121 protein-coding genes, 2 pseudogenes and 6 other annotated features (1 of these 129 running past the window's edge) are annotated in these 115,343 nt (G+C 36.7%); of the genes and pseudogenes, 33 read left to right on the top strand and 90 right to left on the bottom strand.

Translation table 11 applies throughout. From position 1 onward, the window contains the following. The 8 genes from CER22_RS17575 to zapA all read right to left on the bottom strand — a co-directional run. Positions 1–1,464: NEAT domain-containing protein (locus tag CER22_RS17575; protein ID WP_179211923.1), on the bottom strand; the 1,464-nt coding region annotated here is incomplete at its 3' end. A 19-nt stretch (positions 1,465–1,483) separates the two neighbouring features. Continuing rightward, a complete protein-coding gene (gene isdC / locus CER22_RS17580; RefSeq protein ID WP_088609273.1) occupies positions 1,484–2,191 on the bottom strand; it encodes a heme uptake protein IsdC in 708 nt (235 codons plus the stop codon). 496 nt (positions 2,192–2,687) lie between these two features. Further along, positions 2,688–4,013: a branched-chain amino acid transport system II carrier protein BrnQ6 gene (gene brnQ6 / locus CER22_RS17585; RefSeq protein WP_088609274.1), complete on the bottom strand. Its 1,326-nt coding sequence runs from the start codon at positions 4,011–4,013 to the stop codon at positions 2,688–2,690. Between the two features lie 117 nt (positions 4,014–4,130). Beyond that, positions 4,131–4,381: a binding site (T-box leader), on the bottom strand. 108 nt (positions 4,382–4,489) lie between these two features. Further along, positions 4,490–5,179, bottom strand: coding sequence for a 23S rRNA pseudouridine(2604) synthase RluF (locus tag CER22_RS17590; RefSeq protein WP_088609275.1), 690 nt, complete (start codon positions 5,177–5,179; stop codon positions 4,490–4,492). Between the two features lie 194 nt (positions 5,180–5,373). Further along, entirely contained in the window at positions 5,374–7,734 is a 2,361-nt protein-coding gene (locus CER22_RS17600; protein WP_088609276.1) for an endonuclease MutS2, read from the bottom strand. A gap of 19 nt (positions 7,735–7,753) precedes the next feature. Next, on the bottom strand, positions 7,754–9,472 hold the full coding sequence (gene polX / locus CER22_RS17605; protein ID WP_088064537.1) for a DNA polymerase/3'-5' exonuclease PolX: 1,719 nt from the start codon (positions 9,470–9,472) through the stop codon (positions 7,754–7,756). A 55-nt stretch (positions 9,473–9,527) separates the two neighbouring features. Next, a complete protein-coding gene (locus tag CER22_RS17610) occupies positions 9,528–10,067 on the bottom strand; it encodes a CvpA family protein (protein ID WP_000565411.1) in 540 nt (179 codons plus the stop codon). A 1-nt stretch (position 10,068) separates the two neighbouring features. Then, complete coding sequence (gene zapA, locus CER22_RS17615; RefSeq protein WP_000082701.1) at positions 10,069–10,338, bottom strand: cell division protein ZapA; 270 nt, start codon at positions 10,336–10,338, stop codon at positions 10,069–10,071. Between the two features lie 124 nt (positions 10,339–10,462). Here zapA and rnhC point away from each other — a divergent pair, with 124 nt between their 5' ends. From rnhC to CER22_RS17630, 3 genes are all read left to right on the top strand, one after another. After that, on the top strand, positions 10,463–11,398 hold the full coding sequence (rnhC, locus tag CER22_RS17620; protein WP_088064538.1) for a ribonuclease HIII: 936 nt from the start codon (positions 10,463–10,465) through the stop codon (positions 11,396–11,398). Positions 11,399–11,514: 116 nt separating this feature from the next. After that, on the top strand, positions 11,515–11,784 hold the full coding sequence (locus CER22_RS17625; protein WP_088064539.1) for a hypothetical protein: 270 nt from the start codon (positions 11,515–11,517) through the stop codon (positions 11,782–11,784). A gap of 13 nt (positions 11,785–11,797) precedes the next feature. Then, a complete protein-coding gene (locus CER22_RS17630; RefSeq protein ID WP_088609277.1) occupies positions 11,798–12,049 on the top strand; it encodes a hypothetical protein in 252 nt (83 codons plus the stop codon). A 44-nt stretch (positions 12,050–12,093) separates the two neighbouring features. Here the strand turns inward: CER22_RS17630 and CER22_RS17635 are convergent, their stop codons facing one another. From CER22_RS17635 to CER22_RS17655, 5 genes are all read right to left on the bottom strand, one after another. Then, a complete protein-coding gene (locus CER22_RS17635) occupies positions 12,094–12,228 on the bottom strand; it encodes a YuzL family protein (protein WP_088609278.1) in 135 nt (44 codons plus the stop codon). Positions 12,229–12,320: 92 nt separating this feature from the next. Beyond that, a complete protein-coding gene (asnS, locus tag CER22_RS17640; protein ID WP_088609279.1) occupies positions 12,321–13,712 on the bottom strand; it encodes an asparagine--tRNA ligase in 1,392 nt (463 codons plus the stop codon). 52 nt (positions 13,713–13,764) lie between these two features. Beyond that, positions 13,765–14,016, bottom strand: a binding site (T-box leader). Positions 14,017–14,158: 142 nt separating this feature from the next. Further along, positions 14,159–16,579, bottom strand: coding sequence for a phenylalanine--tRNA ligase subunit beta (gene pheT, locus CER22_RS17645; protein ID WP_088609280.1), 2,421 nt, complete (start codon positions 16,577–16,579; stop codon positions 14,159–14,161). Positions 16,580–16,597: 18 nt separating this feature from the next. After that, the gene (gene pheS, locus CER22_RS17650; RefSeq protein ID WP_000388220.1) at positions 16,598–17,632 is read right to left on the bottom strand and encodes a phenylalanine--tRNA ligase subunit alpha; all 1,035 of its coding nucleotides are present in this window, start codon (positions 17,630–17,632) and stop codon (positions 16,598–16,600) included. Between the two features lie 43 nt (positions 17,633–17,675). Then, positions 17,676–17,904, bottom strand: a binding site (T-box leader). 48 nt (positions 17,905–17,952) lie between these two features. Beyond that, a complete protein-coding gene (locus tag CER22_RS17655; RefSeq protein WP_142293505.1) occupies positions 17,953–18,750 on the bottom strand; it encodes a TrmH family RNA methyltransferase in 798 nt (265 codons plus the stop codon). Between the two features lie 82 nt (positions 18,751–18,832). Between CER22_RS17655 and sspI the strand changes: the two genes are divergently transcribed. From sspI to CER22_RS17680, 5 genes are all read left to right on the top strand, one after another. Further along, positions 18,833–19,042, top strand: coding sequence for a small acid-soluble spore protein SspI (gene sspI / locus CER22_RS17660; RefSeq protein WP_000009511.1), 210 nt, complete (start codon positions 18,833–18,835; stop codon positions 19,040–19,042). A gap of 177 nt (positions 19,043–19,219) precedes the next feature. Continuing rightward, a complete protein-coding gene (locus CER22_RS17665; protein ID WP_001189002.1) occupies positions 19,220–19,777 on the top strand; it encodes an HD domain-containing protein in 558 nt (185 codons plus the stop codon). 139 nt (positions 19,778–19,916) lie between these two features. Then, complete coding sequence (locus tag CER22_RS17670; RefSeq protein WP_088609282.1) at positions 19,917–20,630, top strand: CPBP family intramembrane glutamic endopeptidase; 714 nt, start codon at positions 19,917–19,919, stop codon at positions 20,628–20,630. A gap of 142 nt (positions 20,631–20,772) precedes the next feature. Continuing rightward, positions 20,773–21,144 carry a DNA-binding protein gene (locus CER22_RS17675; protein WP_088064544.1) on the top strand — a complete coding sequence of 124 codons (372 nt, stop codon included), beginning with the start codon at positions 20,773–20,775 and terminating at the stop codon, positions 21,142–21,144. A gap of 38 nt (positions 21,145–21,182) precedes the next feature. Beyond that, positions 21,183–21,539, top strand: a complete 357-nt coding sequence (locus tag CER22_RS17680; RefSeq protein ID WP_088609283.1) for an ammonia permease — start codon at positions 21,183–21,185, stop codon at positions 21,537–21,539. Between the two features lie 21 nt (positions 21,540–21,560). On the opposite strand, the gene CER22_RS17685 is transcribed toward CER22_RS17680, so the two are convergent. Next, positions 21,561–23,360 carry a DHA2 family efflux MFS transporter permease subunit gene (locus tag CER22_RS17685; RefSeq protein WP_087985376.1) on the bottom strand — a complete coding sequence of 600 codons (1,800 nt, stop codon included), beginning with the start codon at positions 23,358–23,360 and terminating at the stop codon, positions 21,561–21,563. A 12-nt stretch (positions 23,361–23,372) separates the two neighbouring features. Beyond that, a complete protein-coding gene (locus CER22_RS17690) occupies positions 23,373–24,026 on the bottom strand; it encodes an HlyD family secretion protein (protein WP_001071411.1) in 654 nt (217 codons plus the stop codon). 297 nt (positions 24,027–24,323) lie between these two features. On the opposite strand from CER22_RS17690, the gene CER22_RS17695 reads away from it, so the two are divergent. After that, entirely contained in the window at positions 24,324–24,941 is a 618-nt protein-coding gene (locus tag CER22_RS17695; RefSeq protein ID WP_048544339.1) for a TetR/AcrR family transcriptional regulator, read from the top strand. Between the two features lie 40 nt (positions 24,942–24,981). Here CER22_RS17695 and CER22_RS17700 read toward each other — a convergent pair whose 3' ends face one another. The 19 genes from CER22_RS17700 to CER22_RS17795 all read right to left on the bottom strand — a co-directional run bounded on the left by CER22_RS17700 (position 24,982) and on the right by CER22_RS17795 (position 45,200). Continuing rightward, positions 24,982–26,067: a M42 family metallopeptidase gene (locus tag CER22_RS17700; RefSeq protein WP_088609284.1), complete on the bottom strand. Its 1,086-nt coding sequence runs from the start codon at positions 26,065–26,067 to the stop codon at positions 24,982–24,984. Positions 26,068–26,136: 69 nt separating this feature from the next. Then, on the bottom strand, positions 26,137–26,628 hold the full coding sequence (locus tag CER22_RS17705; RefSeq protein ID WP_000365057.1) for a dUTP diphosphatase: 492 nt from the start codon (positions 26,626–26,628) through the stop codon (positions 26,137–26,139). Between the two features lie 470 nt (positions 26,629–27,098). Further along, on the bottom strand, positions 27,099–27,455 hold the full coding sequence (rplT, locus tag CER22_RS17710; protein WP_001138364.1) for a 50S ribosomal protein L20: 357 nt from the start codon (positions 27,453–27,455) through the stop codon (positions 27,099–27,101). Positions 27,456–27,492: 37 nt separating this feature from the next. After that, entirely contained in the window at positions 27,493–27,693 is a 201-nt protein-coding gene (gene rpmI, locus CER22_RS17715; protein WP_001125946.1) for a 50S ribosomal protein L35, read from the bottom strand. A 21-nt stretch (positions 27,694–27,714) separates the two neighbouring features. Further along, positions 27,715–28,218 carry a translation initiation factor IF-3 gene (infC, locus tag CER22_RS17720; RefSeq protein WP_000973214.1) on the bottom strand — a complete coding sequence of 168 codons (504 nt, stop codon included), beginning with the start codon at positions 28,216–28,218 and terminating at the stop codon, positions 27,715–27,717. Positions 28,219–28,280: 62 nt separating this feature from the next. After that, positions 28,281–28,401 (bottom strand) — a sequence feature (ribosomal protein L20 leader region). Between the two features lie 210 nt (positions 28,402–28,611). Next, a complete protein-coding gene (thrS, locus tag CER22_RS17725) occupies positions 28,612–30,549 on the bottom strand; it encodes a threonine--tRNA ligase (protein ID WP_000786074.1) in 1,938 nt (645 codons plus the stop codon). A 47-nt stretch (positions 30,550–30,596) separates the two neighbouring features. Then, positions 30,597–30,826, bottom strand: a binding site (T-box leader). A gap of 31 nt (positions 30,827–30,857) precedes the next feature. Next, positions 30,858–31,739: a putative sporulation protein YtxC gene (gene ytxC, locus CER22_RS17730; RefSeq protein WP_087985377.1), complete on the bottom strand. Its 882-nt coding sequence runs from the start codon at positions 31,737–31,739 to the stop codon at positions 30,858–30,860. A 278-nt stretch (positions 31,740–32,017) separates the two neighbouring features. After that, positions 32,018–32,956 carry a primosomal protein DnaI gene (gene dnaI, locus CER22_RS17735; RefSeq protein ID WP_000400114.1) on the bottom strand — a complete coding sequence of 313 codons (939 nt, stop codon included), beginning with the start codon at positions 32,954–32,956 and terminating at the stop codon, positions 32,018–32,020. A gap of 33 nt (positions 32,957–32,989) precedes the next feature. Then, complete coding sequence (locus tag CER22_RS17740) at positions 32,990–34,396, bottom strand: replication initiation and membrane attachment family protein (protein WP_087985378.1); 1,407 nt, start codon at positions 34,394–34,396, stop codon at positions 32,990–32,992. A gap of 151 nt (positions 34,397–34,547) precedes the next feature. Further along, positions 34,548–35,009, bottom strand: a complete 462-nt coding sequence (gene nrdR / locus CER22_RS17745) for a transcriptional regulator NrdR (RefSeq protein WP_001203687.1) — start codon at positions 35,007–35,009, stop codon at positions 34,548–34,550. Between the two features lie 285 nt (positions 35,010–35,294). Continuing rightward, positions 35,295–35,678, bottom strand: coding sequence for an adenosylmethionine decarboxylase (gene speD / locus CER22_RS17750; protein WP_002003660.1), 384 nt, complete (start codon positions 35,676–35,678; stop codon positions 35,295–35,297). A gap of 387 nt (positions 35,679–36,065) precedes the next feature. Then, positions 36,066–37,094 (bottom strand): glyceraldehyde-3-phosphate dehydrogenase, encoded by a 1,029-nt coding sequence (locus CER22_RS17760; RefSeq protein ID WP_000198978.1) that lies wholly within the window; start codon positions 37,092–37,094, stop codon positions 36,066–36,068. Between the two features lie 109 nt (positions 37,095–37,203). Next, complete coding sequence (coaE, locus tag CER22_RS17765; RefSeq protein ID WP_088609285.1) at positions 37,204–37,806, bottom strand: dephospho-CoA kinase; 603 nt, start codon at positions 37,804–37,806, stop codon at positions 37,204–37,206. A gap of 53 nt (positions 37,807–37,859) precedes the next feature. Beyond that, a complete protein-coding gene (ytaF, locus tag CER22_RS17770; RefSeq protein ID WP_000281739.1) occupies positions 37,860–38,492 on the bottom strand; it encodes a sporulation membrane protein YtaF in 633 nt (210 codons plus the stop codon). Positions 38,493–38,564: 72 nt separating this feature from the next. After that, positions 38,565–39,395 carry a DNA-formamidopyrimidine glycosylase gene (gene mutM, locus CER22_RS17775; protein ID WP_088609286.1) on the bottom strand — a complete coding sequence of 277 codons (831 nt, stop codon included), beginning with the start codon at positions 39,393–39,395 and terminating at the stop codon, positions 38,565–38,567. A 12-nt stretch (positions 39,396–39,407) separates the two neighbouring features. Continuing rightward, positions 39,408–42,041, bottom strand: a complete 2,634-nt coding sequence (gene polA, locus CER22_RS17780; RefSeq protein WP_142293506.1) for a DNA polymerase I — start codon at positions 42,039–42,041, stop codon at positions 39,408–39,410. A gap of 283 nt (positions 42,042–42,324) precedes the next feature. Then, positions 42,325–44,088: a sensory box histidine kinase PhoR gene (gene phoR / locus CER22_RS17785; RefSeq protein ID WP_088609288.1), complete on the bottom strand. Its 1,764-nt coding sequence runs from the start codon at positions 44,086–44,088 to the stop codon at positions 42,325–42,327. Beyond that, positions 44,081–44,800 carry a two-component system response regulator PhoP gene (gene phoP / locus CER22_RS17790; protein WP_088609289.1) on the bottom strand — a complete coding sequence of 240 codons (720 nt, stop codon included), beginning with the start codon at positions 44,798–44,800 and terminating at the stop codon, positions 44,081–44,083. Before phoP ends, phoR begins: the two co-directional genes overlap by 8 nt. 154 nt (positions 44,801–44,954) lie before the next feature. After that, entirely contained in the window at positions 44,955–45,200 is a 246-nt protein-coding gene (locus CER22_RS17795) for a hypothetical protein (protein WP_000871398.1), read from the bottom strand. 89 nt (positions 45,201–45,289) lie between these two features. Between CER22_RS17795 and CER22_RS33680 the strand changes: the two genes are divergently transcribed. Further along, complete coding sequence (locus CER22_RS33680; protein WP_002122970.1) at positions 45,290–45,421, top strand: hypothetical protein; 132 nt, start codon at positions 45,290–45,292, stop codon at positions 45,419–45,421. Between the two features lie 57 nt (positions 45,422–45,478). On the opposite strand, the gene CER22_RS17805 is transcribed toward CER22_RS33680, so the two are convergent. From CER22_RS17805 to CER22_RS17830, 5 genes are all read right to left on the bottom strand, one after another. Continuing rightward, positions 45,479–45,952: a MaoC family dehydratase gene (locus CER22_RS17805; RefSeq protein WP_000914190.1), complete on the bottom strand. Its 474-nt coding sequence runs from the start codon at positions 45,950–45,952 to the stop codon at positions 45,479–45,481. 217 nt (positions 45,953–46,169) lie between these two features. Beyond that, positions 46,170–47,108 (bottom strand): malate dehydrogenase, encoded by a 939-nt coding sequence (mdh, locus tag CER22_RS17810; protein ID WP_088609290.1) that lies wholly within the window; start codon positions 47,106–47,108, stop codon positions 46,170–46,172. A 19-nt stretch (positions 47,109–47,127) separates the two neighbouring features. Next, complete coding sequence (gene icd, locus CER22_RS17815) at positions 47,128–48,420, bottom strand: NADP-dependent isocitrate dehydrogenase (protein ID WP_000206896.1); 1,293 nt, start codon at positions 48,418–48,420, stop codon at positions 47,128–47,130. 160 nt (positions 48,421–48,580) lie between these two features. Continuing rightward, positions 48,581–49,729: a citrate synthase gene (citZ, locus tag CER22_RS17820; RefSeq protein WP_000503659.1), complete on the bottom strand. Its 1,149-nt coding sequence runs from the start codon at positions 49,727–49,729 to the stop codon at positions 48,581–48,583. Positions 49,730–50,116: 387 nt separating this feature from the next. After that, positions 50,117–50,578 carry a DUF441 domain-containing protein gene (locus tag CER22_RS17830; protein ID WP_000625511.1) on the bottom strand — a complete coding sequence of 154 codons (462 nt, stop codon included), beginning with the start codon at positions 50,576–50,578 and terminating at the stop codon, positions 50,117–50,119. Between the two features lie 420 nt (positions 50,579–50,998). On the opposite strand from CER22_RS17830, the gene ytvI reads away from it, so the two are divergent. Then, a complete protein-coding gene (ytvI, locus tag CER22_RS17835; RefSeq protein WP_088064550.1) occupies positions 50,999–52,117 on the top strand; it encodes a sporulation integral membrane protein YtvI in 1,119 nt (372 codons plus the stop codon). Between the two features lie 631 nt (positions 52,118–52,748). Here the strand turns inward: ytvI and CER22_RS17840 are convergent. From CER22_RS17840 to dnaE, 8 genes are all read right to left on the bottom strand, one after another. Continuing rightward, the gene (locus CER22_RS17840; RefSeq protein ID WP_048544357.1) at positions 52,749–53,138 is read right to left on the bottom strand and encodes an FxsA family protein; all 390 of its coding nucleotides are present in this window, start codon (positions 53,136–53,138) and stop codon (positions 52,749–52,751) included. A gap of 195 nt (positions 53,139–53,333) precedes the next feature. Beyond that, positions 53,334–55,091 carry a pyruvate kinase gene (pyk, locus tag CER22_RS17845; RefSeq protein ID WP_001232677.1) on the bottom strand — a complete coding sequence of 586 codons (1,758 nt, stop codon included), beginning with the start codon at positions 55,089–55,091 and terminating at the stop codon, positions 53,334–53,336. Between the two features lie 53 nt (positions 55,092–55,144). Then, positions 55,145–56,104 carry a 6-phosphofructokinase gene (gene pfkA / locus CER22_RS17850; RefSeq protein ID WP_000821162.1) on the bottom strand — a complete coding sequence of 320 codons (960 nt, stop codon included), beginning with the start codon at positions 56,102–56,104 and terminating at the stop codon, positions 55,145–55,147. Positions 56,105–56,232: 128 nt separating this feature from the next. Next, positions 56,233–57,207 (bottom strand): acetyl-CoA carboxylase carboxyl transferase subunit alpha, encoded by a 975-nt coding sequence (gene accA / locus CER22_RS17855; RefSeq protein WP_000818786.1) that lies wholly within the window; start codon positions 57,205–57,207, stop codon positions 56,233–56,235. Further along, positions 57,195–58,064, bottom strand: coding sequence for an acetyl-CoA carboxylase, carboxyltransferase subunit beta (accD, locus tag CER22_RS17860; RefSeq protein WP_000942866.1), 870 nt, complete (start codon positions 58,062–58,064; stop codon positions 57,195–57,197). Before accD ends, accA begins: the two co-directional genes overlap by 13 nt. Before the next feature lie 185 nt (positions 58,065–58,249). Beyond that, entirely contained in the window at positions 58,250–58,894 is a 645-nt protein-coding gene (locus CER22_RS17865; protein WP_000204434.1) for a FadR/GntR family transcriptional regulator, read from the bottom strand. A gap of 14 nt (positions 58,895–58,908) precedes the next feature. Continuing rightward, positions 58,909–60,117 (bottom strand): NAD(P)-dependent malic enzyme, encoded by a 1,209-nt coding sequence (locus CER22_RS17870; protein ID WP_161796084.1) that lies wholly within the window; start codon positions 60,115–60,117, stop codon positions 58,909–58,911. 133 nt (positions 60,118–60,250) lie between these two features. Then, on the bottom strand, positions 60,251–63,577 hold the full coding sequence (gene dnaE / locus CER22_RS17875; protein WP_088609291.1) for a DNA polymerase III subunit alpha: 3,327 nt from the start codon (positions 63,575–63,577) through the stop codon (positions 60,251–60,253). Between the two features lie 42 nt (positions 63,578–63,619). On the opposite strand from dnaE, the gene CER22_RS17880 reads away from it, so the two are divergent. Continuing rightward, complete coding sequence (locus CER22_RS17880; RefSeq protein WP_073516695.1) at positions 63,620–64,033, top strand: YtrH family sporulation protein; 414 nt, start codon at positions 63,620–63,622, stop codon at positions 64,031–64,033. After that, positions 64,030–64,533, top strand: coding sequence for a sporulation membrane protein YtrI (gene ytrI, locus CER22_RS17885; protein WP_046958744.1), 504 nt, complete (start codon positions 64,030–64,032; stop codon positions 64,531–64,533). Before CER22_RS17880 ends, ytrI begins: the two co-directional genes overlap by 4 nt. 51 nt (positions 64,534–64,584) lie before the next feature. Here the strand turns inward: ytrI and CER22_RS17890 are convergent, their stop codons facing one another. Beyond that, positions 64,585–65,517 (bottom strand): DHH family phosphoesterase, encoded by a 933-nt coding sequence (locus CER22_RS17890; protein ID WP_087985387.1) that lies wholly within the window; start codon positions 65,515–65,517, stop codon positions 64,585–64,587. A gap of 237 nt (positions 65,518–65,754) precedes the next feature. Between CER22_RS17890 and CER22_RS17900 the strand changes: the two genes are divergently transcribed. Beyond that, a complete protein-coding gene (locus CER22_RS17900; RefSeq protein WP_001144772.1) occupies positions 65,755–66,051 on the top strand; it encodes a YtpI family protein in 297 nt (98 codons plus the stop codon). Between the two features lie 17 nt (positions 66,052–66,068). Here CER22_RS17900 and CER22_RS17905 read toward each other — a convergent pair whose 3' ends face one another. The 4 genes from CER22_RS17905 to CER22_RS17920 form a co-directional block, all read right to left on the bottom strand. Next, positions 66,069–66,332 (bottom strand): DUF3949 domain-containing protein, encoded by a 264-nt coding sequence (locus tag CER22_RS17905; protein ID WP_061677033.1) that lies wholly within the window; start codon positions 66,330–66,332, stop codon positions 66,069–66,071. Positions 66,333–66,421: 89 nt separating this feature from the next. Continuing rightward, positions 66,422–67,363: a phosphotransferase enzyme family protein gene (locus CER22_RS17910; RefSeq protein ID WP_088609293.1), complete on the bottom strand. Its 942-nt coding sequence runs from the start codon at positions 67,361–67,363 to the stop codon at positions 66,422–66,424. Between the two features lie 135 nt (positions 67,364–67,498). Next, positions 67,499–67,822: a hypothetical protein gene (locus CER22_RS17915; protein WP_088064555.1), complete on the bottom strand. Its 324-nt coding sequence runs from the start codon at positions 67,820–67,822 to the stop codon at positions 67,499–67,501. A 147-nt stretch (positions 67,823–67,969) separates the two neighbouring features. After that, positions 67,970–69,283, bottom strand: coding sequence for a CBS domain-containing protein (locus tag CER22_RS17920; RefSeq protein WP_000201566.1), 1,314 nt, complete (start codon positions 69,281–69,283; stop codon positions 67,970–67,972). 244 nt (positions 69,284–69,527) lie between these two features. On the opposite strand from CER22_RS17920, the gene CER22_RS33105 reads away from it, so the two are divergent. Then, complete coding sequence (locus CER22_RS33105) at positions 69,528–69,689, top strand: hypothetical protein (RefSeq protein ID WP_060486545.1); 162 nt, start codon at positions 69,528–69,530, stop codon at positions 69,687–69,689. Positions 69,690–69,729: 40 nt separating this feature from the next. Here CER22_RS33105 and CER22_RS17930 read toward each other — a convergent pair whose 3' ends face one another. Next, on the bottom strand, positions 69,730–70,413 hold the full coding sequence (locus tag CER22_RS17930) for a metal-dependent hydrolase (protein ID WP_060486546.1): 684 nt from the start codon (positions 70,411–70,413) through the stop codon (positions 69,730–69,732). Between the two features lie 149 nt (positions 70,414–70,562). Here CER22_RS17930 and pepQ point away from each other — a divergent pair, with 149 nt between their 5' ends. Then, complete coding sequence (gene pepQ, locus CER22_RS17935; protein WP_000994030.1) at positions 70,563–71,660, top strand: Xaa-Pro dipeptidase; 1,098 nt, start codon at positions 70,563–70,565, stop codon at positions 71,658–71,660. Positions 71,661–71,700: 40 nt separating this feature from the next. On the opposite strand, the gene CER22_RS17940 is transcribed toward pepQ, so the two are convergent. Next, positions 71,701–72,078, bottom strand: coding sequence for a hypothetical protein (locus CER22_RS17940; RefSeq protein WP_088609294.1), 378 nt, complete (start codon positions 72,076–72,078; stop codon positions 71,701–71,703). 90 nt (positions 72,079–72,168) lie between these two features. On the opposite strand from CER22_RS17940, the gene CER22_RS17945 reads away from it, so the two are divergent. Next, positions 72,169–72,996, top strand: a complete 828-nt coding sequence (locus tag CER22_RS17945) for a DUF2785 domain-containing protein (RefSeq protein WP_088609295.1) — start codon at positions 72,169–72,171, stop codon at positions 72,994–72,996. A gap of 13 nt (positions 72,997–73,009) precedes the next feature. Here CER22_RS17945 and CER22_RS17950 read toward each other — a convergent pair whose 3' ends face one another. From CER22_RS17950 to CER22_RS17975, 6 genes and pseudogenes are all read right to left on the bottom strand, one after another. Continuing rightward, a complete protein-coding gene (locus CER22_RS17950; protein WP_001248904.1) occupies positions 73,010–73,216 on the bottom strand; it encodes a hypothetical protein in 207 nt (68 codons plus the stop codon). Between the two features lie 63 nt (positions 73,217–73,279). Then, positions 73,280–73,470: pseudogene (locus CER22_RS33685) on the bottom strand (anti sigma factor C-terminal domain-containing protein); the annotation flags it as partial. An 86-nt stretch (positions 73,471–73,556) separates the two neighbouring features. After that, complete coding sequence (locus tag CER22_RS17960) at positions 73,557–73,901, bottom strand: DUF6176 family protein (protein ID WP_088609296.1); 345 nt, start codon at positions 73,899–73,901, stop codon at positions 73,557–73,559. 2 nt (positions 73,902–73,903) lie between these two features. Beyond that, entirely contained in the window at positions 73,904–74,692 is a 789-nt protein-coding gene (locus CER22_RS17965) for a GNAT family N-acetyltransferase (protein WP_088609297.1), read from the bottom strand. Beyond that, a complete protein-coding gene (locus CER22_RS17970; protein WP_088609298.1) occupies positions 74,689–75,021 on the bottom strand; it encodes a cupin domain-containing protein in 333 nt (110 codons plus the stop codon). Before CER22_RS17970 ends, CER22_RS17965 begins: the two co-directional genes overlap by 4 nt. A gap of 44 nt (positions 75,022–75,065) precedes the next feature. Continuing rightward, a complete protein-coding gene (locus tag CER22_RS17975) occupies positions 75,066–75,494 on the bottom strand; it encodes a hypothetical protein (RefSeq protein WP_088064561.1) in 429 nt (142 codons plus the stop codon). A 180-nt stretch (positions 75,495–75,674) separates the two neighbouring features. On the opposite strand from CER22_RS17975, the gene CER22_RS17980 reads away from it, so the two are divergent. Beyond that, entirely contained in the window at positions 75,675–75,890 is a 216-nt protein-coding gene (locus CER22_RS17980) for a helix-turn-helix transcriptional regulator (protein WP_000594567.1), read from the top strand. Then, a complete protein-coding gene (locus CER22_RS17985; RefSeq protein WP_087985399.1) occupies positions 75,887–76,312 on the top strand; it encodes a hypothetical protein in 426 nt (141 codons plus the stop codon). Before CER22_RS17980 ends, CER22_RS17985 begins: the two co-directional genes overlap by 4 nt. 51 nt (positions 76,313–76,363) lie before the next feature. Here CER22_RS17985 and ald read toward each other — a convergent pair whose 3' ends face one another. Together ald and CER22_RS17995 are read right to left on the bottom strand one after the other, a co-directional pair. Further along, the gene (gene ald, locus CER22_RS17990) at positions 76,364–77,497 is read right to left on the bottom strand and encodes an alanine dehydrogenase (RefSeq protein ID WP_046956217.1); all 1,134 of its coding nucleotides are present in this window, start codon (positions 77,495–77,497) and stop codon (positions 76,364–76,366) included. A gap of 212 nt (positions 77,498–77,709) precedes the next feature. Beyond that, positions 77,710–78,501 (bottom strand): SDR family oxidoreductase, encoded by a 792-nt coding sequence (locus CER22_RS17995; protein WP_060486605.1) that lies wholly within the window; start codon positions 78,499–78,501, stop codon positions 77,710–77,712. A 147-nt stretch (positions 78,502–78,648) separates the two neighbouring features. Here CER22_RS17995 and CER22_RS18000 point away from each other — a divergent pair, with 147 nt between their 5' ends. After that, entirely contained in the window at positions 78,649–79,107 is a 459-nt protein-coding gene (locus tag CER22_RS18000) for a universal stress protein (protein ID WP_001066680.1), read from the top strand. A gap of 266 nt (positions 79,108–79,373) precedes the next feature. On the opposite strand, the gene CER22_RS18005 is transcribed toward CER22_RS18000, so the two are convergent. Continuing rightward, positions 79,374–79,796, bottom strand: a complete 423-nt coding sequence (locus CER22_RS18005) for a VOC family protein (RefSeq protein ID WP_088064563.1) — start codon at positions 79,794–79,796, stop codon at positions 79,374–79,376. A gap of 98 nt (positions 79,797–79,894) precedes the next feature. Then, positions 79,895–80,590, bottom strand: a pseudogene (locus CER22_RS18010) (hypothetical protein). Positions 80,591–80,684: 94 nt separating this feature from the next. On the opposite strand from CER22_RS18010, the gene CER22_RS18015 reads away from it, so the two are divergent. Next, positions 80,685–80,864 (top strand): hypothetical protein, encoded by a 180-nt coding sequence (locus CER22_RS18015; protein WP_046956214.1) that lies wholly within the window; start codon positions 80,685–80,687, stop codon positions 80,862–80,864. 76 nt (positions 80,865–80,940) lie between these two features. On the opposite strand, the gene argH is transcribed toward CER22_RS18015, so the two are convergent. Next, a complete protein-coding gene (gene argH, locus CER22_RS18020; protein WP_087985402.1) occupies positions 80,941–82,329 on the bottom strand; it encodes an argininosuccinate lyase in 1,389 nt (462 codons plus the stop codon). Continuing rightward, complete coding sequence (locus CER22_RS18025; protein ID WP_000412317.1) at positions 82,326–83,531, bottom strand: argininosuccinate synthase; 1,206 nt, start codon at positions 83,529–83,531, stop codon at positions 82,326–82,328. Before CER22_RS18025 ends, argH begins: the two co-directional genes overlap by 4 nt. 166 nt (positions 83,532–83,697) lie before the next feature. On the opposite strand from CER22_RS18025, the gene CER22_RS18030 reads away from it, so the two are divergent. After that, positions 83,698–84,015: a radical SAM protein gene (locus CER22_RS18030; RefSeq protein WP_088064564.1), complete on the top strand. Its 318-nt coding sequence runs from the start codon at positions 83,698–83,700 to the stop codon at positions 84,013–84,015. Positions 84,016–84,043: 28 nt separating this feature from the next. Here CER22_RS18030 and CER22_RS18035 read toward each other — a convergent pair whose 3' ends face one another. Beyond that, entirely contained in the window at positions 84,044–84,238 is a 195-nt protein-coding gene (locus CER22_RS18035; protein ID WP_000910293.1) for a hypothetical protein, read from the bottom strand. An 855-nt stretch (positions 84,239–85,093) separates the two neighbouring features. Between CER22_RS18035 and CER22_RS18050 the strand changes: the two genes are divergently transcribed. Next, positions 85,094–85,756, top strand: coding sequence for a YitT family protein (locus tag CER22_RS18050; RefSeq protein ID WP_048544413.1), 663 nt, complete (start codon positions 85,094–85,096; stop codon positions 85,754–85,756). A 32-nt stretch (positions 85,757–85,788) separates the two neighbouring features. On the opposite strand, the gene CER22_RS18055 is transcribed toward CER22_RS18050, so the two are convergent. After that, complete coding sequence (locus CER22_RS18055; protein WP_001256865.1) at positions 85,789–86,622, bottom strand: EcsC family protein; 834 nt, start codon at positions 86,620–86,622, stop codon at positions 85,789–85,791. Between the two features lie 137 nt (positions 86,623–86,759). Between CER22_RS18055 and CER22_RS18060 the strand changes: the two genes are divergently transcribed. Next, the gene (locus CER22_RS18060) at positions 86,760–87,395 is read left to right on the top strand and encodes a DUF1796 family putative cysteine peptidase (protein ID WP_088609299.1); all 636 of its coding nucleotides are present in this window, start codon (positions 86,760–86,762) and stop codon (positions 87,393–87,395) included. Positions 87,396–87,466: 71 nt separating this feature from the next. Then, entirely contained in the window at positions 87,467–87,880 is a 414-nt protein-coding gene (locus tag CER22_RS18065; RefSeq protein ID WP_088609300.1) for an NUDIX hydrolase, read from the top strand. Between the two features lie 48 nt (positions 87,881–87,928). Here the strand turns inward: CER22_RS18065 and ackA are convergent, their stop codons facing one another. The 5 genes from ackA to CER22_RS18090 form a co-directional block, all read right to left on the bottom strand. Then, the gene (ackA, locus tag CER22_RS18070; RefSeq protein ID WP_000034571.1) at positions 87,929–89,122 is read right to left on the bottom strand and encodes an acetate kinase; all 1,194 of its coding nucleotides are present in this window, start codon (positions 89,120–89,122) and stop codon (positions 87,929–87,931) included. A 299-nt stretch (positions 89,123–89,421) separates the two neighbouring features. Continuing rightward, positions 89,422–90,408 (bottom strand): class I SAM-dependent methyltransferase, encoded by a 987-nt coding sequence (locus CER22_RS18075; RefSeq protein ID WP_141542729.1) that lies wholly within the window; start codon positions 90,406–90,408, stop codon positions 89,422–89,424. A gap of 198 nt (positions 90,409–90,606) precedes the next feature. Then, positions 90,607–91,107, bottom strand: a complete 501-nt coding sequence (gene tpx, locus CER22_RS18080) for a thiol peroxidase (protein WP_088609301.1) — start codon at positions 91,105–91,107, stop codon at positions 90,607–90,609. 134 nt (positions 91,108–91,241) lie between these two features. Then, positions 91,242–91,637, bottom strand: a complete 396-nt coding sequence (ytfJ, locus tag CER22_RS18085; protein WP_000350005.1) for a GerW family sporulation protein — start codon at positions 91,635–91,637, stop codon at positions 91,242–91,244. Between the two features lie 12 nt (positions 91,638–91,649). Next, the gene (locus tag CER22_RS18090; RefSeq protein ID WP_088064566.1) at positions 91,650–92,288 is read right to left on the bottom strand and encodes a DUF2953 domain-containing protein; all 639 of its coding nucleotides are present in this window, start codon (positions 92,286–92,288) and stop codon (positions 91,650–91,652) included. Between the two features lie 205 nt (positions 92,289–92,493). Between CER22_RS18090 and CER22_RS18095 the strand changes: the two genes are divergently transcribed. Further along, positions 92,494–93,297: an NAD kinase gene (locus CER22_RS18095; RefSeq protein WP_048544426.1), complete on the top strand. Its 804-nt coding sequence runs from the start codon at positions 92,494–92,496 to the stop codon at positions 93,295–93,297. 107 nt (positions 93,298–93,404) lie between these two features. Here the strand turns inward: CER22_RS18095 and CER22_RS18100 are convergent, their stop codons facing one another. The 8 genes from CER22_RS18100 to CER22_RS18135 form a co-directional block, all read right to left on the bottom strand. After that, positions 93,405–94,973, bottom strand: coding sequence for an amidohydrolase (locus CER22_RS18100; protein WP_088609302.1), 1,569 nt, complete (start codon positions 94,971–94,973; stop codon positions 93,405–93,407). Between the two features lie 88 nt (positions 94,974–95,061). Continuing rightward, positions 95,062–95,493 (bottom strand): VOC family protein, encoded by a 432-nt coding sequence (locus tag CER22_RS18105; protein WP_048544430.1) that lies wholly within the window; start codon positions 95,491–95,493, stop codon positions 95,062–95,064. 103 nt (positions 95,494–95,596) lie between these two features. Further along, the gene (mbcS, locus tag CER22_RS18110; RefSeq protein ID WP_087985410.1) at positions 95,597–97,183 is read right to left on the bottom strand and encodes an acyl-CoA synthetase MbcS; all 1,587 of its coding nucleotides are present in this window, start codon (positions 97,181–97,183) and stop codon (positions 95,597–95,599) included. A gap of 176 nt (positions 97,184–97,359) precedes the next feature. Further along, positions 97,360–97,557: an alpha/beta-type small acid-soluble spore protein gene (locus CER22_RS18115; RefSeq protein ID WP_000091640.1), complete on the bottom strand. Its 198-nt coding sequence runs from the start codon at positions 97,555–97,557 to the stop codon at positions 97,360–97,362. Between the two features lie 80 nt (positions 97,558–97,637). Then, positions 97,638–98,852 (bottom strand): tRNA uracil 4-sulfurtransferase ThiI, encoded by a 1,215-nt coding sequence (gene thiI / locus CER22_RS18120; RefSeq protein WP_060486566.1) that lies wholly within the window; start codon positions 98,850–98,852, stop codon positions 97,638–97,640. 6 nt (positions 98,853–98,858) lie between these two features. Beyond that, positions 98,859–100,001, bottom strand: a complete 1,143-nt coding sequence (locus tag CER22_RS18125) for a cysteine desulfurase family protein (protein ID WP_064460176.1) — start codon at positions 99,999–100,001, stop codon at positions 98,859–98,861. 228 nt (positions 100,002–100,229) lie between these two features. Further along, positions 100,230–101,942 carry a septation ring formation regulator EzrA gene (ezrA, locus tag CER22_RS18130; RefSeq protein ID WP_060486568.1) on the bottom strand — a complete coding sequence of 571 codons (1,713 nt, stop codon included), beginning with the start codon at positions 101,940–101,942 and terminating at the stop codon, positions 100,230–100,232. Positions 101,943–102,149: 207 nt separating this feature from the next. Beyond that, a complete protein-coding gene (locus tag CER22_RS18135) occupies positions 102,150–102,992 on the bottom strand; it encodes a LysR family transcriptional regulator (RefSeq protein ID WP_088064571.1) in 843 nt (280 codons plus the stop codon). Positions 102,993–103,116: 124 nt separating this feature from the next. Here CER22_RS18135 and CER22_RS18140 point away from each other — a divergent pair, with 124 nt between their 5' ends. Next, on the top strand, positions 103,117–104,061 hold the full coding sequence (locus tag CER22_RS18140) for a DMT family transporter (protein ID WP_088609303.1): 945 nt from the start codon (positions 103,117–103,119) through the stop codon (positions 104,059–104,061). A gap of 11 nt (positions 104,062–104,072) precedes the next feature. Here the strand turns inward: CER22_RS18140 and refZ are convergent, their stop codons facing one another. Beyond that, entirely contained in the window at positions 104,073–104,711 is a 639-nt protein-coding gene (refZ, locus tag CER22_RS18145; protein WP_087985414.1) for a forespore capture DNA-binding protein RefZ, read from the bottom strand. Positions 104,712–104,858: 147 nt separating this feature from the next. On the opposite strand from refZ, the gene CER22_RS18150 reads away from it, so the two are divergent. Continuing rightward, the gene (locus tag CER22_RS18150; protein ID WP_087985415.1) at positions 104,859–105,338 is read left to right on the top strand and encodes a GAF domain-containing protein; all 480 of its coding nucleotides are present in this window, start codon (positions 104,859–104,861) and stop codon (positions 105,336–105,338) included. Positions 105,339–105,400: 62 nt separating this feature from the next. Here CER22_RS18150 and megL read toward each other — a convergent pair whose 3' ends face one another. Beyond that, the gene (megL, locus tag CER22_RS18155) at positions 105,401–106,579 is read right to left on the bottom strand and encodes a methionine gamma-lyase (RefSeq protein ID WP_088609304.1); all 1,179 of its coding nucleotides are present in this window, start codon (positions 106,577–106,579) and stop codon (positions 105,401–105,403) included. A gap of 400 nt (positions 106,580–106,979) precedes the next feature. Between megL and rpsD the strand changes: the two genes are divergently transcribed. Continuing rightward, complete coding sequence (rpsD, locus tag CER22_RS18165) at positions 106,980–107,582, top strand: 30S ribosomal protein S4 (protein WP_000135322.1); 603 nt, start codon at positions 106,980–106,982, stop codon at positions 107,580–107,582. Positions 107,583–107,636: 54 nt separating this feature from the next. Here the strand turns inward: rpsD and CER22_RS18170 are convergent, their stop codons facing one another. Continuing rightward, positions 107,637–107,765, bottom strand: coding sequence for a transporter (locus CER22_RS18170; RefSeq protein ID WP_087985417.1), 129 nt, complete (start codon positions 107,763–107,765; stop codon positions 107,637–107,639). A gap of 150 nt (positions 107,766–107,915) precedes the next feature. Here CER22_RS18170 and CER22_RS18175 point away from each other — a divergent pair, with 150 nt between their 5' ends. Continuing rightward, positions 107,916–108,218 carry a YjdJ family protein gene (locus tag CER22_RS18175; RefSeq protein WP_088609305.1) on the top strand — a complete coding sequence of 101 codons (303 nt, stop codon included), beginning with the start codon at positions 107,916–107,918 and terminating at the stop codon, positions 108,216–108,218. Between the two features lie 78 nt (positions 108,219–108,296). Here the strand turns inward: CER22_RS18175 and tyrS are convergent, their stop codons facing one another. The 6 genes from tyrS to acsA form a co-directional block, all read right to left on the bottom strand. Continuing rightward, positions 108,297–109,553 (bottom strand): tyrosine--tRNA ligase, encoded by a 1,257-nt coding sequence (gene tyrS, locus CER22_RS18180; protein WP_046956195.1) that lies wholly within the window; start codon positions 109,551–109,553, stop codon positions 108,297–108,299. Between the two features lie 70 nt (positions 109,554–109,623). After that, positions 109,624–109,853 (bottom strand) — a binding site (T-box leader). 77 nt (positions 109,854–109,930) lie between these two features. Then, positions 109,931–110,176 (bottom strand): hypothetical protein, encoded by a 246-nt coding sequence (locus CER22_RS18185; RefSeq protein ID WP_088609306.1) that lies wholly within the window; start codon positions 110,174–110,176, stop codon positions 109,931–109,933. Then, the gene (locus tag CER22_RS18190) at positions 110,157–110,702 is read right to left on the bottom strand and encodes an RNA polymerase sigma factor (protein WP_088609307.1); all 546 of its coding nucleotides are present in this window, start codon (positions 110,700–110,702) and stop codon (positions 110,157–110,159) included. The genes CER22_RS18185 and CER22_RS18190 overlap by 20 nt, the downstream gene beginning before the upstream one ends. Beyond that, positions 110,683–111,138: a hypothetical protein gene (locus CER22_RS18195; protein ID WP_088609308.1), complete on the bottom strand. Its 456-nt coding sequence runs from the start codon at positions 111,136–111,138 to the stop codon at positions 110,683–110,685. Before CER22_RS18195 ends, CER22_RS18190 begins: the two co-directional genes overlap by 20 nt. Positions 111,139–111,204: 66 nt before the next feature. Next, complete coding sequence (locus CER22_RS18200; protein WP_000845594.1) at positions 111,205–111,762, bottom strand: maltose acetyltransferase domain-containing protein; 558 nt, start codon at positions 111,760–111,762, stop codon at positions 111,205–111,207. 85 nt (positions 111,763–111,847) lie between these two features. After that, the gene (gene acsA / locus CER22_RS18205; RefSeq protein ID WP_016130337.1) at positions 111,848–113,566 is read right to left on the bottom strand and encodes an acetate--CoA ligase; all 1,719 of its coding nucleotides are present in this window, start codon (positions 113,564–113,566) and stop codon (positions 111,848–111,850) included. Positions 113,567–113,742: 176 nt separating this feature from the next. Here acsA and acuA point away from each other — a divergent pair, with 176 nt between their 5' ends. The 3 genes in view from acuA to acuC are tightly spaced (at most 17 nt apart) and all read left to right on the top strand, a layout consistent with a single transcriptional unit that may run on beyond the window. Next, positions 113,743–114,375 (top strand): acetoin utilization protein acetyltransferase AcuA, encoded by a 633-nt coding sequence (gene acuA / locus CER22_RS18210; protein WP_063222474.1) that lies wholly within the window; start codon positions 113,743–113,745, stop codon positions 114,373–114,375. A 17-nt stretch (positions 114,376–114,392) separates the two neighbouring features. Beyond that, entirely contained in the window at positions 114,393–115,037 is a 645-nt protein-coding gene (locus CER22_RS18215; RefSeq protein WP_000634566.1) for an acetoin utilization AcuB family protein, read from the top strand. Continuing rightward, positions 115,034–115,343, top strand: the 5' portion of a protein-coding gene (acuC, locus tag CER22_RS18220; protein WP_000092828.1) for an acetoin utilization protein AcuC. The gene runs 857 nt beyond the window's last position; the window shows 310 of its 1,167 coding nt (coding positions 1–310); the start codon lies at positions 115,034–115,036; its stop codon lies beyond the right edge, outside the window. Before CER22_RS18215 ends, acuC begins: the two co-directional genes overlap by 4 nt.

A 115,343-nucleotide genomic window follows, 5' to 3' on the forward strand; every position in this document is an offset into this window, starting at 1 on the left:
GCCTTGGTTATCGTTTCCGCCTTGGTTATCGTTTCCGCCTTGGTTATTGTTTCCGCCTTGGTTATCTAACGGTTTAATGCTACCTTTATCAAATGCAAATTGAATGTCATAAAAATGGTGATAATTCATTGAATCGATATCTACTTTTACTTTTGCATTTAACTTTTTAGATACATCGTCTACTTCTACTTCCACTACGCGTGTATCAGCTTTTTTATCTTCACTTAATACACTCGCATCAACGAACGAACCATTTTTCTCAAATTCAAACTTTGTAATCCATGCACTATTCGTTAATGTGAATGATACATATTTTTTACCATCTTTCACCTTTAACACGCCCGGACTCTTCGTATACGTGTTCATCATTGAAATTTCTTCTGATTGATCTTTTAAAGCTTTGAAATTGATGCTGTATTCACCGTCTTTAATTGTTTCAACATTCGGCTTCTCTACTTCTGGTTTCTCTACCTCTGGCTTTTTATCACCGTCTGGTTGCTTTTCTTCGTTCTTAATTGGCTCAAGTTTATCTTGTTCAAATAAAAGTTGTACATCATGTGTTTGCTTATAGTTTCTTGATGCCATTTCGATAAATACTTTTGTATTTAATTTTTTTGATAAATCGTCCACTTCAAACTCTACTACTCTTGTATCTTTTTCTTTATCTTCACTCACTACTTTTGCATCAGCAAATGCGCCATCTTTTTCCGTTTGGAAATTTTTAATTAATGAGCTACTTGTTAGTGTTACAATTGCCTTTTTCTTACCGTTTTCTACTTTTAATACTCCTGGATTTACCATGTAATTATTCATCTTAGATTCTTCATCTGTCTTATCTTTTAACACTTTAAATGGAATACTATAATTCCCATCGTTAATTGTGTTAGAATTGGGTTGTTGATCTGGGTCAGGCTTTTGGTCGGGCTTCTGACTTGGATCCGGTTTTTCATTTGGATCTGGCTTATTTGCTGGATCCTCTTTTTCATTTGGTTTTTCTACATGAATCGGTGTAATACTATTTTGATCAAATGCAATACGCACATCATAGTCATGATGATAATTTAAAAAGTCTATGTCTACTTTTACTTTCGCATTTAATACTTTCTCTACATCGTCCACTTCAAATTCTACTACTCGTGTATCTTTTTCTTTATCTTCACTACTTACATTTGTCGCAACAAACTGGCCACTTTTTTCTGTTTCAAACTTCGTAATCCATGAACTATGTTCTAACGTAAAGGATACCTTCTTCTTCCCATCCTTCACTTTTAAAGTTCCTGGACTTACAGAGTATTGATTCATCATAGATTCTTCATCTGATGTATCCTTAAGAACTTTGAAACCGATTGAATATTCACCGTCAGCTAGTTGGCTTGCTGCTTGAACTGCAAGAGGTTGTAATGTTGATACGAATGTAAATATCATTAAACACATCGCAACAACAATTTTAAGATATCTATTCAATGGAATAACGCTCCTTTATTTAGTTTTGACGTACTTTACGAATTAAGAAAACACCTGAAATAAGAATTAACACTGCAAATAATCCGATGCGTGCTTCATCGCCTGTTTTTGGGTTATCTGTTTTTTCAGCTTTTCCACTTTCATTTGTTCCTTTGCTTGCCTCTTTATTTGCTTCTTTACTCTCTTCTTTCTTCACTTCTTCTTTTACTTGTGTATCTGTTTTTGTTTGATCATTATTCTTTGTTACAGTAGTTGCTTTATTTTCTCCACCTAACGCTTTTACATTTGCATCAAATGCAAAGCGAATTGTGTAGTTATGGTCATAATTTACGTTAGGTACAACAACATGAATTTTTACAGCTGCTGGTTTAGATAAATCGTCTATTTTAAACTCTACAGTTCTTTTATCTGCAGATTCATCTTTACTAACAACTTTTGCATCAACAAAGTTTCCGTTCTCTGGTGCTTTAAATTCTGTAATCCAAGCACTATGATTCATAGGAATTTGTACTCTCATCTCACCATTTTTCACAATTAACTTAGCTGGTTTTTCAAAATAATCATTTGCCATTGAAGCTGAATCATTTTCTGCTTTTTGTATGACATAGTTAATATCGTAAGTACCGTCAGCTACATTTGCCGAAGCTTGTCCAAATGGCACTACGAAAAAAGCTAGCATACATACGAATGTCATAATAAAAGCGGGTAATACAGAAATCTTTCTCATTTGGCTTACTTCCTCCTTGTTTATCTTTCATCCATACTTTTTGAAAATGATAATTATTCTCAATATATAAGAAAAAATAATAATCCTCTATCATTATTTAATTGTAATTTATTTATGTAATATAGATATTATTGATTATCATTCTCACTAAGTGTTAAAAATAATATCCCTCCCTATTCCTTATAAAGAGCGATTTACATTTTAACATAAGTCCCTATTTCTTTTGATGATTATCATTCTCAATGAAGGTCAAAAAAATAAAACTAACCATTCTCCTACTCTATCACCTCTATCTACAAAATGATATCGTTATAGAAAACCTTATACCTTTCACTCCTCACTTTCCTTCTAATATTTCCACAACTAAGTCAATCTTAGCCTAATGCTAATTTTTTTGTCAACTATATTACGTATGAAATTTTTAATATCTAAATTTCCCTATATGCAATTTTTCCTACAAAAAAAGAGACTTTCTTTCATAGAAAGCCTCTTTTCACTATTTTTCTACAGCAACTTCTTGCTTTTGAAATAAAGAAACTACATATCCAATTGCAATTCCAATGATACCCGGAACTAGCCAACCAATCCCTACACTATATAGTGGAATTTTATCTAAGATAGGAGCAAGGGCCGCTACTTGAAGATTTGCATTATGCAATCCATCAAAGAAGCTAATTGCAAATGCTCCTACAATACCGCCTACATACATAGCTAATGGAAGACGAATATAGTTTTCAACAAGTGATAATACAATCAGTACGATACCAATTGGGTAAATTGCAATTAAAATCGGTAATGCTAATGCGTTTAACTGAGTTAACCCAAGGTTTGCTACCATAAATGCTAATACACAGAAGATGAAAACAACCTTTTGATAAGAAAGCTTTGGTAATAAGGAAGAAAAATATTCCCCACAAGCTGCAACAATACCTACAGAAGTTGTTAAACATGCCGCTGTAATTGCGATCCCTAATAATAAAGTTCCGTAACTACCAAATAAATGATTTACAACGTTTGTTAAAATAATTCCTCCGTTTGCTCCCATTCCAAGAGACACACTAGAAGCTCCCAGATAAGCAAGTGCTAAATAAACAAGTAGTAAACCGAGCGCTGCAATAAATCCTGCAAAGATTGTTACTTTTGCAATGCTGTTCTTATTTGTAACGCCTTTTGCTTTTAAAGCATTAATAACAACATTTCCAAAAACAAGTGCTGCAAGTCCATCTAAAGTTAAATATCCATCAATAAAACCTTTAAAGAGCGGAGCATTATACGCTTCTGTCGGTGCACCAAATTCTCCAATTGGTGTAATAATTGCTTTACCTACGATAATTGCTATAACAGCTAACAAAATTGGAGTTAATACTTTACCTATGCGGCCCACTAATTTCGATGGGTTTAAAGCTAAATAGAAAGTTACTGCAAAGAAAATGAATGTAAAGATAACAAGTGGATACGATTGACCAGCTATATCACTTGGTAAAAATGGTGCAACACTCATTTCATAAGCAACTGTTCCTGTACGCGGAACACTTACGAATACGCCTAAACATAAATAAATTGCAGTGATAAAAACAAGTGCGAATACAGGGTGTACACGTCCCGCTAGCTCATTAATATCTCCCTTTAGAGCTATAACAATTACCCCTAATAAAGGTAATCCAACACCTGTTACGATAAAGCCAAATAACGCGATCCATACGTCTGTTCCAGCACCTTGCCCTAAAGCTGGCGGGAAAATCATATTACCTGCACCGAAAAATAGTGCAAACAACATTAAACTTATTGCAAACATCTCAGAAAACTTTAAAGATGATTTCATTTCTACTAACCTCCTACATATTTTTAGATTGACAAAATATTCTGAATTAAAGACCGTCACATATCCTCTTTCAAGCATACTTCCCCGTAAAAGAACGCAAAAAACACCCGTCCCTAACAAAGGGACGAGTGTTGAAATCGTGGTTCCACCCTTATTCTAATAAAATGAATTTATAACAAAATAAGCTCATTTTATAGCTCGTGTAAATTGATAACGGTTTTATCCGCCAAGAATTACAATGCATCATGCAGTTCACTCTTGAAGTTTAGAGGTGGTAAGTTTGTCTTTCCGTATTAGGAAGCTCACAGCCTAGGCTTCCCTCTCTGAGAATCGTCAAAAACAACTCATGTCCTCATCATTACTTTTATAAAATATCTTGTCGAAACTTGTTGTTTTTTATTATATGGGCTATTTTTTAAAAAATCAATAGTTTTATTTTTTCTGACAAAAAAATATAGGGAGAAAATTTCCCCTCCCTATATTTGCCCTATTAATATTTCTAATTCCTCAGCTGTAATGTTACGCCATTTTCCCACTTCTAAATCATCTAGCTCTATATTCATAATACGAACCCGCTTTAGCTTTGTTACAGTAAACCCGAAAGCACGGCTCATTCTACGAATTTGTCTGTTCATTCCTTGCGTTAAAACGATGCGAAATGTAGATTGATCCACTCTCGTCACTTTACAAGGCTTCGTCATTCCATCTTTAATCTTTACACCGCTGGACATCTCATCAATAAACCAATCTGTAAACGGCTTATCAACCGTAACGATGTATTCTTTCTCGTGCTCATGATCACCGTGTAAAATTTGATTTGCAATCGCACCGTCATTCGTTAATAAGATTAGTCCTTCCGACGCTTTATCTAATCGCCCAACAGGAAAGATACGCTCTGGGTAATTGATATAATCAATAATATTATCTTCAATATGATCGGCTGCTGTACAAGTAATTCCGATTGGTTTATGAAAGGCAATATACACCTTTTCCTTCTCTTCTTTTGCAATAACCTGTCCATCAATCGTTACCACATCACCATCGCTCACGAGTGCACCGTGCGTACATATTTCGCCGTTAATAGCCACGCGTCCTGCTTTAATGAGACGGTCTGTTTCGCGTCTTGAACAGGATTTTGCTTCGCTTATGTATTGGTTGATTTTCATAGCTTATTCCTTTTCCTATATATTAAAAGCGTCAATCTATGGCAATATCACTCTGCCACGATTGACGCTCTTTTACTTCGCAAAAACAACTAAATAAATAACCCCAATTACCAAAAATATTCCGCAACAAGCTAACAATACTTTTGCAAGTTTGTCCATAAACATATAATGGTTCCCCTTTGTTTCGTTGTTTGCTATTTTAATTCGACAACTGTTACGCCTAGGCCTCCCTCGCCCATGTCACCGTAGCGGTAGTTTTTCACACCGCGGTGTTTCTTCAAGTAATCTTGTACACCTTGGCGAAGCGCTCCTGTTCCTTTACCGTGAATAATTGATACGCGAGGATAGCTTGCAAGCTGTGCATCGTCTAAATATTTTTCAACGCGCATCATTGCATCTTCATAACGTTCACCGCGAAGATCGAGCTCTAACGAAACGTGATAATCTCTACCCTTCACACTTGCGACTGCTTTTTTCTCAGTTTGCTTCGGTGTATTAATGTATTCCATATTGGATTCTTTCACTTTCATCTTCAGAATACCAATTTGTACGCTCCACTCTGTATCACTTACCTTTTCAAGCAATTGACCTTTTTGACCAAACGTTAACACTTTTACTTCATCACCTGCGCGTAATTGTTGTTTTGGCGCTGTGTTTTTCACGTTTACTTTTTGTTTCTTCACAAGCTCTGGCGCCGCACCTTCTAGACGGCTCTTCGCTTCAATAAGCTCATGGTCTTTCACGTTTATAAGCTGTGCTTTACGCAATTGACGAAGTTCTTGAATAATGCCTTCTGCCTCTTTCTTTGCAGCTTCGACTTTTTCTTCCCCTTCTTTTTGCGCTTTTAATAATTTTTCATCGCGCTCATCATTAAATTCAATAATTTGACGCTGTAATTCGCGATGCAGTTTTTCAGATTGCTTGCGAAGTGCTTCTGCTTCGTTCCAGTCACGCTCTGCATTCTTTTGACTTTCTTCTAACTTCGCAATCATATTTTCAATTTTGTTTGTATCTGTACTAATGTGGTTACGAGCTTGATCAATCACGCGATCAGATAGTCCAAGGCGCTTCGAAATTTCAAAGGCATTACTACGTCCTGGTACACCGATTAATAATTTATACGTTGGGCTTAATGTGTTCACGTCGAACTCAACGCTCGCATTAATAACTTTCTCACGGTTATATCCGTATGCTTTTAATTCTGGGTAATGCGTCGTAGCAACAACGCGAGCACCACGATTACATACTTCATCTAAAATTGAAATTGCTAATGCAGCCCCTTCTTGCGGATCTGTTCCAGCACCTAATTCATCGAATAAAACTAAGCTTTCAAAATCAGCTTTTTCTAAAATATCAACAATGTTCACCATATGTGAGGAGAACGTACTTAAACTTTGTTCAATCGATTGCTCATCACCGATATCGGCAAAGATATTTTTAAATACACAAATCTCTGATTCATCCATTACTGGAATGTGAAGGCCAGATTGCGCCATTAGCACACAAATACCAACTGTTTTCAGCGTAACTGTTTTACCACCTGTATTTGGTCCTGTAATAACAATTGTCGTGAAATCTTTCCCTAACATAATGTTATTTGGCACGATAATTTCTGGATCAATAAGCGGATGACGTGCTTGTCTTAAATCCATATAACGCTCGTTATTTACGATTGGTTTCGTTGCTTTTATACGCTTCCCATAAAAAGCTTTCGCAAAAATAAAGTCAAGATTCGCAACTACTTCTACGTTAGATAAAACGATATCCGCTTCTACTGCCACTTCTTCTGTTAACATCAATAAGATGCGTTCGATTTCTTGTTTTTCTTTCACTCGTGCTTCTTGAAGCGCGTTATTTAACTCTACAATGACTTGTGGTTCAATAAATAACGTTTGCCCAGAAGCTGATTGATCGTGAACAATACCGCCATATACACCGCGGTATTCTTGTTTTACCGGGATTACGTAACGTTCGTTACGAATCGTTACAATCGCGTCAGACAGCATCTTTTGCGCGTTGGAAGAACGCGTCATATTTTCTAACTTTTCACGAATACGACTTTCCGCAGTACGAATTTGAGTACGAATACCACGCAGTTTATCACTTGCGCTATCGACTACTTCACCGCCATCACCGATACAATTTGTAATTTTCTTTTCTAAATCATATAAAGATACAATTTGAGCGACATGAGTTTCTAAAATTGGAAGCTCGACACCATTATCAACCATATCTTCAATGAAACGTTTCATATTGCGACTACCATACATCGTATTGGCAATATCAAGTAGTTCATTCGGGCTTAACATACTTCCAATCTTTGCACGCTTCACATTTGAGCGAATATCCGTAATACCACCTAATGGTGCACTACCTTTTAAACGAATGACTTTCGCTGCTTCATCTGTTGTATCTTGCATTTCTACAATTTCTTCAAAATCAGTGCTTGGCACTAAATGCTTCACTTTGTCACGGCCAAGTGAAGAGGCTGTATGTTCAAATAATTGTTCTTTTACTTTATTGTATTCTAATACACGCAACGTTCTTTCTAACATGTTGCAGGTCCCCCTTGTGTTACTTATTACGTTTAATATAGTCTAATAAACGTTCGATATTCCACGTGTTAATCACGTTATCTTTTTGAATCCAACCTTTACGTGCTGCTGCTACACCTGTTTCCATATCTTCTAACATTTCAAGCGTATGAGCATCCGTATTAATCGCTACTTTTACACCAGCATCTTGTGCTTGTTTTAATAATTTCGCGCTTAAATCTAGACGGTTCGGATTCGCATTTAATTCTAAAACTGTATTTGTTTCTTTTGCGAGCTCGATTAATAAATCTGTATCCACATCATAGCCCTCGCGGCGTCCAAGAAGACGTCCTGTCGGATGAGCAATCATTGTGACATGCTTATTCTCCAGCGCAGCACGAAGACGTTTCATAATCGTTTCACGGTCTTGTGAGAAGCTAGAGTGAATCGCTCCAATGACATAATCTAATTCTGCTAATACTTCATCGTCAAAATCAAGTGTTGCATCCGGTAAAATATCCATTTCAATTCCGCGTAAAATTGTAATGTCTGGATACTTTTCGTTCATACGTTCAATTTCTTTCGCTTGTTCACGAAGGCGCTCTTTCGTTAAACCGTTCGCTACTTTCAAGTATTGTGAGTGATCAGTAATCGCCATAAACTTATATCCACGAGCACGGCACGCTTGTACCATCTCTTCAATGGAAAAAGCACCATCACTCCATGTTGTATGCATATGTAAATCACCTTGTATGTCAGAGAACTGAATTAAGTTTGGATACTCTTTAATTAATTCAATTTCTTTTCCATCTTCACGCACTTCTGGTGGGATAAATGGAAGACCGAAATGAGCGAAGAACTCCTCTTCTGTTTCAAATGTTCTCACTTCACCTGTTTCTAAGTTTTCTACACCGTACTCACTAATTTTCTCGCCTCTATCTTTCGCGATTTGGCGCATTTTTACGTTATGATCTTTTGATCCTGTGAAATGGTGAAGGGTTGTAATAAATTCTTCTGGTTTTACTAAACGGAAATCGATTGAAATATCATATTCATATTGAAGACGAACAGAAACTTTTGTATCTCCACTTGCGATTACTTCAATCATATTATCAAATTGCAGTAAATGCTCACGTACTGCAGCTGGTTCTGTCGTTGCAATGATAAAGTCTAAATCTTTCACTGTTTCACGAACACGGCGCAAACTACCAGCACGAGAGAAACGAATTACTTCAGCAATATTCGACAATTTCTCCTCTATTTCCCCGGCAATAGGTAATACCATTGCGATTGGTAAACGCTCTGGACGAGAGCCTACTTGATCGATTGCTTCTAATATTTTCTCTTCTGTCTTCTTACCGAAACCTGCTAAAGCTTGTACTTTATTTTCCTCACAAACCGCTTTTAGCGATTCCATATCAACAACACCAAGTTCTTTATATAACTTAGCTACCTTTTTACCACCAAGGCCTGGTAATTTTAATAACGGTAATAAGCTACTTGGCACTTCTTTTTCAAGCTCTTGTAATACTTCAGATGTTCCCGATTCTATATATTCTTGAATAACTGCTGCTGTTCCTTTTCCAATGCCCGGAATCTTCGTGAAATCTTCAATCTCAGAAAGACTACGATCATCACTTTCTAATGCTGCCGCCGCCTTACGAAATGCAGATATTTTAAATGGATTCGCGCCCTTTAGTTCCATAAAAAGCCCAATTGTCTCTAGTAATTTAATAACTTGTTTTTTATTTACTTTCATCATTACCCCGCCTTTCTTTCATAGAAAAAAACTCCTCTTTCCGAAAAAAGAGAAGTTATACTCTGCTACCTGTCTGCCATAGTTCCTTCACCTTTTCAGAAAGAATCGGTGTATCGTCTACAATTATTTTGCTAATTGATGATTTTTGTAATGGTGTTTGTATTTGTTCAATCGGAAGAATGTTTCCAACGATAATTAAAACAAACAAAATAATATATACTTCTAAAAATCCGAGGATTGCCCCCGCAAACGCATTGACTTGCTTTAAAACCGGTATTTCTGCAAACATATTTAACAAATTACCAAGTAATGAAAGTGCAATTTTTGTAATAATAAACAATATGATAAACGCAAGTGCTTGATAAAATACTGTTTCAATATTATTTGCATCAATCCATTCTGGAACAGATACGTTTTTATCAAATGGATACGGAATAAATTTCGCAAGTGCTGGCGCTAAATCTTTACAGTACCAGTATGCAACAAGGTATGCGATAATAAAGCTTGTTAACTTTACAAGTTGCAGAATAAACCCTCTGCGTAAGCCGAGGAAAAATCCCATAACAAGCAGTAAAATGATAATAATATCAATCATGTTATTCCATTCCTTTTTTTGTCATACTTTCTTTCAATTTCTCATGTTCTTCTTTTAATTTTATGTAATCGTGTATGACGTTTACTGCCGTCAATACCGCTAGTCTACTCGTGTCAAGCGAAGGATTCTTGGCATTGAGTTCGCGCATTTTATCATCCACAATCGCTGCTACCATGCGGATATGACTTGTACTTTCATCGCCAACAACTGAATATTGTTGACCATAGATTTCTACATTAATTCGACTTTTCTTTCCCTTTTGTTGTGACAACTCACCGGCCTCCAATCACGTACAGAATCCTAAAGTTTATCATACCATGAACCATCATATTATGGAAACAGAAAGAACAATCCGATATGATAAAAATAACAATATAAAAAAAGGAGCGACCATCTTGTCAAATTCTATCGTAATACAAACAAGTTCTACAGTAATTGAAGACATGAAACAACAATACAAACAAGCGCTTAGTCCAAAAACCCCACAAGGCGGGATCTTCATGGCAAAGGTGCCATCTTGCACGATTACAGCTTATAAATCTGGAAAAGTAATGTTCCAAGGTGGCCGTGCTGAAGCAGAAGCTTCTCGTTGGCAAACTGTCTCTCAAACACCGAAAACAGCTGTAAAAAAATCTGTAGATTCACACCGTTATGCACCCCCTGCTTCCATCGGTACAATGTCTATCGTAGGGTCAGATGAAGTTGGTACTGGTGATTTCTTCGGACCGATGACAGTAGTTGCTGTATATGTGGATGCGGAGCAAATCCCACTGTTAAAAGAACTTGGTGTAAAAGACTCTAAAAACTTAAATGACGATCAAATTACTGCCATTGCAAAACAACTTCTACACGTTGTTCCTTACAGCTCTCTTGTCCTTCATAATGAAAAATATAACGAGCTATTTGATAAAGGAAACAACCAAGGTAAGTTAAAAGCTTTACTGCATAATAAAGCTATTACAAACTTATTAGCTAAAATTGCACCTACAAAACCTGAAGGCGTCTTAATCGATCAATTCACACAACCTGATACATACTACAAATATTTAGCAAAACAAAAACAGGTACAGCGTGAAAATGTTTACTTCGCGACGAAAGGCGAAAGCGTACACTTAGCAGTAGCCGCTGCCTCCATTTTAGCTCGTTACTCATTCGTAAAACAGTTTGATGAACTAAGCAAAAAAGCCGGTATGCCACTTCCAAAAGGTGCTGGTAAACAAGTTGATATTGCAGCTGCTAAATTAATTCAAAAGCTTGGTAAAGAACGATTACCTGAGTTTGTGAAAATGCATTTCGCTAATAAGGAGAAGGCGTTTCGCTTATTAAAATAGTATCGACAAAAACAGGAGGCTACAAACTCCTGTTTTTTTGTTTCCCCTACTACTATCCTTATAATTTTGTTACAATTAAAATATACAGATTATTCTAACATAGGAGGAGATTCCCATTGCTACTTCTACAAATGATTCTAAATATTTTACTAGGCGATCCACACGAAAGACAGTTTGAAATTAGAGAAAACATTCAGCTACTAAGTGAACAACGAGAGTTCAACGATTTAATAGAGCGTTATGGCCGTTCTTTCTTATTAAACTTTCGGATTCGAAGATTTATCGGGAAACACGATGCCCGCTTGTTAATACATAATCCAGCAAAACTACAGTACTTCTGTGAGGAACTTGAATCTATGATTAGAAAAAAAGGATTGTTTACATAAGGAGATATTTCATATGAACGCTGTAAAAGTTAAAAAGGTATTATATGTTTTCGTACACCTCGTGGGCCCACTTTCTTACCTCACTATTTCTACCATTTGGGGAGCTTTTTTCACTACTAAATCTACATTCGAAAATATATCTGATAATCTTGGTGTGATGGCTATCTATTACGTGCTTATGAGTTTACTGTGGTTTTTCTATTTAGATCGATTAGACAAAGATGTAGATAAAATTACAAAAGAAATTAATGATAATAAGGTGTAATACATATAAAAAAAGGAGAGCCGCCAAGACTCTCCTTTTTTATGTTAACTTCTTTTCTGCTTCTTATTTGATGAAGATACTTTATGAGAACCTGTTTCATGTGCCGTCGTTCCTTGTCCTTCTATTTCTGGAGAACCAAGGTTTGATCTTGAATGATCTTTTTTCACTTTTTTACTCATTTATATTCACCCCTTCGTGTTACTTTTTGCTACGAGGTAATAAACTATGCAAAATAAAAAGCGAGAGGAAATCCTCTCGCTTTTTTCATATTTTAGAATTCAGAAGAACCTGGAGTTCTTGGGAATGGAATTACGTCACGGATGTTAGCCATGCCAGTGATGTACATTAGGAAGCGCTCGAAACCTAGACCGAATCCAGCGTGTTTTGTACCGCCGTATTTTCTAAGTTCTAAGTACCACCAGTAGTCCTCTTCGTTCATACCTAATTCTTTAATTCTGTCTACTAAAACGTCCATTCTTTCTTCACGTTGGCTTCCGCCGATTAATTCGCCGATGCCAGGAACTAGAAGGTCAGTAGCAGCTACTGTTTTTCCATCTTCATTCATACGCATGTAGAACGCTTTAATGTCTTTTGGATAGTCAGTTACGAATACAGGGCGTTTGAAAATTTCTTCTGATAAGTATCTTTCGTGCTCTGTTTGTAAGTCAATACCCCATTCTACTGGATATTTGAAGTCAACACCTGACTCTTGAAGCACTTTAATTGCTTCTGTATATGTGATACGACCGAAGTCAGAGTTGATTACGTTGTTCATGCGCTCAAGAACTGTTTTATCAACGAAGCTGTTGAAGAATTCCATTTCTTCTGGTGCATGCTCTAGTACGTATTTCATTGCATATTTCAGCATATCTTCTGTAAGATCCATTACGTCGCCTAATTCAGCGAATGCAATCTCCGGCTCAACCATCCAGAACTCAGCTGCATGACGAGTTGTGTTAGAGTTTTCTGCACGGAATGTAGGTCCGAATGTGTATACGTCACGGAATGCTAATGCATAAGCTTCAGCGTTCAGCTGTCCACTTACTGTTAAGTTTGTTTCTTTGCCGAAGAAGTCTTTTGATTCATCAACTTGTCCGTCTTCACCTTTTGGTACGTTGTTTAAATCTTGCGTTGTTACGCGGAACATTTCGCCTGCACCTTCTGTATCACTACCAGTGATGATTGGTGTATGAACATGTACGAATCCACGCTCTTGGAAGAACTGATGAATCGCAAATGCTGCGACAGAACGTACACGGAACGTTGCAGAGAATGCATTTGTTCTTGGACGTAAGTGAGCGATTGTACGTAAGTATTCAAACGTGTGACGTTTCTTTTGAAGTGGGTAATCAGAATCTGATAAGCCCTCGATATCAATTTTTTCTGCTTTAATTTCAAATGGTTGCTTCGCTCCAGGCGTTGCAATTACTGTACCTTCTACTTTAACTGAAGAGCTAAGTGGAAGTTTTGCAATTTCTTTGAAGTTTTCTAACTCTGTATCGAAAACGATTTGAACGCTTTTAAAGAAGCTACCGTCGTTTAATTCGATGAAACCAAATGCTTTTGAATCACGTAAGTTACGAATCCACCCTGATACTTGTACTGTTTGACCTGCGTATTTATCTGTATCTCTATACAGACTTTTTACTAATGTGTTTTCCATAGTGAAATTCTCCTTTGCACATATATTTAAATACAAAAAAACCTTTCATCCATAAAGGGACGAAAGGTTAAACTTCGCGGTACCACCCAATTTGTCATAAAGACCAACTTTAACTCGTATGTAATACATACTTCCCGGTTTGTAACAGGCCGGATTCCCGTCTAAGTCTACTCTTGAATACAAGATTCAATTTCGGTTAGCAACTCCAAGGTGTTCTTCACATATACCGCCTCATCAGGCTCTCACCGTCCCTGACTCGCTTTGGATTATAGTATATACTACTTTTCCTTATCATCGTCTTTCATTTTGTTAAACTAAAATTAATGTACTACATTCGAGAGAAAGATGCAAGATACCAAAAAATATATCAGCGATTTTTGTAATATATCGATTTTCCGACAATCGTGCCATAAAAAAATTGCCGGGCTTAATCCGGCAATTTCTCATTACTTACGTAACTCCGCACCAAACTTCTCTTCTACCGTTGTTAATACACGGTTATGTGCTTCTGTTACTTCTTCGTCTGTTAACGTACGTTCTGCATCGAAGTATGTCATAGAGAATGCAAGTGATTTCTTGCCTTCTTCCATTTTTTCACCTTCGTATAAGTCAAATAGCGTTACGTCTTTCAGAAGTTCTCCGCCAGCTTCAGCAATAACTTGCTTCATTTCACCAGCTTTTGTTTCTTTCGTTACGACAACAGCCATATCACGTGTCATAGATGGGAAACGTGGAATTGCTGTGTAGTAAGTTTCTTCTGCGTCTGCACCAAATACTTTTACAAGAGATAATTCGAATACGAATGTATTTTTCACATCTAATTGTTTTTCTGCTTCTGGGTGCAATTGACCGATGAAACCAATTACTTCGCCATCTAATACGATGTCAGCTGTACGACCTGGGTGCATCCCTTCACGTTTTGCTGGTGCATAAGTGATTTGGTTTGCAACGCCAAGTACGTCGAATAATCCTTCTAGTACACCTTTCACAACGAAGAAGTCTACTACTTTCTTCTCACCTTGCCATGCATGGTGAAGAGCAAGTCCTGTCATAACACCGGCAAGATGTTGTTCTTCTTTCGGAAGTTCTCCTGCTTCTGTTGGTAAGAAGACAGAACCTACTTCGTATAAAGCAACACTATCGTTTTTACGTGCCACATTATATGAAACAGCTTCTAGTAATTGCGGTACTAAGCTTAAACGAAGTTGGCTACGCTCTTCACTCATTGGAAGTGCAAGATTTACAGGAGCTTTTTCATTTGGCTCGACCATATATTGCTTCGCTTTATCAGCGCTTGTTAATGAATATGTGATCGCTTCATATAAACCAGCACCCTCTAGGAAGCGACGTACTTTACGACGTTTCGTTTGTGCTGATGTTAATTTACCACGAGTCATTGTTCCAGAAGGTAATGTAACTGGAATGTGGTCATAACCGTATAGACGACCCACTTCTTCTACTAAGTCTTCTGAAATTGTAATATCAGGACGACGTGCTGGAACATTCACATGGAATGTTCCTTCTACTTCTGTGAATGGGAATTTCAAGTTTGTGAACATTGTACCCATTTCACTTGCAGAAATATTTGTACCTAATACACGGTTTACTTTTTCAGCAGTAACAGATACTGTACGCTCTTGTACTTGTAAGTTGTCAGCTTCTACTACACCTTCAAGTGCTTCTCCGCCAGCGTATTTCGCCATTAAAGCAGCTGCGTGTTGAATTGCTTCAAATGTACGTGTTGGATCGATTCCTTTTTCAAAACGTGCGCTTGATTCACTGCGAAGACCTAAGTCTTTTGATGTACGGCGCACTGTTTGACCTGCAAAGTATGCAGATTCAATTAAAACGTTTACTGTCTCATTTGTAACTTCAGAATCCGCTCCGCCCATTACACCAGCAACAGCTAAAGCTTTTGTTCCGTTTGTAATTACAAGGTGGTGGCTTTGTAACGTACGCTCTTGATCATCTAACGTTTCAATTTTTTCGCCTTCTTTTGCAAGACGAACAACGATTTCTTTTGAACCTAATTTATCGTAATCGAATGCATGTAACGGTTGACCGTATTCCATTAAAATGTAGTTTGTAATATCCACTACATTGCTAATTGGACGAATGCCAGCTGCCATAAGGCGCGTTTGCATCCACATTGGTGATGGACCAATCTTTACGTTCTTCACCATTTTTGCAATATATAATGGGTTTTCTTCTTTCGCTTCTACACTTACAGAAATGTAATCAGAAGTTTTTTCTGCTGTTTCTTGTAAGCTGATAGCTGGAAGTTTTACTTCACGGCCATAAATAGCAGCGACTTCATATGCAACACCTAACATGTTTAAGCAATCTGCACGGTTTGGTGTTAAACCAAGCTCAAGTACTTCATCATGTAAGTTTAAAATTTCAAGTGCGTCTGCACCAACTTCAGCGTCACTTGGGAAGATGAAGATACCGTCTGCATATTCTTTTGAAACTAACTTTCCATCAATACCAAGCTCTTGAAGCGCACAAACCATACCGTGAGAAGCTTCACCACGTAGTTTTGCTTTTTTAATTTTGAAGTTGCCAGGAAGTACAGCACCAACTTTTGCAACTGGTACTTTTAAACCTTTTGCAATGTTAGCAGCTCCACAAATAATTTGAACTGGCTCTTCTTCACCGATATCGATTAAACATTTGCTTAATTTATCAGCTTCTGGGTGTTTTTCACATTCTAATACGTGACCAACTACAACACCTTTTACACCTTTATTTAATAATTCAACACCTTCTACTTCAATACCACTTTTCGTGATTTTGTCTGCTAGTTCTTGTGCTGTTACATCTTTAATATCTACATACTCTTGTAACCAACGATATGATACGAACATACTTATCCTCTCCTTCCCTTACGCTCGTTTGAATTGTTGTAAGAAACGTACATCATTTGTATAGAAATGACGAATGTCATCTACGCCGTATTTCAACATTGCGATACGCTCTGCGCCCATACCGAATGCGAAACCTTGATATTCTTTTGAATCATAACCAGCCATTTCAAGTACGTTCGGATGAACCATACCTGCGCCTAAAATTTCGATCCAGCCAGTTCCTTTACAAGTGCCGCAACCTTTGCCGTGACACATCATACAAGAAATATCCATCTCTACAGATGGCTCTGTGAATGGGAAGAAACTTGGACGAAGACGGATTTCACGATCTTCACCGAACATCTTTTTCACGAATACTTGCAGTGTACCTTTTAAGTCACTCATGCGAATGTTTTTATCAATTACAAGACCTTCAATTTGCATGAATTGGTGTGAATGCGTCGCATCATCGTCATCGCGGCGATACACTTTACCAGGACAAATAATTTTAATTGGGCCTTTTTCTTTATTATTTTCCATCGTACGTGCTTGCACAGAAGATGTATGTGTACGTAGTAACGTTTCTTCTGTAATGTAGAATGTATCTTGCATATCACGCGCTGGGTGATCTTTCGGTAAGTTTAATGCTTCGAAGTTGTAGTAGTCTTTTTCTACTTCTGTTCCTTCAGCTACTTCATACCCCATACCGATGAATACATCTTCAATTTGCTCAACAACAGCTGTTAACGGATGGTGACAACCTGTTTCAACAGGACGGCCTGGTAGTGTAACATCAATTGTTTCCGTAGCTAATTTCGCTTCAATTACTGCTTTTTCTAAGTTTCCAATTTTGTCTTCTAAACGCGTTTGAATCGCTTCACGTACTTCATTTACTAATGCTCCCATACGTGGACGCTCTTCTGCTGATAATTTTCCCATGCCGCGTAATACTTCTGTAATTGGACCTTTTTTTCCTAGATACGCTACGCGTACGTCGTTTAAGCCCTTTAGCTCTTTCGCTTCTTCAATAAGCTCTAACGCTTTTTGCTTTAGCTCTTTTAAACGTGCTTCCATTTGGAACCCTCCTAATTTTAAAAATAAAAAAACCTCGCTCCCAAAAAGGGACGAGGTAAATTCGCGGTACCACCCTAAATTGACAGACCAGGTCTGCCCACTCATTAGTTATAACGATCAATTCTGACCGGAACGCCTTTACATATATATGGTCCTGGCGTCAACTCCAGAGGTGAATTCACTTCCGTCTACCATAAGAATGCTTTCAGTCTAAGGCATTCTCTCCCTATATGGCGATTTTGTAAGTTACTCTTCTCTATCAACGTTTTTCGTTATTTAACTTTTAATATAATATACTTCAACTTATTATAAGAAGTTTTTTATTTGTTCGCAACTGGGCTTTGTAAATAATACGTTAAAATCCCTGCTGCAACCGCAACATTTAATGATTCTGCCCCGCCGTAAATCGGAATATACAAGTTTTGATCCGTTTTTGCAAGAATTTCTTGGCTTACGCCGCTTCCTTCATTTCCTACAATTAATGCAAAACCACCAGCTGGTGTTACTTCACCATACGGAACTCCATTTTCAAGAGCTGTTCCATATACAGGAACGTTATTTTCTCTTAACTTGTCTACCCACTCTTCTAAGTTCCCTTTTACAACTGGTAAATGGAAAATAGAACCTTGTGTAGAGCGAAGCACTTTACTATTATATGCATCAACGCATCCTTCTCCAAGCACAACAGCATGAATACCAGCTGCATCAGCTGTACGAATAATTGTCCCTAAGTTGCCCGGGTCTTGAAGACCATCTAATAAAAGAAACTTTCCATCTGCAAGAGCTACTTCACTCTCGTGTTTCTCACAAACAGCAAATACCCCTTGCGTCGTTTCTGTTTCATGGAGTACTTTTACGATTGCTTCAGGTACGATATACATTTCCACATCATTAACTGTCCAATCTTTCGGAAGATCTGTCTGATCAGAAACGATAAGTTCTGTTACAACTCCTGCTTTTAAAGCTTCTTCCACTAAGTGGAATCCTTCTACAAAAAATAAACCTTTTTTATCGCGCTCTTTTTTCGTCTGCAGCTTTTTCCACTGCTTCACACGCGGATTTTGCACTGAATCAATGTTTTTCATAATATGTATTTCCCTCTCTTCTTGTCTTATCATTATAGCCTATTTTTCATACATATTTACATAAAAAAGAACAAAAACTAACGTCAGTTTCAATTCTGAAGAAGAGGTGAAAATAATGAGTTTTAATTTACGCGGTGCTGTATTAGCGAATGTATCTGGAAATTCACAAGATCAATTACAAGAAACGATTGTCGATGCAATTCAAAGCGGTGAAGAAAAAATGCTTCCAGGTCTTGGCGTTTTATTCGAAGTCATTTGGAAAAATGCTGATGAAAATGAAAAACACGAAATGTTAGGAACACTAGAGCAAGGATTAAAAAAATAAACAATAAAAGGTCACCTTAGAAAAAAACTAAGGTGACCTTTTATGTCTATAAAATTTTTCTTCGCCTAAACATTTCTACTTTACTAACGCTACACAGATGGAGTACAATATTCAAAATACATTTAAACCGATCGATTTTCTTTATAGACACCATTAGATAAAAGGAGTGAATGTTTTATGCAACGTATTACGCTTGAACAAGTTTTTAAACATCACATTACACAAAAATATGTAAACCGTTCTGGAATGGTCCACGCGATTGCTGTCGCTTACCATGCGTTTCACTTAGCGAAAAAGCATCATGCCTCAGTCGATGCTGCAACAAAAGCTGGTTTCCTTCATGATATCGGACATCACACATGGTACAGCGAGGGAGAATGGGATTATGACTTGTATAAAAAGAATGATATACATGCGATTAAAGGAGCAGAAAGAGCTCATAAATTGCTTATTAGATTAGGAGAACATCCGAAACTAGCAAAAGAAATTTCTATCGCGATTCTTCTTCATACAGATTCTTTCTTAGTACAGCAAGAAATTGAAAGAACATCTCTTCAAAACATTATTAAATGGGCAGACGAAGCAGATGAAGAACCGGGCGGAGCGCACCATTATAGAACGATTTCTTATGAAAAAGCATTAAAAGCTATTCAACAGTTAGACCGATTGGTAGAACGTGAATTGCAAATAGAGCAATCAAAATCGAATAACAAGGCAGAACATAGTTATCAATGAGAAAGAGGCATCACTATAGGGTGATACCTCTTTTATTATTTTATGGAAAATACACCTTTATATGTAATATTTAAATATTACATATAAAAACAAAATACCTTATAATTAAATATACAAATATAAAGAGGTGATTTTACAAATGCAACCCGCTACACAACTTTCTAATGAACAGAAATACTCTATGTCATGGGGACAATTTATTAGCTCCGTTTTATTCGCTTTTTTCGGAACCGGACTTATTACTGTGTTCCTCGCAATGCCCTTAACAATTTATACAGCCGGTCTTACAGATAAAAAACAAATTGCCCTGTATGAATCTATTGCAAATACTGTAAGTATCGTATTACAACTAGCCGTGTTGTTATTCTTCATTTTTAAATTCGAACCCGCAAAAAAATTACTACTAAAATCTTTTAACTTTAAAGCACTTAAAGAATGGCGTACATACGTATACTTACTTCTTTTCTTCGCTACAAATATTTTACTCAATTACATCTTGTTAAATTATATGTTCCAAGACGCAACAAAGCAGCAATCTTCCGCACTTAACTTAGACGTTTTCAAGCAGTATCAAATATTATTACTTCTCGGCTTCGCAATACTTACACCAATTTTTGAAGAGCTGATTTTCCGTGGTTTTATACTCCGCTTCTTCTCAGAACGCTTTCCATTTTGGATTGCAGCTATCGTAACAAGTTTCTTCTTCGGTATCGCTCATACATACTCACTTGGCGTAATGGTAATTACTTTCTTCATGGGATTATTAATGGCTATTTTATGTAAAAAAACAAAATCCATTATTCCAGCTATGTTATTTCATATTATAAATAATATGTTGGCATTCTTGAGTTAGAAAGAGGTATCATCGCGATACCTTTTTTATTAATTCGTATCATTACTTCTCATTTCTATCAATTTATACATATTTATTAATAATATCCAAAATAAACCTCATGTAGTAAAATATAACTGATTACTATAGAAGGAGACTATATATGTTGAGCTTACTTTGGGTTGTTTATATGCCACTTCTTGTTTTATGCGGATTGTTCGGTGGTATTTTTTTAATTGTTACTAGCATGAAACATCGTAAATTATTTGTTGGTTTAATGGGGCTACTTAGCTTCTCCTTTGTCACACTACCTTTTGTTTTTTGGGGCATGGGAGTGGATAGCAATGCAATCCTCCCTATTTCAACAACTTTATATTGGATACTGTTTTCTTTAACTGGATTATTAGCAGGGATAAGTGGAGTCCAAACCAAAATTAAAAGTATACGTAATATGGGATTCATTATTTTCATCGCTGGTATATTAGGGGTTATCTTCTGGTTACTCATGACTGTAGGTGATTCATACTATATATAATATTTTTTAGAAACCCATAAATCGGAGGTAATACAAAAGTGTTCGGAATATTAACTTGGATGATTTTCGCTCTTACTTTGATGTTATGCGACTTCATCGTTGGCATTTTTTTAATTATTGCTGGTATTAAATGTCGTAAATCACTTACTATTATGGCTGGTTTCATTAGCATATCGCTTATTGTTGTTCCTATCATTTGTATAGGTTATGGAATAGATTTAGAGGGGATTGTTCCAATTTCGGGAACTTTATATTGGTGTTTCTTCTCTTTGGCTGGACTATTAGCTATTATAAGCGGAAGACAAATATCCAGTATTCGTGCTATGGGAATGGTTTTATTTATAACAGGGCTGTGCTCCGTAACTGGTTATCATTTTTTATATTTAACTCTTTAAACAGACAAAAAAGCAGGGAAATTAATTCCCTGCTTTTCTATTTGGTTTATTGCCTGATGGTAAGAAGAACGATAATACCCAAGCAATCCCTGCGAGTATCGTCGCAATTAAGAAGGCATCGTTAATACCGTTAATTGCAGATAACTTCGAAATTTGTCCAAATAATAGTTGCGTGCTCATCGCATCTCCTGCTTGCGCTGATCCAGCGATCGCTGCTAAACTTTGCCCCATGCCGTGTACTTTATCAACTAAGATTGGGTTTGACGTTGTTAACATGTTGCCGTAATCTGCTACGTGAGCAGTCGTTTGCTGCGTCATAAGTGTGATTAAAATCGCTGTTCCAATTGAACCAGCTACTTGTCTTGACGTATTTTGCGTTGCTGTACCGTGAGAAATTAATTTCATCGGCAGTGCGTTCATACCTGCTGTCATAATTGGCATCATAATGAATGACATACCAATCGAACGTATAATATAATCCGTCATAATAACGCTATACGGTGTATCCATCGATAACGTTGTGAATTCATATGTCGCAAACGTTGTAATGGCTAAACCGACAATTGCTAACGGACGAATACCATACTTATCAAATAGTTTACCTGCAATAGGTCCCATGATCCCCATAATTAATGATCCTGGAAGTAGTAATAAACCTGATTCTATCGGTGTGAAACCGCGAATGTTTTGCAGATATACCGGAAGTAATAACATACCTCCGAATAATGCCATCGTAACAATTGCATTAATTACTAAAGTAAAAGTAAATACTGGGTATTTAAACACTTGTAAATCAAGCATTTTGTTGTCCGTTGTTAGCTCTCTCCAAATAAATACCGCAATACCTACTACACCAATGATAAGTGAAATAACAACCTCTGCACTAGTCCAACTATTATTTCCTGCTTCACTAAATCCGTACAATAAGCTACCTAGTCCAATACTTGAACTAACAACACCGAATACATCTAACTTCGTTTTAGATACCGGCTGAGCTAGTGTAAAGAATTTTAAAGATAGGAATGTAATAATTAAACCGATAATAAACATCGCATAGAACATTAAGTTCCAGCTATAGTTTTCAATCACCCAGCCCGTTACAGTTGGTCCGATAGCTGGTGCTAAAATCATCGCTACACCTAGTAATCCCATCGCTGCTCCGCGCTTATGAGGCGGGAATAATGTCATGAAAATATTCATACCAACCGGCATTAAAATACCTGCACCCACCGCCTGAATAACGCGGCCCGTCATCATCATTGTAAAGTTTCCTGAAATAGCACAAATGATAGATCCTACCGTGAAGAATAACATTGCCGCTACGAATAATTTACGATACGTAAATCGTGAAACTAAAAAGGCACTAATCGGTACTAAAATACCATTTACAAGCATGAAACCTGTAATTAACCATTGTGCTGTTGAAGTTGATACGTTAAATTCGTTCATTAACGGAGGCAATGCAACGTTAATAATTGTTTGGTTTAAAATAGAAACGAACATGCCGAGAATTAATACAGCTACAACTGCTTTTACGTTCACATTTTCTACAGGCGTAGACATTTGTTTTTTCGGCGCTTCTTTTTCTTGTTTTACTTCTTCTTGCTTTCCTGTTTCTAACTCAACTACATTAGAAATTTCTGCTTCTTGCTTTCGTTCAATTTCTTTCTCTTCTGTTTCTACCTTACTTACTTCTATTTTATTTACGGCTGGGACTTGTTCTTCTCCCACGTTCGTTTTTTTCTTTCGTAAAAGACGATTTACAAGGAAGAAGACGATTATACAAAATAGTGCATATCCTGCAATTGCAATTGAGGACATCTCATCTCCCCCTTACTTATGAATACGAACTGACACATTCATTCCAGGAACAATATTTACTGATTTACTATGATCTAAAGAAATTTTAACTGGTACTACTTGTGTTACTTTCGTATAGTTCGCTGTTGCGTTGCTTGATGGTAACATAGAGAATGTATTCGCTGTTGTTAATCCAACTTGCTCTACTTTTCCTGATAAAGTTGTATCTGGGTATGCATCTACATACACATCTACATCTTGACCTTTTTGTACATCGTCAACATCTGTTTCTTCAATGTTTGCTGTTACCCATAAATTGTTCATATCAAATGCATAAGCAATTGGGCTACCTGCTCCAACGAAAGCATTTGTTGTTGCATTTGATTGCACAATTGTTGCATTTTGTGGAATTGTTACATCTACTGTTTGTTCTCCATTTGCTGCCGCTACAGTAACAGCACCTAATTTATCATTTTCATTGTAATTCTTTCCTACTTCAGCTTTCCAGTCAGTTAATTTACCTGCTACTGGTGATGCAATCGGAATTACCTTTCCATCAATTTTTGCATTTTCTGTTTTTAAATAATTTTCCGCTTGATTGTAATAGTAATAACCGCCAATACCGCCGCCAACTAGTACAATTAATGTGATAATGTTGATAATCACCATTCTTCGAAACTGATTCATTGCATTCCTCTCCTTATATCGCATATAATTTTTTTCTAAACTATTTACGTCCTTATTGTTTAGAGTGTTTAATTGTTAATTATATTAACTTTTAAACAAAAAAATCACACCATCTGCGGTGTAAATTGAAATTTATCTACCTGCGAGCGGTGCTGATTTCTGAAGGACTATCGTTTATAATTATAAATAATTATTTTGAATCTACAACCGACAATTTAAGTATGAAATGTCGCTTAAACAACAATATAATACCTATATGTTGTTTAAGTATAGAAAATTAAACGAGGGGAAGTAAAAATGTCTATTAAAAATACAAATGATCCACGTGTAAAGCGGACGAGACAACTCATACAGGATGCTTTTGTCGCTTTAGTAGGCGAAAAAGGATTTGATGATGTAACTGTTCAACATATTGCAGAACGTGCTCCTGTAAATCGCGCTACGTTTTATAGCCATTACCATGATAAATATGACCTATTAGACAAAAGCATTGAAGAAATGTTAGAGAAATTAACAGAAGTTATTAAGCCGAAAAATAGAAATAAAGAAGATTTTCAACTTACATTTGATTCACCACATCCGACATTTTTGGCTTTGTTCGAACATATTGCAGAAAATGTGAACTTCTATAACGTTATGCTTGGTGATAAAGCCGCTGGAAACTACTCTTATAAAATGATGAAAACAATACAAACACATTTAACATTAAGCCTGTCTATTTCACAGCCAGATGATAAAGATCTTATGGTTCCTCGTGATATTTTAATTAGTTATGTGACAGGAGCTCATATCGGGATGATTATGTCATGGTTAAAAAGAGGGATGATTTATACCCCGCATTTTATGGCTATGCAATTAACTCGTTTAATCATTTTAGGAGCTCATACTGCTGCAGGATTAGAACGACCTTTTTAAAACATAAAAAAGCGAAGGAAAATCTCCTTCGCTTTTTCTATTAATTAAATGTAATGTTATGTACAGCCTCTTTATCAAGACGTTTAATAACTTCTACAATTAACTTCACTGCATTTTCATAGTCATCACGGTGTAACATTGCCGCATGAGAATGAATGTAGCGCGTTGCAATCGTAATTGCCATAGACGGAATACCATTTGCAGAAATGTGAATTGCGCCTGCATCCGTTCCACCGCCCGCTACTGAATCATATTGATACGGGATTTGTAATTCGTCAGCAACATCAACTACAAAGTCACGTAAACCTGTATGTCCAATAACAGAAGCATCATATAAAATGATCTGTGGTCCATCACCCATTTTACTTTGCGCTTCTTTTGCCGTTACACCTGGTGTGTCACCAGCGATACCAACATCTACTGCGAATGCAATATCTGGTTTAATATAGTTCGCAGATGTTTTCGCACCACGAAGACCAACTTCTTCTTGTACAGTCCCTACGCCGTATACAACGTTTGGATGCTTTTCATCTTTTAATTGTTTTAATACGTCAATTGCAATTGCACAACCAATTCGGTTATCCCATGCTTTTGCAAGTAACATTTTTTCATTTTTCATCACTTGGAATTCAAAGTAAGGTACAACTTGATCGCCAGGTCGTACGCCCCACTCCATTGCCTCTTCTTGGCTAGAAGCACCAATATCGATGAACATGTCTTTAATTTCAACTGGCTTTTTACGCGCTTCTGGAGGTAAGATGTGTGGTGGTTTTGAACCAATTACACCTGTTACATCTCCTTTACGCGTTACAATTGTCACGCGCTGCGCAAGCATAACTTGTGACCACCAGCCACCAACTGTTTGGAAACGAAGGAAACCTTTGTCATCAATTTGCGTAATCATAAAGCCAACTTCATCTAAATGACCTGCAACCATAATTTTCGGGCCCTGTTCTTCCCCTATTTTTTTCGCAACCAAACTTCCTAAATTATCAGTAGAAAGTTCGTCCGCAAACGGCTCAATATATTTCTTCATTACTTCGCGTGGTTCACGCTCGTTACCCGCAATACCACGTGCATCTGTTAATTCTTTTAGCATTGTCAATGTCGCGTCTAATTTTGTCATTGCCAACACCCTCCTTTTTCTTCAGTCACTTCATTATACAAAAGGAAATTGAAATATTCAAAAATTAAATCAGTATCCTTGTGTTTGACGCTGATGATTTACTTCATTTTTATCTAAATATGCCTTTTCAATTTCTTCTTGCTCAAACTCTAGCGCTTGTCCAAGTCGAAGGTAGCTTGTAAATAATTCAATATAGTTCGTAATAGATGGTTGATCTGTAAAACGAATTACTTTCGCATATGTGTCTAAGAAAATTTCTACTTGTGTTTTATTCGTTTGTGCACATTTATAGAATAGGAAGTTTTTATCAATACCTAAATCAATTCCGATTGATAAAATAAAATGCAAGCCATCTACGTATTCTTCTAATATTACTTCACGTTCTGATGCGGGTTTGTTGCTCCAATATTTAAAACAACGTGTTTCATTTGCAAGTTCTCCAATTTCTACAAGAAGAGCTAACATTTTTTCTTTTAACAACTTTTTCGGTTGTAAATCATGCTCTTTCACAATACGGTCATCTAATTCTTTTTGTAATTTAAATAGTTGTAGTAAGTCCATTCTATTGTCCTCCTCCAACATCGCATTTTACGCAACAATGTTGTTTCATCTCAAAGTTCATTATTATTTTTCGTTTCTTATTAATAAGTCAGCCATTTATCTCTTTACAAAATAGCTTGTCCTTAATTTACAAATACGTTTCAATCATCACTATTAGATTGTTCACTCCGATTGGTGATAGTTAATCATTATCCGGGGATTGTCCACTGATAAAAAATTTATTTTATCTGATGAAAGTTGCATATCATCTTTCCATTATAGCAGTGTCGTTTCAGGTAGGAAAGATACTCTTCTTTCCAAAGGGAGATAATTGAAAAAAGCCAGGAGAATTCTCCTGGCTTCATATATATATTCTTCTATATCGCTATAGCTTTTATATTGATTTTGTCATATCGATAACGACATACTTCTCTTTGCATACAAATAAAAAAACCTTAGAAGAAAAATCTTCTAAGGTTTCAACTAATTAATTAGTTAATGTTGTTTTTTGCAACTGTTGCTAATTCAGCGAAAGCTTTTTCGTCATGAACAGCTAAGTCAGCAAGCATCTTGCGGTTAACTTCGATGCCAGCATTTTTAAGACCGTGCATTAAACGGCTGTAAGAAAGACCATTCATACGAGCTGCTGCGTTGATACGTGTAATCCATAATTTACGGAAGTCACGTTTCTTTTGACGACGGTCACGGAATGCATACATTAGAGATTTCATAACCTGTTGGTTAGCAACCTTGAATAATGTACTCTTAGAACCGTAGTAACCTTTTGCTAATTTTATAACTTTTTTACGACGTTGACGAGTAACTGTACCACCTTTTACTCTTGGCATAATATTACCTCCTAATTGTTCTATATATCAGCCGAACTTATTTTAAGTTGTCAAGCATTTGACGAATGCGTTTGAAGTCACCAGCGCTTACTACACCAGCTTTACGTAGTTTACGTTTAGCTTTTGTAGATTTGTTAGCGAATAAATGGCTTGTGTAAGCGTGAGAACGTTTCAGTTTACCTGATCCAGTCTTTTTGAAACGCTTTGCAGAGCCGCGATGAGTTTTTTGTTTAGGCATAGGTATTTCCTCCTCTATCTATTACTTATCGTTTTTCGGTGCTAAAACTAAGAACATACTACGTCCTTCCATTTTAGGCTTAGATTCAATTGTACTAACTTCAGCACAAGCTTCTGAGAAGCGATCTAAAACACGTTGACCGATTTCTTTATGAGTAATGGCACGTCCTTTAAAGCGAATTGACGCTTTAACCTTGTCGCCTTTCTCTAAAAACTTGATAGCATTACGAAGTTTTGTGTTAAAGTCGTGTTCATCAATTGTTGGACTTAAACGAACTTCTTTCATGCTAATTACTTTTTGATTTTTGCGCTGTTCTTTTTCTTTCTTCTGTTGCTCAAAGCGGAATTTACCGTAGTCCATAATGCGGCATACTGGCGGTTTCGCATTTGGAGCAACTAATACTAAATCAAGATTAAGATTTGCAGCTAAGTCTAAAGCGTCATTACGAGACTTGATTCCAAGTTGATCGCCATTTGCACCAACTAAACGTACTTCACGTGCACGAATTTGCTCGTTAATCATCATATCCTTGCTAATAGTAAGCCACCTCCAAGGTTTTTTCAGAACATCTTTTGTAGTCATAGAACCCGACAAAAAAAGTGCGGGCATACGACACCCACACTTGTAAATTCTTAAGTAAGAAATACATTTACCTGTAAACTGCGAATGCGTCCATCAGGTGAGAAGCGGGTGCTTCTACTTGTTCCACAAAACAATATTCTATTATCCTTGATGAGTTTATCATAGGACATGACGTCTGTCAAGAAGACGCTATGTGTTTTACTAACAACAAGAAATATTGTAACAAACAACTAACATACTTGCAATACTTTTTTATGATAAGTATAGTTTGGTTATTTTTTCTAGTTTTTCTTTTTTATAATACATACGAAAGCCGCGGTATACCGCGGCTCTGTCTTATCGTTTTCCTTCTACTTTAATCATATCAACAAAAGCATCTAATGCAATTGTTTCTGATTTTTGTTCACCATATTTACGTACGTTTACGCCGTTTTCAGTTACTTCATTGTCACCTACTACAAGCATGTACGGAATTTTTTGCATTTGTGCTTCACGGATTTTGTAACCAATTTTCTCTTCACGAGTATCTAATTCAACACGGATACCAGCACGACGTAATTCATCTTGTACTTTCTTCGCATAATCTAAATGTACTTGCGGAGAAACTGGAATTACTTGCGCTTGAACTGGAGCTAACCAAGTTGGGAATGCACCTTTGTATTCTTCAATTAAGAAGGCTACGAAACGTTCCATAGTTGATACAACACCACGGTGAATTACAACTGGACGATGTTGTTTACCGTCTTCACCAACGTAAGATAATTCAAAGCGTTCTGGAAGTAAGAAGTCTAATTGTACAGTTGAAAGTGTTTCGTCTTTTCCAAGAGCAGTACGAACTTGAACGTCAAGTTTTGGACCGTAGAATGCCGCTTCACCTTCAGCTTCATAGTAATCAAGACCCATTTCATCCATAGCTTCTTTTAACATACCTTGTGCTTTTTCCCACATCTCATCATCAGCATAGTACTTTTTAGTATCAGCTGGGTCACGATAAGATAGACGGAATGAATAGTTCTCTAAACCAAAATCTTTGTACACTTCTAGAGTTAAGTTTACAACACGTTTTAACTCTTCTTTAATTTGATCTGGGCGAACGAAAATGTGCGCATCGTTTAAAGTCATTCCGCGTACACGTTGTAATCCAGATAATGCTCCAGACATTTCATAGCGGTGCATTGTTCCAAGTTCCGCAATACGGATTGGTAATTCACGGTAGCTGTGAATATCATTTTTATAAACCATCATGTGGTGAGGGCAGTTCATTGGACGAAGAACTAACTCTTCATTATCCATTTCCATTGATGGGAACATACCATCACGGTAGTGATTCCAGTGACCAGAAGTTTCATAAAGCTCTCTGCTTCCTAGTACTGGAGTGTATACGTGATCATAGCCTAAGCTTGCTTCTTTATCAACGATGTAACGCTCGATAATGCGGCGGATAGTTGCACCTTTTGGTAACCAAAGTGGTAAACCTTGTCCTACTTTTTGGCTATTAGTAAATAGTTTTAATTCTTTACCTAATTTACGGTGATCGCGCTCTTTCGCTTCTTCAAGCATACGTAAGTGCTCATCTAATTCTGCTTTCTTAACGAATGCAGTACCGTAAATACGTTGTAGCATTTTATTATTGCTATCGCCGCGCCAGTAAGCACCTGCAACGCTTAATAATTTAAATACTTTAATTTTCCCTGTAGATGGAAGGTGAACACCACGGCAAAGGTCGAAGAATTCGCCTTGCTCGTAGATTGAAATAACTGCATCTTCTGGAAGATCGTTAATTAAATCTAATTTTAACTCATCGCCGATTTCTTCAAAGCGACGAAGTGCTTCTGCACGTGGCACTTCATGACGAACGATTTCTAAGTTCTCGTTCACAATTTTTTGCATTTCTTTTTCGATTTTCTTGAAGTCTTCAACTGTAATTGCTTCTTCCATATCAATATCGTAGTAGAAGCCATTTTCAATCACTGGACCAATGCCGAGCTCAAGCTTAGCATCTTTATATAAACGTTTTAACGCTTGTGCTAATAGGTGGGCTGTTGAATGGCGTAAAATGTATAAGCCATCTTCAGAATCTAATGTAATAATAGAAACTGCACCATCTTCTTCGATTGGTGTAACAAGATCGATCATCTCATCGTTTAATTTTCCAGCCACAGCTTTTTTCTTTAAGCCTGGGCTAATAGAAGCTGCGATTTCTTCAGTTGTTACGCCTTTTGGAAACTCCTTCACAGCTCCATCAGGGAAAGTAATTTTAACTACATCTGCCATCACTGGTCACTCCTCTTTTTTTCAAAATAAAAAACACTCATCCCGTAAAAAGGGACGAGTGTTGAATTCGTGGTTCCACCCTTGTTCCAATTAACATTATTGTTAATTGCTCAAGTTCAACATAACGGTGTTGTCCGTTAGCAATTACTAGAAAAAACCGTTCACTGCTAAAGTTTAGAGGTGGTAAGTAATAATCCCGTACTAGGAAGCTCACACCCTAAGGCTTCCCTCTCTGAAAATCGTAGAAAACTACTCATGTCCTCATCATGACATTTCAATATATTTCATTTATGTAGGTAATTATATGCTCAAAAACTTAGAAAATCAAGGGCGTTACCTTTATTTTTTAAATTTTTCACATTGCGCTCAAACTCATGTAATCCATGTAATTGGACCCGTTCTTGAAATACATTTCGCAAAGTAATAATCATATTATGGTCTTGTTCTTTCGTATATAAATAAATTTTTTTCGGCGAAATAGAAAGAAGTGGTGCAATTACTTTCGTATCAATATATACATCCTTTTGCTTTAATAATTCCTCGTCTATATATTGGACCAATTTCTCCTGTTTTAAACGTCTACCTTTATCATCATAGAAAATAAAACTTTCATCAAAAATAAGATGCACACAGGACAAACGTGATTTTCGGCTGCGCACTTGTTGCCTTAGCGTCTCAATAAACATTTGATATTCTTGTTCCAACTTATACTCATCAATCGACAATTCAGCAAGCTTAGCTACCATTTCCCTATATGTACGAAGGCGAAAACGAACATATGATGAAAACGAGAACGAAAGCGGATCACAAAGCCAGTTATTTAAAGAAGATTTAATATATGATTCAAATGTGTGACGTGTTAATTCACGAGCAATCCCTTTTCTTCTTCCCTTTAAAATCTCTTGTGCCATATGCAATATTTGATGACACTCTTCCTCTTCTTCATAAAAAAACTTCTCTTTTAAGATTGTATAAATCCACTTATTTTGCTTTACATTCACAATGAAATATACCATTACCGGCAATAAAATCTTTTCAATATAATTCGATTCACATACTGGTATGTGAATCACCACTTTTTGTTCCTGTAAATACACACTCGTTTCCTTATATAACAGTTCCGCTCTTTTCAATAGTTGTCTATATACATGCATAGCATCATTTTTTTCTTCGAAGCAAATTTCAATCACTTTTGTCCCCCCTTTTATCCCTGCTCTAAAGGATTGTATCTATACGTTACAAATCCTATAAGAGTCCGTCCCGTGTGAAGTTCACTCTTAGTAGAATTACATTTCCTATCGTTAGAAAATCCACTCAATATAGCTTGCTAATTTTATATATATTAAGGGAGGGAGAAAAAAATGATACAAGCTACAATGAATTTTCTATAAGAAGTTTTTCGTTTTGCAATTCACCTATTCTGAAAAGTGTTCAAAACGAAAAAAGAGCAAGCTTTTCAGCTTACTCTTTACTTATGACGTCGGTTTTTCCCGCCAATCGGAATTGGCTTCGCTAAATATTTAATTCGTTCCATAATACGCGCTGCTTTCATTTGTTCTGCTTCACCACGCTGTGTATACGTTAAATGATGTTCCAATTCCTTGAAATCAAAGTTAGACGTAAAGAACGTCGGTAAGTTTTCTAACATACGGAATTGCAAAATGGCACCAAGCACATCGTCACGCACAAAACTTGACATCGCTTCTGCTCCGATATCATCTAGCATTAAAACTTGTACGCGTTTCACCGCATCAATCTTTTCCCCAATCGAATTATCTTGAATCGAACTTTTAATTTCACGTAAAAATTCAGGGAAGTATACGAGCATCGAACTTATTTTCTTTTGAGCAAGTTCATTCGCCATTGCTCCTAACAAATACGTTTTCCCTACACCAAATTTACCGTACAAATATAAACCTTGTACTTTTTTACCAGGTTCATATGTACTTAAAAATTCATTAGCTGCACCAATTGCATCAATACGCGCATCTAAATCTGAAGGATCTAAGTTTTCCATCGTTGCCTGTAAAATGTCAGTTGGCATATATACACTTTGAACGAGTTTTTCATATTTCTTTCTCTCGTCATATGCTACTTTTCTAACGCAACGATCGTATTGAATATCAATCATCTTCCCTTGGATAACGAGCTTTGGCTCATATCCTTGCAGCATGTTTTTACACGAACCTAGATCCGGACAATCCGCACAACCTACACTTTGTCCAATATATTCGTATAACTTCACAAGGCTGCGCTCAATCATAGAAGTTGTTACTTCACCTTGATGTTCGTCTATAAATTCTTTCACACGCGGATGCGCCATTACTTCCGCCTTTAATACTTCATATCTATTTTTAAAATTTTTATTTTCCATTAACTTTGCAAATGAATTTTGAATATGCTCCATTTTCTCACCTCAAAGAGCGTTCATTCTCTTCTATTAATCACGCTTATATTTTTTTAACACTTCTTCTAGTCGTTTTCGTTCATCATCTAACGTACTTGCATCTTTTTTCTTACTTACATCTTTCTTCACTGTTTCTTTCTCTTGTTCTTTCGGCTCTTCTTTCAGCCAATCTGGTACCATTTCTTTTCTTATCGTTTTCTTCGACGTACGGCCTTTTTTCTTCGTCTCAGCCCATTCTTGATATTGACGGTTTTCTTCTTTCGCTAACGCCATTGCTTCAGCTACTGTACCGACCTTTTTACGTGCCCAATGCCCAGCAATTTTCTCCACATACGTTTTCGCAAGCTTCATATCTGAGCGTAGCATAACGTAATAAATAAGTACATTCACAACACCTGGCGTTAATTTTTGATTGATCATTACATCTTCAACGATCTGCAAGTCAGCCTTTGTCGCCTCTGCACCACCAGAGATTTCTTTTAATAGTTGTTTTGGTGAGATTTCCTCTAACTGTTTTATTAACATCTCTTCTTGTGTAGAAGGCTCTTTTCCTTCCATCATACGTGCAGCGTGAGGTTGTACTCTTTCACTTAATACAGGTAACGCTTGACCGTTTTCGAACTGATACCAATCACGTGCTCCTTTTCTAAGCCTTTCGGTATCAATTGTCTGCATCTCTGTCACCGTACCAAGAACGATATTTTGCATCGATAACACATCTACATCGTACACGTAAGCAAGTGTAATGACACATTCTCGCACTTGATCTGTAATCGCCTTTTTAGGGACAAGAGCGGACAAGCCATCTACAAATAAGGAGAAATCAAAGAAATCATTCCAAACTTTTGGAGCGTCTCCCTTCTCGTTACTTGGCATAGCTGTCGTTTTTGGAATACGAAGATCTTCTTGCGCATGCTCAAGCTGTCCTGGATTAAACGAACCAAACACATCATTGAAAGAACGCGTAACATTTTCATAAGAAGCAAAATCAAATTCTTCTTCTAAGAAATATTGCTTTACTTGATTATATTTTGTCCGACTCAATCGATTGTATAAAAAGATGCTTAACACAATATCATCAAAAAACTGCTTCGGAGATAAAGGTGGTTGCAATTCATATATAAACATTCGAATATCTTTTTCTTTCTTAATATATACCTTCAAAAGCCCAATTGCTTCTAACTTTACTCGTTCCTCATATATTTCGGGAAGCTGCATCTGCATGGTCACCATAAGGGAATGATGTGTATTCTCTTTTCCAAACACACGATCTTGCTCTAACTCTCCCCATAGCGTCATGTACAAACTAAAAGCTCTACTACCTATTAACGGCTGATACAACATCGTTAACACTTTTCGGTCGTAATTATGCAATAACCCTTTCGCACTTACTTTATAACGATCAATTGGCAATAGCTCCATCCATGACTGTTTTTCCATTCTTGCTTTTCCTTTCTCTCATCCAATCTATCCTCTACTTCATTCGTTCTATCTTCATTATATAATTGCTTAGCGAAAAAGAGCTATTAGCTTTCGCTTCTAGCTCTCTTATCTCATTACTACGGTATGTAAAGAGAATAAAGTACAACTTCTACTCTCTTTCTTTTTGCAGTATATCTTTTAATTCTTCAATAAATACATTTAAATCTTTAAATTGGCGATATACAGAAGCAAAACGCACGTAAGCAACATCATCAATATCACGCAGTTCTTCCATAACAATTTCACCAATCATATCACTTTTCACTTCTGATATACCTAAATTACGAAGTTCACGTTCCACACTTTGAGTTACTTCTTCTAATTGTCTTAAAGATACTGGTCTTTTTTCACACGCTTTAATTAAGCCGCGCAAAATCTTTTCTTTATTAAATTCTTCTCGTGTGCCTTCTTTTTTTACAACGATAAGAGGTGACTCTTCTACTCTTTCAAATGTCGTAAAGCGACTTAAACAACTTTCACACTCTCTCCTTCTTCGAATAGAGCGCCCCTCGTCTACCGGACGCGAATCTAACACTCTTGTACCATTATGCGAACAGGATGGACAACGCAATATATTCACTCCTTTACACTATACTCTTTATTTTTTCTCTACTTACTTCATCTGACAATATATATACAATATTATATAACTCATTCTAACTCTCTTACCACTTTAAGTTTAAGCACATTATTTTATCATCTCGTTTTCAAAAATAAGATGGTAGATGGGGTGCTAACTTATTCGTAAGAGCTCAATTTATCTCACTAACGAGTACGTTATATTTTTCCTTTTTTATAAACTAAAAAAGAGGTGCATTATACACCTCTTTACATTTTAAATCAATTATGTTCTTTTTTAAAGAGCTTTTGTTTCTCTCTGCTTAATTTCGAAGCTACCAGTGCCTCGAGGAAGCTCGATGCTCTCTCGCGTTTTCGCGTTTAAACCTTCTGCAATATATTCTGCAGCAACATTTGGATCAATACGATCCCCACAAGTATAAACATCAATACTTGCGTAACCGTGCTCCGGAAAGCTATGAATTGTTAAATGTGATTCCGAGATAATTACTACTCCACTTACACCTTGTGGTGCAAATTTATGGAAAGCAACCTCACGCACTTCAGCACCAGCTCTCAGTGCTGCATCCACAAATAATTGTTCAATATACGGCATGTCATTAAGCTTGTCGAAATCGCAATCCCAAAGTTCAGCGATTACGTGACGACCCATCGTATCCATAGTATCCATTCTACAGTTCCCCCTTGTAAATTTATTCTAACTGTTCGAATTGAAAACTAATTTGCAATTTGGCTTGCTCCACTACCACGGGGGAAAGTTAGTCCAGAGAGGTCCTAACCCTTTAAGTAGTGACTACGTACCTCAGCTCTTAAGTTTACGAGTGTTAGTATACTTTGTTTATTTTCATTTTGCAACAACAGTTTTTTCGATTTTCTGTCATATTTTCCTCTTTACTTTTCCCTAAAAAAAATAAATGATTCACAAATACAGTAATCACAACGTTTCGTGGTATGTCCACTTTCAAAAATATACTCCTATAATTTTTTTCCTTTTCAGAAAAAAATAAAAAAAGAGGGCAAATATTCACTTGCCCTCTCCCTTATTCACTTAAATATGTTGCACATTTTTTTGTTTCGCTAATTCGTCAACAACTAACGTTACAAGATCTACAACACGACGAGAGTAGCCCCACTCGTTATCATACCAAGCAAGTACTTTCACTTTACGATCACCCATTACCATTGTAGATAAACCATCAATAATAGCTGAGTGTGTATTTGTATTAAAGTCAATAGATACTAAAGGCTCTTCGCTGAATTCTACAATGCCTTTTAACGCACCGTTTGCAACAGTTTTGAATGCTTCATTAATAGCTTCAACTGTCACATCACGTTTTACATCTACTACTAAGTCAACAAGAGACACGTTTGGCGTTGGTACACGAAGTGCCATACCATGAAGTTTTCCGTTTAAATGCGGAAGAACTTTTGCAAGCGCTTTCGCGGCACCTGTCGTTGTCGGAATGATTGATTGTCCGCAAGCACGTGCTCTTCTTAAATCTTTATGTGGGTTATCAATATTTTTTTGGTCATTTGTATAAGCGTGAACAGTTGTCATTAAACCGTTTTCAATTCCAAACTGCTCATCTAACACCTTAACAACAGGCGCTAAACAGTTTGTTGTGCAAGATGCATTTGAAATAACAGTATGTTTTGTAATATCTAATTGGTCTTCGTTCACACCAACTACAATTGTTACATCTTCATTTTTACCAGGCGCTGTTAAAATAACTTTTTTCGCTCCAGCTTCAACATGAAGAATTGCTTTTTCTTTTGAATTAAATTTACCAGTTGCTTCAATTACAACTTCAACACCTAAATCTGTCCAAGGCAATTCCTTTGGATCGCGGTTGTTTAAAAGGCGAATCATTTTCCCATCAACTAACAAGTGATCTTCAAATGCTTCTACTGTTCCGTCAAACTTGCCGTGAACTGTATCATATTTAATTAAATGTGCTAACGTTTCAGATGGATAGCTTGCATTGATTGCTACAATTTCGAATGCGCTTTCTTTTATTGCCTGACGAAATACCATTCTCCCAATACGTCCAAATCCATTAATTGCCACACGAGTCATAATATGTTATCCCCCTTGAATGCGTTATACTATTTATCTCCAATCCCAATAATAGTATAACACAAAAAGAGGATATGTCACTAAGCATTTTCATTAATTTCACAATTTTTTAGTCAATAATGTTCCAATTCTTTAAAATCACCTGTAATTGTGTTTTCGTTCCCATAATTGTGCCATCATTATTTATCACTTCATCTGCATTCTTCACTTTTTCTTCTAACGGCATTTGAGAATGAATACGAGCTGTTGCTTCTTCTTCTGAAAAATTATTTCGTTTCATTAAACGTTCTAATTGCGTATGTGGCTTAACCGCTACAACTAATACGCGGTCAACGAGACTTGTTAATTTACTTTCAAATAAGAGAGGTATATCTAACACAACCGCTTGCATACCTTCCTTTATGTACTTTTCCTTTTGTGTATTCATTTCCTCACGAACTGCAGGATGAACGATTTTATTTAACTGCAATCGTTTTTCTTCATTATAGAAAACGACACTTCCTAATTTCGGGCGATCCAATTCTCCATCTTCTTGTAATACTTCCGTTCCAAACACTTCTACAATTTTGTTATATGCTGGTTTTCCTCGTTCTACAACTTCTCTTGCAATAATATCTGCATCAATAACTGGTATACTCAGTTCACGAAACATTTGAGACACTGTACTTTTTCCGCTTGCAATGCCTCCCGTTAATCCAATTACTACTGTCATCATAATCCTCCTCACAATATAAAAGGCGCGAAACTAATGTTCCACGCCCATACTTACATTTTCCAAATTCCAATAATAATGAGTAATACCCCAGGCAGGAATGTAAATTTTTGTAACCATTTCATATTGGATAAAACCGTTCCAAGTTTCATTCCAATAAATAAAAACAAAGAACTCATAACCGCAACTAATATCGCCATCATAGCGGGCGCATACCCTAATAGAGATGCACCAATTCCAGCACCGAACGAATCTATAGAAAGAGCGATACCAAGAAGCAATGCTTCTCCTGCGGAAATGGTGCCTGATTTATCAAAATCTGCAACAGTCGGTTTCCGTAAAATTTGAATCACTAACCCGAGCGAAGCAATTTCTAATTTCCAAACCTTCTCCTCTTGCTTTGGTTCTTCTTTTTTCTCACTTCGAAAAAATTGATATAATACCCAAATTCCTATTCCAATAAGAACAAGCCCACCGATACGCGTTGCGATAACAGGTGAAAATATTTTCGCGATCATATGTCCAATTCCCATTGAAACAAGCATAACAGCCGCTGAACACATTCCGATAATTATAATTGATCTTAGTGGAATTCTTACGCTTCTTAAACCATATGTTAGCCCTACACTACAGCTATCTAAGCTTAATGTAAAAGCTAATAAAATAAGAGATAAATAAAGGTACATCGGTAAGCTCCTCCCTTATACATAGCCCTGCTGTATGTATATGACAAATGCCTATCCAATGTTATCTCTTTTCTATATTCTCGGCTGACAAATCGGGCAGTAATGCGTTCCTCTTCCGCCAACAACTGTTTTTTCTAATATCGTACCGCAAGCCACACATGGTTCTCCTTTTTTTCCGTATACATTTAGAAGTTCTTGGAATGAGCCAATTTGCCCTTGCGAATTCATATACGTTCGAATTGTACTTCCGCCTCGCTTCACTGCTTCACCTAACGTTGTAACAGTCGCCTCGTAAATTCGTTCAATTTCTTCTGCTGTTAAAGACGAAGCTTCTCGTTCCGGATGAATTTGAGAACGGAATAAAACCTCATCTACATATATATTTCCAAGCCCTACTAAAAGACGCTGGTCTAATAATACGACTTTTATTTTACGATTGGTCTTTTGCAATCTTTCTTGTAAATACTGCGGTGTCAATTCAGCATCAAACGGCTCCGGACCTAAGTCAGCAAGAGGCATTTGATTCAATTCTTCACCTTTCTTAAAGAGATGCATCGTACCAAACTTTCTCACATCTTTATAATGTAATTCCGTTCCATCTGTAAATAAGAAACGGACGTGTGTATGCTTATCAATTGGCTCATCCTCTTGATGCAGTAAAAACTTACCTTCCATACGTAAATGTGAAACAATAACATAATTCGTTACATATAAAAGCAAAAACTTTCCTCTTCGCTTTATATTTTCAATCTTCTCGCCTCTTAGCATTTCTTTAAAGATTTCTGCATCATCCGGACGTTTTACTATTTTTGGATAAGTAATAATGACATCTTCAATCGTTTTTCCTGTTACAAGATTTTCAAGCGTCCGCCTAACATTTTCAACCTCTGGTAATTCAGGCATTTCATCACTTCCTTATTTTGCGTCGTACCAAGTTGGACCGTAAGAATAATCAACTTTCAGCGGAACCGCGAGTTCAATCGCATGCTCCATTACTTCAGGTACAAGCTTCTCTAATTTTTCAATTTCTTCTTTTGGTGCTTCAAATATCAATTCATCGTGTACTTGCAGAAGTAGACGCGCCTGTAATCCTTCTTCTTCTAGACGGTCTGCCATAATAATCATCGCTTTTTTAATAATATCTGCTGCAGTCCCTTGAATTGGTGTATTCATAGCCGTACGCTCAGCAAAGCTACGTAAATTGAAATTACGACTCGTAATTTCCGGAATATAACGGCGGCGATTTAATAATGTAGCCACATACCCTTTTTGTTTCGCATCTTTTACGATGTCACTCATGTATTCTTGTACACCAGGGAAACTTTCTAAATACTTTTCAATAAATTCCGCTGCTGCTTTTCTTGTAATTCCTAAGTTTTGTGAAAGACCATAATCACTAATACCATATACAATTCCGAAATTGACAGCTTTCGCTTGTCGTCTCATATTCGAAGTTACTTCATCTTTTTCAACGCCAAATACATCCATCGCTGTTTTCGTATGAATATCCATGTCATGTTGGAACGCTTCAACTAGCCCTTTATCATTTGCAATATGAGCTAATACGCGAAGTTCAATTTGTGAATAATCTGCCGCATACATAATCCATCCTTCTTCTGATGGAACAAATGCCTGACGAATCTTTCTTCCTTCTTCTAATCGAATCGGGATATTTTGCAAGTTCGGATCCGTTGAACTTAATCGACCTGTTTGCGTTAATACTTGATTGAAACGAGTATGGATTTTAGATGAATCTTCATGTACAACTTTTAATAAACCTTCAATATAAGTTGAATTTAGTTTCCCTAATTGACGATAATGTAAAATGTTTGGAATGATTTCATGGCGATCCATAAGCTTTTCTAGTACATCTGCTGACGTAGAATAACCTGTTTTCGTCTTTTTAATAACTGGTAAGTTTAAGTTCTCAAACAGAATAACACCAAGCTGCTTCGGTGAATTAATATTAAATTCTGTTCCCGCAAGCTTATAAATTTCCTGTTCCATTTCCTTTAATCTACCTGCAAGTTCTTCTCCCATATTACGAAGACGCTCCGTATCAACTTTTACACCTTTTACTTCCATATCAGCTAATACACGCGCAAGTGGTAATTCTAACTCTGTAAACAGTTCATATTGCTCATTCTTTTGTAACTCTTCAACGAATGTTTGCTTTACATCATATAATACGTGCACTTTACGAGCTACATGCTCCGCTACTAATTCTAGCTCTGGAACAGCACGCTTCGCACCTTTTCCGTAAACTTCTTCATCAGATTTCACAGCATGTGTTTCTTTCATTTTTGCTACAGTACGGAAATCTTTATCCGTATCAGCCGGGTCAAGTAAATAAGCAGCGATTAGTAGATCAAAGTCAATCCCTTGCATATCTATCCCGTTCCATTTAAGTGCAACGATTGCGCGCTTCGCATCAAATGTATACTTTCTCATTTCTCCATCTGCAAGCCACTCTTTAAAAGCGTCTGAATTAAGAGCAATTTCTGTTTGAATAAAGTAACAGCCATTTTCATTTTGAATACCAAAACCTTGAATGTCCGCTTTATGATAGTTATCTTCTTGTACTTCAACAATAAGCGCACTATCTTGCACTAGCATTTCTTCTGTAACTTCTTCCACAATATCAAATGTAATATCATCTAATTCAGCTGGAGTCGTTTCTTCTGGCGTAACACCTAATTTATTTAAAAGGGATGTAAATCCTAAATTCTCGAACATTGGAATCACATCACTTGCTTCATACCCTTTATACTCCATATCATCCACATGCACTGTAATCGGCGCATCTGTAATAATAGTTGCAAGATCTTTACTCATAAGAGCTTGGTCTTTATTTGCTTCTAGCTTTTCTTTTAATTTCTTCCCGCTTACTTGATCTATATTTTCATACACTGCCTCGACCGTTTCAAACTGTGTTAACAATTTAATCGCAGTTTTTTCACCAACTCCCGGTACACCTGGAATATTATCTGACTGGTCTCCCATTAAACCTTTCATATCGATAATTTGCTTTGGTGATAAGCTGTATTTCTCAAATAAAGCTTCTTTCGTATATTCATCCACTTCTGTAATCCCTTTGCGTGGAATACATACGAGTGTATTATCTGAAACAAGTTGCAGTAAGTCTTTATCTCCTGAAATAACTTTTACATGAAACCCTTGTTCACTCGCTTCTTTCGCTAACGTCCCCATAATGTCATCCGCTTCATAATTTTCTAATTCATAACGCGGTACGTTGAATGCATCAAGCATCTCACGAATAAACGGGAATTGCTCTGATAATTCAGGTGGAGTCTTTTGACGTCCTCCTTTATACTCACTATACGTTTTATGACGGAATGTCGTTTTACCCGCATCAAACGCTACTAACATATGCGTTGGTTTTTCTTCCTCTAATATTCTCATTAACATCATTGTAAAACCGTAAATTGCGTTCGTATGTATACCTTTGTCGTTATTTAAAAGCGGTAGTGCAAAGAAAGCACGATACGCGATATTGTTACCATCTACTAATACGACCTTTTTTTCCAAACCAGAAACCTCCCCATACAAATTTGAAATGATTTTTTTCACAGAAAAAAACCGTTCCTTTCCTCTCTCTATATTAACATGACTAATAGAGAGAAGAAAAATAACGGCTATTTTCTATCATATATATAAACGTTTACTAACATAAAAGGGAAGTGACGAGAACAGCATAACTATTCTCGTCCAAAATTACTCCTTGGATGAAGGGGTTTTCATGTATTATATTAACAGACCTTTATTAATATTTAATTAAGCCATTGTTAATATATTGTAAACATCCTTCATCCTATTTTTCAGTTGCTGATTTTGGTAAAACAACTGTAAATGTTGTCCCTTCCCCAACTTCACTATCCACTGTAATCGTGCCGTGATGTGCCTCAACTAAATGCTTTACAATCGATAATCCAAGGCCTGTACCACCAGTATTTCTACTTCTCGCTTTGTCCACTCGGTAAAAGCGTTCAAAAATACGCGGAATTTCATCTTTACTAATACCAATTCCCGTATCCGATACTTTTATATAAGCATTATATTTATCTTCTGCTAATTCTACAGAAACAACGCCTCCAGCCGGCGTATATACGATTGCGTTATTCATTAAATTAATAAAGATTTGCTTCAAACGACTTGGATCTCCAATGACCGAGACTCCTTTTAGCGCATTTACTTGTAAAGAAATTTCTTTTTCTCCTGCTTTGTTATCAAGCACCATATGAATGTCTTCAAGAAGTCCCTTCATATCAACGGTCCCCATACTCAATTTAAATCCTTGTTGCTCAATCTTTGATAAATCTAATAAATCTTCAATTAACCCTTGCATGCGTTCACTTTCTTTTAAAATAATGTGCAAGAAATGTTCGCAGAATTTTTTATTATCCATAGCACCGTCCAAGAGCGTTTCTGAAAAACCTTTAATAGAAGTAATCGGTGTCTTTAGTTCATGAGAAACATTCGCTAAAAAGTCTTTTCTCATTTGTTCTAATTTCTTTAGCTCAGTAATGTCATGGAATACAAGGACAATCCCTTTCCATTCATGGTTCGTCCCGATAATCGGTGCTCCATATACTTCAAAATGCTTTCGCTCAATTCCAAGCGGCAATAACATTTGTTTACGCACTTTCACTTCTGTCATAAAGATTTCTTCCACGAGCTCTATAATTTCTGTATGATGAAACGACTCATAATATAAACGATCTAAATATTCTTCATCTGTTACGTGGAAAGTCTCCTTATAAGAACGGTTTACAAGGTTTATATAACCGCGGCTATCAATTAAAATCATTCCGCTTCCCATATTTTCAATTAACGTATGTAGACGATCTTGTTGCATTTCTTGCTCAAGTGTCATCTCTTGTAAATTACGGGCTAAAATATTAATTGCTTTACTCAGCATTCCCGTTTCATCCGAATGACTCTCATAAGCGCGTGCTTTATAATTTCCCTTCGCTAATTCGATAGCAACTTTCGTAACGGATTCAATTGGCCTAATATATTGCCCTGTAATTTTCATACCTAAAAATACGACTACGAGACAAGCGATAACAAATCCGATAATTAATAATCCCCACGTTTTTTGATGAACAGTTTTCAAAGGTTCAATTGTACTTTTCACCAAAATGTATCCTTGTTTCCCTGCTACATCTTGAACGAATACCGCATGATAAAACTCATTATTCTGATCCGTTTCTTTCGTAATGACTTTATTTCTTTGTTTTGTTGTTTCAGAAGAAAGTTCTTTAATTATCCCTTGGCTAAATGCAGACTGTTCTCCGCCGCTATATTGAACTTTCTTTTTTTCATCTACAAATGCAATAGAAGCCTGTATTTTTTCTTCTAACTTTTCAAATACATATGGATTTTTTAAAACATTATCAAAACCCTGTTCTTCTGCTAATACCGCAACATACTCTGTCTCTTTTACCATTCTCTCTTTTGCATGATCTATATAATAGTTTTCAAACACGGTTTCCAGTAATAAACCTAGTCCGACTAAAATAAAAACAATAAGAGAAACAAATGTAAAAAGAAGCCTGGAACGAAATTTATTCATCCCCTTTTGGCTCCTCTAATTTATATCCTAAACCACGTATCGTTTTAATGTACGTCGGTTTTTTCGTATTTTGTTCAATTTTATCGCGCAAATGGCTAATATGAACGTCAACAATTCGTGTATCACCAGCAAAATCATAGTTCCATACAGCACTTAATAATTGATCACGTGTCAACACGCGACTTTTATTTTTCGCAAGATAAACAAGTAGTTCAAATTCTTTTGGTGTTAATTCAAGCTTTCTTCCTTGGAAATAAGCCTCATAAAATTCCGGCAAAATTTTAAGTTCAGCAAGTGTGATGCTCTCTTCATCTGACGCTTCTTTCACTTGTTCTTCTTGTTGTAATTTCGTGCGGCGCAAAATTGCCTTCACACGCGCAACAACTTCCCTTGGGCTAAATGGCTTCGTCATATAATCATCTGCCCCAAGTTCAAGACCTAGCACCTTATCAAATTCATCATCTTTTGCTGTTAACATTAAAATCGGCGTCATAACGCGCTGCAATCGTAATTCTTTACACACTTCCATACCATCCATTTTTGGAAGCATTAAATCTAATATAATTAAATCTGGGCGTTCTGTTATCGCTTTTTGAAGCGCCATTTCTCCATCCATCGCTGTTATCACTTCAAACCCAGCTTGTTGTAGATTAAATTCAATTAAAGTTAAGATAAACTCCTCATCATCAACTACTAAAATACGATTGTTCATTCTTTTCCTCCAAGTTATAGACTTGAAACCTTCTTCATCCTAGTATTTTCCCCGTTATTCTCATCATACTAGAAAACAAGTTCCCTCTCAATATAATTGTCTATTCATGGAGCTCGTTTCTACTAATGCTTCGAAAATAAAAGCAATTAACACTTCATTCTCTCTCCCTCTCCGCTATCCAAACTCGGTAGATAAACCTACCTTTTTCAAAGTATTTTTCCGTATGAACCACAAATCCCCTCTCCTGCGCTAGGAAAAACGAAAGAGCATACGCTATTTTATAGTCCGGTGTTTCATATCTATCAAATAGTCTTCCATACATTTCATTCGCGACCCCGTCTGCCCACACTTCAGCTTCTCTTATCGTTTCAAAGATAACATCTTCTTTTTTCCACTTCACCTTAAAAATCACCCCTTTTATTGACTTACATTATTAATCTTTATATTATTAATTTAAATATATAAATATTAAAAACACGGAGGTCTATTATGCGATTAGTTCTACCTATTCTATCTTTAGTAGTAACATGTATTCTTACTTTCAACGCCCCAAGCTGGGATACTATTAAAACAGGTTGTTCCGATTTCGCCGAAGGATTCACACAAGGATTCTTCAACTAAAAATAGCGCTAGCCCCCTTATAGAAAGGTATGCTAGCGCTATTCATATTTTCATGTTTTAAAAATTATCTAATGCTTTTTCCATAATAGAAACTGATTTAAAAGGCGGCGTTACTGTTAAAGAACCCTTTACAACCGTTTCTCCTTTTTCATCATGAGCAGATACAAGCATATCAATTGTATGTTCCTCCTCAGAAACAGCTACAACTTCAAAATGGATTTGTAACGTTTCATAATGATGAACATGCTTCACGAACGTAAGGTCCTTCCTAGTAATATGACTGCCTGGACCTGGTAAATATTTCGTAACTGCCGTTGTAATCATTCCCGTTAGCATAATGCTTGGTACAATCGGCTTTTCATACGGAGTTTGGGATGCGTAATCATGCTGAATATATAATGGATTGGCATCATTCGTTAACCCTAAGTACAATAACAAATCTTTATCCTCAATTTTTTCAGTGATAGATAATTTCTCTCCTACTGTAATTTCATCCATTCTACGACCAATTTGAACTTTTTTCTTTAACATGTTACAACCCCCTCCGATTTTTTCACCTTGTTATCCTACTAATAGCGATACCTTATCCGAAATTTACTATGATGAGGGCAATGTATAGTATAAATCTATAGTTTCATTATAGGATACACCAAATAATAGCGTTTTCATATTATTTCAAAAAAACATTTGAATAAATAGTAGAAAAAGATTCGGGGCCCCGAATCTTTTTCTACTTAATATTTAATTATTAAACAAGAACCTTCATTATATTACGTACAGATTCTACAGAGCGATCTAACGCTTCTCTTTCATCTGTAAGAAGTTCTAACTCAATAATTTTTTCAATTCCGTTACCACCTAGAATTACTGGTACGCCTAAGTAAAGGTCGCTATAACCATATTCACCTTCAAGGTACGCAATAGCTGGTAATACACGGCGTTGATCTTTTAAGATTGCTTCTGTCATTTCAACTAAAGAAGCAGCTGGTGCGTAATATGCACTACCGTTTCCTAATAAGCCTACAATCTCGCCGCCACCTTTACGGGTACGTTCTACGATTGCTTCTAAACGCTCTTTCGGAATTAACGTTTCTAACGGAATGCCACCTGCATAAGAATAACGTACAAGAGGTACCATATCGTCACCGTGTCCACCAAGAACAAATCCTGTAATATCTTTCACAGAAAGATTTAATTCTTGTGCAATAAATGTACGGAAACGAGCTGTATCTAATACGCCCGATTGACCGATAACACGCTCTTTCGGGAATCCTGCTTCTTTAAATACAGAATATGTCATTGCATCAACTGGATTTGTTAACACAACAATAATCGCATTTGGTGAATGTTTTGCAATGTCGCGCGTAATACTTTTCATAATTTTAGAGTTTGTTGCTACTAAGTCATCACGGCTCATACCAGGCTTACGTGCAATACCTGCTGTAATAACGACAACGTCAGAATCAGCAGTATCTGCGTAATCAGATGTTCCAATAATGTTAGCATCAAAACCTTGTACTGGGCTCGCTTCTAACATATCTAACGCTTTCCCTTTTGTTGGATTTTCCAGTTGTGGAATGTCCACTAATACAACATCTGCAAGTTCTTTTTGTGCTAATAAGAATGCTGTTGTTGCTCCTGTAAATCCTGCACCGATGACTGAAACTTTCTTGCGTTTGATTGTCATAATTTACCCCCCGCTTTAATTATGCGTTTTTGATTATCGCTACATCCATGTTTTTAATAAGTTCATTAGCGAACTCAGAACATTTCACTTCTGTTGCACCTTCCATTAAGCGTGCGAAATCATAAGTTACTACTTTTGAAGCAATTGTTTTCTCAACTGAATCAGTTACTAATTTCGCAGCTTCGTTCCATCCTAAGTGCTCTAATAATAATACACCAGAAAGAAGAACTGAAGATGGGTTTACTTTGTCTAAACCTGCATATTTTGGAGCTGTACCATGTGTAGCTTCAAAGATAGCATGTCCAGTCACATAGTTAATGTTTGCACCAGGTGCAATACCAATTCCACCTACTTGTGCAGCAAGTGCATCAGAGATGTAGTCTCCGTTTAAGTTCATTGTTGCAACAACATCGAACTCACGTGGACGAGTTAAAATCTGTTGTAAGAAGATGTCTGCAATAGAATCTTTTACGATGATTTTCCCAGCCACTTCAGCGTCTGCCATCGCTTTATTCGCTGCATCTTTACCATCTTTCTCAACGATACGATCATATTCAGCCCAAGTAAATACTTTATCGCCGAATTCTTGTTCCGCTACTTCGTAACCCCAGTTTTTGAAAGCACCTTCTGTAAATTTCATAATGTTTCCTTTATGAACTAATGTAACAGAAGAACGTTTTTCGTTAATTGCATATTGAATTGCAGCACGAACAAGACGCTTTGTCCCTTCTTCTGAGATTGGTTTAATACCAATACCAGATGTTTCTGGGAAGCGAATTTTATTAACACCCATTGCTTCTTTTAAGAAAGCAAGGACTTTTTCTGCTTCCGGAGATCCTTGTGCATATTCAATTCCAGCATAAATGTCTTCTGTATTCTCACGGAAAATAACCATATCAGTATCTTCCGGACGTTTTACAGGTGAAGGAACACCATCAAAATAACGAACTGGACGTAGACATACATATAAATCTAATTCTTGACGAAGTGCTACGTTTAGAGAACGAATACCACCGCCAACTGGAGTTGTAAGTGGACCTTTAATCGCGATTAAATATTCACGGATTAAATTTAAAGTTTCTTCTGGTAACCACTCGCCTGTTTGGTTGAATGCTTTTTCCCCTGCAAGCACTTCTTTCCAAACGATTTTCTTCTCACCATCATAAGCTTTTTCAACTGCTGCTTCTAGTACACGAGATGCAGCTGCCCAAATATCAGGACCAATTCCATCTCCTTCGATAAATGGAATAATCGGATTGTTTGGTACATTCATAACACCATTAGTTACAGTAATTTTTTCACCTGTCGTCAATGTGATAACCCCCATGTTTGAAATTTCATATGTATGAAACTGAGGGAATAACCCCTCAGTTCAAACCGTTATTTAAATTAAAATATTCTAATCATTACGTCTTTCCGAAAAAATCAGACTTTTGAAAGCGTATTTTCACTATCAAAATAGTGTTTTTCGCTTATCGTTGTGCAATTGGAACGTACACTTGATGTGTTGGTCCATTATAATCAGCACGCGGACGGATTAAACGGTTGTTTTCATATTGTTCTAGAATATGAGCTAACCAGCCTGACATACGGCTAATTGCAAAAATAGGTGTAAATAAGTCATGGTCAATTCCTAAACAATGGTATACAGAAGCTGAATAGAAATCAACATTTGGTGGAAGACCTTTTTCTTTTGTTACAATGTCTTCAATTTTGATAGACATATTATACCATTTGTCTTCTCCTAAAAGCACGCATAATCTCTTAGACATTTCGCGTAAATGTTTTGCACGCGGATCACCCTGCTCATATACACGGTGGCCAAAGCCCATGATTTTCACTTTATTTTGAAGAGCATTATGAATATATGATTCTACATTTTCTTCTTCGCCAATTTCAGTTAGCATCTTCATTACATTTTCGTTTGCCCCGCCGTGAAGAGGACCTTTTAACGCACCGATTGCTGCTGTAATACCAGAATATACATCTGAAAGTGTAGCTACACAAACGCGTGCAGTAAATGTAGAAGCGTTTAACTCATGATCTGCGTGAAGTACAAGCGCCTTGTCAAAAGCTTCAATTTCAACTTCATTTGGCTCGCGATCATTTAACATGTACAAGAAGTTTGCAGCTAATGATAAATCGTTTCTAGGCTCAACAACATCTAAACCTTTACGAATTCTTGCATAAGCAGCAACTAAAGTTCCCACTTGAGCCTGCAATTTAACCGCTTTCAAATAATTGGAGTTTTCATCCATAATTTCAGCGCTCTCATCGTATAATGATAGCATGGAAATTGCAGTTCGTAAAACAGACATCGGATGTGCGATTTTTAAATCTACTTGTTTCAAATATGTTAAAATCTCACCTGGAACTTTATAGTATTCCGATACAATCTCTTTAAATTTCGCTAGTTCTTGTTCATTAGGAAGCTTGCGATGCCATAATAAGTACACTACTTCTTCAAATGTAGCATTCTCAGCTAAATCATCAATATTATACCCAACATAAGTTAATGTATCATCAATAATAGAGCTCACAGATGATGTTGTTGCTACTACCCCTTCTAAACCTCGAATAACAGTCATGACATTCTCTCCTTTTCCTGAAAATTCTCCCAACCTTGCTCCTTATATCTATTTGCTTCCCTTTTGAATTATGAACGCCCGTTCACTCTTTAGGCAAGCAAAATGCACGATCATGCAAATTTGTTGCGATGTTCCCCTCTTATTGTCCATTGTTTACATGGAAAGCATGAGCGTGAATGTCTCCCCGAATCCTCACGCTCAAAACAACAAGTTAGTGAGGAAAATTAATCCCGAAGAGTTTTATGATAAAAACAACATAAAACAATATCATTATAAAATTGTTTTATGTTGTTTTTATTTTATCTGGTGTAAAGTCTCTGCTGTTATGTAACTTTTCAAAGTTTCTAATCCTATTATAAACAATTATCTGACTTTTGTGAACAGAAAGAATTCAAAAATTTTATATTACTATAAAATTCCTTATTTAAACATCTGTATAATACTCATAACTGCATAGGCAATTCCAGCCCCAATTAATGGACCTACAGCAACTCCATTAAATAAAGCAACCGCTATAATTGTCCCGAAAACGAGCGCAGTTGTAATATGAGGATCCGTCGTCAATAATTGTACGCCGCCTTTCGCTAACAAAGCAACCGCTACCCCTGAAGCTAAAGCAATCCATGCATAATACGATTTCGCCGCTTCTCCAAGTTGTTTAAAACCTATTTCCCCCGTTGCAATCGGTACGAGTACTGCTATTGTAATAACCGTTACACCGAGGTTAATCCCTTTCGTTTGTAGATAAGGAAAGACTTTATCTCCTAGAAACGTAAATTTCAATAAAAATAACACACCAATAGCTACAGTAAGCGATTGGTTTTTAGCAACAAGTCCTATAATAAGTAGTATGAATAAAAATAACGTTGACTGACTAATCATGTTTACACTTCCTTTCTGAAAATAATGAACTCATTTCCAAACAAAAATACCTTTAAACCTATCGTTATACATGCTATATCGATGTATATTCAACAATAACCACTTCATTTTTTATGTATTTTAAAATGCTAAACTGAGACTTTCATCATCAAAAATTTAAGCCTATATACATTTTTGAAAACGATTGTCTCTCCTTTCTTTTCTAATAAGAAACAGGTAAAATAAAAAGAAGAGAAAATGAAGTTTTTACCATATAGTAGAAGCATCAACACCAAGCTTTTACAGTCACTCATGTACTGAAAAAGCAGGAAAAATCCATCATTCCACTATAACATAAAGTGAAACTTTAATCAGTGCAGCACACTCGTTATAAGTTGAACGAATTAGGATAATCCAAATTGGAATGGGAGGTATACATCTTTGAACCGAAACTTACTATATATGATATTGCGACTCATATTTGTCATTGTAGCAACGGTAGCCGGGTTCTATGCATTACTATATATGTCAGGACTTATCTATCCTTTTATTATCGCTTTCGCATTTGCTTATTTGATTAATCCCGTCGTCAATTTCCTTAATCAAAAACTACAATTTCCTCGCGCACTAGCAGTACTCGTTAGCTTAATTCTCGTATTCGGAGCTATCGTCGGACTCGTTACATATCTTGTAACGGAAGCAATATCGGCCACAACATACTTACTACAACTTGTTACAGTAAAGTTCCCGGATATCGTTAAATTCGCAGAGCAATTTGCACTTAATCATATTATGCCTCTCTATGATGATTTAATTTCTAAATTTAATCATCTTGGGGAACCACAGCGCTATACGATTACACAAAACATTCAAAACTTAGGAACCGAAGCAACGACGCAAATGAAAGAACTTTTAACTGCTATTATAAGCGGGTTAACAAATTTCATTAGTGCATTACCAACCACTTTAACTGTCCTTGTATTCGTTTTATTAGCCACTTTCTTCATTAGTTACGATTGGCATCATCTTGCTCAGAAAGTAAGAAAATTTTTGCCCAATCGTGTTCATGGCTATGGAAAAACTATTTTTGTCGACTTAAGAAAAGCTTTATTTGGTTTTGTTAAAGCGCAACTTACACTCGTATCTATGACAACTGTTATTGTACTAATCGGACTTTTAATATTACGCGTACCATACGCCATTACTATCGCGATTATTACAGGGGTTGTAGATTTACTCCCTTATTTAGGAACAGGTGCCGTCTTCGTTCCTTGGGTTATATACGTATTTTTCACTGGCGATACTGCTTTCGCCATCGGTCTTCTCATCTTATACATCGTCGTGATTGTCCAAAGACAAATTATGGAGCCTAAAGTACTTTCATCTAATATCGGCCTCGATCCATTAGCAACACTAATCGCTCTATTTGTCGGCTTTAAGCTTTTTGGCTTTTTAGGATTAATCATCGGTCCAGTCATCTTAGTACTACTTAATACATTGCACAAAGCTCGTGTATTCCATGATTTGTGGAAATATATTAAAGGCTCACCTTCAAAATAATAGTTTCTAATTCATATACAACAAAAAACTTATATGTAATCAGTGGGAATTTCCCACTGATTATTCCTTATACTTGTTTTTCACACTCATTACATACAACAAGAGGATTTCCCACAAAAAGGATAATACTCTTGTTTTTTTGCATAGAAAACGCATATTCTGAGGTATTTTTACATATTTATTCTATTATTTTTATAATTATTACTTACATTTATTACTTTTTATGTAAATGAATAAATATGCAAAATGGTATAAAATAAGACTTAAACTAACATTTTTCCTGTTCGTATCTAACTTTTCCATACCAATTGATTCTTTTTATATACAAAAACCAGCTTGAGTTCATATGAATTTCCCTACAACACACTCATTAAGAACTACCTCCATATCCAATCGAAAAATACATAGCAAATATAATAAGGCAAAACTATGATCAGTAAGGATTTTGTCCACCACCGATTATTAACTTTCACCAACCGGACTTGTATGAGTAGTCTGATTTCCACTTAACTCCTTCGCATTCACCACATTTTAAGGCATGATACAGCAACACTTTAATCAACAGAACTTCATCCATTTCTCATCCTTTTGCGGGCAAAAAAATAGTGCTTAGATCGCTATAATCTAAGCACTATTTCTGCACAATAATAGTAGAACTCTTTCTAAACTTCCATTCCATCCACTTCATAACAAATGGCTTCAACAAAGCCCTCGTCATAGGGATAACGAAGATCAAACCTATTATATCCGTTACGTATCCAGGAAGTACCAAAAGAATACCTCCTACAAAGATAAAAATACCATCCAGTACCGCTCCTCCTGGCATTTCTCCTCTATTCAACTTAGATTGAATCTCTCTAAGCACTTTAAATCCTTGTCTTTTCGCTAAATAGACACCTACAACACCCGTAAATACAATCATAGCGAACGTAGACCATAAACCTATTACATGACTCGATCCAATTAAGACTGTAATCTCAATCGCCGGTATTAAAATAAACAAGAATAGTAACCACTTCATAGTTCTACACTCCTCTCACTCATCACTTTAAACGAACCCAGAGCGCCCGTATACGCTACACAGAAACTAAACACCTTTCCCTATTGAACCTCGTAACAAACGGATTTTAAACGTAATTCCAGGCGTTTCAAGCTGATTCCACCTCGTTTTTGTGTAAAAAAAAGAGAAGGACTCCGATCCTTCTCTTCGTATTACTTATAGCACTTCCGCATGTCCATTATAAACAATTCCGCGTGCTGCATCAACTGTTACTTCTTGGCCATTTTTTAAAGTTGCTGTTACGCCGTTTACACCAACGATAACAGGAATACCGATTGATACACCTACAACAGCCGCATGGCTTGTTAGACCGCCTTCTTCTACAACTAGAGCAGCAGCTTTTTCGATTGCAGGAATCATATCTTTATCAGTGCTTGTTGTAACAAGGATATCACCTTTGTTTACGTTCGCTACAGCTTCAGCAGCTGTTTTCGCTACAACTACTTTACCTTTTGCAGCTTTACGACCGATTCCTTGTCCTTTCGCAACTTCTTCACCAACAACATGGATTTTCATTAAGTTTGTTGTACCAGTTTCAGCAACTGGAACACCAGCAGTGATTACTACAGTGTCTCCAAGTCCAATTAGACCTGCATCCATACCTGTTTGAATTGCAGTATCTAACATTTCGTCAGTAGACGCTGCACGTTTTCCAGCCATAAATGCTTGTACACCCCAAACAAGTGCAAGACGACGTCCTACTTGCTCGTCAGATGTTACAGCTACGATTGGAGATTTCGGACGGTATTTAGAGATCATTTTCGCAGTATGTCCACTTTCTGTTGGAGCTACGATTGCAGCTACATCAAGAGCAAGTGCTGTATGCGCAACAGATTGGCTAATTGCATCTGTAATTGTTGGAGTGAACTCTTTAATACGTTTTTTGAACATATCTTCATATTGTAATGATTTTTCAACACGCACTGCAATGTTAGCCATCATTGTTACTGCTTCTACTGGGTATTGACCAGCAGCTGTTTCACCTGAAAGCATGATTGCATCTGTACCATCGAAGATTGCGTTAGCTACGTCACTTGCTTCCGCACGAGTTGGACGTGGGTTACGTTGCATAGAATCTAACATTTGTGTCGCAGTAATAACCGGTTTACCTAACACGTTACATTTTTTGATTAGACGTTTTTGTACTAATGGTACTTCTTCTGGTGGAATTTCTACACCCATATCACCACGAGCTACCATTAAACCGTCAGAAACTTCTAAGATTGAATCGATGTTATCGATACCCTCTTGGTTTTCGATTTTTGGTACGATTTGGATGTATTGAGCGTTATGCTCTTCTAATAATTCACGGATTTCTAATACGTCAGATGCTTTACGTACGAATGAAGCTGCGATGAAATCAACTTTTTGCTCGATACCGAAGACGATATCTTTTACGTCTTTTTCAGTGATACCAGGAAGCTTAATGCTTACGTTTGGTACGTTAACACCTTTTTTATTTTTTACAGTTCCGCTGTTTAAAACTTTTGTACGGATGTTTCCGTCAGCTTTTTCGATTACTTCTAGTTCGATAAGACCGTCATCGATTAGAATACGAGAACCTGGGTCTACATCGTCATAAAGACCAGCATAAGATACAGAGAACTTCTCTGCAGTACCTAATACTTGCTCAGTAGAAAGAACTACTTCTGCACCTGTTACAAGCTCAGCTTGTCCGTCTACGAAGTCGTGAGTACGGATTTCTGGACCTTTTGTATCAAGTAAGATACCAACTGTTTTACCAGTTTTCTTTGAAGCTTCACGAATGTTTTTAATACGAGCGCCGTGCTCTTCATGGCTACCATGAGAGAAGTTTAAACGAGCAACGTTCATACCCGCTTCGATTAATTGTTCTAATTTCTCAATACTTTCACTAGCAGGACCTATAGTACATACAATTTTAGTTTTACGCATATTGCACCTCCGAAAATTATGAAACCGTTCCCAAATATCCGACATTAAGCCGATTAGATGGATAATTCTTTAGATAATTGATACATATCTTTATCGATTGTATGCTTTTGAGCTAACGCTTCGATAATATCATGATCAACAAGTTTATTATCTTGAATACCTACACAGCGTCCACCTCTACCAGCAATTAATAATTCAACTGCTCTTGCGCCAAGACGACTTGCTAATACACGGTCTTGTGCACTTGGTGATCCACCACGTTGTACGTGACCTAATACAGTTACACGAGTATCAAAGTTTGTTGCTTCTTCAATGTGCTTACCGATGTCAATTGCACTTCCAACACCTTCAGCCACAATGATAATACTGTGTTTTTTACCACGTTCACTACCACGCTTCAGACGAGCAATAACATCTTCCATGTCATACTCTTCTTCTGGAATTAAGATTGTTTCGGCACCATCAGCTAAACCAGCCCATAATGCGATATCTCCAGCATGACGTCCCATTACTTCGATAACATATGTACGTTCATGAGATGTAGCTGTGTCACGAATTTTATCAATTGCATCAATAACAGTATTTAAAGCTGTATCGAAACCAATTGTGAAGTCTGTTCCAGGAATATCATTGTCGATTGTACCTGGTACACCAACACATGGGAATCCTTGTTCAGTTAATTTTTTAGCACCTTGGTAAGAGCCATCTCCACCAATAACAACAAGTCCTTCGATACCATGTTTCTTTAATTGCTCGATACCTTTTAGTCGTACTTCTGGATCTTTAAACTCAGGACATCTTGCTGTATATAATTTCGTACCACCACGGTGGATAATATCGCCAACAGAACCAAGTTCTAATTTTTCAATATGACCAGAAATTAAACCCGCGTATCCATGGTAAATACCATATACTTCAATATCATGGAAAATCGCTTTACGAACAACTGCACGAATGGCAGCATTCATACCAGGTGAATCTCCACCACTTGTTAATACACCAATACGTTTCATTTGTACTCACCTCATAAAGATTATTTGCCTTATAATAAAATAACACGAAAAAATATAAAAACACAATGGAGAAGATGTGTCTTTTCATAATAAAAACGTGCATTCGCGAAGAGGAACGCACGCTTTTATTATTTTATCCCAATGGAAGCGTTTGAAAACGAAACTTGCCCAATTTTCATATATTTTTCATAACGTTTTTCGATTAATTCATCTTTCGAAATTCCGCTTAATTGTTCAAAAGTTTTCTTAAGCATTAAATCTATATTTTCTGATTGTTTTAAAATGTTACGATGCGCTCCACCTTTTGCCTCTGGAATAATTTCGTCAATTACACCTAATTCTTTCAAATCTAATGCTGTAATTTTCATCGCTTCTGCAGCTTCTTTTGCTTTACCAGCGTCTTTCCAAAGAATTGCCGCCGCACCCTCTGGTGTAATAACAGAATACGTGGAATTTTCCAGCATATGAATGTAATCTCCTACTCCAAGACCTAACGCACCACCACTACCACCTTCACCGATAACAATACAAATAACAGGTACCGTTAAACCCGCCATTTCAAATAAATTACGGGCAATCGCCTCACTTTGTCCACGTTCTTCAGCTGCTTTACCAGGATAAGCTCCCTTCGTATCGATGAAACAAATAATAGGACGATTAAACTTTTCCGCTTGTTTCATTAGACGCAGTGCTTTTCGATATCCTTCTGGATGAGGCATCCCAAAATTACGACGAATATTTTCTTTCGTATCTTTTCCGCGTTGGTGCCCAATTACAGTTACAGGCATCCCCTTATATTTCGCAATGCCGCCGACAATCGCTGCATCGTCGCCAAATAGGCGATCTCCATGACATTCAAAAAAATTAGTAAATAAGTGCTCAATATAATCGAGCGTTGTCGGTCGTTCTGCATGACGAGCAATTTGAACACGGTCCCATACTTTCATATTGCCGTATATATCTTCCTCTAATTTTTCTAGCTTGTCTTCCAAAATACGAATCTCCTCACTGAAGTCCATCTGGCTGTTTTTCGTATAGTCTTTCAGTTCACGAATCTTATTTCTTAGCTCAACAACTGGTTTCTCAAATTCTAGCTCTGCCATACAGCCATTTCCCCTCCTTGATGAACTTCTAAAATCTTACGGAGTGATTCTCTCATATCATCACGATGCACAACCGCATCTAATTGACCGTGCTCTAATAAAAATTCTGCCGTTTGGAAATCTTCCGGTAGTTTTTCACGCACTGTTTGTTCAATTACACGTCTACCAGCAAATCCGATAAGTGCACCTGGCTCTGCAAGATTGTAATCACCAAGTGAAGCGAAACTCGCTGAAACCCCGCCCGTCGTTGGGTGAGTCATAACAGAAATAAATAACCCTCCTGCATTACTATGCTTTTTCAAAGCTACGCTTGTTTTTGCCATTTGCATTAAACTTAATATCCCTTCTTGCATACGGGCACCACCCGACGCAGTAAAGATAATAAATGGAACTTGTAAGTCGTATGCTTTTTCAACTGCACGGGCAATTTTCTCTCCTACAACAGAGCCCATGCTGCCCATTCGAAAACGAGAATCCATTACTGCAACAACAACAAGCATGTCATCAATTGTTCCTTCACCAGTTACAACCGCTTCGTTCAATTTAGTCTTCTTACGATCGCTCTCTAGTTTCTCTTCGTATCCTGGAAACTCGAGTGGATTTAATGAAACCATTTCTTTGTCATACTCACGGAATGACCCTTCGTCCAATATACTATCAAGACGTTCCCATGCATTCATAGGATGATGATATCCACAATTCACACATACTTTTAAATTTTTTAGAAGCTCTTTCGTATACATGATTTTTTTACATTTCGGACATTTTGTCATAACACCATCCGGTACATCTTTTCGTACTTGTTCTGAAGGTATTGCAGCGTACTTTTTCTTTTTCACGAATAAATCTCTTAGCACAATTTGACCCCCTTCGTTGAGAGCTAAGGTTAGCGCAAGAAGAAAATTGGGCTAACACCAAAGTTTGATGTTAGCCTTATCTTCTCAATCTGTCTAATAACCTCACTCTTTACGTTTAACTTTAACCGCTACGCGATAGAATGTTTGTCATAACGTGTCATGGTCATTTCGACAAATTTTATACATTACGAGTGAAACTGTATATTCTCTACTAATTCATCGTAAATTTTTAGTGCATCATTTTCTTGTTTTTCTTCCAAAGTAGCATAAAGCTTTCTATACATATCGATAGAATCTCCTGAAACTTCACAAGAAAGAGTTGATACGTAATCATTTACGATCATCCAAATGCGATATAGTAAATAATTATCGACTTGTTCAATGAGTGTTTTAAAGAACGTTTGATGAAGCATTGGAATCGAGTTTTCATTTTCTTCAAGCACTTGATTTAATTTTCTTAACACTTTAGAAAACGTTTCTTTCGGCAAATTACATACAATTCGAATCATATCTTTCTCAAGCAATCGTTTTGTTTGTAATAAATCACGAATTGTTTTCTCATCTTGCAGCAAGAACGGCGCAATCAATTGTACAAGACCGTTATCGTAAAAGTTTCGAATAAACGTCCCTTCACCACGTCTCGTTTCAATCAATCCTACCAGTTCTAAAGCACGCAATGCTTCTCTTACAGAGGAACGCCCTACGTTTAAACGTGAACTTAACTCACGCTCAGACGGCAAACGATCCCCCGCCACCAATCCATCTTCTTCCATAATGGAACGGATTTTTTTTACAATTTCGAGATATACTTTTGTATTTGATGATGTCAATGGAAATTCCTCGCTTATTCTTTACCAATCAGCGCTAATTGTTTTGTTTTCTCAGCAATCTCATTTGGATCTACTTGACGGCGAGCTACTCCTGTCTCCATTGCAGCTTTCGCAACGTAAGCTGCCACTTGAGGCGCTACACGCGCGTCAAACGGTGCCGGAATGATATAGTCTGCATTCAACTCATCTTCTGCTACAAGCTCAGCAATAGCCTGTACAGCTGCCATCTTCATTTCTTCGTTAATTTGTGTCGCATGTACGTCAAGTGCACCACGGAAAATACCAGGGAACGCTAGTACATTATTTACTTGGTTCGCGAAGTCAGAACGACCCGTTCCAACAACAGCTGCGCCCGCTGCTTTTGCCAATTCTGGCATAATTTCTGGAACTGGATTCGCCATTGCAAAAATAATTGCATCGTCATTCATTGTACGAACCATCTCTTCTGTTAATGCACCTTCTGCAGATACACCAATGAATACGTCCGCACCTTGTACAACGTCAGCTAAAGAACCTTCAATACGATTCTTATTTGTATATTTTGCAACTTCATCCTTCACCGGATTCATACCTGTAGGACGACCATCATAAATTGCGCCTTTACGGTCACACATAATAATGTCGCGTACACCATAGCGATATAAAAGTTTAATAATTGCAATACCTGCTGCACCTGCGCCATTTGCGACAACTTTAATGTCAGACATTTTCTTTCCAACTAATTTTAGCGCGTTCACAAGACCTGCTACTGTTACGATAGCTGTTCCGTGTTGATCATCATGGAAGATAGGAATATTTGTTTCTTTTTTCAAACGTTCTTCAATAATGAAGCAGTTTGGTGCTGCGATATCCTCTAAGTTAACGCCGCCAAAAGTTGGCTCCATTAATTTTACAGTTTCAACAATTTTATCTACATCGTTTGTATTTAAGGCAATTGGGAATGCATCTACACCAGCAAAGCTCTTGAATAATACAGCTTTACCTTCCATTACTGGAAGAGATGCTTCAGGTCCAATGTTACCAAGACCAAGTACAGCCGTTCCATCTGTCACAACTGCTACCATATTTCCCTTCATTGTATATTCATATACCTTACTTTTATCGTCATAAATTTCCTTACAAGGTTCTGCAACCCCTGGAGAATATGCAAGACTTAAATCTTTTGCATTTTCTACTTTTACTTTTGATACAGTTTCTAATTTTCCTTGATGCACTTTATGCATGTGAAGTGCTTCTTCACGAAGTGTTGACAAACTATCCACTCTCCTCAAATTATTCTAGCTGATATCAATTTCTCCAAGTGGTCTGACCACGAACACTACTACTATAATAATCGAAGTGTAGGGAAATTGTCCATTATATTTTCACAACTACATTTTCTTCCCCGACAATTTCACGAAGTGCTCCTAAACATTCTTCACTTGGATGAATCGATAAACTTCGAGACAATTGTACCATTTTATGTTCCTTTTCATAATAAATTAGTACTTTCGCAAAACCTGAATAGTCAAACAATATTTTAGTAACCTGATTTAAAAGCTTTTTCTCATACTGAGACGACAATTTCACGTAAACAGATGCATCTTTCTTTTCTTCATACACATCCATTTCTTCTAACGGATATAGTCCATTTACAATCCATTGCAACTTATGATTTCTAAGCTCAATCATGCCGTCAACCAAAACAATTGCTCCTTCTTGTAACTTATCTGAGAAATGTATATATGTTTCAGGGAAAAGAACTGCTTCCATTTCATCGTTTTGATCACAAAATGTAATAAACGCCATCTTTTGCAACTTTTTCGTACGAATCACTCTCACGCTTGTTATATACACGATAGCCCTTTGTACTTTTTTCTTATGTCGCATTGCCTGAGCAAGAGATGGAATTTCTAATTCTTTCGCTAACTTCACATACTGCGCTGTCGGATAGCTTGATAAATAAAAACCTAGTGCTTCCTTCTCTTTATTTAACTGTTCAATAAAAGAGAGCTCTTCTCCTTGCACGTATTTTGATTTTGGAACAGCATCTCCTAAATCACGTGCAAGATTTGCGTACTCTAACGCTCCTTTAAGGCTTTTCCATAAATTTGTTCTCGAAACACCAAAATCGTCAAAACACCCAGACCAGACGAACGCCTCTAAATTTCGCTCTGTTACAAACTTTGATGGCATGCGAAGACAAAATTCAAATAAATCTTCAAATACTTTTTTCTCTCGTTCTTCGAGTAATGCTGTCACTGTAGCCATTCCGATGTTTCGAATTGAAAGTAAGCTGTAACGTATCGCATTACCTTCTATTTGGAAATTGTAACCACTTCTCTGAAGAGACGGCGGCAAAACGTGAAAACCTTTCCGCTTCGTTTCTCGTATATACTGCACAATCTTATCTTCATTTCCAATTGCACTTGATAATAATGCTGTCATAAATTCCAGCGTATAATTCGCTTTTAAGTAAGCAAGCTGATATCCAATCATACTGTAGGCTACAGCGTGACTTCGGTTAAAACCGTAATTCGCAAATCTTACAATTAAATCGTAAATTTTCTCTGCGGATGTCTCGTCATAACCATTTTGTAAACAGCCTTGTACAAAATGCTTACGCTCCTGATCTAAAATATCACGATTTTTTTTACTCACTGCTCGGCGTAATAAATCTGCTTCTCCGAGCGAGAATCCCGCCAACTTCGACGCAATTTGCATAATTTGTTCTTGGTATACAATTACACCGTATGTTCTTTCTAAAATTGGCTTTAAATCCGGATGTAAATATTCAATTTTTCTTTTTCCGTGCTTTGATTCAATAAAGGTTGGAATCTGTTCCATTGGTCCTGGTCTATATAACGAGTTAACAGCGACAATATCTTCAAATTCATTCGGTTTTAACCCGCGAAGTACATTTCGCATACCACCTGATTCAAGCTGGAATACACCTGTTGTATCCCCTCTACCTAACAATTGGAACGTCTTTTCATCTTGAAGTGGTAAATTTCTTAAATCAATTTGTGTCCCCGTCTTTTTCACGATAAACTTTATAATATTTTCAAGTAACGTTAAATTACGTAATCCTAAAAAATCCATCTTTAACAAACCAAGTTCTTCTAATGCATCAGCTGGGTATTGCGTAACATACACATCGTTATGCCCTTCTTGTATTGCAACACTTCCGGTTAACGGCTCTTGGCTCATAATAACGCCAGCTGCATGAATAGACGTATGACGTGGTAAGCCTTCTACACGTTTTGCAATTTCAAACACACGCTCATGTAACAGATTCCCTTGTATAAACTCACGGAGTGATTGCGATTCCTCATATGCATCTTTTAACGTTATACCAAGCTTTGATGGGATAAGTTTTGAGAATATGTCAATGTCTCGCGGCGGAAGCCCCATTACACGCGCAATATCTCTAATTGCCGCTTTCGCTGCAAGCGTCCCGAACGTTACAATTTGCGCAACACGCAGCTGACCATATTTATCTTTCACATATCGAATCATCTCATCACGTCTTATATCTGGAAAATCGATATCAATATCTGGAAGTGTCACACGTTCAGGATTTAAAAATCTTTCAAATAATAGATCGTATTCAATCGGATCAATATCTGTAATTTCTAACACGTAAGAAACGAGTGAGCCGGCTGCCGATCCACGTCCTGGTCCTGTTAAAATATGATTTTCATGCGCATACTTCATAAAATCCCACACGATGAGGAAATAATCACTAAACCCCATACTAGAAATAACGTTTAATTCATGATTCAAACGCTTTATATGTACTTCTTTCGGCGTACCATATCGTTTCTGCAAGCCTTCTTCACAAACGCGGCGTAAATACATATCATTCGTCTCGTTAGCTGGAACAGGAAATTTCGGTAATTGATTTATATGAAACGGTATTTCTACTCTGCAACGTTCTGCAATTTCTATTGTGTTATAAATCGCTTCTTCTACGTGAGAAAATAGTGCTTCCATTTCATCTGATGATTTTAAATAATATTGATCAGTTTTCAACCTTGGTCTATCTGGATCAGTCATTTTCGTTCCACTTTCAACAGATAATAAGCACTCATGAACAAGTGCGTCACTTTGATTGATGTAGCGTACATCGTTTGTTGCAACGACTGGAACATTTATCCTACTCATAAATGCAGGTAATTTCTCTTGCAGGAGCAGTTCATCTTGAATCGCATGATGCTGCAAACTCATATAAAAATTGTCGAACATACTTTGATACATGCGAGCTACTTCTTCAGCTTGACTCTCTTTGTCTTCTAATAATAATTGTTCAATTTCCCCATCTTTACCTGGTGAAATAGCAATTAATCCTTTCGCATAATGGGCAAGCCACTTTTTCGGAATACCTTCTTTTGACTTCGTCATAATGCTACTAGAAATCTTTAATAAATTTTGATAGCCCATTTCATTTTCAGCAAGTAAAACAAGCGGATAAGATTTTTCCTCTTCTTCACTAAAAATAGAAGCTGTTAAGCCGATAATAGGCTGTATACCATGTTTCTTACATGCTTTATAAAACGGAATAACGCCATACATAACATTTTCGTCCGTAATAGCGAGTGACGAAAAACCAAGTTCTTTCGCCCTGACTACAAGCTCATCAATTTTACAAGCACTTTTTAATAAACTAAAAACGGTTTGACATTGTAAATGCACAAACTTCACTGTTGTACCCTCTCTTTACCAATCTGACTACTTTTATTATAGGTGATGAGGAAAGCGGAAATCAAAACATACTTCTTATACTTTGTCCATATATATGAAGAAGAAAGGGGAATGACGATGGATGTAAGAGAACATACTTTTTTCTCTCTGCTTATTATTAGTTATTTTATTGCCTTTGGGGTGATACTTGGTGGTTCATTAATTGGTGGATTTGGTGCATTTCTTATCGGAAAACCAACTCTAACTTACATTAATCAATTCGCCCAAAATTTAAGAATCTGGGCACTCGTTGCAGCAATTGGCGGAACATTTGATACTTTTTATAGCTTTGAAAGAAGTTTCTTTGGCGGAGATATGAAAGATATTGTAAAACAAATTCTCCTTATTTTTTTCGCAACGGGTGGTATGCAAACAGGTCTTACCATTATTAAATGGCTAACGCAGGAACATGTATGAGAGTACCAAGTGCCAATACAGCAAAAAAATGGTATTTAGTTTTAGCTGGTGCTGCTGTTGGAGGCGTGTTGAGCTGGTTTGTTTTTTTGTACATATACGGTGTTTTTCAAGAAGAACAAGCTAGTAAAATAGCAGAGCAACGAGAAATTATAGAAAAACAAGAAGCAAAGCTCCACGTCCTTCTCGAAGATCAAGAAAAATTGAATACAGAAAATAAACGCCTCTTAACTATTCAAGAGATTAAAATAAAACTTATAAATCGAGAAAAATACGATTTAGACAACCTTACACTCGAAAATATGACTACGTCTATCCATAATGACCTCCAACATCTTTTAACGAAAAACATTCAAAGTATAGCAAAAAATAAAGACCTACTCAAAAAGGTAATCGAAAACAAAACGTACAAACATTACGATCGGCTATACCGTTTCAAAGTCGATACGATATCTTTTGATACAGTGCTTGAAATTAGCATTACGATAGAGAAAGAAAAATAAAGAAGGAGGGCTTTAGCGCCGCTCCTTCTTTTCGTTCTCATATATAATCTCTTATCTACACAACTCACGTAAATCAGCAAAAAGACGATCCGCTTCTTCCCAAGAAGATGCTTTTGCACCAGAAGCCATCGGATGCCCTCCGCCATTATATTGCATTGCTAATTTATTTATCACTGGTCCTTTTGAACGAAGACGAACACGAATCACATCGTCTTCCTCTAAAAATAGAACCCACGACTTTAATCCATCAATATTACCAAGTGCTCCAACAACACCGGATGCCTCAGAAGGAAGTACATCAAACTTTTCTAACACTTCTTTCGTTAATTTAATGTAAGCTGCTCCTTCTTCTACCATCGTAAAGTTTTGTAAAATATAGCCGTTTAAACGAGCAATCTTTTCTTTCGTCTTATACATTTCATTATATAAATCTGTGAACTTCACATCCATATCAACAAGCTCACTTACATAACGAAGTGTTTTCGCTGTTGTATTCGGGAATAAGAAACGACCTGTATCCCCAACAATACCCGCTAAAATAAGACGAGCTGCTTCTTTCGTTATCTGTAATCCTTTATCTTTTCCATAACTGTAAAACTCATAAATCATTTCACTTGTAGAACTTGCTGTCGTATCTACCCACGTAATATCTCCGTACGGATCTTCATTCGGATGATGATCAATTTTAATTAACATCTTCCCTTTTGCATAGCGTTGATCGTCAACACGTTCTTGGTTCGCAGTATCACATACGATAACAAGTGCATTTTCATATACACTATCTTCAATATCATCCATTACTCGTAAATATTCTAGTGAAGGTTCATTGTACCCAACCGTATAAATATTTTTCTCTGGAAACGATTCTTGTAGAATTGTGCCAAGACCTCCCTGTGAACCTAACGCATCTGGATCTGGACGCACATGACGATGAATAATAATTGTATCAAACTCTTTAATTGCTCTTAAAATTTGCTCATGCATATGTATAATCTCCTTTTTACTCAACTTCTTCACTTTAACGTGCAGTAAAAGCCCGATTGGTGCGGGCAAATCATTAGCGTAGAAACATCCTCACACTAATTAAAGTTTCACTTTATCCTCCATTATAACGGAAAGTATTTCATACATGCGAACAATTGCTTTATAATAAAAGTTAGAAAGTTTAGATATTTCTTTTTCTCTACCATTATTTTTCACAAAGCGATGGGAGCGTGCATTATGCCAGTATTAGTCTTCTGTATTATCGTCTCATTTATGTTGTACCTCTTTTACAAAACAAAATACTTTCGTACAAACCGCCCAATGGAGAAAGGTTGGCTCTCAGGAAAATCCGCAATGGCACTTGGTTCATTCGTCTTATTCTTTGGGATAAACCAATTCTTTTTAGAACTTTCAACCGCTCGAATTATCGTTGGTGTTTTATTTGTTCTATTTGGTAGTGCAAGTGTATTTAATGGATTTCGCCAATACAAACATTTCTTACCATTAGCAGTTGAAGAAGCTGAATCTGTCTGAAGCAACATAAAAAAGCATCAATATTGTGATGCTTTTTTACGTCCCCTAACTTTTAAAATCATATATGCAACAAAAGCAGAAGGTATATTAAAGGGGTTGCCTTGTACATGAAAATGTAATTGTTCTTCCTCAAAAGACATTTTTTCATATAGTTCTCGCTGAGATAATCCTGTTCGTTTCTTTTTTTCATGTAAACCTTGTAAGTATAAATATTGAAACGGTATCATCACAAGAAAGTAAAATAGTGCGATTCCACCAAAGAAGAGCACTTCTGATGACATATTGCATACCACCTTCCTAAAATCCATTTCCTTACAATTCAATTGTAACATAGTATAAATTCTAATTAAATTAATATTCTGTTTTTTAGTTATACAATTGTCTCACCACATAATTCCTCTTCAGCATACTGAACATATCGCCGAATAAAAGCACCGGGATCTTTTCTAATAGGCTCGATATCAAGCCTTAATGGAATCTTTCCCGCCATATAAAAAATTCTCGAAGCAGTCCCAAGTCGAATGGCTGGTTCTGAAATACTTTCCCCATATCCCATCATAAAATTCTCCCATACGTCTTCTAACTGTCCCGAAGCAATTAAATGCAATCTCGGAACACCAATATCAAACTCTTTATACCCAAATCCACATTCATCAAAATCAAGTAAATACCAATCCTCTTTGTCTACAAGAATATTTCCAAAATGCATATCACCGTGAACAAATTGTTTTTCTCCTAGTTGAGTTGAATTTGCGAGTTCTTGTATTCTTTCTGCAATTCTTATGCATTTATGCTTATCCGCATGCGATAGAAATGAAGCATTTAGTAATCGTTGTAAAGGCTCGTGGATTATCTTTTGCTCACTATATATAGGCCTTTCATAACCTCTCCAAGTTTGCGGCACTCTTTTGAGCACTTCATTTGTTTTTTCATGAAACTTTCGCATTAATGATCCGAGTTTTTCATAGTCCCTATCCCTTGGTTCTAAAATTTCACTTCCGTTTATAAACCTAAAGACAACAAAATACTGGATATTTCCTTCATCTTTCATAATAGGTGTGATCAAATCACCACTTTTATTGACAACTACTTCTGGTACTAACATTTGTTTTTGTATCGCTATTAACCAATGTATTTCAGCTTCTATTTGCTCGGCTGTATAACGTCCCTCTCTATACTGCCTCACTACAAATTTATTTTTGTCCGATTCTAATATATATGTTTGATTTTCTCCCCCATGTAACAATGAAACTTTCGTAAAACTATTAAAATTATATTGCTTACATAACTGCTCTTTAATGTGAAAATCCATTCTTCTCCCCCTAGTTCATATAGTGAAGCGTAGTTTCCCTATCCAATTACACTATTATTATCTCTTAATGATTAGTAGCGTAAGCTTTCTTATCAACTAACAACCAATTTTCTATCCGTACTCATACATATCCTTCTATTTTTTCACTTCTCTATCCGAACTCTTACGTAACTTAAACAATAGCTTCAAAATCCAATAAAACAAAATAAAGTTAAAGAAAAAACCTAATGGATTAAACCAACATTCCCACACACCATAATAAACAAACGTTTCAGCTGGTACACCAAAGTAAAGAAAATCCGGCTCATTTTCTCCTGATATAGGAATCAAGGCACCTATACTAGCAAGAGTCAAACTTACAAAATACAACCTCTTTTTAATAGCATTCATTCTTCTATGCGTTAAAACATGAATAATGATGAAACATACGACCACTAAAAAGAAAATGATTCCGCCCATTCACTTCCTCCTTATCGCTATGCCATTTCCGCATCTTCGAATTTTTCAGTATTTTTATTATACATATGAAATGATACGCTATTTATTTTTGTTTCTATCCTTTTAAATAAAAAAATGGAACAAACCAAAGCGGTCTGCTCCATCTTTTTACTTATCGATCAACTGCACCATAAGTAATGCTTTCCCGACAACATTACCTTCATGATGCACTTCTACATCAACCTTACCAAATTTACGTCCAATTTCTAATACTTTCGGATGAACCGATACAACATTGTCAATTTGAACTGGTTTTACGAAATAAATTGTTAAGTTCTCAACAATTAAATCACTCTTCTTTTGCGCACGAATAACGCGATTCGTTGCTTCCGTCACAATTGTTGTGAATACACCGTAAGATAACGTTCCGATTGAATTCGTCATTTGCGGCGTCACTGAAAATTGATATAAATGTTCATTTTTCGCTTCTTTCGGCGTCATAAATTGATTCGTTACAATATCATCGATTGTTTCGCCGACTTGTGGTTGACGCTGAATCATTTGTAGCGCCTGAAGTACATCTTGACGACTAATAATTCCTTGCAGTTTATTTCCTTCATCAACAACTGGAAGTAACTCAATACCTTCCCACACCATCATACGTGCTGCAGCTGCGACAGACATTTTACCGTTTACCGTAATTGGATGCTTTGTCATCACTTTATCAATTGGTGTTTCTTTCACGACACCAATCATATCTTTTGAAGTTACGATACCTAACACCTTTTTATTTTCATCAACAATTGGATAACGTCCATGCATCGTTTCTTCATTGTACGCATGCCATTGCTGCACTGTATCATTCGGCTTTAAATATAACGTCTCTTCAATTGGCGTTAAAATATCTTCAACGAGGACAATTTCTTTCTTAATAAGCTGATCGTAAATTGCACGGTTAATTAACGTCGCAACTGTAAATGTATCGTAACTACTTGAAATAATCGGCAGTTTTAATTCGTCTGCTAATTTCTTCACATGATCTTCCGTATCAAATCCGCCCGTAATTAATACCGCAGCTCCGGCTTCTAACGCTAATTGATGTGCGTTCGTACGGTTACCGATAATAAGTAAGTTTCCAGCTTCTGTATAGCGCATCATCGCTTCTAATTTCATTGCCCCGATTACGAATTTATTTAACGTTTTATGTAGGCCCTCTCTGCCCCCAAGTACTTGACCATCGACAATGTTAACGACTTCTGCATATGTCAGCTTTTCAATATTCTCTTTCTTCTTTTGTTCAATTCGAATTGTTCCGACACGTTCAATCGTACTAACATATCCTTTATTTTCTGCATCTTTAATTGCACGGTAAGCTGTCCCTTCACTTACACTCAAATCTTTCGCAATTTGCCTTACAGAAATTTTATGCCCTACTGGCAGGCCATTAATATGTTCTAAAATTTGGTTATGCTTGGTAGCCAAATGGTTTCACCATACTTTCTTTTCCCTAAATTCTTCATGTGTTGTATTTTCAGTATACTATATTTTCAAAACTGTTACACTCTCTCTTTATATATCTGTACTATTTTTTTTATAACAAAATACGCCTTACATTACACTACTTCTTCTATTACAACAATGTAATGGTATTGTCATCTCGTTCGATAGTTTGTCCAGCCGCTTCAATATACAATGAAGACAAGAAATGAAACAAAGGAGCGGATATATGATGAAAAAATTATTAGAAGTTGTAGGTGCTGTATTTTTAGCTTTCGTAGATGGAAAAAAAGTTGCAATGGAATTGAATGAAACACCTGAACAGCCACTTCCAAAAAGAAAAAAATCATCAAAACAAGTACAACCTTTAAAAGCTGTCCTACACACGTAAAAAACCCTTCACTTGTCTTTTCAAATGAAGGGTTTCTTTTCTATAGTGTAATACTTTCTCCAGCTTCTAATACTTTTCCTGTACAATTTTGTAGCTTTTCTACAAATTGATATGGGTCTTGTTCAATTACTGGGAACGTATTGTAATGCATCGGCACAACAGTTTTCGCCTGAACCCATTTTGCTGCTAAAACAGCATCTTCTGGCCCCATTGTGAAATTATCGCCAATTGGTAAAAATGCTATATCAATGTTATTCAGTTCCCCAATTAATTTCATATCAGAGAATAGAGCGGTATCTCCTGCATGGTATACAGTTTTCTCTTCTGCTGTAAATAAAATACCTGCTGGCATACCTGTATATGTAATCGTCTTATTTTCTTCATCAATATAACTAGAACCGTGGAATGCTTGTGTAAACTTCACTTTTCCGAAGTCAAATTCATGCGAACCACCAATATGCATCGGATGTGTATTTACACCTTGCCAACTTAAAAATGTCGCTAGTTCAAATGGTGCCACAACAACTGCATTATTTTTCTTCGCAAGCTCTACTGTATCTCCAACATGATCACCATGTCCATGCGATAAAAGAATTACATCTACTTTGACATCTTCAGCCTTTAAATCCGTTGTCGGATTTCCAGTTAAAAATGGATCAATTAAAATCACTTTTCCATTCGTTTCAATCTTTACAACTGAATGCCCGTGATAAGATACTTTCATTACTACATTCCTCCCCTATTCACATTCTCATTTTTTATTCTACATGATTTTTCAATTCCCTGTCTTTTCTAACATCTATTTACTTGTCATAACGCTTTCTTCCGATGTAAAGTTATATTTGTAATTAAATATCTCGGGGGTGCCAATCGATGAATGCTAGATTAGAAAATTTAATGCAATGGCTAAAAGAAAAAAACGTAGAAGCTGCGTTCTTAACTTCTACACCGAACGTCTTCTACATGACAAACTTCCACTGTGAACCACATGAAAGACTTCTTGGTATGTTTGTATTCCAAGAAAAAGAGCCTATTTTAATTTGCCCTAAAATGGAAGAAGGTCAAGCGCGTAACGCTGGCTGGGCACATGAAATTATCGGATTTACTGATACTGACAGACCATGGGATATGATTGCAAAAGCAATTAAAGACCGCGGCATCAATGCAAATGCAGTTGCAATTGAAAAAGAACATTTAAACGTAGAACGCTACGAAGAATTAACAAAGTTATTCCCAAATGCAGCTTTCAAATCAGCTGAGGAAAAAGTTCGTGAACTTCGTTTAATTAAAGATGAAAAAGAACTTTCTATTTTACGCGAAGCAGCTAAAATGGCGGACTACGCTGTTGAAGTTGGTGTAAATGCAATAAAAGAAGATCGTAGTGAGCTAGAAGTATTAGCAATTATTGAACACGAATTAAAAACAAAAGGCATACATAAAATGTCATTTGATACGATGGTATTAGCAGGTGCAAACTCTGCTCTTCCACACGGTATTCCAGGTGCAAATAAAATGAAACGCGGCGATTTCGTACTATTTGATTTAGGCGTAATCATTGAAGGTTATTGCTCTGACATTACACGTACAGTGGCATTCGGTGAAATTTCTGAAGAACAAACTCGCATTTATAACACAGTACTTGCTGGACAACTACAAGCAGTTGAAGCATGTAAACCAGGTGTTACACTTGGCGCAATCGACAACGCTGCTCGTTCTGTTATCGCAGATGCAGGTTACGGGGACTTCTTCCCACACCGCCTTGGTCACGGACTTGGAATTAGCGTACACGAATATCCAGATGTAAAAGCTGGTAACGAGTCTCCATTAAAAGAAGGTATGGTCTTCACAATCGAGCCAGGTATTTACGTACCAAACGTAGGTGGCGTTCGTATTGAAGATGATATTTACATCACAAAAGACGGATCAGAAATTTTAACGAAATTCCCGAAAGAATTACAATTTGTGAAATAATAAAAAAGGCAGCGTGATTGCTGCCTTTTTTATTTCTCTACTATTTCAAATTTAACACCATCTTCTCCTCATACTTATCATCCCATTTAATCACAACCGCTATCGGTTCATCTTTGGATAGGGGCGTACAACTGACACAAGAAGACTTCATTTCAACCTTTGCTCCTTTATGATTTTCTGACGTTTGTGTCATTGTGCTAAAGGATCCATTAATAGCAATCTCTAAATTTTTAAATTCTGTATTCCCATCCCCGCCCTTATACTGAAACGTAAACATTCCATCTTCACTGTCGTCCTTAATATATCCTTTATATTGCCCCGTCCAACTTTTGCTCTCGCTAGAAAAAGTAACATACGAAATCGAACAACTCCCTAAAAAGAAAATACTTATAAAAAAGACTAATGCTCTCTTCATCATGCCCCTCCATTCAAAAGCAATTATTTATTGTCTATTTCTTCCTCTTATTATATTATAAAAATACAGAATTTTCTAAAACAGGAGGTTTATATGTTACAACAACAGTTAGAAAAAATTCGTAATAATAATTACATATTGGATAACACACTTAACATTGATTCTTTAAGCTCCAATATGCTTGAGCATATCGGTGTTACTGATAGCTATTTAAGAGACAAACTTATTTACTCTACTTTTTTTCATCTCATCAAAAAGGAATACATTTCACACACACAATTACAGAAACTATTATTAGAAAGCATGAGTGAAAAATATTTATTGTATAAAATTCATTCGGATGACGAAGATGCTGTATTTACCCGCGCATTTACAACATTATTAATTGCGCTCATTATTGATGCCGATACAAAATATAATTTCTTATCACGGAATGATATTTTAACTGTAAAAGATCAATTGATTCTATATATGAACAATGAACATGATTTCCGTGGATATGTGCAAGACCACGGCTGGGCACATAGTATCGCTCATGCCTCTGATACATTTGAAGCGCTTGTTCGTAGTCCTAAACTGGAAACTTTACATTACGAAGAAATATTACAAACTTTATTAAACAAAGTTTGTGTCCATTCTATTTACTACAAATATGAAGAAGACGAGCGACTCGTTTATCCGATTGTCTCAATGCTACAAAATAGTCTAAAGGAAGACGTACTCATATTAGCCCTTCATGACTTAGTAGCTCAATTACCAGTCCAAAAACAAACACTACATATTGAATCATACGAGTTTCTATACGGAAATATAAAATCTTTCCTACGCAGCTTATTTTTCAGACTACGTACACTTTCTATATGTGAAGAAACCGAATGCGAAATTGAAAAATTGCTACGAGAGCTTCCAAAATATTATTAAAAAAGAAGGCCACTCAAAAAGTGCCTTCTTCTATTTCACTAATATTTAATTGAAATTTCACGATCCAAACTGAGAAAAGGTGGACAAGAATCGCAAACGCCATACATGCTCCGCTTAAAAAAGTTAGTATAGGATGCGAATACACGTGCCCTAATCCATAAGATATCGCCACGAAAAACATTGTTATGTAAATATAAATTGCTCCATGTATTTGCCTCATATTAACCTCCTTTTCCCATATTATAACATAAATTTTCTGATTATTCACATTAATCTCTTGTAATCAATATTTCTCAACTGTTACACCTCTAACAGCAGCCTTAATATACGGTATTCCTTGTAAACTTTGTAAATCCTCTGTTTTACCTGTTACGACTACACCGTATATTTATAAGTCTTTTACTACAAAGTTTTTCATCTCATTATAGTTTTCCCTAAAATACTTTTGATACCCCCCTTATTTTCACTTAAAGATATCTAAATACAGCTTTTCTTCAAATTTTTTTTCAAAATAAAAAGCACACCTACCTTGATGCGCTTCTCTCAAAAATACTATTCTATTATTTCATCACGTCCTTCACAACATCTTGAATCATAACAACCTCTGTTTTCATATCAACAGATGGTGCTTCTTCATCAATACATTCATGCCAAAATTCTAAGTGCTTTTTATCAATTTCATGATGAGAATTTTCGACAAGAGCCCCGCCTTCTCCTTGCACAGAATACCAATATAAGTATTCTTCTCCATCTCTTATTTCCCGGAAAATTGTCTCAACGTACATCTTTTCGTCGTTTAGTGTCAAAAGCACTTCTTTCATATTGTCATTAAGAAGCTGCATCCATGCATCTACACACTGACTTTTACCTTGTTTCACTTTGAATCTCGTTAACTCTACATTCATTTTTATTCCCCCGTTTTCTTGCGTACAAACAATCTATATTCTATTGGATGATTAAAACTTAATTTACTAGCTAGTTTTTGCGAAGGAATATTGTCTACATAACAATCCCAGCACGGTGTAATATCATTTTGCATGCAATGTTCAATAAACCGCGTTGCAACAGCTTGTGCTAATCCTTTTCCTTGATATGATTCATGCGTCACAATATCAATTTCAGCAAATCCATTCCCATTAAATATCGAAACACATTCAGCTACAATCATCCCATCTTGTTCTATACAAAATCCAAAGCCATTATTTAAAAATGCTTCAGTTGATCCCCAATATTCTTTATAATACACCTCTGTAAATTCATTGCTTCGTTCTATATCACTTTTATCAATACGCTTCACTTCATATGTATTTTTGTTTGCATCTCGTTCTCTCTCTTCAAAAATTTCTCGTTGAAATTTCATTCGCAGGATGTTCCGAAGTGTATTACTAAAACGCTCTTCTAACTTCATTTCCCACTCGTCACTCGAAGTGAACAATGTAAATCTCTTCTCTGTTTTTTCAATAGCCATTTTTAAATACGCAAATAAATATTCGTTATAATTGTGATCATCCGTATCACCAAATACATAATAGATACCGTTAGCTGTACGAATTAACCCTGCTGTTAACTTCTCGTTTGTAAAAACTTCACCATCTATCATTTGATCACATACCGCATAAGCAAACGTCGTCGTTTTTGTATGACTTTCTAAAATCGGAAAGATTTTTCTATACTCAGCTACAGATAATTTTTTCATAACTGCTCCACTTTAATCGTATCAGCTTCTATATTTTCAAAACAAAGATTTACTGTTCTCTTTAATGCTCTCGTTCTATGAATCGTGCATGCTGGAATTAAGATAGAATCATCCGGCTTTAAAACTGCTGTTTCTCCATCTTCAAAATCGATAAGTAATTCTCCCTCTAGCACAATGAATAATTCATCCGAATTAGAATGATAGTGCCAATCATATTCACCAGTAACTACAGCGATTCGTAAGCAATGACTATTTACATTTGAAACGACGAAGTTTTTATGTTGATCTTGAATGTCCTTTGTTAATTCTATTAAGTTCACAGTTTCCATCTTTCGTCCCACCCTTTCATTAGTCGTTCTTCTGAAAAAACAACTTAGTCTCCACCACCTCCGCAATCTCCTCCACTATCACTTGAGCTGCTACAATCGTTGCTACTGTAGTCACCGAATCCACTTGATGAGCTTGAAGCATCTGAAGATTTTTTTCTCATTTTTCTTTGCTTATCGTTCTTACTTTCATAACTAGGCCACACTTTATTAAATAATATAAAGAATAAGACTAGCTCTATTGCGACAAGGAGATACCCAAAAACATTCTCAATAATATTGGGTGTTATCCCAAAACTGTAAAACACCCTAGCTGAATAAAGACACAAAATTACATACAGAGCCATACAAATATACCGAAATGTTTTCTCTATCATAATGACTATTTTTTGTGATAGAGGTATGTTCTGTTCCTGTTTTTTCTTCATATACTTTTGTCTTTTAACTTGCCTTTTCTTCCGCTTTTTACTCCCCATTAAATCTCCTCTTTCGACTTCTTTTTTCATTTAATTCCAAATTATCACAAAAAAAATAACATTATAACAAGCTATATTTCACGTAAAGTTTTGTTTACTTTTTGTAAAGTTTTATTTACTTATTACCTAAAAATGGATATAGTAAATGTAACAAATTTACAAAAAGGAGACTTTGTATATTTGATTAAAAATAAGGTGAAACAATTCCGCGTCGTTAGAGACATCACCCAAGAACAATTAGCTTCCTCTGTTCAAATCACTAGACAATCCCTCATCGCTATCGAGAAGAATAAATACAACCCGAGTTTAGAATTAGCATTGAAATTATGTGAGTTTTTCAACTGTAAAGTAGAAGATTTATTTCAATTAGATAAAACTGGGGAGGAAAAAGAATGAAAAACCCTTTTAATCAAAAGTTCATTTCGCATCTTACCTTTTTATTGTTAGGTTCAACTTTTCTTTATTTCACTAGTAATGATGAAGAAAAAATTACTTCTGTCCTTCTATTCGCTGGCGTATTTATACTCTTAGACTCGATACTATTCGTAGTGAAACAAATATTCTTTAAGAAAAAAAAGAGCGATCCCGAAAAATATCCATTACCTGAGATGGATGAAAGAATCGAGAAGATGAGTTTAAAACTTATGGCGCAAATTTTTGGTCTCTCTCATTTAATCGGTTCTGCGATACTATTTATTTTATATATCACTGACAAAAATTCGATGATACGAGTTGAGTATGCCTTGTATTACTTATTCGGCATTCTTTTCTTTACAATGATGTTCGGATTGAAAATTGTAAAGAAACTAGACAATTAGCCTAAATAAAAAGCCCCTCCTTACAAAAGGAGGGGCTTACATGTATTTCTATTATGATAAAGCAGGAGCTTTTTCAAGAAGCTCTTTCGCATCAGCGTATTGTAAGCCGTGAGCTTCTGCAACTGCTTCGAATGTTACATATCCATCTAATGTGTTAATACCTTTTAGTAATGCAGTGTTACCTAAGCAAGCATCTTTGTAGCCTTTGTTCGCAATTTGTACTGCATATGGTACCGTTACGTTTGTTAATGCAAGAGTTGATGTACGTGGAACTGCTCCTGGCATATTAGCAACTGCATAATGAACAACGCCATGTTTTTCGTAAGTTGGGTTGTCGTGAGTTGTAATACGGTCAGTTGTTTCGAAAATACCACCTTGGTCAATCGCGATATCTACAACGACAGAACCTGGTTCCATTGATTGAATCATTTCTTCTGTTACAAGTTTTGGCGCTTTTGCACCTGGAATTAATACCGCTCCAATAACAAGGTCAGATTCTTTTACAGCTTCTGCAATGTTGTATGGATTAGACATTAACGTTTTTACTTGGTTACCGAAAATGTCATCTAGTTGACGAAGACGCTCTGCACTTAAGTCAATGATTGTTACATCTGCACCTAAACCTACTGCAATCTTAGCTGCGTTTGTACCAGCTTGACCACCGCCGATAATTGTTACTTTGCCGCGTTTTACCCCTGGAACGCCTGCAAGTAAAATACCTTTACCGCCTTTGTTTTTCTCAAGGAATTGTGCACCGATTTGTGCAGACATACGACCAGCTACTTCACTCATAGGTGCAAGTAATGGTAAAGAACGATTGTCTAATTGCACTGTTTCGTATGCAATTGATACAACTTTGTTATCAATTAATGCTTTCGTTAATTCTGGTTCTGGAGCTAAGTGTAAGTATGTGAATAAAATTAAACCTTCGCGGAAATAGCCGTATTCACTTGCAACTGGCTCTTTTACCTTCATAACCATATCTTGATTCCATGCTTCTTCAGCAGTTTCAACAAGTTTCGCACCAGCTTGTACGTATTCTTCATCTGTAAAGCCTGATCCTATACCTGATCCTTTTTGAACAAAAACTTCATGACCATTTTGTACTAAATGTACCGCTCCCGCTGGCGTCATTGCCACACGGTTTTCATTATTTTTAATTTCTGTTGGAATACCGATACGCATTATTAGTTCCCCCTTGAGTTATGAAATGACCCCTGAATCATTTTTAAAGCGCTTTCTACGCTCTTATATTTTAACATAATATCTCAATATTTGACAAAAAATAATACAAGTTTTCCGATAGATTTAATCTTACATTAAAGGACAGTATTATCCGCACCTCTCAGCGTAAAGGATAAACTGTCCAATTATTCAAAACTTCACCTTATTTCGCTCTATCGATGTCTATGAATAACATCTACTGCACCAGTTACTTCAATAATTGTACCGGTAATCATATCGGAATCGTCTTCACATAAAAACGAAATCGTTCTTGCGATATCTTCACCTGTTCCAGATCTACCAATTGGTGTTTTATGTTCTTTCAATTGACGTGCTTCTTGAATTGTCGCTTCTTTCATTTCACCAATAATATCACCAGGACATACCATATTTGCAGTAATACCATATTCTGCTTCTTCGTAAGCAATTGTTTTCGTTAATGAAACAAGTCCTACTTTCGCTGCTGCAAAAGCTGAACGATAAATCCATCCCGGTGCGCTATCTGCCCCTTGGAATCCGTAATTAATAATACGGCCAAAGTTCTGTTTTCTCATAACCGGAACGACAAGTTTTAATAAATGAAATACCGCTGTTAAATTACCCTGAATCATTTCATTCCATTCGTCTTCTTCATAATCGACTAACTTTTTTCGTTCAAATACATATGGACCAGCATTATTAATTAAAAAGTCAATTTTACCAAAACGGCTTATCGCTTCTTCTACTATTTTATGTAAATCTTCCTTTTTCGTGACATCCGCTTGCACGAATTGTAGACGCTCTTCCATATTTTTATATGTTTCTTTCATCGTTTCCATAGCAGTTATATCGCTATGATATGTTACTGTTACTGAATACCCTTTAGCCAATAACTTTTCTGTTACTTGCTTTCCTAAACCTTTCGTACCGGCTGTAATGAGCGCGTGTCTCACAAACATGCCTCCTTTTAAATTGCTATACTTCATATGTAACAAGTTCTCGCCTCAATTACAACTAAAATGAATTAAAGCAAAGTTTTCAAAATTCTGTAACGTTTCTGGCAAGCACATTACCAAAATTTGCTTTATAATAAAGTTGTAAACGGTAATAAAAATGATTGGGAGGAATTTACTATGAATAATACATATACAAATATTTTAATCGCGGTGGATGGTTCTAAAGAAGCAGAAAGAGCTTTTAAAAAAGCAATTCAAGTCGCAAAACGCAACAATGCAACATTAACAATTGCTCATATCGTTGATGTAAAAGCATACTCAGCAGTAGAAGCTTATAGCCGCGCAATTGCTGAACGTGCAAATCTATTTGCAGAAGACTTATTAGAAGACTACAAAAAAACTGCGCTTGAAGCTGGCCTTGAAAAAATTGAAACTGTATTAGAATTTGGTAATCCTAAATCTAAAATTTCAAAAGAAATCGCTCCAAACCATAAAGTAGATTTAATTATGTGTGGTGCAACTGGTTTAAATGCTGTTGAGCGTTTCCTAATTGGTAGCGTCTCTGAACATATTATTCGCTATGCGAAATGCGATGTCCTTGTTGTTCGTGGTGATGAGGAGCAAGGTGATCTTTAATTCATAAATAAAACACCAAGTCCACATGTTTTACTGGTGGATAAGGGAAATGAAGCTTTAGGCTTGAATGAACAATAAATACATGTTGCTCAACAATGATAAAAAAGGAGTGGGTAATCCACTCCTTTTTTTCACGAATGTGTAAGAAGAATAAAGATGTTTCATTTTACTCATAAAAATAAATCTTCTCTGTTTTTCTCCACTCTTACATGGATTTTAAAATCCTCATTTTTTAATTGATTTTCTAATCAAGTTTAAACTGTATTCTACTTAATTCTTTGAGTAATTGGATGGTCATCTTTTAGTTGTAACAAATCCCATAAATTCCCGTACAAATCCTTGAATACTGCAACTATTCCATATTCTTGCTCTTTCGGCTCTCTCACAAATTCTATTCCTCTTGAAATCATTTCATTATAATCTCTCCAAAAATCGTCAGTATTTAAGAAAAGAAAAACTCTGCCGCCTGATTGGTTACCGATAAAGGAATCTTGCTCAGGTTTAGATGCTCTAGCCAGTAATATTGTGGTGCCGACTGAACCAGGAGGAGATACCACTACCCATCTTTTGTTTTGCTCTGGCTGATATATATCTTGGACTAGTGTGAAATTTAGTTTCTTTGTATAGAACTCTATTGCCTCATCGTAGTCTTTTACTACTAATGCGATATGAACTATTGATTGAACCATTATTATCCCTCCTATTATTACTGAATAAGCAAATTATAGTATAACATTTCTTGCTTTAATCTATCTATTAGCTTAATAACACAGGCTCTTGTTTTTCTTCATTTCACATACTTCACTATAAATACAAAACAAACAACCACTACAACAGCTACTTCAAATACATATGGCGGTAAGAACTTCAAAGACCATAATGCCATCATGATAGTCGCAACCATTAAATACGATTGTCGTGCATCTTCTGTCATTTTTTTACGAAGCAAGAATACATACAAATAACCGATTGGCGGCGTAATAAAGCAAAGAACATATATAATTTTAGATTTCAAATATCATTTTTGTTCCCCGAGCTTCTGTATATCTTCTTCTATTCTCTTATGCTCTTGCTCTCTCGCTTCTTCTACAAGCGGATTTTCCTCTTCTCCTCGCTTTTCTTTCATATAAGGAAGAAAGTGCACGAAAAAATAGTATGCAAATACGAACGCTCCAAATCCAATATTTAATCTTTCTAACGGAATATGCTCACTAAAAAAAACAGCAGCTATCACTAAAGAAAAACAATACGTCGTCATCCAAAATGAACGTTTTCTCTTTTTCCGTTCCATTTCTTTTTTATCTTGTACATGTTTTCTTTTCGAAAGCCATATCGAAATACAGCAATCTACTACAAATAGAATAAAGATAAATATCCCAACGTGTACTGTTTCTACATCCTCAAATGAAAAGATATTTGGGAATGCAACATGTAACACAATTAGCGTGTACAAAATTATCCCTATAAAATAAATACGTCTCATTTTCCATTCCTTTCTTATTTCCTAACTTTAGGTTAACATACATTTTTTAGAAATAGACGGACAAAATATATATGTTAAAAAAGGAGGATGCTATATGAATGATTCTGAACGTATTATTTTAGATGTGAACGGGAAAGAGCTTGAAATGTTAGATACAATCCGTACACATTTTAAAGAAAAACATGGTGTGGAACTAAGTAATGGTGCATTACTTAGAGATTTGATGGATATTGAGTATATTCGAATTACGGAAGATCGACATAAGTATGATTAACTTTAAGCAATAAAAATCACAAAAAAGGTACGCTTCTCTCTACTAAGATTCGCGTACCTTCTGCCCTATAAATCAATCAACTTCCAACAAACTCTCCAACTAATCCCTTCGCCTTCTCCAAAGCTTTCTCAATTTGCTCAAATCCTGTCCCGCCAGCACTGTTACGACGCTTTACAGCTGCATATGGTGAAAGAACTTCATACAAATCTTCTTCAAATAATGAGCTCATTTCTTTATATGTTGCAAGTGGTACATCTACTAAATAAATTCCTTTTTGTGTGCAGTGTAGCACTAGCTTCCCAACAATTTCATGAGCTTGACGGAATGGGAGTCCTTTGCTGGCCAAGTAGTCAGCAATTTCTGTTGCGTTAGAGAAATCTTGCGTCACAGCTTGCCCCATTTTTTCTTTGTTTACAGTCATCGTCTCTAGCATGCCTGCCATAATATGAAGGCAGCCTTCTACTGTTTTTACTGTATCAAACATTCCTTCTTTATCTTCTTGCAAGTCTTTATTGTAAGCGAGCGGTAATCCTTTCATGACTGTAAGTAAACTAAATAAATTACCATATACTCTGCCTGTTTTACCACGAATAAGTTCCGCCATATCCGGATTTTTCTTTTGTGGCATAATGCTGCTTCCCGTTGCGTATTGATCGCTCATTTCAATAAATTGAAACTCTTGGCTACTCCATAAAATAAGTTCTTCGCAGAAGCGTGATAAGTGCATCATGAGCATAGATGAGTTACTTAGGAACTCCAGTATGAAATCACGATCGCTTACTGCATCTAAACTATTTTCATAGAGTCCATTAAATCCAAGAAGCTCCGCACTATATTCTCGGTCAATCGGGAATGTTGTCCCAGCTAACGCTCCTGCTCCTAATGGTGAAATGTTAATGCGCTTTAATGAATCTTCATAACGATTCACATCACGCTCTAACATCCAAAAGTAAGCGAGAATATGATGAGCAAATGAAATTGGCTGCGCACGCTGCAAATGCGTATAACCAGGCATAATGGTTTCAATATTATTTTCTGCTTGATGAACAAGAACAGTTTGCAATTGTTTTGTAGCTTTTATAATATGTTCTACTTTTTCTTTCAAATATAAATGCATATCAGTCGCTACTTGATCATTACGGCTTCGTCCTGTATGAAGTTTCCCTCCTACTTCACCGATTTGTTCAATTAACATTTTTTCAATGTTTAAATGAATATCTTCTGCTTCTACTGAGAATTGAAGCTTATTCTCTTTTGCTTCTTTTAATAAATACTGAAGCCCTATCTTTATTTTCTCTGCTTCTTCTTTCGTAACGATACCTTGCTTTGCTAGCATCGTTACGTGCGCAATACTTCCCTTTATATCTTGATTTACTAATTGTTGATCGAAGGAGATGGATGCTCCAAACTCTTCAACCCACGCTTCCGCTTCTTCTGTAAAACGTCCGCCCCAAAGTTTGCTCACGCTTCCACCTTCTTTTGATTCACTTGGCTGTATACTTTCGTCGGTAAACCGAATAATGAAATGAATCCAACTGCTGCATCATGATTAAATTCGTCCTGAGCAGTATATGTTGCTAATTTTTCGTCATATAAAGAGTACTCAGATTTACGTCCTTCTACAATCGCATGGCCTTTAAATAATTTCACACGCACTGTACCTGTTACATTTTTTTGCGTTTCTTGTAAGAAAGCATGAAGCGCTTGTTTTAAAGGAGAGAACCATAAACCGTTATAAATAAGTTCTGTTATTTTCTGCTCAATCACCGGTTTAAAATGTGCTACTTCTTTTACGTGCGTTAAATCTTCCAGCTCTTTATGTGCTGTGATTAACGTCATTGCCGCTGGACATTCGTATACTTCACGCGATTTAATACCAACGAGGCGATTTTCTACGTGATCGATACGTCCAACGCCATGTTTTCCAGCAAGCGCATTTAACGTTTTAATTAATTCTGAAAGTGAATATGCAGTGCCATTTAAAGTAGTCGGTACACCTGCTTCAAAGCCGATTTCTACAAACTCTGGTTTATTCGGTGTATCTTCTAATGCCAATGTCATCTCATACGCATCTTCTGGCGGCGCTGCCCATGGATCTTCTAAAATACCACATTCGTTACTGCGTCCCCATAAGTTTTGATCGATTGAAAACGGGCTGTCTAAATTAATCGGAATGGGTACATCGTTTTCTTTTGCATATGCAATTTCTTCTTCACGTGACCATTTCCATTCACGTACAGGCGCAATCACTTCTAAGTAAGGATTTAACGCTTGAATAGAAACTTCAAAACGAACTTGATCATTCCCTTTCCCTGTACATCCGTGTGCAACTGCAGTCGCCCCTTCTTGTTCTGCAATTTCTACTAATTTCTTAGCGATAAGTGGACGAGATAATGCAGAAACGAGAGGGTATTTCCCTTCGTATAACGTGTGCGCTTGCATCGCCATCAATGCATATTCATTTGCAAATTCCTCTTGAACATCAATCATATATGATTTAATTGCACCTACTGAAAGTGCCTTTTCTTTTACGAATGCTAAGTCTTTACCTTCCCCTAAATCTAAACAAAGCGCGATAATATCATAATTCTTCTCTTGTAACCATTTAATTGCAACGGAAGTATCAAGACCTCCAGAATATGCTAATACCACTTTTTTCTTCTCCATTTTGCATCCCCCTAAAGAATAAATATTCATTTTCTTTTATAATAATACACACTTTAACACCTTTCACAAAATGTATCAAGAGTCATTTTCAAATTTTTTCAAACAATTCCGTCGAGCTTCTTTCTGTTTTCATGTACAATATAAGCAGGAAAACGGGGGTGAACTTATGGAAAAATATTTCTTATACGATGATCATCTAGGAATTGAAATTCCGTATTTACAAGAAGATTGGGAAGATATCCCCGAAAAAATACAGCATGCTATTTTATTAAAGTGGGAACAAGTTCGAGGAAAGATTCCTGATCGTATAAAAGAACTCGAGCACTCTATTAATGCAAAACAGCATCATTTAAATAACGAAGAAAACTTCGAAATTTCTTGCAAACTTAATTCAGAAATTGCCGATCTCGCTTCCATCATTAATGACCTTTGGCTTTGGTATCGACTCACTCAAAATGTATCTGAGGGAAAAGCACACCAATGAAAAAAGCATGTCCCTCAATTACTTTGGGTCATGCTTTTTTGTCGTAACACGATTTACAATATATTTCTTGTGCTGTTTTCGCTAAACACACATCGAACGGTCCAACTAATATACTTCTTTCCTTTGGCAACTTTACAAAAGCAACGAGCTCTTCTTCATATTGAATCTTTTTCTGACATGAAACGCATACTAATTCTTTTCTTTTGAACATGTCTTTTAGCATATCTTCTCTCTCCCTTTCATCTATCTATATTGATATAATCTCATAACAATTAAGACTTGTAAAAAAATGACACATTCTGAAGCGAATTATTCATATACTATGTACAAAAGGAGGTCTCAATTTTATGCGAGCTTTCATTATTATCGCTTTAACTTTTTTAAGTGTGATTAGCTGGGATGCGTTTTTTAAAGATAAAGGTGATCAGAAAGATACAACTGAATAAACGCCATCTCTTTCTTACTTATTGGACAAACTTTAAAACACTGTCCAATTCTGCAAAATAACTTAGGCTTTTCTACAAAAATATTTAAACATAACAATTTTTGTAGATTTCCTCCGCTTATTGTCGGTTTCCATCCGCATACATTTTTTGAAAGTATGATATAATAATATAAATCTTGAAGGAAGGGATTTTGATATCATGATCGCTCGAAGGAGCATGTGGCATCGTATTGACGAATCATACACGTAGCGTATTTTTCAGCTCAGATACTTTAGTCTAGCGAAAAAAATACGAGAGTGGGGAAATTATGATTGCCCGAAGGATAATTTGGCAAAAAAAAGACTCTTCTTACACGTAGCGTTTTGTTTAGGACTTAATTGTTACTAGCTAAACAAAACAAAGAAGAGCAGGATTGCTAAATGAAGAATCCTACTCCACGTTTTGTTTAGTCGTTTTAAGACTTAAACTAAAACGAAGGTAGGGAGAATTGATGGACGAGAGGATTATTCGTTATTTCTTCAGCGACATATAGCGTAGTTAGTTTTTTTCGTAAACTAACTGAAGCTACATGTGAGCTCGTAGTTAGTTTACAACACAAAAAGGACTACTAACTACGGAAAGAAGGAATAACGATGAGGAACATCCAAAGTCGACAAATTATTAAAGAAATTTTTATGGTTTTAATCGGTTCATTTATTTTAGCAGCAGCGCTATATCACATTCACTTCCAAAACCACTTAACAGAAGGTGGATTTGTAGGAATTGCACTATTTATCCAAAATTTTTATGATATTTCACCATCTATTTCAACTGTAATTATGGATATCCCAATTATTTTATTATGTGCTTCATTTTTAGGTAAAAAAATGGTTGGTTATTCATTCCTAGGTTCGATTTCATTCGGAGTATTTTATTCTCTTATGGAAAATTATTCTCCATTTACGGTCGATTTATCAAATAATTTATTTATAGCTGCAGTAGTTGGCGGTGCGTTAGCTGGTATTGGACTCGGTTTTATATTGCGATTTGGCGGTGCAACCGGCGGAGACGACATTTTAACAATTGTATTAAGTAAACGAACTCGTTTTACAATTGGGCAAATTTTCTTCGTCTTTGACGCGATTGTTCTTGCGCTTTCATTATATTATTTAAATTGGACAGAAATTGCTTTTACTATTCTTTCAATTGCTGTACAGGCAAAAACATTGGATTTAATTTATTATCCAAAAGCAGAGAAAAAAGCAGAAAAGCAACCAGTATCTATTCCAATGTCCAAAAAGCATGCAACAAATTAAAAAAAGCGAAAGGCTTCGGCCTCTCGCTTTTTTTACGCTCTTTTTTCCTTCTCGACTATGTGGCGCACTTGATAAAATCTATTTGCAAATTCAGTAACATTTCTTGTTAAACGATAGTTCACTGTAGACCCGATTGCCATTCCAATTACCGGAATACCTTGGAATAATTTACGACGAAGAGCATAAATCGAAAATGTTTTCAAAATTTGTTTTAACACAACCTCAGTAGAAGCTGGTTGTAATACCGCTTCGTCTCCTTCATAGAAGAACGAATCTTCTTGCTCTAGCTCTTGCAGTAAATTGTACCATGCGTATTGCTGAAGCCTTCCTGGTAGTAATGACGCATGAAACACCTTTAACGCAAGCATCATTTCATAAGGCTTGTTCACATCATGTCCAAATGATGTTGCAATAAGTTGGACAGCCTTCACATTTAATGCAATCATAACCGGAAAATCAGCCGTTAATAATAATAAACCTCCAGCACCCGTTGCTCCGCCTTGTACGAATGAATATAGGCGATGTCGCGCTGTTTGCTGCTCTGCTATGTATGTTAACTGATCAATAGATAATGCTTTCAAATCTTCTAGTTGCTCAATTGATTCATCAAATAATCTCGACGTTCCTAAAATACGATTACGCGCGTCTAACTGTGATTGTGAACTTTGAATCAATGCATGCAAATGAAAGAGCCATCCATCTGCTTTCGTAAAGAAATCTTTTCGTTTTTTCTCAGGTAATTTCGCAATTGTCGTATGTACCCATTTATCAAAAATTTTTTGAAAATCAGTCGCTTCTTGCTCAACTAATTGCGATTCCCATTCTTTTATATTGTCTAAAATGGCTTGTTCTCGCTTCGATCGCATCGTAACAACCACCTCGTTCGATTTTTTTCTATTGTAACATATTTCTGCTTATTCTTTGCAAATATGCTTGTCTATCTTTATTCACATTCCATTTTTTAGTGACATAAAATATTAGCAAAAAGGATGAGATAAATCACATGAATCTATCCAATATAAAAAAAGAATATAATGCAGTATTCAGCTTAGGACAAAACTGCTGGCCTGCTTGGGCGTTATACCAATTCGAATTATCACCCTTTTTTGGTGTTATCGATTTTATGCTAAGCCCTTCATTAGAAAAAGTGAATGTATTATTACAAAATCGATTTGACCGTTTTCTACAGTTCGAAAACTTATCTTTCATCTCATTTTGGGATGATGGTGCGAAATTAAGACTCCGTGACAACCTATATGAAATCGACTCCTGCCACGACTTTAAAACAGATGTAAACACACCAACTTCTTGGCCTTCTTATACAGAAGTTAAGTTAAACTATGAGCATCGAATTCATCGTTTTCTAACTACAATTGAAACGGCAGAATCCATATTGTTTATTCGAACTGGAGGAACATACGAAGAAGCGCATTCTTTGGAACACATTTTATCTCAAATAGTTAAACATAAATTCTCTGTCCTATTACTACTTCCTGCAGATGTACCAAATGTTGCCCAAGAAGATTGGGGATTACAAAATATTTGCGTTATAAAATGCCCTATTATGGATGTATACCAGTACAATGAAGCATTTTGGAGTGACCTATTTGATGGACTCACGATTAGACCGCAGTCCTAAATACACGATACTTTTTATTACAAAACACATTATAATCATCCTTATACAAAAGAAATAAGGAGTGATTATATATGTATCCACGTGCAAAAGCTTTTGGCATTGCTATACATCACGGTAGACTTCTCGTACAAGAATATCATACAGGCGATGAAACATATTACCGACCTCTTGGCGGTTCAATTGAACTTGGTGAAAAATCAGCACATACCGTTATTCACGAATTTCAAGAAGAGCTTCACACAGAAGTGGAAATCACCAATTATTTAGGCTGCTTAGAAAATATCTTTCATCTAGATGGAGAAATTGGTCATGAAATCATTCAGCTATATTCTTTACGCTTATTAGACATGTCACTATATGAAATGGAAATACTGAATATACAAGATGAACAAACACTGTCATATGCAAAATGGATTTCCCTCACTGCATTCATTCAAAAAGAGAAAGCACTATATCCAGATGGAATCTTGAAATATATCCAATAGAAAAAAGACGAAACCCTATAGGATCTCGTCTTTTTTTCATATAGTATATTAACCAATATCTCCAAGACGTAGTACGTCACGAGCGATCATAACTTCTTCGTCAGTTGGAATTACGATAATTTTTACTGGAGAGTGTGGGAAGCTGATGAATGCTTCTTCACCAAATACGTTATTACGTTTTACGTCGAAGTATACGCCCATGTACTCAAGGCCTTCTAATACACGCTCACGAATAATCGCACTGTTTTCACCTACACCAGCTGTAAAGATGATAGCGTCAACGCCTTTCATACGAGCTGTGTAAGAACCGATGTATTTGTGGATACGGCTTACGAATACATCAAGTGCTACTTTCGCACGGTGGTCGCCTTCTTCTTCTTTCGCAATGATGTCACGTAGGTCACTAGAGTAACCAGTAAGACCTAACATACCACTCTTCTTGTTTAATACGCTAACTACTTCTTCTACTGTTTGGCCTGTTTTTTCCATGATGTATGGAATTAAAGCAGGGTCAATGTTACCAGAACGTGTACCCATTGTTACACCAGCAAGTGGAGTGAAGCCCATAGAAGTATCGATAGATTTACCGCCTTCTACTGCTGCGATACTTGCACCATTACCTAAGTGACAAGAAAGTAAGCTTAAGCTTTCAAGTGGACGACCTAATAATTCAGCCGCACGCTCAGTTACGTATTTATGAGAAGTTCCGTGGAAACCGTATTTACGGATACCGAATTTTTCATAGTACTCATATGGTAGGCTGTATAAGAATGCAGATTCCGGCATTGTTTGGTGGAATGCTGTATCGAATACTGCTACTGCTGGTACGTTTGGTAATACTTCTTGGAATGCTTTAATACCAACAAGGTTTGCTGGGTTATGAAGTGGTGCTAAATCGCTTAACTCTTCGATATCAGCTAATACTTCATCAGTAATTAAAACAGAGTCAGCAAATTTTTCGCCGCCGTGAACAACACGGTGACCGATACCGCCAATCTCATCTAGAGACTTAACGATTCCGTTTTCAGTTAATTTTTTAAGAAGCATATTTACTGCTACTGCATGATCTGGAATATTTGTAATTTCTTTTTGTTTTTCGCCATCTACAGTAATAGTGAAGATACTATCTTCTAAACCGATACGTTCTACTAAACCTTTTGTTAATACTGTTTCACTTGGCATTTCAAATAATTGGAATTTTAAGGAAGAGCTTCCTGCGTTAATCGCGATGATTTTTGACATCTAGTCTTTCGCCCCTTTTTCTCTTGGTAGTTGTGTGGATATGTCCACAAACCGCTCGATTTTATCTGATCAAATTCACTAAATATGAAAACGTTTCATCATTAGTGAATTTTATACTCACGATTTTAATTTAAACATCGTCCGACATATATTTCAAGTGAAAAAATTGTAACACCAAGAAAAAATATATATTACAGATTTCAAAAAAATTCAGTTTAATCTAGTATATATTTAAAAATATGACATATCCTATAAAACTGTACTACATGAATTACTAATCCTGTTACATATACCTTGCCTTATTTGTGGGTTGCAAACCAAGTATTTAATTGATCCATAATGTTCTCCATCGCCTTCATGTTGGAGAATTTAGGTAACTCCACTAATAACGCCTGTTTTGGCATTGTTACACTAGGACCTTTCTTTTGGAGAACAAATATACTTTTTGCATTTTTCTCGTTTTTAAACATGGAAACAGGTAGCTGTAATAGCCCTTGAATAAAACATGTTTCTTTAATAAATGCATGTAATTTTGGTGCTTGATCACTTTCAAAAATGAAGTTTGGTACTAGGAAGAATAAGTACCCGCCTTCTTTCGTATGTTTCACACTTTGTTCAATAAATAGGTGATGGGCATACGACATTCCTTGATCTGCTTTTAACTTATATTCACTTGCACCGATTTCATTTGGATAGTAACCAATCGGTAAGTCTGAAACGACTGCATCAACCGGATCGATATAAAGTGGCGCTAGTCCATCTTGATGGAAGAATTCGATTGCATGCTTTTGTAAATTCGCATTTACTAAAGCAAGTTTAATTAACACTTCATCCACTTCTACACCAAATCCACTCATTGCTAGTCCTTCTTTGGCGCTATTAAATACTGTAGTCATTAAGTTACCTGTTCCAATTGCAGGATCTAAAACAGTAATTTCGTTTTGCCCTTGCATAAATTTATGGAATAAGTAGCTCATGAACATTCCAACTGCATCAGGCGTCATTTCGTGATTCGCTTGTACGCCTTCTTTCATTCCTTTTAAAATGGCTAACTGAAATGCTTTACGAATTTCTTCACCTTTATATGTTTCTTCATTAAACGTACTATATTCACGATTCAGCCTTTCAATTGCTGATTCGGATAATTCCTCTTGTAAAATTGCTCCTTCAAACAAGTTATCACCTGTTTCTACAAGCGCCTCTAAATATGTTACATCTAATTCTTTACGTAAAACTACCGCAGAAGAATCAAAAATAGAAAATAATGTTTCTACTGTCTGACTCACGTACATTCCTCCTTCTCTCTTTTACACATAACTTATATCATACCACAAAGTGTTTTTTTCCAAAAAGAAAAAGCGACCTCCTGCAAAGAGCTCCCCTTTAAGTTATATATGATATAACGTTTTTTCTCATATATTGGTACCATTACGCAGCAATACATGAGAAAAAACGACCTCTTTATAAGAGGTCATTTCTTCACATTATTTTGCCGCTTTAGCTGCTTCTAATGCCGCTTCATAGTTTGGATGGCTTGTACCTTCGCTTACGTATTCTGCGTAAACTACTTTGTCGTTGCTATCTACTACGAATACTGCACGAGCAAGTAAACGAAGCTCTTTCATTACTAAGCCGTAAGCTTCACCGAATGAAAGATCGCGGTGGTCAGAAAGTGTAACAACATTTTCTAAACCGTTTGCTGCACACCAGCGTTTTTGAGCGAATGGTAAGTCAGCGCTAATTGTTAACACTTTCGCGTTTTCAATACTTGCTGCATCTTGGTTAAAACGACGTGTTTGTGCATCACACACACCTGTATCGATTGAAGGTACAACACTAATTAATTTTACTTCGCCTTTGTATGTTTCTAAACTTACTGGAGATAAGTCATTTGCTAATACTTGGAATTCTGGCGCTTGATCGCCAACTTTAACTTCTGTTCCAACTAAAGTCATTGGGTTACCTTTAAAAGTTACGTTTGCCACTTGAAAATCCTCCCTTATTTAAACAAAATATGTACAATGTAAATGATAGTTTGTCCCTATCGATAATGCAAATAAAATCGCTTTATTTACAAAAAAATTAAAGAAGCTAATCCATTGATTAGCTTCTTTATTCGTTAAATTTGAAATTCAGGATCGTCTTCTTTTCGTTTATCCATCATTTCTTTCACTTTATCAACAGCTTGTGGTGCTAATTCAATTATTTTATCGATGACGTGTGTTTGCTTATCTAAATGCAACACTTTTACACCTTCTCCATTTATTACAAGAAAAGCAACAGGATTAATAGAAACTCCTCCACCACTTCCCCCGCCAAATGGATGACGGCCTGAATGTTCTACTTTACCAAATTCACTTCCACCAGCAGCGAATCCGAAACTAACTTTTGAAACGGTAAGAATTACACTTCCATCTGCCGCTTTAATCGGATCACCAACAATTGTATTTACATCAGTCATTTGTTTTAAATGCTGCATTGCGGTTGTCATTAAACCTTGAATTGGATGGTCCACTTTATATCCCCCCTATGCTTGAACTGATTTTTCATTCGTACCAGATCTTTGTCTTCTCATAAACGTGAGTAATTTGATACCCGTTTTTATAGCACGAAATATACGAAAAGATGCTGTTAACTCACATCTTGATGCAAATCCTTTCCCTTGAAAAACAGGGGTGATTTCAAATTCTGGTACGTCAACAATATGCATATATTGTCCTACAACTCCAGCAGCCATTCCTTTTGTCCCCCATGCATATCCAGTGACAATTCCAGTACTAGCTGCATCACCTGCTCCAATTTGGGTGTGCCATTTCCAACCATTGATTTTTACTCGTTTGAGAAAATCTTTAACGATAGTATGAACTTCTTGCAGCTTTTTTATCAGTTCCCCTATACTATCAAGTTGTGCCATAATTTTATTATCAATTCCGCCTTCTTCTTCAGCTTTTTCGATTTTCTCTCCTGTCTTTTTCTGCTGTTTTTCAATTCTTTCCAATACGTCAAACGTATATCGAATCATCCATATTTTCACTTGAAACAAACATTGCTTTTCCATTTCTGAATATAAAAATGTCACTTTAAGCTTTATTTTCGACAATAGTATAAGCAAAATAAAAAGGAGAAGAATTATTATTCCAATCACGAGCCACTTCATACGTATCATCCTTTCACTCCGTACCCATTATCGACAAGTTTATTCATCATTAAACAGAATCCTTTAAAATTGAATATAAAAATTTTTCTAAAAATAAAAAGGGATTTTGACATTTTATATCGAAATATATTATTTGAACATATCGTCGGGGAACATATTTGGATGATATGTAGCACGAAGAACAGAAAATTTAACTGCAGTGGAGGGATACATAATGGCAGATCGTCGCAATTTATTTTTCTTTTATGGTGATGACAAAGCAACGCTCGTTGAAAAAATGAAACCAATCTATCGTATTTTAGAAGAGAATGGTTTTACCATATTAGATCATTCAAAAAATGCAAACGCTATCGTCAGTGTTGGAGATGATGCAACTTTCTTACAAGCCGTTCGTCAAACTGGTTTTAGAGAAGATTGTTTATACGCAGGGATTTCTACGAAAGATGAAACTTCTTTCTACTGCGATTTCCATATTGATCACGTCGATACAGCCCTTCAAGAAATTACAAAAAATGAAATTGAAGTGCGAAAATATCCAACAATTCAGGTAGATGTAGATCACGGTACATCTTTCCATTGTTTAAATGAGTTCTCATTACGCTCTAGCATTATTAAAACATTCGTTGTAGATGTTCACGTTGATGATCTATATTTCGAAACATTTAGAGGGGACGGTTTAGTTGTTTCTACCCCAACAGGAAGTACAGCTTACAATAAATCATTACATGGTGCGGTTGTTGATCCGCTTATCCCATGCTTCCAAGTAAGCGAATTAGCATCTTTAAATAACAACACATACCGTACGCTCGGTTCACCATTCATTTTAAATCACGAGCGTACACTAACTTTAAAACTACGACCAGACGGTAACGATTATCCAGTTATCGGTATGGATAATGAAGCGCTTAGCATTAAACAAGTGGAAAAAGCTGTTGTACGCTTAAGCGATAAACAAATTAAAACAGTTAAATTAAAAAACAATTCCTTCTGGGAAAAAGTACAGAGAACATTTTTATAGCATTAAAATAACCGCCGAATTATGGGATCCCATAATTCGGCGGTTATTTATTTCTCTCGCTACCGACCACTATTCTTGTCATTTTTTATCGGTAAGTCGATATATTTTCACACGTCTTTCCTATACACAATCTTCCCATCAATTACCGTCATTTCTGCTTGTACTTCTTTTATTTCTTCTGCCTCTACCTCAAATATATTTCGATCTACTATCGTAAAGTCCGCTTCATATCCCTTTGCGATTTTCCCTCGCTTCGCTTCTTTTCCGATTGCATAGGCACTTCCTGTTGTAAATAAAGAGATAGCTTCATATACCGTTAATCTTTCCTCTGGCATATAGCATACGCCGTCAATAAAACTTCTACGTGTAACAGCACTATATATGCCTAAAAACGGATTCACTTGTTCAATTGGCGCGTCAGACCCACCGTTGCAGTGTAATCCCGCTTCTAGTAACGTCTTCCAAGCATATGCATATCGAAGACGATGCTCGCCTAGTTTTTCAATGACTGATGGGAAGTCCGATGACACAAAGACGGGCTGAATATCGATAATAGCCGGCAAGTGTTGCATTCTCTCAATCAATTCTTCACGAGCTAACTGACAATGAATAATACGATCGCGAAAACCTTCTGCTGGTGGATATAATTCAAGTGCATCAATGACATATTCAAGCGATAAATCACCTATTGTATGAATCGCAACTGGCATATGTAAATCCCGTGCTTTTTTCACTAACTCCGCAAGCTCTTCACGTGAGAAGATTGCAACTCCATTTGTTTCCTGCGCATCTTCATACGGTTCACTTAATAAAGCTGTTCTTCCGCCAAAAGAGCCATCAGAAAAAATTTTCATCGCTCCAAATTCAATATAATGCTCATTTTCATATTCTTTTCGCTCATGTGCCACTTCATGGTGAACGAGCAAATGCGCTTTAAAGGGCATTTCTTTTATAACATGAGAAAACGCATTATGCGTTTTTCTAAAACCACCGTAATAATTTAAATCTTCCGTATGCCCACCGACGAGTCCGTATTGCCAGCAATCTTTAATCGCTGTTTGCAGAGCTCTTTGTAAGTAGGCTTCATCAATTTCAGGCTGAACATGTTTTATTAGTTCTTGTCCTTGTTCATATAAAAGCCCTGTTAAATTATTCAATGGGTCCCGGCCGACTTTTCCTCCTTTCGGGTCTTGCGTCGTCTCTGTTATGTTCGCTTCTTGCAATATGTATGAATTCACCCATGTAACGTGGCGACAAACGCGCTTTAATAAAATGGGGTGTTCTTTAGAGATTTCATCTAAATCACGTACATGAACTTGTTTTGTATCTGTAAAATTATTTTCATTCCAGCCTTCTCCAATAACCCAAGAACCTTTTGGCGCTTCTTCTACTCGCTTCTGAACAAGAGTCAACACTTCGCTATAAGATGTACAATTTGATAAGTCTAGACGGAGTAACCTCTCCCCGTGCCCAATAAGATGCATATGACTATCAACGAGACCTGGGATCATCGTTTTGCCTTTTAAGTCATACAACTTCACGTCTGAATATCGACTTTCTAGCTCTTCCTTACTCCCAGCATCAACAATCATGCCCTTTTCAACATAAATAGCTTCTACTTTTTCATTCTCTTCTCGCATCGTGTAAGTGGTGCCGCCATACCAAATTTCTCCCATATGCTCATCCCCCTTTTCCCTTTAGTCTACGAAATTAGAGCGTATAAAAAAAGCACCATTTCGATTAAAAATGGTGCTTTTCTAAAAATTACTTTTGTTCAGTAGGGTTCGTTGTGATTTGCCATTCAATGCTAAATTTATCTTTAAGTTGTCCGTATGCTGGGCTCCAGAACGTTTCTTGAAGTGGCATAATAACTTCTCCACCCTCTTGTAACTTTTCGAATACTTCTTTCGCTTTTTCTGCATTACTAATTTGAATTGCAATTGTTACTTGAGATCCGATTGCATGCCCTTGACCTGGGAATGTATCAGAAATCATAAGGTCCGTATTACCAACTTTTAAAGTAGCATGTAAAACGCGCTCTTTTGCTTCAGCTGGAATCGGGTATTCTGGATTTTCAGGCATGTCACCAAAAGTTTGCATGATTTCTACTTTTGCGTCTAACGCCTCTTTATAAAACTGTACAGCCTCTTGCCCACTACCATCTAAAACTAAGTACGGATTAATACCTAAAATCATACGGACACCTCTTTTTTAAGTTTATAAAAATCGAACTTGTGTTCGTTTTTATATTATCATTGTTTGGCATTTCATTCAACTATTTCCTTCACTGTTTTCAAAATTATTTTGACGGAATCTCCATCTCTTGTTTTCTAAGTTCAATACGGCGAATTTTTCCGGAAATCGTTTTCGGTAGTTCATCTACAAATTCAATTTTGCGAGGGTATTTATATGGTGCAGTGAGTTCTTTGACGTGTTGTTGGAGTACTGGAATTAATGTTTCTTCATTCTTGTCTATATTCTCTCTTAATACGATAAATGCCTTCACGACACTTCCGCGAATTTCATCAGGGCTTGCGACAACCGCACACTCTCTTACGTAAGGGTGTTTTACAAGCGCATCTTCTACTTCAAACGGCCCAATTGTATAACCAGAGCTAATAATAATATCATCACCGCGCCCTTCAAACCAGAAATAGCCGTCTTCATCTTTCTTCGCTTTATCACCGGTAATATAATAATCACCGCGGAATTGCATCGCTGTGCGCTCATCGTCTTTATAATATTGTTTAAAGAGGGCTGGCGTTTCAATGTGAACTGCGATATCACCAACTTCTCCTACCTGTACCGGAATACCTTCTTCATCTACAATATCAACGTGGTTGCCTGGCGTTGGTTTTCCCATTGATCCCGGTCTAATATCCATCCCTTTCATTACACCAACAAGCAATGTATTTTCCGTTTGCCCGTAGCCGTCTCTTACTGTAATATTAAAGTGCTTTTGGAACGTTTCAATGACTTCTCTATTTAATGGCTCACCTGCGGATACAGCGCTATGTAACGCTTCTAAATTGTACTCACTTAAGTCTTCTACTTTTGCCATTAATCTATACTCAGTCGGCGTACAACAAAGCACATTCACCTTATTATCACCTAATAAGTTTAAATACGTTTTTGGTTCAAATTTACCGTTGTATACAAATCCTGTCGCTCCTGATCCGAGAGTTGCTAAAAACGGGCTCCAAATCCACTTTTGCCAACCTGGACTAGCCGTCGCCCATACAACATCATCCTCTTCAATTCCGAGCCAATTTGGAGCGCTCGTGCGCAAATGAGCGTATGCCCACGCATGCGTATGAACAACACCTTTTGGGTTTCCTGTCGTTCCTGACGTGTAAGATAAAAAGACCATATCTTCTTTATCAGTCTTCGCCATTTCTAACATGTCACTTTCTGTTTCTAACGCTGTTTTTAAATTAATCCATCCATCTACTGACTGCTCGCTCAGAACGAATTTTTGAAGAGATTCCATCGCTTCTATATCATCAAACTGCCCAATGTACGGCTCATAACTTACGATTGCTTTTACTTCCCCGTGCCCAATGCGATATTCTATATCCTTTTTGCGCAACATTTCCGAACTCGGAATTACGACAAATCCTGCTTTAATCGCAGCGATATACGTCATGTACGCTTCAATTAAGCGCGGCATCATAATGAGGAGCTTGTCCCCTTTTTGCAGACCACTCTTTATAAAAGCGTTTCCAATTTTATTCGCACCTTTCATAAGCTCAGCGTATGTAACTTCTCGTCTATTCCCTTTATCATCTTGCCAAATTAAAGCAAGCTTATCTTTATCACCTGTATATTTCTCTATTTCAGAAACTAAATTATAAGACGGTGGCGCCAACAATTCCTCTCTCTTCATACAATATCCTCCTCCATTTCTATGCCTCCCTTATATAATAAAGAATTTTCAGTTAATTTTGAACCCTCTTCTTTTGACAAATTTTTTATGTCTATGTCGAAATGAATGTATACCGATGCAAACAACAAAAAGAAAGAGCGGGAAAACCCGCTCTTTCTAAGCCATCTTATATGGGATTATTTTTGGTAACCACCTAATTGTTGCTCAGCTAGTGAAACTAGACGTTTAGTGATTTCACCACCAACAGAACCGTTAGCGCGAGCTGTTGCATCTGCTCCAAGTTGAACACCAAACTCTTGAGCGATTTCGTATTTCATTTGGTCTAATGCTGATTCAGCACCAGGAACCGCTAATTTATTTGTGCTACGTGACATGTTATATCACCTCCTTGTGAGTATAGAGTGTGATAAATAACATGACTTCATACACGTTTTAGATATGGTAATTTATGGTTTTAGAAAAGTTCTTCGAATTTGTCTTCTTCCGCCACTACTTCTACCGTTTGTAATACCATTGTTTCTTTGTTCGCTACAGCTTCATCGATTAATGGTGTGAAATCGTATTTCGCTTCAAAACGATTCGCTTTTTCACGCTTTGGCTTCGTCGATGGGCTTGCTGGTGTGAATACTGTACAGCAATCTTCGTACGGACGAATTGAAATATCATATGTGCCGATTTCTTCAGCGATTTTAATAATTTCTAATTTATCCATCGTAATAAGTGGACGAATAACCGGATAGTTTGTTACCTCGTTGATTGTATGCATACTATCTAACGTTTGGCTTGCTACTTGTCCAAGACTTTCACCAGTCGTAATTGCAAGTGCATTACGCTCCTCTGCGATACGCTCTGTAATACGCATCATCATACGGCGCATAACTGTCATTGAATAGCTAGATGGAATTTCTTTATTAATCGTTTTTTGCACTTCTGTAAATGGAACAAGGTGAAGCGTTACACGTTTACAGTACTTCGTTAACTCTTGTGCTAAATCGATTACTTTTTGTTTTGCACGCTCGCTTGTGAAAGGTGGGCTATGGAAATGAACTGCTTCCACAGACACGCCGCGTTTCATCGTTAAGTACGTTGCTACTGGGCTATCGATACCACCAGAAAGAAGTACCATTACTTTTCCGCCAACACCAACTGGTAAACCACCAGCTCCCATATGCTCACCACACATAATATAGCTGTAACCACTGCGAATTTCTATACGTACATTCACATCTGGATTATGAACATCTACTGTGATATCCTCTGTATTTTCTAAAATGTGTCCACCGATTTCTGGAAGTAACTCCATCGTCTTCATTGGGAAGCGCTTATCAGAACGGTGCACTGTAATTTTAAAAGTTTTCACATCATCTTTTACTTGTAAGAAAGCTGCTAATGCACCCTTTTTAATATCTTCTAATTCTGATGGTACTTTCATCGCTAAGTTAAACTTATGAATACCGAATACATCTTTCAATCTTTCAGAAATTGCTTCATGGTCTTCGCCATTTAATTGAATGTACATACGGTCATGCGTTGCATCGATTTTAATATTTGGGAACTTTTTCAGCTTGAACTTTACGTTATCTTTCAATGTGCTTACAAATTTAGAGCGGTTCTTACCTTTAGTCGTCATCTCTCCATAACGAACTAAAATATATTCATATGTCATCATATTCCTTTACCTCATCACTTCATATAATTTTGGCATCGTCTCTTTCACAATACCTTCAAATTGTTTTACTTCTTCCATCGTGTTTTCTGGTGCCAAACTAATACGAATAGCACTTGCAGCAGCGGCATGGGGTACTCCCATTGACACTAACACTCTGCTCACTTCATTTGCTTTTGAAGAACAAGCAGACTTCGTCGATACATATACACCGTGCTCTTCTAAAGCATGAACGACCACTTCTGGTTTTAAACCAACAAATGACACATTTAAAATGTGCGGTGCTGCATATGCAAGCGACGTATTAATCGTTACATCTTCCATCTCTTTCAAGAAACGGACAAGCTCTGTTTGTAAATTTTGCAAATGAGCTATCTTTTCTTTCACTTGTTCCATTGTCATGCGAAGTGCTTTCACCATCGCTACAATGCCAGGTAAGTTTTCTGTACCAGAGCGATACTTAAGCTCTTGTTGACCACCTGATAAAATTGGATCTAATCTTACGCCATCACGTACATAAAGAAGACCCGTTCCTTTTACACTGTGGAATTTATGTCCAGATATTGAGCAAAGATCAATATGAGAAGCATATAAATCAAGCGGTACTTTTCCTATCCCTTGTACATGGTCCACATGGAATCTTATTTTCGGATAGTTCGATAATAACGTTCCAATTTCAGCAACAGGCTGAATTGCTCCAGTCTCGTTGTTCACGTGAATAATTGACACAAGAATCGTATCTTCACGAAGTGCTCGTTTTACATCCTCTACCGATACAACACCATGCTCATTAACCGGTAAATATGTTACATCAAAACCGAGATCTTCTAATTGTTTATATGCTTCAAACACAGACGCGTGTTCAATATTTGTTGTAATAATATGTTTACCGCGCGAACGATTCCTCATCGCTATTCCTTTAATCGCAAGGTTATTCCCTTCCGTTCCACCTGATGTGAAAATAATCTCAGAAGGTTTAACGTGAAGAAGCTGCGCTGCAATCGTTCTTGATTGTGTTAATAGACGCTCTGCCTCTCCTCCAAGCGAATGAATAGAAGAAGGGTTTCCAAAATATTTTCCAGCAACCGTTACGTACGATTGAAGGGCTTCTGGATATGGCTTCGTCGTCGCACTATTATCAAAATAGATCATCGTTCTTCCCCTTTCAGCGCTATCACATCATATAATCATATCACAAATACGTGTAATTACGCTAAGACTACTCAAAGGTTCCATTTTATCCCGATTGTGAAGGCCGATAATTAGCGAGGATGACCCTACTGACTACAGTTTCACTATATTTTAAAACGAATAACCTTACTGTATTCCGCTATTCATTATAGCAACATCGTCCCCAAAATTACACAAAAAAACAAACCCTTATGAAAGGGTTTGTTCATTGTCTACATATTCAGCTATTTTTTGAACAACGCCAGGTTCAAGTTGCTCTAGTACAGAAGCCGCTTGTTCTAAAGCTGCATCGTATTGATATTCACGGAATAATTTCTCCGCATAATTTAAGCTCTCTGCAAGGTTCTCATCATGACTGCGGTAACGATTACCGTATTGAATTAATTTTTCAACTAAATACGCTTGTCCAATTAACTCTTCTGTCATTTCAGCTACACCATTAACAGTTGTGTACGCTTCTTCTAAACTGCTATTTACAGCATTCATATTTAACGGTTTCACTTCTAACTGTTCATATACAGCTTGCATTGCCATTTGTCCTCTTTGTAAATCTTCCATAATGCTTTCTGGAAGACCTGGCAAATTCGACTTTTGCATAAAACGTTTCGTTTCAAAAATGATATTTCGCATTTCTTGTAACTTCTCACGTGCTTCAAATTCTTCTTTACGCATCGTTTGCAGCATTTCTTTATATTCTGCATGAAGTACTTTTAACGTTTCACATTGCTCATAAACCTCTTCTAGTTCCTCACGAATAATAGAGAAGGCTATATCTTGTTCCGCAACTCGTAATCGCAGCATTTCAAAACGTTTCGTTAAAATATGCATTTGCTTTTCAATTACTTTTTGAGACTCAATGTCCTTATCTTGTAGCTGATAACTTTGTTTCACAAGTTGTGTTTCTGCTTTTGTTTCAATCGTTTCAGTACGAATTTCTTCTAAGTCTTCATAAACAGAAAGTGTTTTTTGCTCCACATAATGTCTCGCATGTACTTCTTGTTCCAGTTGATCATAGAAGCCATCTAAACGCGTTTTTAAGTTTTCTACTTTTTCAGCGGCTTCTGTTATATGAAGCTCCTGTATATCCATTAAACATGTGTGTAGTTGTGTCGTCATATCACGAACTTCTTTAGGGACTTCCAAATACTCTAATACATAACCTTGTCTTACCATATCATTATGTCCTTGTAATAAATCTTCCAGCTGAACTGGTAACGTCGCTTGACACTCTACCAATAAATCCGGAATTTGATGAATAATGATTTCTAAGCTTGCCAAACCTTCTTCTAAACTAATAACAATTTCTCTCGCTTTTAAATAGTCACCATTATCTGTTGCCTCTTCAAAGCTTTTAAACTTATTAGATTCAGCATCTAGCATCTCTTCGATTTTCTGCTCTGCTGCTCCATACATATGTCTATGAGCAAGAACACTCTTCTTCATACTACGATATGTATCACGTAACTCTTCAATTTCCGAGCTATTTTTTTCATGGCTTTCTAACAATTGCTGTAATTCATTTAAAATATCTGTAATACGATTATCAGCGTCATCTAAACCACTTATGGATTCATTCATCGCATGCTTTGCTTTTCGGAAGGAGAATTGCGAGGCGAATTTTCGCGCTTGCGCTAAATCTTTGTCTGCTTTCGGAAGGGTTGTTGATACAATCTCATCCCATTCTTCACGCCATTTACCAAACAGTTCTTCTGTTTGACCCGTCATGTTTAAATCTTTCACCCGTTTTAGTTCATCTGCCACAGGTTTATCTTTTATCTCTTGTTTCCACTGCTCCAGTGCTTCAATATCTTTATATGAACGATTTCTTATCACAAGCTCTATCATGAGCAGCACTAGAATAGAGCTTACTACAATGATAACGATCGTCAGGATAGAATCCATGCAAAAAAGCCTCCTAGTTATATCTCTTTTTTTGTCCGTTCCGTTTATGAAATGGAAGGCATTATGTATAAAAAGGGAATCCCCCTATATTTAACAACTAACAATGTACTAATCATACCATGTAATGGCTTGTTTTTGACCTAGTTTTTTTTAAAATTTCATGTTTCTTTCAATGCAATTGTAATCTTTCTCAATCTTCTGTTTGGATTAGCTTCCATCATCAAATGATTGCAATAACGGGTTCTCTTCCATATGGGATACGAAATAAATTTTGCGTGCAAGTGGTGGTTCAATAGAAATCGCATGCACATTCCCTTGCTTTACCGCTTGCTTTACTGACATTTCTGGAAGTAACGTAATACCAAGTCCAGCTCCGACCATCGCAAGCATCGGTTCTGCATAAGAAGTTTCAAATGCAATGATTGGTTTCGCACCTATCCCCTGAAACATATTCGTAATCATTTTCCTTACATCACAGATTTCTGGGTATACGATTAACTTTTCATTTTGCAAATCTTCCATTCGGATCACTGTTTTCTCTTTATAAAGATGATCATTTGAAACGACACAAACAATTTTTTCTACTCGCATTTCTTTTATACACGTAGCGTCTTCTACTACTGAATCGACGAACATCGCTTCAATCTTCCGTTCTTTAAAGAGTCCCATTAGTACTTTCGTATGCTCAATTTTCCATTCTACTTCGAATCCGTCACCTAATACATCTTTACATTTTGATATGTAATGAGCTGCTAAACTTGGCAATATGCCTATAGAAATTTTCCGCTTCTCTTGAAAATTCTTCATTTCGGCTTTCACTTCATATATGTGTTCCAAAATCGGTAACATTCTTGTTATAAATAACTCTCCAGCTTCTGTTAACTCCACTCCTTGTGCGGAACGCTTCAGTAAAGTAACCTCTAAGCCCGCTTCTAACCTTTGAATTTGTTTACTAAGCGCCGGTTGAGAAATATGTAAAAGCTTACTCGCCTTTGATAAACTTCGCGTATTCTTTACTTCAAGAAACGATCGTACTGCCTCCAAATCCATCGTACACACCTCTAACATAAAGTTATAACTGTCATAAAAAATCGATATTTCCTTCTATAAACAATTACTCTTTATACTTATTTCATCAACTTACTATAACGAAATGTAAAGGGGAAAGATACTCTTGGACAAAAAACAAATGCTACTCGGATCCCTCCTATGCTTACTTGCCGTAACGGCTTGGGGATTTATGTTTCCTGTCATGGCAAATGCCCTGCAGTTTATTGATCCGTTCTTCTTCACAACTATCCGATACGGATCAGCAGCTATTATTTTTCTTATTTTGCTATTCATTACTGAAGGAAAAACTTCACTCCGCTTAGAGAAAAGAACACTTTCGTTATTCTTTTACGGAACAGTCGGTTTCGCTGGATATGGTTTTCTCATTTTTTACGGCCAACAACTTGCTGGGCCTTCTGGGGCCATTCATGCTGCGATGATTCAGTCTCTTATGCCACTCATCGCTTTATTATTGCAGTGGATAACAAAAAACAAACGCCCACAAAACTACACATTCCTTTGTATGTTCGTTGCATTGCTCGGTGTTATGCTCGTCATTTCAAAAGGAAATATTCACTTATTATTTGGATCTGCCAGTCACCTCTCAACAAATATACTTATGCTATGCGGCGTTACTTGCTGGGTCATTTACACGAACGGTGGTGCTCGTTTTCAATCTTGGTCACCACTTCGATATACGACGTTAACTTGTTTATTCGGCTCCATTTCACTCATCGTTATTGTCGCTTTCTTCACGTACACAAACATCGTTACTATGCCGTCACTTCGTACCATTATGAGCGTTCGTTTTGAACTCTTGTATATGTCGATTGTTGCAGGTGTTATCGCTGTATTTTGCTGGAACACAGGAAATCGCTATATTTCATCTATTAACGGCATATTATTTATGAATTTAGTTCCTGTACTTGCACTTATCGGTTCCATCTTTCGAGGTTATACAGTCGACAAAATTGAAATTGCCGGAGCCTCATTAACAATTATTGCGCTATTATGCAACAATGCATGGCAAAGGAAAGAAAGCACAAAAATCCCCACCTCAGTTCGTTAGGTGGGGATTTTTCACATATGAACAGCTCTTGGCAATTCATAGTACATATTCGTTATACATAATGTTTGCTCCATCCATTGTTCAATTTCTTTCGTGTACATTTCTATGAAAAATGTCTCAGACGGAAAAGAATGCAGCACTTCTGATATATATTGTGGATATAAAAACGGCATATTCATCATACCTTTTAATTGCGTCATAAACATTGTAAAAGATACCTTTTTAAACTCTTGCTTCATTTGTCCCTGTCTAATCATTTGCTCTATATAATATCTTTCTTTAGAAAAGTAAATGGTCATCACTTCGCGAATTAATGTCGTATCAAGTGAAAGCTCTCGGTAGAAGAAACGTGTCAGTTCCCTATTTTCAAATTGATATCGTAAAATCTCACGCACCATTTGCACCATCACATCTTTAGCCGACAAATATTCTCTCTGTTCGAACGACATTTCAATCACATGAATATATCCTTCTAAAAAGTCAGTAATAAGCTGTTCTAATAAACCTTGCTTTCCAGCAAAATAATATGAAATATTCGCTACATTCACATCCGCTCGCTTTGCAATTTCTCGCACCGACGTTCCATCATAACCTTTCGTGTTAAACAACGATATTGCCGCATCAATTACTTTTTGTTTCGTCTGTTTCATGCGCTCACTTCCTCTCACTGAACAGCTATAGTTTAAATTTCTTGACTTTTAAGACAAATTCCTTTAATTTTCTATCGACAAAGTCATGTGAAATACATTGTATTTTGCTAATATTTTACACATCTCGATAAAAAGGGAGTTGTTTCCATGTTTACAAAAGAAAGTTATGCAGGTTCTCGTGAAGAGCAATACGAGACAGTAATTAAACAACTGGATGCATTATTAACTGGCGAACCGAACGTAGTCGCAAACTTATCAAATGCGTCCGCATTATTAAATCAATTTTTAGATCGTGTGAATTGGGTTGGCTTTTATGTAACAGACGGAAATCAGCTTGTTCTTGGACCTTTCCAAGGAATGCCTGCTTGCGTGCGCATTCCATTTGGACGAGGCGTTTGCGGCGTTGCAGCTGAAACAAAAACAACGCAGCTTGTAGCAGACGTTCACCAATTTCCAGGACATATCGCTTGCGACAGTGCTTCGAATTCAGAAATCGTTGTACCGATCGTGAAAGAAGGAAATGTCATTGGTGTACTTGATATCGATAGCCCTGAAAAAAATCGTTTTGATGAAGTAGATCAGCGCTATTTAGAAAAGTTTGTGGAAACACTCCTAAAACATATTTAAAAAAGAAAAGAGTGAGTTATCGATTGCGTACATCACGTACGAAACCGATAGCTCACTCTTTTTTATTGATTACTAACAGTAGATACTTTCTTTAGTGCCTGTTCTAAATCAGAAACGATATCTTCCCATGATTCTAAACCGACAGATAAACGTATTAAATTATCGTAAATACCCATTTCTTGTCTTAGCTCAGTTGGAATCGCAGCGTGTGTCATCGTTGCTGGGTGCTGAATTAACGTTTCTGTATCCCCTAAACTTACGGCAATTGTAATAAAGTGAAGGTCATTGATAAACGCTTGCGTCTCTTCTTTTCCGCCTTTAATTGAAAAAGAAATCACACCACCGCCCCGTTTCATTTGGCGAGATGCTAACTCCCCTTCTGGATACCAAACACCTTCTACCGCATCATGATTTTTCAGAAACGAGACAATTTTTTCTGCATTATCACAATGACGGTCCATCCTTACCGCTAACGTCTTTAATCCACGTAACAATAACCACGCATCAAACGGCGCCATAATGCCGCCGATATCTTTACGCATCGGGCGAATTTTTTCAGCTAATGCTTTCGTTTTACAAATCGTTACACCCGCCACAACATCGCCATGACCACCAATATATTTTGTCGCACTATGAACAACCGCATCACAACCAAGTTCAAGCGGTCTTTGTAAATAAGGTGAACAAAACGTATTATCAACAACGACAAGTAAGCCATTTCGCTTCGCAACCCGAATAACTTGTTTTAAATCGATTAATTTCATCGTTGGATTAATCGGTGTTTCAACGAAAATAATCTTTGTATTCGGACGGATTTTATTTTCGACATCATCCTCTGTCTCCATATCACAAAACGAATGCGTAATCATAAATTTCTCTTCTAACACTTCTAAAAAACCGTACGTGCACCCGTATAATCCATTTGAACAAATAATATGATCTCCAGCTTTTAAAAAGCCAATTAACGTTGCTGAAATAGCTGCCATTCCTGATCCGAAAGCAAGTGCTTCTTCTCCTCCTTCTAACACCGCCATACGTTCTTCAAATAATTTTACAGTTGGATTTCCAAGTCTTGAGTAAATATAAGACGGATCCACTCCCGCAAAACTCGCCTCTCCTTGCTGCGCAGTCTCAAATGTAAATGTAGACGTTTGAAATAACGGTGGTGTTAAACTTCCTTTATGTTCCTCAGATGTATACCCGTGATGAATTAACGCTGTCTCCATATGCTTCTTTTTCATAAAAACATCCCCTTTTATGTTTTTATTCCCGCATATTCATCAACAAAAAATTAATGAACATTTTTTACTATATTTTATGTAAGCGTTTCATTTGTGTTTCTATCACTTCTTTTATATCGTTTTAAATTCCTTCTTGTTCATTTCCAAAATTTATATGCATAAAACAAAAACGTACTTGCTTGACGAAACTCTGGGTAAAAGATATAATAGCGTTTGTGTAAAATAAAAAGGCAGCCTTGTAATGTGAGTTTATCGTTTGTATTTTGTTCCTCTACGGAGGTGTATCTCGTAACTCCCTGCTGCTGGAGCGAAGGTACATGAAAACAAAATGCCCGTAAATATCGATTACGTCTGTTTTTATTTTACGTAAATAAAAACATTTTTAAAGGAGGAGTCAACTATGGCTCGTTATACAGGTCCAGCTTGGAAACTGTCTCGTCGTCTTGGAATCTCTCTAAGCGGCACAGGAAAAGAATTAGAAAAACGCCCTTACGCACCAGGTCCTCACGGTCCTAACCAACGTAAGAAACTTTCAGAATACGGTTTACAATTACAAGAGAAACAAAAACTTCGTCACATGTACGGCATGACTGAGCGTCAATTCCGTCGCACATTTGACCAAGCAGGTAAAATGCCTGGTAAGCACGGCGAAAACTTCATGATCCTTCTTGAAGCTCGTCTTGACAACCTAGTTTACCGTATGGGCTTAGCTCGCACTCGTCGTGCAGCTCGCCAATTAGTAAACCACGGCCACATCACAGTTGATGGATCTCGCGTAGATATCCCATCTTACCGTGTAAAACCTGGTCAAACAATCAGCGTTCGCGAAAAATCTAACAGCCTTGTTGTTGTTAAAGAAGCGATCGAAGTTAACAACTTCGTACCAGAATACTTAACTTTCGATGCTGATAAATTAGAAGCTACTTACACTCGTCACGCTGAGCGTTCTGAGTTAGCAGCTGAAATCAACGAAGCATTAATCGTAGAGTTCTACTCTCGTTAATGACAAAAAGCCAATCCTCTGGATTGGCTTTTTTCGTTTATATATAAAATAAAATTATTTATTTTCCTCTTGTTGAACGTATACATAAGCATCTTTCTGCTCTTTATGTACATCCACCTTCGAATTCTCTGCAAGCTGACCCGCGTTTAGCAAAGAAAAAATAATGAGCGCTTCTAGTGACATTTTGTTTTACCACTCCTTTCTAGTTGTTATACATTTATCATACCGCTTACATGTGATTTCCGTATGAACTCGAAAAGGAGATTACAACAAAAAGGTTACAGGAATACGAATGCACGCTATAATAACCATAAAATAGGGGGTTGATTCATTTTGACAATAAATCAAATGGTTCAATTAGGTAGTGCATGTATGCTGTTTATTACTTCCGCACTTATTAATTGGTATCAGGGAAGTAATTTAATAGATGATCCTGATGAATGGAAATATAGCGCTAAGTTTACGAATTACTTTAAAGGCACCGTTTCAAGTTACGAAGATATTTATCAAATCGATTTCTTTATATATGCAGCAAAATTTTATCCAACAGCATTTATTGTTATGCTCAGTAGCTTACTTTATATGCTCATATTAATTCTTCATATTCTATTTACAAGAACTCGTAAGGTAATCTAAATTCATACATAAAAAACCCGAATCATAAACTTTTCAGCCTACAATTCGGGGTACTATTTGTTTTATATTCGTTTCTGATTAGTAACGAATTAAGAAATATTTCTTTTTACCGCGGCGAATGATTGTGAATTTACCTTCGATGCGGTCGTTTTCTGTTACAACGTAGTCTAATGCTTGTGTACGCTCACCGTTTACGTAGATTGCGCCGTTCGTTACATCTTCACGTGCTTGACGTTTTGATGGAGAGATTTTGCTTTCTACAAGTAAGTCGATTAATACTGTATCTTCTGCAGTACGTTCTACAGATGGTACGTCTTTGAACCCTTGTTCGATTTCGCTTGCAGTCAGTTCTGCTACAGAACCGCTGAATAATGCAGCTGAAATTTTAATCGCTTGCTCTAATGCTTCTTCGCCGTGAACAAGTTTTGTCATTTCAGCACCTAATGCTTTTTGTGCTGCACGTTTTTCTGGTGCTTCAGCTACTTGCTTCTCAAGCTCAAGAATTTCTTCATGAGATAAGAATGTGAAGTATTTTAAGTATTTAACAACGTCGCGGTCATCTGTGTTAATCCAGAATTGGTAGAACTCGTAAGGAGTTGTTTTTTCTGGGTCTAACCAAATTGCGCCGCCTTCTGTTTTACCAAACTTCGTACCGTCAGATTTCGTAACTAGTGGAATTGTTAAACCAAATGCTTTCGCATCTTCTTCTGATTTACGGATTAATTCAAGACCAGCTGTAATGTTACCCCATTGGTCACTACCACCGATTTGCAAGCGGCAATTATGGTTTTGGTATAAGTTTAAGAAGTCGTATGATTGTAAAATCATATAACTAAACTCAGTGAATGAAATACCAGTATCTAAACGAGATGCTACTGTATCTTTTGCTAACATATAGTTTAAACCGAAGTTTTTACCGATATCGCGTAAGAATGAAATTACATCTAAGTTACCAAGCCAGTCATAGTTGTTAGCCATTGTTGCTGGGTTGTCCACGTTTTCAAACTCTAAGAAGTTTGAAAGTTGGTTTTTAATGCTTTCTGTGTAGTAAGCAACTGTATCTTTCGTATTTAATGTACGTTCTGCTTTTTTACCACTTGGGTCACCGATCATACCAGTACCACCGCCAACAAGTGCGATTGGTTGGTGACCAGCTAATTGGAAGCGACGTAACATTAATACTGGTAACATATGACCGATGTGTAAGCTATCCGCTGTCGGATCGAAACCACAGTATAATTTAACGCTTTCTTTTTCTAATAATTGCTCAAGTCCCTCAGCGTCTGTTTGCTGATTAATTAGACCGCGAAATTCAAGATCTTGTAAAATACCCATATCCTACATACTCTCCTTTAAGTTCATTACTGGCGTGAAGGTTGAAAACATAAAAAAATCGCCCCTTCAAATAAGGGACGATTTTGATTATCGCGTTACCACCCTAGTTGCAGGCAAAAAAAAGCCTACCACCTTATTTACATAACGGCTTAGCACCGTCTTTTCCCTTTTGAATACAATTCAATCGAAAAAAGATGCTCTAGGGGCGTAATTCGCGATCATCTATGTGCTGATTTTCACCGGCCATCAGCTCTCTAAAACAGGGAAATGATCACTACTTCTCCCTTTCCACGCTCAATTATTCATATACTTTTCTTTATACCATCATTTATATAGGCGTGTCAAATAGAGGTCGGGTTTCTCTCCTTGCCAATCCTTTACAACGTCACAAAGAGTATCGTAACAAGGGAAAGAATTGGAACCCCAACTAATAACGACACATGAAATACAACCGATAAATCATTCCCAATCGTCGCCTCCACAGGATCTTTCGCTGGAGAACCAAGAAATCCGATTAATCGATCGAAGCGACTTACCGTTTTTGGAAAATCTGGTATCTCTACATGATCACTATCTAAATGCTGCTTTAATTTACATTCACTCTTAAAGGGATTTTCGCTCAATTTCATCCACCTCCAGCAATTGTTTCAATTTCTTTATCCCGTTATGGAGTCTCGATTTCACTGTTCCAATCGGAATGTTTAATATCTCCGCAATCTCTTTTTGCTGCATATCATGATAATAAGAAAGAATAAGGACAGCTCGCTGTTCTTCAGGAATTTTCAAAATCGCTTCTCTTACTGTGAGCCGATCTTCGTGAGAAAATTCCTTTTCCTGAATCGGCACTAAAAATGGCAAAAGCGTACGCCACTTTTTTCTTCTATTTAATTTATTAATCATGAGACGATAACCAATTTGAAATAAATACGTTTTTATTTTGTCTTTTTCAAGTTCATACATATGTTTCTTACGCTCTAGCGTCAAAAACGTATCTTGCACAAGATCGATACTTAATTGTTCATCTCGATTAAATCGATACAAAAATGTGTATAGCGCTGGTTTGATTAAAACATATAGTTTTTCCCCAGCCTGCTTATCTCCACTTTGATACGCAAGCATGAGCTCCTCCTCACTCCCAATCTGCGCCATGATTTTTGATCTCCTTTATTCCTTTTAACGTTAATGAAATACGGGAAATTAAATATGCACTTGCGACAATAATCCATACTTGCGATTGATTTGTAAAAAATTGAACATACGGGTTTTGTATTGTATGGCCGGTTGAAACTAAAATATTTAATGCTTGCACACATATGCATGCATACACTGCAAGACAAGCCGAAATCGTATCAAATACATTCCAGCGAAAATACACTTTTGTTTTTGTAAAATCAATTTTATATCCATTTTTCCGTACTATATGTTTTCTATCAAACGGAATAATGATGGAAAACATAACAATCATCATGACCCCAGCGGTAATCATTGATACTTTAAATCCGATTGGCATCGGTAATAGCAAACCACAAGAAAATACGACTATAATTCCAATTAAAGCAAAAGCAAGAAGTAATTTATTAGACATAAAAAAGCCTCCCTCATCTATTCTTTCATAAATGTATACAGACGAGGAAGGCACTTCGTTCAAATATTATTTTATTTTTTTAATAATCTTCGCAGGATTTCCGCCAACTACTACATTATCCGGCACATCTTTCGTTACAACGGCGCCAGATGCGATCACCGCATTATCTCCAATTGTTACACCAGGATTAATAATCGCTCTTCCGCCAATCCATACGTTATCACCAATTGTAACTGGTTTTCCGTATTCCGATCCGCTTATGCGCTCTACTGGATCAAGCGGGTGTGTTGCTGTATAAATGTGAACTCCTGGAGCTAACATACAGTTCACTCCGATTGTCACCGGGCATACGTCTAAAATGGTACAGTCAAAGTTCGCGTAAAAATTTTCGCCAACGTGAATGTTATAGCCATAATCACATCTAAAAGAAGATTCAAGATGAATGTTATCTCCAGTCGTTCCGAATAGTTCTTTTACGATTTCGCTACGCTCTTTTAATTGTACTTCTGGCGTTTCATTTAATTTTCTCGTTAATATACGAGCTTGCTCCCTCTCTTGAACTAAAACTGGATCAGCCGGTATGTACATTTCTCCTAGTATCATCTTTTCTTTTTCTGTTTTCATTTTATTACCCCCTTTAACTTATATATATAAGTTAATAATAACATAAAAAAAGGTCTGAACGTTATTTCGTTCAGACCTTCCTCTCTTAATCTTCCATCGTTGATAAGTCACCTGTTGGTAAGTTTAATTCCCACGCTTTTAATACGCGGCGCATAATTTTACCACTTCTCGTTTTCGGTAATTTATCTCTAAATTCAATTTGTCTTGGCGCTGCATGAGCTGCTAGGCCTTTCTTTACAAATTGACGAATCTCTTCTTTTAATTCATCAGATGGTTCGTATCCTGCTCGAAGCGCGATAAATGCTTTAATGATTTCTCCGCGCACTGGATCAGGAATACCAATTACACCAGCCTCTGCAACAGCAGCATGCTCGATTAATTTGCTTTCTACTTCAAACGGACCAACTCGCTCACCTGACGTCATAATTACATCATCAATACGCCCTTGGAACCAGAAGTATCCATCTTCATCCATATAAGCAGAGTCACCTGATACGTACCAATCTCCCGGCATAAAGTAAGATTCATACTTTTGCTGGTTATTCCAGATTCCACGCATCATCGCTGGCCAACCTTTACCAATTGCTAAGTTACCCATTGTGTATGGAGGAACTTCATTTCCTTCATTATCAACAATCGCTGCTTTCACACCTGGAATTGGTTTACCCATTGAACCTGGACGGATTTCCATACAAGGGTAGTTACAAATAACTTGTCCACCTGTTTCTGTCATCCACCACGTATCATGAATACGAAGTCCAAATGCGTTCATACCCCAGCGAATTACTTCTGGATTTAACGGTTCACCAACGCTTAATACGTGACGAACTTGTGATAAATCATATTTTTTAATTGCGTCTTGTCCAGCTCCCATTAACATACGGAACGCTGTTGGCGCACTGTACCAAACTGTTACACCGTAATCTTGCAGTGCTTCATACCACGCTTCTGGACTAAAGCGGCCACCTAAAACAACATTTGATGCCCCAACTAACCACGGTGCGAAAATACCGTAAGCTGTTCCAGTTACCCAGCCTGGGTCAGCTGTACACCAATATACATCGTCTTCTTTTAAATCTAATACCCATTTCGCCGTTTGATGGTGCTGCACCATTGCATTTTGCGCATGAAGCACACCTTTTGGCTTACCGGTAGAACCAGACGTGTAATGTAGAATTAAACCATCTTCACGGCCTAACCATTCAATATGTAATTCTTTTGAAGCTTGTTCAAATAAAGGATTGAACGCTACCGTTTTACCGCCTTCTTCTACATTATCTCCAACAAGGAAGACTGTTTTTAAAGCAGGTAAATCATTTAATGGTACGCGCTCTAACAATTCAGGAGTTGTAATTAACACCTTCGCTTCGCTATCTTCTAAACGATCGCGAACTGCGCCTTCCATAAATGCTTCAAATAGCGGACCAACGATTGCTCCTAATTTCACTGCACCTAAAAGTGCAAAATATAATTCTGGAGAACGCGGCATAAAAATAAAAACGCGATCGCCTTTTTCTACATCGCCATAATTTTTCAGGACGTTTCCTGCTTTATTAGAAAAATCCTTCATTTCCTTAAATGTATATTTCTCTTTTCGCGATCCATCTTGATAATAAAGGGCTACTTTATTTTTACGATCGGATTTCGCATGCTTATCAATTGCCTCATACGCCATATTTACTCGGCCTGTTTCATTCCAAGTAAAGTTTTTATTAACCTCTTCCCAGTTAAAATTCGCGTATGCCTCATCATAATTCGGCAAATTATTTTCTCCTTTAATGACAGGAAGCGTTTCTACTTTCATACTTTACATCCCCCTCCTATGTATTCTATTATCTATTATAATGATATTATTTAAAATTTTCAGTATATTTGTTGATTTTTAGACAAATTTTTAATGACAAATTTCGATTCACATCGCATATATTATAAAGTACGATATTAATAGATTCACAAACCCTCAAGGTGGTGAGTAATACATTGATTCATAAAAAAATATATAATGCTAGAAACTTAAAAACAGCGAAAGGCACTTTAATTATTGAAGGTCCTGTCTCTACACATAACTTAGAAATGTATGAATTTCATCCGGATTTAGTTGCGTTTCGTCCTGCCGAGCAGCAATATAAAGCAATTGTCGAAATTTCTAAATTACCAGAAGCTCGTCTCATTATTGCAAGACATGACCAAACGATTGTTGGATATGTTACATACTTATATCCTGATCCGCTCGAACGATGGTCAGAAGGAAAGATTGAAAACTTAATTGAACTCGGGGCAATTGAAGTTGTCCCCGCCTTCCGCGGTTGCGCTGTCGGAAAGAACTTATTAGAAGTTTCAATGATGGACGATTATATGGAAGATTACATTATATTGACGACTGAATATTATTGGCACTGGGATTTAAAACAAACAGGCTTAAATGTTTGGGAGTACCGAAAAGTAATGGAAAAGATGATGAATGCTGGTGGCTTACAATGGATGGCTACAGATGATCCTGAAATTTGTTCACATCCTGCTAACTGTTTAATGGTCCGCATCGGTAAACGCGTTGATACGGATTCTATTCAAGCATTTGATCGTCTACGTTTTCACAATCGTTTTATGTATTAATAAAGGGGGCAACTGGAATGATTGTAGAAGAAATTATGAATCAAGATGTGGTGACACTACATCCAAACGATACAATCGAAACAGCAATCCGAACGATACGCACGAAAGGCATTCGGCACATTCCAATTGTCGATCAAAATAATCATGTCGTAGGCATTATTTCTGATCGGGATGTAAGAGATGCAAGTCCGTCTATTTTAGATGAACAAGTTTCACTCGATATGCTGAAGCAACCACTTGAACTTATTATGAAACATCCTGTAATGACTTGCCATCCTCTCGATTTCGTTGAAGAAATTGCTACTTTATTTTTTGAAAATAAAATTGGCTGTCTCCCTGTTACAAAGGCTGGCAAGCTAGTTGGAATCATTTCTGAATCTACTGTACTGCACACGTTAGTAAAATTAACAGGAGCACATCAACCAAGTTCACAAATTGAAATTCAAGTAAAAAACGAACCTGGGATTCTTGGAAAAGTCGTTGCTATTTTTAGTGATTTGCAAATAAATATCGTGAGCGTTCTCGTCTATCCAGCAAAAGATGAGAATGATAAAGTACTCGTTTTCCGCATTCAAACGATGAATCCGCTAAAAGTGATTGATGCACTTGAAGCAGAAGGCTACCGCGTATTATGGCCGAACATTATGGGGATGCAAGCATGAGTAGCGCGTTTATTTATTCGGATGACTTTCGGGGCTATTCGTTTAGCCCTGATCATCCTTTTAACCAACTACGCGTCACACTTACGTATGATTTATTACAAAAGGGCGGTTTTATCTCTCCCTCCCAAATCATCTCACCACGGATGGCTACAGATGAAGAGATCGCCTACGTTCATACAGAGGAGTACATAAATGCGGTAAAACGTGCTGGAGAAGGTAAGTTAGAAAAATCAATTGCGATGACATATGGACTCGGAACAGAAGATACACCGATGTTTCCAAATATGCACGAAGCAAGCGCATTAC

The sequence above is a fragment of the Bacillus sp. K2I17 genome, assembly GCF_002209985.1.
GTDB classification, from domain to species: Bacteria; Bacillota; Bacilli; order Bacillales; family Bacillaceae_G; genus Bacillus_A; species Bacillus_A wiedmannii.

What these genes read in the sequence shown, in the direction of transcription:
- isdC (WP_088609273.1), bottom strand. Translation starts at nt 2,191, where the DNA reads ATGAGAAAGATTTCTGTATTACCCGCTTTTATTATGACATTCGTATGT.
- brnQ6 (WP_088609274.1), bottom strand. Translation starts at nt 4,013, where the DNA reads ATGAAATCATCTTTAAAGTTTTCTGAGATGTTTGCAATAAGTTTAATG.
- CER22_RS17590 (WP_088609275.1), bottom strand. Translation starts at nt 5,179, where the DNA reads ATGAAAATCAACCAATACATAAGCGAAGCAAAATCCTGTTCAAGACGC.
- CER22_RS17600 (WP_088609276.1), bottom strand. Translation starts at nt 7,734, where the DNA reads ATGTTAGAAAGAACGTTGCGTGTATTAGAATACAATAAAGTAAAAGAA.
- polX (WP_088064537.1), bottom strand. Translation starts at nt 9,472, where the DNA reads ATGAAAGTAAATAAAAAACAAGTTATTAAATTACTAGAGACAATTGGG.
- CER22_RS17610 (WP_000565411.1), bottom strand. Translation starts at nt 10,067, where the DNA reads ATGATTGATATTATTATCATTTTACTGCTTGTTATGGGATTTTTCCTC.
- CER22_RS17630 (WP_088609277.1), top strand. Translation starts at nt 11,798, where the DNA reads ATGAACGCTGTAAAAGTTAAAAAGGTATTATATGTTTTCGTACACCTC.
- CER22_RS17635 (WP_088609278.1), bottom strand. Translation starts at nt 12,228, where the DNA reads ATGAGTAAAAAAGTGAAAAAAGATCATTCAAGATCAAACCTTGGTTCT.
- asnS (WP_088609279.1), bottom strand. Translation starts at nt 13,712, where the DNA reads ATGGAAAACACATTAGTAAAAAGTCTGTATAGAGATACAGATAAATAC.
- pheT (WP_088609280.1), bottom strand. Translation starts at nt 16,579, where the DNA reads ATGTTCGTATCATATCGTTGGTTACAAGAGTATGTAGATATTAAAGAT.
- pheS (WP_000388220.1), bottom strand. Translation starts at nt 17,632, where the DNA reads ATGGAAGCACGTTTAAAAGAGCTAAAGCAAAAAGCGTTAGAGCTTATT.
- CER22_RS17655 (WP_142293505.1), bottom strand. Translation starts at nt 18,750, where the DNA reads ATGATAAGACAAGAAGAGAGGGAAATACATATTATGAAAAACATTGAT.
- sspI (WP_000009511.1), top strand. Translation starts at nt 18,833, where the DNA reads ATGAGTTTTAATTTACGCGGTGCTGTATTAGCGAATGTATCTGGAAAT.
- CER22_RS17665 (WP_001189002.1), top strand. Translation starts at nt 19,220, where the DNA reads ATGCAACGTATTACGCTTGAACAAGTTTTTAAACATCACATTACACAA.
- CER22_RS17670 (WP_088609282.1), top strand. Translation starts at nt 19,917, where the DNA reads ATGCAACCCGCTACACAACTTTCTAATGAACAGAAATACTCTATGTCA.
- CER22_RS17675 (WP_088064544.1), top strand. Translation starts at nt 20,773, where the DNA reads ATGTTGAGCTTACTTTGGGTTGTTTATATGCCACTTCTTGTTTTATGC.
- CER22_RS17685 (WP_087985376.1), bottom strand. Translation starts at nt 23,360, where the DNA reads ATGTCCTCAATTGCAATTGCAGGATATGCACTATTTTGTATAATCGTC.
- CER22_RS17690 (WP_001071411.1), bottom strand. Translation starts at nt 24,026, where the DNA reads ATGAATCAGTTTCGAAGAATGGTGATTATCAACATTATCACATTAATT.
- CER22_RS17695 (WP_048544339.1), top strand. Translation starts at nt 24,324, where the DNA reads ATGTCTATTAAAAATACAAATGATCCACGTGTAAAGCGGACGAGACAA.
- CER22_RS17700 (WP_088609284.1), bottom strand. Translation starts at nt 26,067, where the DNA reads ATGACAAAATTAGACGCGACATTGACAATGCTAAAAGAATTAACAGAT.
- CER22_RS17705 (WP_000365057.1), bottom strand. Translation starts at nt 26,628, where the DNA reads ATGGACTTACTACAACTATTTAAATTACAAAAAGAATTAGATGACCGT.
- rplT (WP_001138364.1), bottom strand. Translation starts at nt 27,455, where the DNA reads ATGCCAAGAGTAAAAGGTGGTACAGTTACTCGTCAACGTCGTAAAAAA.
- rpmI (WP_001125946.1), bottom strand. Translation starts at nt 27,693, where the DNA reads ATGCCTAAACAAAAAACTCATCGCGGCTCTGCAAAGCGTTTCAAAAAG.
- infC (WP_000973214.1), bottom strand. Translation starts at nt 28,218, where the DNA reads ATGATGATTAACGAGCAAATTCGTGCACGTGAAGTACGTTTAGTTGGT.
- thrS (WP_000786074.1), bottom strand. Translation starts at nt 30,549, where the DNA reads ATGGCAGATGTAGTTAAAATTACTTTCCCTGATGGAGCTGTGAAGGAG.
- dnaI (WP_000400114.1), bottom strand. Translation starts at nt 32,956, where the DNA reads ATGGAGCATATTCAAAATTCATTTGCAAAGTTAATGGAAAATAAAAAT.
- CER22_RS17740 (WP_087985378.1), bottom strand. Translation starts at nt 34,396, where the DNA reads ATGGAAAAACAGTCATGGATGGAGCTATTGCCAATTGATCGTTATAAA.
- speD (WP_002003660.1), bottom strand. Translation starts at nt 35,678, where the DNA reads ATGGATACGATGGGTCGTCACGTAATCGCTGAACTTTGGGATTGCGAT.
- CER22_RS17760 (WP_000198978.1), bottom strand. Translation starts at nt 37,094, where the DNA reads ATGACTCGTGTGGCAATTAATGGATTTGGACGTATTGGGAGAATGGTA.
- coaE (WP_088609285.1), bottom strand. Translation starts at nt 37,806, where the DNA reads ATGACAGTAGTAATTGGATTAACGGGAGGCATTGCAAGCGGAAAAAGT.
- ytaF (WP_000281739.1), bottom strand. Translation starts at nt 38,492, where the DNA reads ATGTACCTTTATTTATCTCTTATTTTATTAGCTTTTACATTAAGCTTA.
- mutM (WP_088609286.1), bottom strand. Translation starts at nt 39,395, where the DNA reads ATGCCTGAATTACCAGAGGTTGAAAATGTTAGGCGGACGCTTGAAAAT.
- phoR (WP_088609288.1), bottom strand. Translation starts at nt 44,088, where the DNA reads ATGAATAAATTTCGTTCCAGGCTTCTTTTTACATTTGTTTCTCTTATT.
- phoP (WP_088609289.1), bottom strand. Translation starts at nt 44,800, where the DNA reads ATGAACAATCGTATTTTAGTAGTTGATGATGAGGAGTTTATCTTAACT.
- CER22_RS33680 (WP_002122970.1), top strand. Translation starts at nt 45,290, where the DNA reads ATGCGATTAGTTCTACCTATTCTATCTTTAGTAGTAACATGTATTCTT.
- CER22_RS17805 (WP_000914190.1), bottom strand. Translation starts at nt 45,952, where the DNA reads ATGTTAAAGAAAAAAGTTCAAATTGGTCGTAGAATGGATGAAATTACA.
- mdh (WP_088609290.1), bottom strand. Translation starts at nt 47,108, where the DNA reads ATGACAATCAAACGCAAGAAAGTTTCAGTCATCGGTGCAGGATTTACA.
- CER22_RS17830 (WP_000625511.1), bottom strand. Translation starts at nt 50,578, where the DNA reads ATGATTAGTCAGTCAACGTTATTTTTATTCATACTACTTATTATAGGA.
- CER22_RS17840 (WP_048544357.1), bottom strand. Translation starts at nt 53,138, where the DNA reads ATGAAGTGGTTACTATTCTTGTTTATTTTAATACCGGCGATTGAGATT.
- pyk (WP_001232677.1), bottom strand. Translation starts at nt 55,091, where the DNA reads ATGCGTAAAACTAAAATTGTATGTACTATAGGTCCTGCTAGTGAAAGT.
- pfkA (WP_000821162.1), bottom strand. Translation starts at nt 56,104, where the DNA reads ATGAAACGTATTGGTGTATTAACAAGTGGTGGAGATTCACCTGGTATG.
- accA (WP_000818786.1), bottom strand. Translation starts at nt 57,207, where the DNA reads ATGGCAGAGCTAGAATTTGAGAAACCAGTTGTTGAGCTAAGAAATAAG.
- CER22_RS17870 (WP_161796084.1), bottom strand. Translation starts at nt 60,117, where the DNA reads ATGCATAAAGTGCATCAAGGAAAATTAGAAACTGTATCAAAAGTAAAA.
- ytrI (WP_046958744.1), top strand. Translation starts at nt 64,030, where the DNA reads ATGAGAGTACCAAGTGCCAATACAGCAAAAAAATGGTATTTAGTTTTA.
- CER22_RS17890 (WP_087985387.1), bottom strand. Translation starts at nt 65,517, where the DNA reads ATGCATGAGCAAATTTTAAGAGCAATTAAAGAGTTTGATACAATTATT.
- CER22_RS17900 (WP_001144772.1), top strand. Translation starts at nt 65,755, where the DNA reads ATGCCAGTATTAGTCTTCTGTATTATCGTCTCATTTATGTTGTACCTC.
- CER22_RS17905 (WP_061677033.1), bottom strand. Translation starts at nt 66,332, where the DNA reads ATGTCATCAGAAGTGCTCTTCTTTGGTGGAATCGCACTATTTTACTTT.
- CER22_RS17910 (WP_088609293.1), bottom strand. Translation starts at nt 67,363, where the DNA reads ATGGATTTTCACATTAAAGAGCAGTTATGTAAGCAATATAATTTTAAT.
- CER22_RS17915 (WP_088064555.1), bottom strand. Translation starts at nt 67,822, where the DNA reads ATGGGCGGAATCATTTTCTTTTTAGTGGTCGTATGTTTCATCATTATT.
- CER22_RS33105 (WP_060486545.1), top strand. Translation starts at nt 69,528, where the DNA reads ATGATGAAAAAATTATTAGAAGTTGTAGGTGCTGTATTTTTAGCTTTC.
- CER22_RS17930 (WP_060486546.1), bottom strand. Translation starts at nt 70,413, where the DNA reads ATGAAAGTATCTTATCACGGGCATTCAGTTGTAAAGATTGAAACGAAT.
- pepQ (WP_000994030.1), top strand. Translation starts at nt 70,563, where the DNA reads ATGAATGCTAGATTAGAAAATTTAATGCAATGGCTAAAAGAAAAAAAC.
- CER22_RS17940 (WP_088609294.1), bottom strand. Translation starts at nt 72,078, where the DNA reads ATGATGAAGAGAGCATTAGTCTTTTTTATAAGTATTTTCTTTTTAGGG.
- CER22_RS17945 (WP_088609295.1), top strand. Translation starts at nt 72,169, where the DNA reads ATGTTACAACAACAGTTAGAAAAAATTCGTAATAATAATTACATATTG.
- CER22_RS17950 (WP_001248904.1), bottom strand. Translation starts at nt 73,216, where the DNA reads ATGAGGCAAATACATGGAGCAATTTATATTTACATAACAATGTTTTTC.
- CER22_RS17960 (WP_088609296.1), bottom strand. Translation starts at nt 73,901, where the DNA reads ATGAATGTAGAGTTAACGAGATTCAAAGTGAAACAAGGTAAAAGTCAG.
- CER22_RS17965 (WP_088609297.1), bottom strand. Translation starts at nt 74,692, where the DNA reads ATGAAAAAATTATCTGTAGCTGAGTATAGAAAAATCTTTCCGATTTTA.
- CER22_RS17970 (WP_088609298.1), bottom strand. Translation starts at nt 75,021, where the DNA reads ATGGAAACTGTGAACTTAATAGAATTAACAAAGGACATTCAAGATCAA.
- CER22_RS17975 (WP_088064561.1), bottom strand. Translation starts at nt 75,494, where the DNA reads ATGGGGAGTAAAAAGCGGAAGAAAAGGCAAGTTAAAAGACAAAAGTAT.
- CER22_RS17985 (WP_087985399.1), top strand. Translation starts at nt 75,887, where the DNA reads ATGAAAAACCCTTTTAATCAAAAGTTCATTTCGCATCTTACCTTTTTA.
- ald (WP_046956217.1), bottom strand. Translation starts at nt 77,497, where the DNA reads ATGCGTATCGGTATTCCAACAGAAATTAAAAATAATGAAAACCGTGTG.
- CER22_RS17995 (WP_060486605.1), bottom strand. Translation starts at nt 78,501, where the DNA reads ATGAAGTATAGCAATTTAAAAGGAGGCATGTTTGTGAGACACGCGCTC.
- CER22_RS18000 (WP_001066680.1), top strand. Translation starts at nt 78,649, where the DNA reads ATGAATAATACATATACAAATATTTTAATCGCGGTGGATGGTTCTAAA.
- CER22_RS18005 (WP_088064563.1), bottom strand. Translation starts at nt 79,796, where the DNA reads ATGGTTCAATCAATAGTTCATATCGCATTAGTAGTAAAAGACTACGAT.
- CER22_RS18015 (WP_046956214.1), top strand. Translation starts at nt 80,685, where the DNA reads ATGAATGATTCTGAACGTATTATTTTAGATGTGAACGGGAAAGAGCTT.
- CER22_RS18025 (WP_000412317.1), bottom strand. Translation starts at nt 83,531, where the DNA reads ATGGAGAAGAAAAAAGTGGTATTAGCATATTCTGGAGGTCTTGATACT.
- CER22_RS18030 (WP_088064564.1), top strand. Translation starts at nt 83,698, where the DNA reads ATGGAAAAATATTTCTTATACGATGATCATCTAGGAATTGAAATTCCG.
- CER22_RS18035 (WP_000910293.1), bottom strand. Translation starts at nt 84,238, where the DNA reads ATGCTAAAAGACATGTTCAAAAGAAAAGAATTAGTATGCGTTTCATGT.
- CER22_RS18050 (WP_048544413.1), top strand. Translation starts at nt 85,094, where the DNA reads ATGAGGAACATCCAAAGTCGACAAATTATTAAAGAAATTTTTATGGTT.
- CER22_RS18055 (WP_001256865.1), bottom strand. Translation starts at nt 86,622, where the DNA reads ATGCGATCGAAGCGAGAACAAGCCATTTTAGACAATATAAAAGAATGG.
- CER22_RS18060 (WP_088609299.1), top strand. Translation starts at nt 86,760, where the DNA reads ATGAATCTATCCAATATAAAAAAAGAATATAATGCAGTATTCAGCTTA.
- CER22_RS18065 (WP_088609300.1), top strand. Translation starts at nt 87,467, where the DNA reads ATGTATCCACGTGCAAAAGCTTTTGGCATTGCTATACATCACGGTAGA.
- ackA (WP_000034571.1), bottom strand. Translation starts at nt 89,122, where the DNA reads ATGTCAAAAATCATCGCGATTAACGCAGGAAGCTCTTCCTTAAAATTC.
- CER22_RS18090 (WP_088064566.1), bottom strand. Translation starts at nt 92,288, where the DNA reads ATGATACGTATGAAGTGGCTCGTGATTGGAATAATAATTCTTCTCCTT.
- CER22_RS18095 (WP_048544426.1), top strand. Translation starts at nt 92,494, where the DNA reads ATGGCAGATCGTCGCAATTTATTTTTCTTTTATGGTGATGACAAAGCA.
- CER22_RS18100 (WP_088609302.1), bottom strand. Translation starts at nt 94,973, where the DNA reads ATGGGAGAAATTTGGTATGGCGGCACCACTTACACGATGCGAGAAGAG.
- CER22_RS18105 (WP_048544430.1), bottom strand. Translation starts at nt 95,493, where the DNA reads ATGATTTTAGGTATTAATCCGTACTTAGTTTTAGATGGTAGTGGGCAA.
- mbcS (WP_087985410.1), bottom strand. Translation starts at nt 97,183, where the DNA reads ATGAAGAGAGAGGAATTGTTGGCGCCACCGTCTTATAATTTAGTTTCT.
- CER22_RS18115 (WP_000091640.1), bottom strand. Translation starts at nt 97,557, where the DNA reads ATGTCACGTAGCACAAATAAATTAGCGGTTCCTGGTGCTGAATCAGCA.
- thiI (WP_060486566.1), bottom strand. Translation starts at nt 98,852, where the DNA reads ATGATGACATATGAATATATTTTAGTTCGTTATGGAGAGATGACGACT.
- CER22_RS18125 (WP_064460176.1), bottom strand. Translation starts at nt 100,001, where the DNA reads ATGATCTATTTTGATAATAGTGCGACGACGAAGCCATATCCAGAAGCC.
- ezrA (WP_060486568.1), bottom strand. Translation starts at nt 101,942, where the DNA reads ATGGATTCTATCCTGACGATCGTTATCATTGTAGTAAGCTCTATTCTA.
- CER22_RS18135 (WP_088064571.1), bottom strand. Translation starts at nt 102,992, where the DNA reads ATGGATTTGGAGGCAGTACGATCGTTTCTTGAAGTAAAGAATACGCGA.
- refZ (WP_087985414.1), bottom strand. Translation starts at nt 104,711, where the DNA reads ATGAAACAGACGAAACAAAAAGTAATTGATGCGGCAATATCGTTGTTT.
- CER22_RS18150 (WP_087985415.1), top strand. Translation starts at nt 104,859, where the DNA reads ATGTTTACAAAAGAAAGTTATGCAGGTTCTCGTGAAGAGCAATACGAG.
- megL (WP_088609304.1), bottom strand. Translation starts at nt 106,579, where the DNA reads ATGAAAAAGAAGCATATGGAGACAGCGTTAATTCATCACGGGTATACA.
- rpsD (WP_000135322.1), top strand. Translation starts at nt 106,980, where the DNA reads ATGGCTCGTTATACAGGTCCAGCTTGGAAACTGTCTCGTCGTCTTGGA.
- CER22_RS18170 (WP_087985417.1), bottom strand. Translation starts at nt 107,765, where the DNA reads ATGTCACTAGAAGCGCTCATTATTTTTTCTTTGCTAAACGCGGGTCAG.
- tyrS (WP_046956195.1), bottom strand. Translation starts at nt 109,553, where the DNA reads ATGGGTATTTTACAAGATCTTGAATTTCGCGGTCTAATTAATCAGCAA.
- CER22_RS18190 (WP_088609307.1), bottom strand. Translation starts at nt 110,702, where the DNA reads ATGGCGCAGATTGGGAGTGAGGAGGAGCTCATGCTTGCGTATCAAAGT.
- CER22_RS18195 (WP_088609308.1), bottom strand. Translation starts at nt 111,138, where the DNA reads ATGTCTAATAAATTACTTCTTGCTTTTGCTTTAATTGGAATTATAGTC.
- CER22_RS18200 (WP_000845594.1), bottom strand. Translation starts at nt 111,762, where the DNA reads ATGAAAACAGAAAAAGAAAAGATGATACTAGGAGAAATGTACATACCG.
- acsA (WP_016130337.1), bottom strand. Translation starts at nt 113,566, where the DNA reads ATGAAAGTAGAAACGCTTCCTGTCATTAAAGGAGAAAATAATTTGCCG.
- CER22_RS18215 (WP_000634566.1), top strand. Translation starts at nt 114,393, where the DNA reads ATGATTGTAGAAGAAATTATGAATCAAGATGTGGTGACACTACATCCA.